We start from the raw sequence: 115,343 nt of genomic DNA on the forward strand, positions 1-115,343 counted from the left end.
TGATAATTTCAGCTTTGTCGAGTTTAACCGCAAGTTCTTTCAAAGATGATATTTCGGAAGCTAAATTTTCTTGCGCAATTTTTTCTTCCTCTTTATGCTGAGCCAAAATTTCAGTAGTTGCATGTTTTGCAAAACCTTTTTTAATCAGAAAATTTTGACCGTAACCGTCTTTTACCTCTTTTACTTCTCCCGCTTTACCGAGAGTTTTTACATCTTTAATTAATAATACTTTCATAAGTATGCTCCTTATCTTTCTATTTTGCCGCCGTAAGAGACGATACCGTGAGACAGATTGCCGATTTTTGAATATCCCATATCTGTTAAAATTCTAGCACAATGTGCGCTTCTGCTTCCTACATGACAATAGACGATAATATTTTCATCTTTATTTAATTTTGCATCATCAAGTGCAGCAAAAAAACTGCTTGTAGGAACAAGTTTGTCCGCACCTTTTATATGTCCCATCTGCCACTCCATGTGCTCACGAACATCAACTAGTTTAAACTCTACCATTCCAAGTTCTCTTGCTTCAAGAAGTGATGTTAACTCATCAGCATCAAGCTCTCTTTGACTTAACAATACATTTGCTTCATCTTTTGTTAAACCGCGAGAGTGTGTATGAACAACTTCTTCCATACCCATCTCTACTCTTTTGTTTGCAGCGTACTCAGGAGTACAGTAAATTCCGCAGTGACATACGCCGTCTTGCAGTAGTTCTTTTTCGATTGCAGGTTTGCATGGGCAGATTCTATCGTCAACGCTTTTTGCTTTTCCGTCAACACTCTCAACCATAAAACATGGACAAAAACGTTTACCGTACATAATCTTGTTTCTTGCAAGACCCATTTGTACACCTTCGTTTACCTCTTCTTGTGGATTATAAACCCAGTTAAACTGTTGCAGTACTTTATCGGTAAATTTAATCGTTTTTTCTAACTCATCTTGAAATTCGTCGGAATTTATATCTATCTTAATTATGCTCATTGTTTATCCTTAAGTGTCTATTTGTTTCTTTTTTTACCTGCGATAATTCTTCTAAGTGCATTAAGACGGATAAAGCCTTCTGCATCTTTTTGATTATAAACTTCATCTTCTTCAAATGTCGAGTGTGCTTCTGAATACAGTGACATGTCAGATTCTCTGCCGACCACTTCAACATTGCCCTTGTAAAGTTTCAGTTTAACTGTTCCTTGAACATACTTCTGTGTTGTATCGATAGCAGCTTGAAGCATTTCACGCTCCGGAGTAAACCAAAAACCGTTATATATAAGTTTTGCGTAACGAGGCATTAACTCATCTTTTAAATGAGCTTCTTCTCTATCAAGAGTGATAGACTCGATAGCACGATGAGCTTTTAGCATAATTGTTCCGCCGGGAGTCTCATAGCATCCGCGAGCTTTCATACCTACAAATCTATTCTCGACTATATCCGTTCTTCCTATACCATGCTTGTTTCCGTATTCATTAAGAGTTCTAAGAAGTGTAGCAGGTGACATCTCTTTGCCGTTGATTGAAATAGGGTCACCGTTTTTGTATCCGATGGTAATGTACTCTTTTTCATCAGGAGCATTTTCAGGTGATGTAGTCCACAGCCACATAGACTCTTCAGGCTCATTCATAGGGTTTTCTAAATGAAGCCCTTCATAAGATATATGAAGCAGGTTGGCATCCATAGAATAGGGACTTACGGTTGGATTACCGTTTTTGTCAACATGCTTTGCATCTATTTTTATTCCATGCTCTCTTGCATAAGAGAGTAATTTTTCTCTTGAGTTTAAATCCCACTCTCTCCATGGAGCAATTACTGTAACATCCGGTTTTAGACCTAGATAACCGAGTTCAAATCTTACTTGATCGTTTCCTTTGCCGGTCGCTCCGTGAGATACCGCATCAGCACCCATTTTATTTGCTATTTCTATCTGTTTTTTTGCTATAAGCGGTCTTGCTATTGAAGTTCCTAGCAGATATTCACCCTCATATATCGTATTTGCTCTAAACATAGGGAAAACATAATCTTTTACAAACTCTTCTTGTACGTCAAGAATAAAAATATTTTCCGGTTTGATTCCATTGTCAAGCGCTTTTTGACGTGCCGGCTCTACCTCTTCACCTTGACCTAAATCAGCAGTAAAAGTAATAACTTCTGCTTTATATTCTTCTTGTAGCCACTTTAAAATAACACTTGTATCAAGTCCGCCTGAGTATGCTAAAACTACTTTTTTAACCTCTTTTTTCATAATAAAAACCCTTGTGAGAAAAATAATTATCGCGAGTTTACTACAAAATATATTAAATAACGGTTAGTGTGATGATTTTAAATGAGTATAAAAAAGAGGGTAAAAAGGGTTTCGTTACAGTTCAAAAGGGTTTTTTATTACCCTTTTGAATCAAATAAGATACCTGTAACTTCTTGCATTTTAGGAAGAAAATCTGCAGCTTGTTCAGCCGGAAACCTTCTAATTATTTTGCTTGTCTCAGACTCTATAACAGATACAAAAAAGACATCTTGCTGATCAACTCCAAACTTTATGTTTGTGTTCATAGGAGCTAAAGCCTTATTTAGACTCTCTACCAAATCCTTTACTTGCTCTTTTGAGTTAATTTTTTCAGAACTATTAGAACTCTCTTTTTGTATCTCTTTAACAACGTCTATCTGCTTTGGTTGTTCGACTCTTGCATGAGACTCAACTCCTCTGCTTTCTTGTAAACTAACTTGAGATTGCTGCATTTTTGCAACATTTGCTATGCCATCCATGACCTACTCCTTCTTCCACAGAATATTACTAGACACCAAATCGACAATAAAAAAAATAACTTTAATTAAATAAGTAAAAATTGTTTTTTTTGATTTTTTTATTCTTAATTATGATAATCTTGCGTTTATGAATAAGTATATAGAGTTATTAAAGTCAGAACCGATACTAAAAAAGTTATCTACAATACAGTTAATATCATATTTCGGTGCATGGTTCAGCAATGTAGCCATATATACACTACTTTTGGATATGAAAGTTTCTGCCGAGGTCGTTGCGTTTACTGCTATGATACATTTTCTCTCAGGAATACTTCAAGCTCCTATTTCAGGCTCAATTATCGATAGCATGAAGCCAAAAATAGTTATGCTTGTTTTAATTTCAATCGAAATATTTGCAACACTTTTTTTGATTTTTATAAATGATATTTCAGATTTATGGATGTTATATAGTTTGATTTTTATAAAGATGGCAGCAGCTAGTTTTTACTTTACGACAGAGATGTCGCTTCTGCCTAAACTTCTTAAAGGAGAGAAACTTCAAAGAGCAAACGAACTTCACTCGATAATATGGTCATTTTCATATACATTAGGAATGGCATTAAGCGGATTTGTAGTTTTTTTATTAGGAATAAAGATTGCATTTATACTTGATGCATTAATGTTTGTTTTTGGTTTTTATCTGCTTTATAAGGTAGATATTGAGGTTGAGTTCATTAAAAGTAAAGAGAGTTTGATTCAAATGATGAGAGACACTTTTAGATACTTAAAAAAATCTCCGCATGCTCTTCATCTGATGTTTGTTCATGCATTTGTTGGGTTAACAGCATTTGATGCACTGGTCGCTCTAATGGTTGATAAATATTATGCTTCAATATTGGCGACATCTTTAGCTATCGGACTTTTACATGCATCAAGAGCAGTAGGACTTGTAATAGGACCGATAATTCTTGGCAAATGGATTAACAATAAAAGAGTTGTTTCTCTATTTATTTTTCAGGCATTGGCAATTTGGCTGTGGGCTTTTGTTATGAAAAATTTCTACATGTCTATTTTTGCCAGTATAGTAGTAGGTTTTTTTACGACAACACTATGGTCTTACAGTTATACTCTTTTGCAAAAAAATATAGAACAAAAATATTATGGCAGAATTGTTGCTTATAACGATATGCTCTTTTTAAGCTCTGCCGCATTTACCTCATTTATGATTGGTTTTTTTGCTGTTAGAGACTACTCTTTGGAGTTTATAACGGCTTTGATAGGGCTTGGTTTTCTTGTGGGTGCGCTCTATTTTAGATGGATAATAAAAACTCAAAATATAAAGACGTAACATGATATCATTTGCATTAATCGGCGGAATTCTTTTAAATATCGGTGCATATTTGACCTTTAGAGGCAAGATATACGAAGCTGTGATAGTCTATTTGTTTGCAGATTTATGCTGGATAATAATGGCATATCAAAGAGATGATTTTTGGGGAACTATCTCCATAATAATAGGCGTTGTTTTTGGATTTTTAGCATTTGTAAAGATGAGAAGAGGGGATATGAATAAGAGTTTAAATAAAAAGGATAACAACTAGATGGCATCGGGAATTTTTTTACTGCTTGATGATATTGCAATGCTTGCCGATGATGTTGCAGTTGCAAGTAAAATGGCTACTCAAAAAACTGCTGCTATACTTGGAGACGATTTGGCGGTAAATGCTCAGAAGGCAACGGGATTTGATCAATCAAGAGAGTTAGCTGTTATCTGGGCTATAACAAAAGGTTCGCTTAAAAACAAAGCAATAATTTTGCCTATAGCATTTATTTTAAGTGCAATTGCTCCGACTTTAATTACTTATATCTTGATATTTGGCGGATTGTTTCTTCTTTATGAGGGTAGTGAAAAGATAGAAGAGTATCTTTTTCATAAAGAGGTTCATGAGAAAAACGAGGAGCTTTTAAACTCCACAAAAGAGACTATTTTGGAGATAGAGAAGCAGAAGATAAAATCGGCAATCTTAACCGACTTTATACTCTCTATTGAGATAGTAGTAATTGCTCTTGCTGCCGTTGCTACTAAGCCGTTTGCGGTTCAAGTATCATCTACGGTTTTTGTTGCGGTAATAGCTACATTCGGTGTTTACGGCTTAGTTGCTTTGATAGTTAGAATGGATAATGTCGGGTTTTGGCTAATAGATAAAGAGCATATAAAAAGCGGCAATTTTCTTATAAGCGCTATGCCTAAGCTAATTAAAACATTGGCATTTGTCGGCACATTTGCGATGATACTAGTAGGCGGTGGAATTCTTGCTCACAATATAGAGTTTTTTCATCACTACTTTATAACGGGTATTCCTTCCATAATTAATGATTTGATAGTAGGCGTAGTTATAGGAATTGTTGTATTGTTAATAGTAAGGATATTTAAGAGACAAGTGTAAAATTTAACAAAAAATTAACATTTAACTTGTATAATAAGTTAATGTTATATGTTAAGGTTTGAAATTATGGATAAACTTGATAAGCCTTCTGTTTTGGTAATTGACGACACGCCGGATATTCTTAGTCTGATTATGGAGCTATTGAAGGGAAAATATGCTCTTAAGCTTGCGAATTCTCCAAAGAAAGCACTTGATTTACTTCAAAACAAACCTAAGATAGACCTGATACTTCTTGATATCATGATGCCTGAAATAGATGGGTATGAGATGTGTAAAATTATAAAAAACAACCCTCTTTATATCAATACGCCGATAATATTTTTAACCGCTCTTGAAAAAACATCAGATATCGTCAAAGGTTTTGAGTGCGGGGCGGTTGACTATATTACAAAACCTTTTATTCCTGAAGTTTTAAAAGCTAGAGTAAAGACACATGTAGAATTAAAACTGCTTCATGATAATATTATCAATGATTTGGAAGCAAAAGAGGAGATGCTTTTTAGACAAAGTAGAATGACCACACTCGGTGAGATGTTTGAAAATGTTACTCATCAGTGGAAACAGCCTCTCTCCGTAATTAATATGAGTTGCTCAATTCAAAAGATAAATTATGATCTCGGCGAGTTTAATATAGATGAAGTGATAGAGACTTTGGATACCGTTATTTCAGAGACAGAGTATCTTTCACAAACAATTGATGATTTTAGAGATTTTGCAAGAAACGATGCTGAAAAAGAGATATTTGATATACGAGATATCTTTACTCATGCAGTGGAAATTTTATCTTACAGATTTAATAAAATATCTATAGAGATTTATAATGAGATAGATAGTTTTAAGTATCGCTCATATAAAAACTATATAATCCAAATAGTTATAAATATTTTAAATAATGCTCTTGATGCTATGAAAAAAAATAGCGATAACATGTGGATAAGAGCAGAATCGATTATAAAAGAGAGTGAGATAATAATAAAAATTTGCGACAGCGGCGGCGGCATACATATAGATGACATAGACTCTGTTTTTGAAAAATATGTAACCACTAAAGAAAAAACAGAAGATTCCGGAATCGGTTTGTACATGTGCCGCCAAATTGCAGAGAAAAAACTTTGCGGGAAGATAAGTGCTTATAATAGTCCAGAAGGTGCTTGTTTTGAGCTTTTGCTCCCTATTTTTAAAGAGGATTAAATAAAATGTTAGAAAACATTAAAGAAAAAGAGTTGCAAAAGACTATCTTGGTCGTAGATGATACGGCTGACAATCTCTCTTTGATTTTAGATTTATTAAAAGATAAATATAGGGTAAGAGTAGCAAACAGCGGTAAAAAAGCTCTAAACTATCTTGAGATTTCAGAAGTGCCTGACCTTATTTTGCTAGATATCATGATGCCTGAGCTTAGCGGTTATGATGTTATTAAACTGTTAAAACAAAATAAGAAGACAAAAGATATTCCTGTTATATTTTTAACTGCTATGCGAGATATGCAAGATGAGCAAAAAGGTCTAGAACTTGGAGCGGCAGATTATATTACCAAACCTATTTCAGCTTCTATTATGCTCTCAAGAATTAAAACTCAAATAGAAAACAAGAGCGCAAAAGATTTTCTAAGAGATAAAAACTTATATCTGGAAGAAGAGGTTGAAAAAAGAACAAGAGAGATATCGATTGTTCAAGAGGTTACCGTTTTAACATTGGCTTCACTCGCAGAGACAAGAGATACGGATACGGGAAATCATATTAAACGAACACAGCACTACATAACGATTCTTGCAAAAGCGTTAAAAAATCATCCTAGATTTAGTGATTATTTGAGCGATGATATGATTGAGATGCTTTATCGCTGCGCTCCTCTTCATGATATTGGGAAGGTAGGTATTGCCGATAATATTCTGCTAAAACCCGGAAAGTTTAGCGAAGAAGAGTTTGAGATAATGAAAAAACATACAACTTTGGGTAAGGAAGCTATAGAGCATGCGGAGCATGAGGTTGGGGTAGAGGTTGAGTTTTTAAAAATTGCAAAAGAGATAGCACACAGTCATCATGAAAATTTTGATGGGAGTGGTTATCCGCTTGGTTTAAAAGCGGATGATATTCCTATTTCTGCGAGACTTATGGCACTTGCAGACGTATATGACGCTCTTATAAGCCGCAGGGTATATAAAGAGGCGATTCCACATGTAAAAGCTTTTGAAATAATACAGAGTGAAAAATCAGTAAAATTTGACCATGATATTGTAGATGCATTTGTAGCGCATCAATATGATTTTTTAGCAATTTCTAAAAAATATGAAGATGATGCAAATGCTATAAAAAATAAACAAAATAAGATAGATAGCATACTTTACAACTCTCAAAAGTAGGATTTATGAAATTAGGATTTTTTATAGTTTTTGCTTTTTTTATAACTTTTAATACTCTCTTTGCATCGGAATTTAGAGACTCTTTAACAAACGAGGAGAGAGAGTGGTTGCATAAGCATCCAATAGTAAAACATACCGGAAATCCTGATTATCTTCCTTATGAAGCGTTTGACAGCTATGGCAATCACTCAGGAATGGTAGCGGATTATTTGAATCTAATAGAGAAAAAACTCAATATTAAAATCCAAAGAGTACCATCTCTTTCTTGGTCTGATGCAATTAATAGGACAAAAAAAGAAGAAGTTGATATGTTGTCTGATTATACCAATGATGAGCAGTTTAAAAAGACGCATATAAGTACAAAAAGTTATATACAAAGCCCTGTGATCGTAGTAAAACAAAAAATGGATTTTCAGCCGTTTATCTCCAATCTATCGGAGTTAAATGAGGAAAAAATTGCTATAGGTAAAAAGTATGCCTTTTTAGAACCTATTTTTCAAAAGTATCCGAATTTAAACTATATAGAGGTAAATACGATAGAAGATGTTCTTAAAGGTGTCTCTTTGGGAGAGTATAGTGCCGCCTTGACGACTCTTAATATTACAACTTATGCAATATCAAAACATGGACTACGAAATTTACAAATTGTCGGAAAATCAGAATTTGATATGCATCTTGGATTTGTAGTAAAAAAAGAGTATGAATATTTTGCTACGATTTTAGATAAAACATTAGACTCTATTACTTATGAAGAGCATCAAAAAATATTAAACAGATGGACAAAAGTAGAGTTGAAAAACGCTATAGATTATAGATATATTATTTTATCTATATTGGTAATAGCTTTTTTACTTGTACTCTTTTTTTACAGAAACTATGAATTAAAAAGAGAGATTGCAAAAAATACATCTAGCCTCTCTAAACTTTTAAAAGCATTTGATGAAAACGTAATAGCATCAAAGAGTGATTTAGACGGTAATATAACTTATGCGAGTAAGGCATTTTATAAAATAAGCGGATATCAAGAAAAAGATATCTTAGGTCAAAATCGCCGAATAATAAAACATCCGGATAACGATAAGAACTTATATGAAAATTTGTGGCAAACTATAACGAGCGGCAAAATCTGGCACGGCACAATAAAAAATCGCAAAAAAAACGGCGGATATTACTGGGCAGATAGCGTTATAGAGCAGGATTATGATGAAGAGGGCAATATAGTCGGTTATGTATCTATAGCGCATAATATTACTGCAAATGTCGAACTTCAAGAATTTAGCGCAAATTTAGAAGAGATTGTAAAGAGAAGAACAGAGGAACTTTTTGCGTTAAACTCTCAGCAAAAAGCAATATTCGATTCTGCTACCATAGGTATTATTATGTTTCAAGATAGAGTTATGAAGCAGATAAATAACGAAGCATGTAAAATGTTTGGGTACTCTGAAGAGGAGCTTATTGATAACACTACAAGAGTTCTTTGTGAAAATGATATATCCTATGCAAAAATTGTCAAGCAGTATGAAATTGTTAAAACCGGAGAGATTGCTACATGGAAGCAGAAAATCGTCAGAAAAGACAAAACGGTTTTTATGGCAAAAATTCATTTAAAAGCAAAAGACCCTGATGACCTCTCAAAAGGCGTTGTAGCTACCATAGATGATATTACTTTAGAACAAAAAGCTTTGCAAGATATCAAAGATGCAAAAAAGATGGCAGAGGATACCACAAAAGCAAAAAGCGAGTTTTTGGCAAATATGAGTCATGAGATAAGAACCCCGATGAATGCTATAATCGGGATGTCATATCTGGCTCTTGGCACGGATTTAGACAAACAGCAAAGAGGATATATACAAAAGATTGAAAATGCATCAAAAAATCTTCTTCTAATTATTAATGATATTTTAGATTTTTCAAAAATTGAAGCTCACAGTATGACTTTAGAACATAAGGAGTTTTATCTTGAGAATTTTTTTGAAAATATAATGGATATTTTTGTATTTAAAATGCAGCAAAAAAAGCTTCAGCTTTTTTTTAATATCGATAAAAATACTCCTTCTGTTCTTGTGGGTGACTCTTTGAGGCTATCTCAAATTTTAATCAATCTTGTAGGCAATGCAATTAAGTTTACCGATAAGGGTGATATTATTATAAGCGTAAAAGTAGTGCAGATGGTAGAAGACAGCATACAGCTTAGATTTGAAGTAAAAGATAGCGGTATCGGGCTCTCAAGCGAACAGATTGAAAAACTCTTTATCCCTTTTCATCAAGCAGACGGCTCTACTACAAGAACATACGGCGGTACTGGACTAGGTCTTTCGATATGCAAAAGTTTGGTAGAGTTGATGGATGGAAGCATAGGCGTAGAGAGTGAGCTTGGCAAAGGGAGTGCTTTTTATTTTGATGTTAAATTAGGATTTGAAGAGAACAACAGACATGCTATGGATGAAAGTAGATCAAAAGAACTTCTTACTCCATCAAACATTAATATAGCAAAATCAATAGGCGGAGCGATTGTACTTGTGGTTGATGACAACCATCAAAATCAGGAGATTACAAAAGAGCTTCTTGAAAAAGTCGGTGTCAAGGCAGATATCGCTTCAAACGGAGCCGAGGCTTTGGAGAAAATCAAAGAGCGAGAGTATGACGCCGTGCTTATGGATTGTCAGATGCCTGTTATGGACGGTTACGAAGCGACTAAGATTTTAAGAGAAGATGAGAGGTTTAAAGAGATACCTATCCTTGCTATGACTGCAAACAGTATGCAAAGCGACAAAGAGCACTGTTTTTTTGTCGGTATGAATGATGTGATAACAAAACCAGTTGATATTAAAAACTTTTACGGAGTTTTATTGGAGTGGGTAAAACCTAAAAACCCTGCATCAAAGTTTGAGCAAAAGGTACAAAAATACTCACATGTAGAACTTGATAAATTAGAGATAGAGGGGATGGATATACAAAAGGCACTGCTTAGAGTTCAAGGAGACGATGAGATACTTTTTAACATGTTAAAGAGATTTTCAAACTCACAAAAAGATACGATACAAATAGCGGTTAAAGATTTAAAAACAGGCAATGTTGAGGATGCAACAAGAGAGATACATACTTTAAAAGGGCTATGCGGCAACTTAGAAGCCCAGTATCTATATACAAAACTCCAAACGCTTGAGCATGAGTTAAAGTCCTCAAATCAAAACATAGATTTAATTAACTTTATGATTTTAGATATTGATGAAAAGTTAAAAAAACTAATCACCGCTATAAATGAAAATCTTAAAATATTTGAGCATAGTTCAAAAATAGAGGATGAGAAGCATATAGAGAATAAATTTGATATAAAAGAGGTTGAGGTCGAACTTTTTGAGTTAGGCGAACTTTTTAAAAATCTTGATTCCGATGCGCTTGAATCAGCTCAAAAGTTGGTTAAGAAATTAACCAATCACGTCTCAAAAGATAAACTTGACTACATGTTAGAAGCGACGTTAAATTTTGATTTTGAAGAGGCGCAGAGATACTTACAAGAGATGTATAAAGAATTAAAAAATGAGGAGAGTTAAATAATATGCCAAAAGAAAAATTTTTAGCGCTTGAGAAAAAAGTTAAAAACTTAACTCTTTTATACGTAGAAGATAATAAAGGCTTGCAAGAACAAGCGGGAAAAGTATTTAAAAAGATTTTTAAAAATGTAATAAGTGCCGACAACGGGGAAGATGCTTTAGAGCTTTTTGAAGAGCATCAACCGGAAATTGTTATAACAGATATAAATATGGGTAAATTAAACGGTCTTGAACTCTCAAAAGAGATAAAAAAGATTGACCCGTTTGTAAAGATAATTATTACGTCTGCATTTGATGATAAAGATTATCTATTTGAAGCGATTGATGCAAATATTAGCAAGTATCTAAAAAAGCCAATAACCATAAGCGAACTTACAAATGCTATTACAAAAGTAGTTAACGAAATAGAGTTTGAGAGAAATAGAAATCTTTTTCAACACTACATAAAAGATGTATTTCAACACCAAGAAACTATGCTGATTTTATTAAAAGATGAGAACATACTGATAGTAAATAAAAAGTGTCTGGAGTTCTTTTCGCAAAAATCACTTGATAGTTTTAGGGATGTTTTTTTAAATTTTGATAAACTTATCTTAAAGCACAATAACTTTTTATATAACCATGATGATATCGACTGGCTGGAAAGTGCTAAGTGCAGCAACGGAAAACTCTTTAATGTCAAAATGGCCGATAAAGAGGGCAACAGCAGACATTTTATATTAAAAGCCTATAAAATTCCGGATAAAGAGGAGACATATATACTCTCTTTTGATGATATAACGGATTTGAATCTGCTCGTTATTTACGATAAAGAAGCGATGAAACAAGAGAAGCAGGAGAGTCAGAAAAAGATAATATACGGAGTTTTGGAGATTGTAAAAAGAAATAATTCTAATATAAAAATATATAATTCATATAAGGGATTGAACATTTCAAATATAGGAATTTTGGGAGAAATCACTGAAGATGATATTGTAATACAAGCGCCATACATGCAGTTAAGAGCAATCAAGATAAATAACTCGTTGGTTATAGAATCAGAACTTTTTCCAACAGCAGTACTGTGTGATGTAAAAAAGGTAGATTTCGAGAACTCACAGGTTATTATAAAAAACTATAAATTTATAGATTCTATGCCATCCGAACAGGAGTTTACTAGAGTAGAACCCGAAGAAAACCATAAAATTTCGCTCTTTTTTGAAGGTCATAAAATACATGCCGACGTTAAAATTTTAGATGTAAGCGTAGGCGGAGTAAAAATTACTATGTCTCTTCTTCCTGCAGGTTTTAAGGTAGAGGATGATTTAGTTGTAGATATGGTATTTACGATGGGTGCAAAACCTCTTATAATAAATACAAAAGCAAAAGTGAAAAAGCTGATTGAAGGAAAAAAAGAATTTGTGGTTATTTTGTTATTTGACAATGATACTAAAATAAAAAAGCTTTTAACGGAGTATGTTGCAAATAGACAGATGGCTCTTATTCGAGAGTTTAAAAAATTAGCACAAGAGCTTTAGGAAAGATATTTTGAAATTAAAAAATAGAGTTTTTGCACTTTTGTTTGTTATTTTGTCACTTTTGCTACTTTGTGTCCATGCTTTTTTTAATTATGAGTTTCATAACTCTCAAGAAGAGCATTTTAAAGAGCTATCAAAATCATTACATAAATTATTTGAGAGTAGGTTAGAAGAGAAGCAAAAAGTTTTAAATTTTGCATTAGAACAGATGTTAAATATTGAACATTTGCCCAAAGCAGTTTTTGAAAAAGATTATAAAAAAATCGACTCTATCGTAGAACCTTATTATAAAAGCTTAAAGACATTAAACTGCAATATATCTATTTTAACATTTAGAGATAAAGAAAATATAACACTCTATCGAGCCCATAAACCAGAGTTCTTTGGCGATGCGTTAAATGAAAAAAGAGAAATAATTTTAGATACAAACAATTTCAAGCAATCATTTAGCGGTTTTGAGGTAGGAAATCTGGAAATCACATACCGTATTACAAAACCAATATTTTACGAAAACGAGTACGCAGGAAGTGTTGAAATAGGGTTAGACCCAAAGAGTATTTTAAGCGCTTTAGATACTATTTTTAAAACTGATATCAAAGTAGCGGCAAAAAACTCGTATTTAAATGTTATGCTAAATAAATCGGCGGTTTATATAGGAGATAGACATTTCTTACATAATGGAAATGAAGCTTTGGAAGAGTATTTTTTAAATAAAGATAAAAATTTAGATAGTTATAAAGTTGACACGAGTTTAGTTTTAAAAAACCATCAGTTAGATAAGATAGGTTTTCTTGTAGTCGGCTTTGATTTTAAAGAGAACGCTAGGCAAAACAGAGAATTTATGAACAAACTTTTCATAGCCGTTACTCTATTTATAGCTATTTTTATAATAATTTTGTTTTTTGTTTATAAATATTTTAAAAAATATAGTTATAGCGGGTATTTGAAAGATTTGACAGATACGGATATTTTGAATTACAAATTGCTAAAAAAAGAGAATTTTGTTCCATATTTTCAGCCTATAGTCGATAGAAACGGTAGAATTGTAAAATATGAAGCATTGATGAGAATAGTTAATATACAAAATAATAAGGAGAAAATTTTATTACCGTATGAGTTTTTAGAAAAATCTATTAAAAATGATTTATACATAGATATTTTGAAAGATATGGTAAAAAAGAGTTTAAATTTTTTCTCAAGTAGAGAAGAAAAAATATCTATAAATTTTTTGCCTGATGATCTTTTTAACCTTATTATCATGGATGAGCTTACAGAGAGTCTAAAAAGATTCGACTCTCCTAACCGAGTTGTGGTAGAGATAAGTGAAAAACAGTGTATAGATAATTTTTCAAAGTTACTCAAAATCGTAAAAAATTTAAGAGAAATCGGGGTGTTAATATCAATTGATAATTTTGACGGCACTTATGCAGACAACGTACACATTTTAGTTATAAAGCCTGATTTTATAAAGATTGAAAGTACTCTTATAGAAAAAGTATCCGGTAGTGCAAGTTTAAAAAATACGCTACGTAATATCATAGGATTTGCCAAAGAGTCAGGTATTAAAACAGTAGCAGAGTCTGTAGAGGATGAAGAGACGTTCAAACTTCTAAAAGAGTATGGCGTTGATGAGTTTCAAGGGTATTATTTTGGATATCCTATAGATTTAATCAATAAAGTTTAGATTTTAGATTAAATCTGTCGTAGTATATATCAAGCATCTCTTTTAATATTTTATCCTCAAGCTCGCTCTTCTCTTTTATGCCGAATTTTTTTATATACTCAGATGGGAGTATCGATTTTTCGTAAGATGGATATTTGAGATACTCAAACATTGCATTTTTTATTCGCTCTTTCGTGCTGTATTTGAGTGTGTATTTTTTCATTATGATATTAAATCTAAAATCATCGCCATGACATGTAAGACAGTTTTTTTCAAATTCAGAGCTGCCCAAAAGAGTGCATAGTATTAAAAAAAGAGATACGCTTTTTACCATGTAAGAGTTACCTTTGTTCCTTTGTCTAGTTGTGACTCTATATCTATTTTAATGGCGTACTCATCTGCAATTGATTTTATAATACTGTAACCTATCCCAAACCCGCCTTGCGTTTTATCAAATCGACGATATCTTTCATATATGCTCTCTATCTCTTTTTTGCTCATCCCTTTGCCCTCATCCTCTATGCTAAGAAGTGAGTCATCTAAAATAATCGTGATAGTTGTTGATTTTTTTGTATATTTTATAGCGTTTGAGAGTATGTTGTCGATTAGTCGCTCCATCTTTTGTTTGTCTGCAAAAAAGTAAACACTCTCTTTTACATGTAGAATAAAGTTTAACTCTTTTTGATTTGCCATATTTGCAAAATAGTTTACTCTTTGCGTTAAAATCTCGCATAGGTTTAAATCTTCATTTTGAATTGACGTTTTATGATTTAAAAGCAGATAGACTAAATCTTCATAAATATTTGAGATGCTCATTGAAGCAATCTTTATACGCTGTAGTTTTCTTAAACTTTTTTCATCGCAGTTTGAAGAGTCTATAGTCTCTATGTTTGTAAGTATTGCGGTAATGGGAGTATTTAGCTCATGAGTCGTATCTTTTATGAAGTTATCCAAAAGTTTTATATTGTCTCTTAGTGGTTTTAAAACAAGGTTTACAAGAAAATATGAGGTAATTATAGTAATAATTATAACTATGATTGCCAGATAGATTAACCCACTTAAAATATCTACTTTTTTTGTCTCTTTTTCTATGACTATGTAAGCCGCTCCCAAATAATAAGGCGTTAGAGACGATATAAGATAGGATTTGGACTCTTTTTTAAAAAACTCTTTTTCAAAATTTTTTATTTTAATGTCCATTGTTGAGAAAATAAGGTTTTTATCAAGATCGTAAATCGCACTTTTAAAATTTTCAAATCTGGGATATTCAAATCTTTGTGCACTCTCTTCATGTAGTATAGATAGTCTCTCTTTTAGCTCAAGAGTGTATTTTTTTAAAATATTTTTTTCACTATCTGCAAGCTCTTCTTGTTTATAAAAGTAGTAACTTGTAAATAGGGTCGCAATTAGAAGCAGGGTAGAGCTTAAGTAGAGCACAAGAACATAAATAATCGTCTTTTTTTCACCGCTATACAAGTCTGTAACCTATCTTTTTTATGCTTATAATATGCTCTTTGCCTACATGCTTTCGCAGATTTTTTATGTATGTTCTAAGACTCATATAGCTGTGTGTTTCATTGAACTGCCAGACATTTTGATATATCTCTTCAAAGCTTACGCACTCATCTTTATGCTTTAAGAGCAGTTTTAAAAGCAGATGCTCTTTTTGGTTTAGGGCTATTTTTTGATTATCTTTAATTAACTCATTTGTATATATGTTAAAGTCAATATCTTTTGTAACTTTTATAATCTGATTTTGGGCTTTATACTCTCTTTTTAAAAGAGCATTTACTCTAAAGAGCAGCTCCTTTAGGGCAAAGGGTTTTTTGATGTAATCATCAGCGCCACTGTTGTAGCCTTGCGATAAATCATCCATGCCGTTTAGCGAGGTTATAAATATAGCGGGAGTTGTGATTTTTGCTTCTCTTAACTCTTGAAGAAGTCTAAAGCCGTTTAACTTCGGCACGTTTACATCAAGTAGCAACATATCAAAATTAGAGTCATAAATATACTCCAAAGCCTCATCGCCGCTATATGCACAAACCACATCAAAGCCTTCTTCTATAAGGTACTCTTCAACGGTTTGAGAGAGGTTTATATCATCTTCTAAGTAGAGTATTTTCATAAAAAATTATATCCAAATTTTAACATGTAGCTTAATTTATATAATTCTTTCATCAGAATCTTGAAAAACAATGGTTCTGTTTTCTATTTTCATTATTTTGTCGCAGTATGGAAGAATTCTATCATCATGCGTAACGGTAATAATGGCTACGTTTTGCTCTCTTGCGATTTTTTTGAGCATCTTTATAACACTTACAGATCTCTCGCCATCAAGTGCGGCTGTAGGTTCATCCGCTAAGATTATTTGCGGGTTGTTGGCTAATGCTCTTGCAATAGCAACCCTTTGGTTCTGTCCGCCTGAGAGCTGTGATGACATGTTATATGCTTTGTCGTCAATTTCAAGATATTTTAAAAGTTCCATAGCTTTTTCTTTTGAAATTTTCTCGCTTACTCCGTTTGCCTGAGGAAGAAGCGTTACATTTTCTATGATGTTTAAAAAAGGTATAAGATAGTGGGCTTGAAATATAAAGCCGATTTTTTCCCGTCTTATTTTTCGTGTATCTTTTGCAACCCATTTGTTGCCGTAAACTCTCTCTTCCCCTAGCCAAATCTCTCCGCTTGTAGGCTCTAGTACACATCCTATCATCATTAAAAGAGTGGTTTTTCCTGCGCCGCTTGGAGCAATCAGAGCAACAATTTCTCCTTTTTGTATCTCAAATGAGGCATTTTCTATAACACGCACAAGGCTATCGCCTTTGCCGAAATTTTTAACTAAATTTTGAACTTTAATAGCCGTATTACTCATTTATCCTCCAATCGCCGCTGCAGGGTCGGCACTTATAACTTTTTTAACACCCACAAAAGATGCCAATACCGATGCAACTACAATAACGCCAAAAAGTAATAATGCGTCATAAGCATAAAGTACCACCAGTTTAGGAAATTTATCGTAAGTCAAATGTGAAAATATATTTCCAAAGACAAAAGCAAAGATGCCTAAAATAAGAGTCTCTTTAACAATCATTGAAACTATTAAAGAGTTTGGAAGTCCCATAAGTTTCATTATGGATATCTCTTTCATCTTCTCTAACGTCATAGTGTATATAATCAAAGCAATAATTATCGTAGAGACTACAACTAGTATGATAGTAAAAAGACCTATCTGTTTAGAAGATCTCTCAACTAGATTTTTCGTAAGTATCTCTTTTTGCTCTTTTGCCGTATAAACGCTTTTGTGTTGCCATTTTTTTATCTCATTAGCAACTTCATTGATATTAAAACCCGGCTTTACTGTTGCTACAATGGCATTTACCAACACGGAGTCGCTATTTTTAACTCCTCTTGCCGTATTGTTTTGAATCTCTTTGTTAGAGTACAAAAATTGAAGTTCTTGAGCATCTTTTAGACTTATATAGACTAACGGGTCACCGTTGGAATAGACTGATTTATGTGTTACTCCGACAACCGTGTAAAAGTTTCTTCCTAGTTTTATCTTATCGTTTAGTTTAAAACCGCTCTTGTTTGTTACGACAATCTCATAATGGTCGTTTTTTAGCTCTCGTCCCTCTATCAGCCTATTTGGATTTATAGGACTTATTTTCCCGTAAATGTCATATCCTACTGCAACTGCACGTACAGGTTTGTCTTTATGGGGAAGCTGAATATTTTGAAATGTCATAGCTTCACTTTTATCTATGCCTCTCATCACATATATGATATCTTTAAAGTCTTCATATACTCTTGAAGATTCGGCAAACGGACCCATCGTGTTTTCTTGAACTATCCATAAATCTGCATTGATATCATCAAGTAAAACCTCGGCTTCAACTATTAGACCGCGATAAACGCCTATCATAATAAGCACTATACCAAGGAGCATTCCGACACCCATGGCAGTAACTACAAATTTGCCTAAAGTATGTTCGATATCCCTTCTTGCTAAATTTATCATCTAAATATTTTCATCCCATCACTTAGGGGTTTATTGTTTGGCTTGTATATAAGCAACTCCGTATTTTCGTCAATGCCTGATGAAACTGCAACTTCTTCATCATTTTGTGCCGAGATTGATATAGATTCAAAATATGCGTTTTCGCCTCTAGCTACCCACACACCCTTTTTACCGTTATTTGTTACAAGTAGATTAAGCGGAATTTTTAGAACGTTTTTATAGTCGGCTACTTCAATATTTACCTCAGCTTGTTCATTTATATAAAACGGTTTTGGTATTTCATCAAATTTTACCGCTATCTCTCTCTCAAGGGTAACAAGATTACTTGAAGCAACAATTCTATCAACACTGCCGAGTAACTTTTCGTTTGGTTTTGAGCGAAGAGTAATCGATGCTTTTTGATTAAGCTTTATCTGATTTGCCAATCTCTCATCAATATTTGTCTTAACCCAAAGAGTATTAGCATCAACTATTTTAAAAATTGCAGTTGATGGGAGTACATATTGTGATTGTTCTGCTTCTTTTGTTATTACATAACCGTCAACGGGAGAGTAGATTTTAAGTCTGTCTAGTTTTGCCTCAATGGCTTCTATGCTTTTTTGCACTCTTTTTTCTTCAGACGCGGCAGAGGCTATTTGCGCTTTTGAAGCTTCTATTTGTGCATTGATATTTTGCAGGTCGCTTTTTGCTTTGTCATACTCTGCCCCGGTAGCAAACTTTTGCTCTATTAGTTTCTCGTAGCGGTTGAAAGTGGCTTGTATGAGTGATTTTTGAGCCTGCAGACTCTCTAGGTTGTTTTTGGATGCTTTGGCTTCATTTTTTGCTTTGTTCAGTAGAAGTTTTGCCTCATCAAGAAGCATAGGAGCATCAACCGCATCTATTGTTAAAAGAGTATCTCCTTTTTTAACCCACTCTCCTTCGTCAACAAAGATACTTTCTATCTTTCCGCCGCTTTGTGCCGTAATTGTGTAGATATTTTTAGCATCCACATTCCCGATTCCGCGAACACCTACATGTAAATCTCCGATTGTCGGTTTTATTGTTTTAAATGTCGATTTTACTACATATATTTTATTATAAAAAATAGCGGCTATGATTGCAATAATAACTGCGGCTATTGCATATTTAATCCATCGTTTCATTAGAATTGTCCTTGTAAGTAGTCTAGTTTGTTTATAATTTTGTTGATAAAGAGCTTAGTTTCAATAAGCCCCAATTCTGCAAAAAGATGTGTGGAAGCGGCGTCAAGAACTTCAATGTATGTTGAAAGCCCCTCTTTGTATCTTGCCTCAATTATCTCTTTGGTTGCAAATGATGACTCTATGAGAGCCTCTTTCGCTTTAAGCGTGAGTTTGTATCTATCCAAATCTATCATCAAACCCTCAAACTCCTCTTGAATAAGAAGTTTTTTTGAGTTGTATGACTCTTTTGCTATCTCTTTTGCTATAGCGGCTTGTTGGCTTTGAGCGCTTATCCGTCCGCCGCTGTATATCGGGATATTTATAGTTACTCCAATCGTTGATAAATCATAACTGTTTATAGAACTTTGATGTATATATGATGCCATAGCGTCTATCGAGCCGTAATGTTGTGCTTTTGAGGCGTCATATATCAAACCCTCTTTTAGAATTTCCTCTTTAAAACCTTTTAACTCAAAGTTCTTTTCAAATATATCTTTTAGAGTCAAGTCTTTATTTTGAATATTTTTTTGTAATGAGTTTTCTACAAGAACGGTGTCAAAATCAATTCTTTCCCCCATGTAGATAGAGAGTGTGTTTAGAGCTTTGTGTAAATCGGCTTTTGCACCTGCAAGGTTGTCCTTTGCTATATACACGGCGCTAAGGATACTTGTGGCGTCTGCGGCAGTTTTCAAGCCCTCTTTTACAAGAGACTCGGCTTGTCTGTAAAGCTCCTCTTTTGTCTGCAAATCTTTTTGTCTTACTTCTATTGCTTTTGTATGGACAAGCGCCAAATCATATAGATTTTTTATGTTATAAACCAAAAGAGCTTTTTTATCGTCTAGCGACAAATCGGCTATGTTTTCATCTTTTTCATAAGCTTTTATCGTTGAGGATGTTTTGTCGTAGTCGTATATCTTTTGGTTCGCCGTTGCGCCTATTTGATAACTGTCGTCATTGATTGTTTTAAATTCTCCGTTTTGCGGTAGGGCAAAAGTGTTTATGGGGTTATACTGTGCATTAAAATTTATTTGCGGCATATAATCTGCCTTTGCAACGTCAACTAAAGACTTTCTCTGCATAACACTAAGTGAGAGTTTTTTAAGATCGGGATGATTTTTGAGCGTTTTGTCGATACACTCATCAAGCGTCAATACTTTGGCATTTACTATCAATATGAGTAGATACAGATATATAAATAAAAATTTTATCATACCCAAATCCTTTTTTTATTTTAAAATAGAATAATTATTGTACTTATTATTTGTGAACTTATTGTGAAATAATTAAGCAAAATGATAAACAAAGCCAATTATCAAGCATCATTGGCTACCATACGAAAAATAGTAATATATAAAAAGTTTAATTATGAAAAATATGATTTACAAATCAAAAATAGGCGATATAGATTTAACCAAAGTTACAAAACTCTATCCTGCGGCAGTCGTAAATGCACACGGCGAAGTTGCCGAAATGAGTTTGGAGTGGGCTGATTTAAACGGTAATAAAGTTGAGATAACTTCCTATGTTTTGGTATTTGATTTTACACTCCCAAAACAAGAAGAGCGTGATAAAAAAGAGCTTCATTTCAATACGAAAGATGAACTTATAGCGGCTATGCAAGAGGTGTCACAATTTTATCAAGACTAATCTCTCATGACACGCGTAGAGTATTTTCTATCGCTATTCCAGCCGCTCTAAAACATCTTGTCGATATACTTCAGATTCTTGTAGATATGCTGATGGTCGGTACGGTAAGTGTTTCGGCACTTGCGGCGGTGGGTATGAGTATGCAGTTTATGATGATAATAAACGTTCTTATGACTCTGTATGTCGTAGGCGGCAATGCTTTGATATCAAGATTTATAGGACAAAGAAGAAAAAGACGCGCATCGGCACTTCTTTACTCTCTTACAATTTTTGCGGCAGTACTTTCGGTTTTTGTAACAATTGGCGGTTACACAGGAAGTGAGTACATGTACTACATGATGGGAGCAGAGGCTGATGTAGTACGTGAAGGCTCACTCTATTTTAAAATAATCTCACTCGGAATCGTAGTGATATTTATAGATACGCTTCTTTACAATGCTCTCTCGGCGGCGGGAGATACAAAAAACTCACTCTACATTAAACTTATCTCAACTGCCATAAATGCATTTTTAAATTATGTTTTTATATTCGGGCATTACGGATTTGATGCGATGGGGATAGAAGGGGCGGCTTATGCAACGGTAATCTCTTACTGTTTTAACGTAGCGGCATATTATATGCTCATCAAAAGAGCTGATGCTAAATTAAATTTAATCCCTCTTATTAGAGTAAAAGATTTGATAAGAGTTTGGAATGTAGGCTGGAGTGCCGCGCTTGAGAGAGGTATTTCAAGTATGTCGTTTTTGATTTTTGTAGCAATTATTGCGGCTTATTCAACCGAAGTTTTAGCCGGCTATCAAGTAGGACTTCGCATAGAGGGAATCGCTTTTATGCCCGGATTTGGTTTTGCTATAGCCGCAACTGCGCTTGTAGGTCAAAATTTAGGCGCTAAGAACAAAGAGAGTGCCTATAAAATGGGAATTATAAGTGGAAGAATTGCCTACATGTTTATGGGAAGTGTCGGTCTTTTTCTTATACTTTTTCCTGAGTTTTTGGTAGGTTTTTTTACAAACGACAGAGCTACTATAGCAGTAGCATCATACTACTTGATACTTGTCGGTTTAGCTCAAATTCCTCTTGCAATTATGTTTGTCTATTCGGGGGCACTAAGAGGTGCCGGAGCGACAAAAACAACGTTAAAAGTAAATGTTTTATCTCTATGGTTTTTTAGAGTAATTCCATCATATATAGCTTATAAAATGGGATACGGAGTTGTGGCTATATTTGTAATTATGAATATTGAGACGCTTTTAAAGGGAATTATCTACATGTATATATATAAGAAAAGAGCATGGTTGGAAACTAATATCTAATATAAAGAATAGGTTAATATTTTATCTTAAGATGAAAATGATACAATTCATAGACATTTATAAATTACATGTGGAAATAGATGAATACACCTGCCAAAACAAAACGTAATACACTTATTTTAACTTCAGCTATTTTAGTGCTTTCGTGGGCTGTTATGTATCAGTTTTTGGAGTATAAACTAAAAGAGTCTATCAATGAGCAGTTCCAAAGAGTGGCTAAGAGCACTGAAGCGCTTTTTGAAATAAATATGAAAAACGATAAAATAGAGTTTGAATATAAACTAGATGATATAGTTGCGTCAGAGGGTTTGGCAAAAGCAATTGCAAATAGAGATTATGCACAAATAAATTCTATAGTTTCCCCACAGTACAAACGGCTTAAATTAGCTAAAAAAGCCGTAAATATTCTAACATTTCGCTCAGTTGATGGTGTTACGCTCTTTCGAGCACATAAACCTGAATATTTCGGTGACACTCTTAATGAAAAAAGAACATTAATCACAGATACGAATACTCTGCATCGCTCTTTTGGCGGTTTTGAAGTCGGTAAATTTGAGATGACTTACCGCATTACAAAACCTATATTTTACAATCAAGAGTATGTCGGAAATGTTGAACTCGGTATCTCTCCTACGGAGTTTTTAAAAGATTTAAATTCAATATTTAAAGCCGAGATGGGCATAATAATTGATAAATCATTGCTAGAGATAATGATGGATAAATCAACTACGGCTATTGATGAGAGGTATATTCTTATTAATAATGCCCAAAATATAAAAAAATATTTTTTACAAAATGACAAAAATAGTTCAAAATTGTATAGAGTAGATATGAATATCTCTCTTGAAAATCATTTATCGCAAAAATTAGGATATTTGGTAGTCGGTCTTGATATATCAGATATTGTAAAAAAAGATGAAGAGTTTATATATACTCTCTTTTTTATGGTTGTGATAATGATGTTTGCATCCGGTGCCGTACTGCATCAAGGTTTTAATAAAATGTTGAATTACTTTTCAAGACAGGTTTATACAGACCATTTAACGGGACTTTTAAATAGACATTCATTAAACGATGCACTTTACTCTAAAGATACTAAGTTGCTTATACTTAGCAATATTAAAGAGTTTAGTCTTATAAATGAGCTCTACGGTGTTGATGTCGGAAATGAGGTATTAATTCAGGTTGCAGATGCATTTCGGCATTTTGGAGATGAGCATGGGTTTGACACATATAGGGTTTCATCCGATGAGTATGTTTTGTTGAAAAAAGAGAGTAATTTTGACGAAAAAAAATATTTTAAACTTGTTGAAGAGTTGCAAAGTAAAATTAACTCGCTAAAAATATTAATTGTCGGTATGGATGATGTTTTGGGTATTGAGATATATTCAGGAATGGCACTTGACCATGAACACTCTTTAGAAGATGCTCAAATGGCGCTTAAAAAAGCAAAAAAACAGTTTGTAAACTACATGATTTATTCACAACATGTTGATACGAAAGAACATTCGCAAAAAGTCATAAGCGTAAAAAGAACAATCAGACATGCACTAGAGCATAAAAACGTGATTCCATTTTTTCAGCCAATAACGGATAGAGAGGGAAAAATTGTCAAATATGAAGCTTTGGTAAGAATAGTTGAGTTTGACGGCGGCGAGAAAAAGATTTTATATCCGAACGAGTTTTTAGAAATATCTATGAATAGCGGTTTGTATATAAAAATTGCAAAAGAGATGTTAGAGCTTAGTTTGGATTTTTTCGCTAAAAGAGAGGAAAAAGTCTCCGTAAATTTTTTGCCAAACGATTTTTTTAATGCTTCCATTATGGAAACATTAATAAACAAAATAGAAAAATTTGATTCGCCGCAAAGAATAGTTGTTGAAGTGACCGAACAAGAGGGCGTGGAAAATTTTGAAAGACTTATGAAAGTTGTTAAAAAGCTAAGAGCAATCGCTATTGATGACTTTGGCAGTGGATATGCAAACTATGTACAGGTTTTAGAAATTAAGCCTGATTATTTAAAAATAGACGGCTCTTTGATACAAAATATATTAACTGATGAAAATTCAAAAATATTGGTTAAGAGCATTGTTAGATTTGCACAGGAACTGAACATTATCACGGTTGCTGAGTATGTAGAAAATGAAGATATATTTAACCTCTTAAAAGAGTACGGCGTAGAAGAATTTCAAGGTTATTACTTCGGTCGCCCTATGGATTTGATAGGCACTCAAGCAGAGATTAAATAAGATTGTTGAAATATCGTACACCCCATCGTTAGCAGTTTATTTTGTTCTTGTTCTGTTTTAACACCTTTTGCTATGACTTCAAAACCAAATTCTTTTCCTATAAATAGTATAGTTTGAATCATAGTTTTGCTATTTATGTCTTCATGCATAGAGTAAATTAATGATTCGCTTATTTTTAATTCATCAATAGGTAGAGTTTTTAGATACGACAAAGACAAACAACTACTTTCAAAATTATCTATAGAAAAAGACAATCCAATTTTGTTTAAATCTTCTATTTTTTCAAGTATATTTTTTATATCTTTTGAAATAAATTTTTCCGACAATTGCAATCTTAATAGTTTAGGATTAATATCATATTCATTAAACATTTTTTTTATATCAGCAAAAAAGTTAGTTGTCGTAAGTTGTTTGATGCTTATCTCTATGGAGAGTCTCCAATCTTTTTTTATTTTATCTTTTTTCCACTCATTTAGCTGTTTAAATGCTTTTTTGAGTACCAATTTTTCAATCTCTATTATTAAACCGCTATCTTTTGCTACCGGAATAAAATAAGCCGGTAACACAATGCCTTTTTTAGGATTTTGCCACCGTATTAATGCTTCTACACCGATTATATTTTGGTCTTTATTTAGAGAAATTTGCGGTTGATAATATAAAACAAACTCTTCGTTTTTTAAAGCATTTTTTATCTCTTTAATAGTTTTAGTTTTATGTTCAATGTTTTTTTGCAGTACGGTATCAAAAAAATAAAAATTATTTTTACCGTTTTGTTTTGCCATGTACATTGCACTGTCTGCATATTTAATAAGCTCTATATCTGAATGTTTGCTTTCATTAAACATTACTATACCGATACTTGCGCTTATGAAAAAAGTATATTCATTTATAATATAAGGTCTATTTAGTTCTTTTAAAATCTTTTGAGCTATACTCCTTACTGCTTCTATCGCAACACTCTCATTTGAAGTGCTTGTATCTGCCAATATTATAAATTCATCTCCGCCTAGCCTGCCTATTCTATCATTTTCACGTAATATTTTTTTTATTCTGTCTATTGTTTCAATTAAGGCAAAATCGCCTATATCATGACCTTTTGTGTCGTTTATAATCTTAAAATTATCAAGGTCGATAAATAAAAGTGAAAAATAAGAGTTGTTTCTACTACTGATTTTAATAGCATTTTGTATAAATTTTTTTATTAAACTTCTGTTTGGTATATTTGTTAACGTATCAAAATTTGCCAGTTTCAGATTTTTTTCTTCAAGCTCTTTTTGAAGTGTTATATCTATCCCTATTTGAATTTTTACTTTTTTTTTCTCATTCCAGTGCATGATTTTAGTGTTAAACAGGTATGAGCGACCATTAATGGAGTTTTTATTTTCCCATTCAAATACAGCTCCGATGCTTTGTGATAAATGATTGTCTGTTTGTTGAACAGGACAAAATGCACATGGGCTATTTTGATTTTTTTGTAGAACTTTATAGCACACTTTGTTAATAATGTCTCCAAATTGTTCTTTACATTTATTGTTTGCATATATAATTTCATAAGTTTCCAAATCTATTACATAGATTAAAGCTCCGGTATTATTAATTATTGCTTCCATTGAGTTAAAATCACTGTTTATGTTCATAATATATCTTTTAATTAATTTAACCTATAGGCTATATACTCATAGATAATTGTCATAGTGATTATAACTCATTAGAATAGAAAAAATTATTAATTATTAATAAGATGATAATTTGAGGATAAGATTTGAGTATATTTGATGATTTGTGCGTAGCCGATGATGAAGAGGTTAAAGAGTTTATCAAACGTGTTTCGTCCAATATTAAGCGAATAAGGCAAGAAAAAGGCGTTACACAGCTAGAATTAGCTCTAATGATAGGGCAAAAATCTTCTGCCTTTTATGCAAACGCCGAAAATGCGGCTAAAAATAGAAGATTTAATTTAGAACATATTTATAAAATTGCAAAAGCTTTGGATGTTGACGTCATAGATTTTTTTAAATAAGTTCATTGATTTTAGCCTTTTATTCCATCCGCACGTGGGGCGAGTAAAAAACCAAAAAACACTTTTATATATATCATAAAAGGAATTGTCCAGATAATCGATGAGTAAAGATAAAGTACATGTGAATACTCCTCAAAAAACGGTATCAGACTTCTCATAAGCGTGGCAAGGATAATCAGTCCTACCATGCTGTGTGTATATATATTTGATGTTAAATGTCTCCCCGTATGAATCCATGAAATTATCATCATGATAACTATGTAAGAAAGCCCGATTCCGCCGCTTGTAATAAAGTGTCTAAAGTGGCTTAGAGTTCCAAGTTCATTGTTTAAAACACTCCATCCCATCATTGCATAACCTATACTAAAAAGAACATAGATAGTTCCAAGATATATGACGTAAGGTTGATTTAGTATAAATTTGTCTTTGAGTTTATACTCGGCAGTAATCCCAAGTATTGCCGCTGCAGAGGCAAGTCCTAACCATCCCAGAGCAGAGTTATTCGGGTATAAAAACTCAACTATCGTAAATATGGTAACTGCAAAAATTGCCAAATTTGTTTTTGGAGGACGTGATAAAAAAACATCGTCTATACTTTTATCCTCCATAAGCTCATTTATAGCTTCCATATTTACGCGTCTAAGAGCCAATAGTACCAAAACTACTATCGCTCCCGTTGCAATTTTTAAGATATCCAAAGCAGGAGTTGTTGCAAATCCTGCAACTGAAGCAAAAAACCACACCTCGATTATAAACAGTGCCAAAGCGGCATAACCTATGGAAGCGTGTCTTTGAAGCTTGTCTAAAACGGCAAATCTTGCAAACCAGATAATCCATCCAAGCATGGCAAGGTTTAAAAATGCAACTAGGTAAATGCCTAAATAGTCCATGAACCAGAAACTGATTCGCCCAAGCAGCCAAAGAATAACTACATGTTTTAATCTTTTGCCCACTAACGGTACAAGTCCGGGAAAAAGTTCAGGAAGTCCAGTAGCCAAAAAAGCTAACGTTCCTGCCGTGATAAGCCCAAAAAGCATCTCGTAAATATGCCATGTCAAAATATCCGAGATAAAGGGCAGAGCTATAATGCCGCTCCATACAAGTCCCCATAAAATCATGCTGATAATCACATAAGGGGCAAATACTAAAAAGATGGCGCGAAAACCGTACGCTAAGTAAGGCGGAACATCTTTTTCATCGGGATAGTAAAGGTAGTGATTTGTTGCATGAAGCTGTTGTGCCTGTTCTTTTTTATCACTCATTACTTTAGTTCCAGTTCAAATGTATTTATTATCTCGTTATCTTGTAAAATCTCTGCACTTTTGCCGTAAACGTACTTATCGTCTCTTTGATTTTGCAACACATCAAATCTAAATTTTTTGACGATATGACCGGGGTCTGCTTTTAAAAGAAGCATTTCGTCACTTAGGCGTATAGCTTCCATCAAATCATGCGTGATAAACAAAATACTTATCTCTTTTTTGCTTATCATGTCTATAAGAATTGATTGAAGCTCTTTTTTTAGCCCGATATCAAGTGCGGAAAAAGGCTCATCTAAAAAGAGCAGAGACGGTTTAACAACCAATGCCCTTGCAAAAGAGACTCTTTGCTTCATTCCGCCGCTTAAATCTTTTGGAAATTTTTCAAAATCCTCTTTATCAAGCCCGAATCTAAGAGCAATATCTTGTGATTTTTTTACGGCTTCGTTCTTTTTTTCGCCTTTTGCAAGCAAACCGATAGCTATGTTGTCAATCACGTTTTTCCACGGAAGAAGTCTCGGCTCTTGAAAAGCAAAAGCACTGCTTAAAAATGTATTGGTAACGCTTCCTTCCTCAACATCAAGCAGATTGGCGCAGAGATGTAGCAGTGTTGTTTTACCGCCTCCGCTAGGACCTACTATTGCTAGAACCTCGCCTTTGTCAAGCGTAAAATTTATATTTTGTAAAATTTTTGTAAACCCAAAACTGTGATTTAGATTTTTAACCTCTAGTCTCTCCATAATTCAACCTCTCGCTTAATCGGCTCTAGGATAATATACTCTATAAACATAAGCGAAGCTATCATGATAACCACTATGGATAGTGCAGTAGGAGTATCAAGCTGGCTTCTCGCAACTGCAAGTGAAGCACCGATACCGTCGCTTGTAGCAAGAAGTTCTGCCATTATGACTATCTTCCATGCCATACCAAGACCGCTTACCCAGGCAGGAAAAACATAAGAGAATATATGCGGAAAGTAAACGTCAAAAAACTTCATGTGCCACGGAAAGTTAAAACTTTGCGCCATCTCTTTTAAATTGCTCTCAAGCGTGCGTGTTCCTTGAAGCGCGCCTACAAATATGATAGGAAACGAGGCTACGATAACGGTAAATATTACAGTCTCATCACCCATACCAAACCATATCATGGCAAGAACTATCCATGCGATAGGCGGCATACCGACAAGTATGGTAACAATGGGACGGCTCATCATGGAAGCGGTAGCAAAAAAACCGGCTAGAAGTCCAAGGGCAGTGCCTATAATAAGAGATAAACCAAAGCCGATAGAAGCACGGTAGAGAGTAGTATTTATCTCGGCTATAACATTTTCATCGTGAAGCATTGTATTTAGAGTTTTGAAAGTCTCAAGAGGAGAAGGCAGAACTAAATTTCCGTAAATTTGTCCTCCTGCGTCCCAAAGTGCTATAAAAAGCAGTATTGAAGAGAGTGCACCCCAGCCACTCCAAAGATAGGCAGGAAAATCTTTAATGATTTTTAGTGTAAATTTCATCTCTTAAAGTCCAAAGTAGAAGCTGTCTTGCGGCAGTTTGTCGCCTATACTTTTAGGATCTTCATCTTTTAAAACATTAAAGAAAAATTCCAAATCTTTTTTTGCATTTGCCGCACTTACGCTTTGAAGTCTTACATGTGAAATAGAGTCGCTTACTCCGTCTTTGTTTAACATGTTAAGAGTTTTGACAACCAGTTCTCCTGCTTCTTTTGGATTTGCTTTGTACCATGCGAGAGATTTGTCGTACTCTTCTTGAAATCTTTTAATAACATTTTCATTTTTCATTCGACCCATTACGGCAATTCCGGCTTGCGGAATATTACCGTTGGTACCATATACTTTAGCCCACTCCTCTTGCAAATCAACGCTTCTGTATAAATCAGGTGCAACAATGCTAATAGGAAAAGATTTTGTTTTTCTCAGTGCCATGGAAATTGCCGGTTCAGCTAGAAGCGAATGGTCTATTCTCCTCATTATAAGCATTTGCATAGCGTCAATCGGGCTTGCCACATAAACAAGTTCAAAATCTTTTTTCGGATCTAAACCCTCTTTTTTTAGCAGCTGCTTAAATACGATATCAGGCATATCTGCGCGAAAAGGAACCGCAATCTTTTTGCCTTTAAAATCTTTAAGACTCTTGATTGAGTTATCACGGCTAATCATCCCTAAAATCCCCCAAACAGATACATTTAGAAGTTTTATATCCACGCCTTTATTGTTTAAAATTGCCGCCGTATTTGTAGGAACCGCTAAAAAATCCACATCACCTTTGATTGCCATAGCGCGAAGCTCGTCCGGATTTTTCCAGAGCTTAAACTCTACCTTGTTTGCAACGTCACGTAGAGCATTTGTCTCTATCATGTGTAAAATTGGATGCGAAACGGAAGCAAAAGGAGCGGCTACTACTATTTTGTCTAACTTTTCGTCTGCACTAAGAACATTTGAGAAAGAGAGTAGCAATGCAATTAAAACGTAAATAAAACTTTTCATAATTTTCCTTCTAAATAATTAATTTTTGTATAGTACTGATTTTGATATTAATTATCATTGATTTTAATCAAGATTAAGAAAGTATATACAATTCTAATAATATATAAGCTAAAATTTTACTATGAATTTAAATGAATATAAAAAAGCCGTAGAGCAGTTAAACCTCTACTCATATCACTACTATGTCCTTGATAATCCAATTACAACTGATGAGGTTTACGACAAGCTTTACCATGAGGTTTTGGAGTATGAAGAAGCTCATAAAGCAGATATCTTGAAAAACTCTCCGACTCAAAGGGTAGGAGACGTTGTATCTGAAGGATTTTCTAAAGCTTCACATCTAAGCAGAATGTGGAGTCTGGAAGATATTTTTGACACAGATGGTCTGCAGAAGTGGCTTACGAAAACTTATAAACTGGATGAAAACATCTCTTTTTACTGCGAGCCGAAGTATGACGGTGCATCGTTAAACCTTATCTACGAGAACGGCGAACTATTTCAGGCCATAACAAGAGGAGACGGCGAAATAGGCGAGCTTATCACTCAAAATGTAAAGACGATTCGCTCTGTTCCACTTACTATAGAACATAAAAATAAAATTGAGATTCGCGGCGAAGTGGTTATTTATAAAGATGAATTTGCAAAGATAAATCAAGCAAGAGTAAAAAACGCTGAAGCGGTATTTGCAAACCCTAGAAATGCGGCGGCGGGGAGTCTTCGTCAGCTTGACTCAAGCATTACAGCTTCAAGAAATCTCGTCTTTTTGCCTTACGGTGTAGGCGAGAATACGCTGGAGCATAAGCTGCTTAGCCAAAAGATGGAGTACATTTATTCATTGGGTTTTAAAAGACCGCCTATACGCTCTACATGTAAAGATTTTTACGAGATAGAAGCTGTGTATCAAGAGATGAACAAGAACCGCGACAATTACCCTATGATGCTTGACGGCATGGTAATAAAAGTGGATGAGATAGCCGCGCAGATAGATATGGGTCATACGGTCAAAAATCCTCGTTTTAGCGTCGCGTACAAGTTCCCCGCTGTTGAGAAGATAACAACCGTAAAAAAAATAATTCTTCAAGTAGGGCGTACGGGCGTTGTTACTCCCGTTGCCATTGTAAAGCCGACAAATATTGACGGTGTTATAGTTGAGAGAGCAACACTGCACAACTTTGACGAGATAGATAGAAAAGATATTCGCTTAAACGACAAGGTAATCATCCTTAGAAGCGGTGATGTTATACCAAAAATCATAAAAGTTTTAACTCATGAGAGAGACGGAAGTGAAGTAGAGTACAAACGACCGACAGAGTGTCCGGTTTGTAAAAGTGAACTTCTTGATGAGGGTGTACTTTTGAAGTGTCAAAACCTTACATGTGAAGCTAGGGTTATAAACTCCATCATCTATTTTGCCTCAAAACCGTGTCTGAATATTGACGGTTTGGGAGTCAAAATAGTAGAGGCGCTTTTTGAATCAGGTTTGGTAAAAAGCGTGGTGGATCTTTTTGATTTGACTCTTGATAAGCTTTTGATGCTTGAAGGATTTAAAGCCAAAAAAGCTCAAAACCTGCTTTACGCATTAGAGAAGGCAAAAAGGTGTGAATATTGGCGATTTGTTAACTCTTTGGGGATTGAGCATATCGGAGAGGTTGCCTCTAAAACTCTAAGTGCAAATTTCGGCAGCGGTTTTATGGATGCTACAAAAGAGCAGATAATATCATGCGATGGAGTGGGCGAGGAGATGGCTGAATCTGTTTTGGAGTTTGTAAGAGTAAACAGAGATACTATTTTAAGACTTCAAGATATTTTAAAACCGCTTGAACCGTTACAAAAAGAAGAAGCCAAGGATAATATCTTTAAAGGTAAAAGCGTTGTACTGACTGGAAGCATGAGTGAGTCCAGAGATAAGATAAAAGAGATGCTTGAGAGTTTAGGGGCAAAAGTGGTAAGTTCCGTATCAAAGAAAACCGATTTTGTAATTTACGGCGAAGATGCGGGAAGCAAATACGACAAAGCAATGGATTTGGGTGTAGAGTGCCTAAATGAAGAAGAGATGAGAGGCAAAATTGAGCAGACTTGATAACTATCTGGTAGAAAATGGCTTATGCGAGAGCAGAAACAAAGCGCAAAGTATCATAAAAGAGGGGCTTGTAAGCGTAAATGGCGAACAAATAATAAAGAGTTCGCATAAACTAAAAGAGGGCGATGAGGTAAAAGTAAAAGAGCATAAAGAGTATGTCTCTCGCGCCGCTTTTAAACTAAGTAGCTTTTTGGATGAGCTATCCCTTGATTTAAAAAACAAAACAGCGCTAGATATCGGCTCATCAACTGGCGGTTTTACGCAGGTTCTGCTAGAGAGCGGAGCTAAAGAAGTAACTGCCGTAGATGTCGGACGAGACCAGTTACATGTAAGCCTGAGAAATGATAAAAGAGTCCACTCATACGAGGGTTGCGATATAAGAGAGTTCAGAAGCGATAAAGTATTTGACATAGTTGTAAGTGATGTTGCTTTTATCTCCTTGCTTCATATATTAGACGATGTCGATAGACTCTCAAACGATAAAATTATTTTGCTTTTTAAACCACAGTTTGAAGTAGGGCGAGAGGCAAAGAGAGATAAAAACGGCGTCGTAACGGATGAAAAGGCGATACTTCATGCTATGATAAAATTTGAAGATACATGTAAACTAAAAGGGTGGAAATTGGTTCAAAAATCAGCTTCAAAACTTACGGGCAAAGAAGGAAATTTGGAGTATTGTTACCTTTTTGGGAAGTAAAATATGACAAATTGTAATATTTTGAAGTTAGCTTTTTTTGAAAAGTTATAATATTTGAAATAGTTGTTTAAGGAAAAACCGATGAAACCAAACGAATCAATCAAGCTCTTTGAAGAGAAAAAGCTTAGAACTCTTTGGGATGAAGAGCAAGAAAAGTGGTATGTGTCTATCGTAGATGCTATTAAAATTTTGACTGATAGTCAAGATTTTCAAAGAGCAAGAAAATATTGGAACAAATTAAAACAACGATTAAAAGATGAAGGAAACGAAACGGTGACAAATTGTCACCAGTTGAAAATGAAAGCAGAAGACGGGAAGATGAGGCTCACGGATGTAGCCGATACCCAGCAGCTTTTCAGACTTATCCAGTCCATCCCCTCGCCAAAAGCAGAGCCTTTTAAACTTTGGTTGGCAAGAGTGGCAAGTGAGCGACTTGATGAGATGAGCGACCCTGAACTTAGTATCGACAGAGCGTTAAAGCAGTACTTAGAGCTTGGGTACAGCCAAAACTGGATAAATCAAAGATTAAAAAGCATAGAAATACGAAAAGAGCTTACCGATGAATGGCAAAGAGTCGGAGTGCAAGAGGGAGCGGAGTTTGCGACATTAACCGACATCATCACAAAAACTTGGGCAGATAAAACCACAAAAGAGTACAAAATCTTAAAAGGTCTAAAAAAAGAAAACTTGCGGGACAACATGACAAACACGGAGCTTATCTTAAATATGTTGGCGGAAGCTTCAACAAAAGATATTTCAGAAGCGATAAATCCTAAGAGTTTTGAAGAGAGTAAAGATGTAGCAAAGCAAGGCGGCAATGTAGCAAAAGTCGCAAGAGCCGAGCTTGAAGCAAAAACAGGTAAAAAAGTAGTAACTAGTACAAATGCAAAAAATTTACTAGATGATAAAATAGAAGAAAAACGATAACAATAATAAATTTTATGGATTTAAATTAGATAATTTTAAAAACGACACGACCTGTCATGTAGAGGTATTAAACTTCTTGTAAATTAAATATACAAGGAGACGACATGATACCATTTATCATAGGCGGAGTGGCACTTGCGGCTACGGGTTACGGTGTAAAAAAATATTTAGAAGAAGAGGTCATTATAAAGTCAAAAATTCCAAGAGTAGATTTGTCGGAATTTTTGGTAAAAGAAGAGGGCAGTGTTTTAGAGGAGTACAAAAATATAAAACTCTCTTTAGAAAAAACAACCCTCAAAGAGATGCAAAACGCATTTAAAGAGATAAAAAATCTCAATCTTCCTGCATTTAAAACTTCAGAGTCATGCGAAAACGACAAAGATAAATATCTGTTTTTGAATAAATCAAATATATCATTGCTAGAGGAGTTCATAAACATACTCTCAAATGCAAGAACTATGCAAGATATACTGCTTGACGAATTAGACATAATTATAATGAAGTACAATGATTATAACAAATATAGCGAAGAGCAAAAGATGAAAGTGCGAGAAGCAGTGACACTTTATCAAGCCACTCAAGACGCTATAAACATTCCGCTGAGTTATGACGGTACCTCTATAAACAGGACTATAAGGAGAGCTTTTGCAAAGCTTAAAGAGTTGCTAGAAGCGGAAATCAGATAGTTAAAAACTCTTTTATATCCACTTCTAGGATTTGAGAGATTTTTAAAAGTTGTTCTAAGTTGAAATGTTTGCCGTTGTAGCAGATCTCTGCACCAGAAACTACGGAGACGGATTTGTACCCCATCTTTAGTGAGAGGTCAAGCTGAGATAAGCCTTTGGCTTTTCGGTACTTTGCTACATTTTTGCCGATGGCTTGATATAGCTCGTCAGATGAGAGTGTATTCATAAGCTTACAACCTGCTATGATAGATAATGTTGTTGTAAGTTTATCTTGTGTAATATTTTTGACAATCTACTATATAGCAGTGTATGATGGTAGATAAAAGGTAAGATGTGATTCTTATAGTACATACTGCGATAATATCGTTCATAATGTATATGATATACCTTGCAGGTAAAGAACAAAGGATGATAAGCAGAACTTTGAGCCTGACTATCATCGTCTTGATATTTGCCGCTATGCCTCCACATGTAAAAGGATTGATGGTTTTGGGAGTTGTTGTTTACGGCGTTATTAGCGTTGTTTTTAGTGAGGATGATTAAGATTTTGTTTGGTAGAATAGTATTAATTTAAAATAAGGAGCATTTGTGAATTTAAAAAGTTATAAAGAAGATATAGATATTCAAGAAATAAAATTAGATAAAGCAATACAAAATTTTTTAGAACGAAACAGTTATGAAAATTATGATGTTGTAAAAGTAGATATTGAAGAAAATATTGATATAGATTTTGTAAAAATAAATCATATTTCTTATGATAGAAATAAAGATGAAACAGATATAAATCTTGTGGATTTTGAGCAGATATTAAGTGCAATATCTTCAAAGGCACGAAAAATAATTTATATAGTTGAGGGTGATAGAGACGGTATAAGTTTATATCTTGGAACTCAAAAAAATTCAGTAGATTTTTTAAAAAATACTTTTGACGGTATATATTCCGGCTCAGAAATCGAAATCAGCAAACCAAAGTTTGATAATAGTAGTTATTCAAAAGCTATGTTAGGAATCCCGTCTTTAAAAAGAGATTCTGATAAAGCTTATAAACAATCTCTTGAAAAGATACTTTTTCCAATGCAAAGTAAGAGTTTTCGCATAGTAATAGTCGCTGAAAGTTATGACAATAGTACAATCAAAGAGATAATTTCAAACTATCAAAATCTTGGAAATGAACTTCATAGACTAGTTAAACAAAGTAAAAACGAACAGGAAAGTCATGCTGATTCTCAAGGTATTACTTTAACAAACGGTTCTAGCATCAGCAATACAGAAGGAAAGAGTGATAAATCTCTTGATAGTAAAATAGGTGCAACTCTATCCGTAGCAATTGGTGCTAGCATTGGTGCCTATTTTGGTCCAGCAGGAATTGCTGTTGGAGCAAGTATAGGAGGAACAATAGGAGGTAGTGTATTTGCTGAAACAGAAAGCACTTCCCGAACAAACTCTACAAATGAAAGTACAAGTAAAAATCAAAATACCACAAAAACTGATACCTTAGGTATAACTTTTGATGAAATCAATAAATCAGCTGAGTATTGTGAAAAACTCATTGATAAATATATTGAAAGATTCCAAAAAGGTTTAAATCATGGAATGTGGAATAGTTCTCTATATATCCAATCAGATGATGAAACAACACTTGCAGAGCTAGAGCATACTTTAAAAAGTGTTTATAGCGGAGATGAAACATACTTTGAAGCCATAAGATTTAGTGAAGATTTAAATGAAAATCAAAATATAAAAGTTGAAAACTTGCCAATATTGTATTTTGATAAATCAATACAACATCCCATACATAACTCTTTTTCAGGTTTTTCATCTGCGATAAATACAGAAGAGTTATCTATACTTTCAGCATTGCCAAATAGTGATATAGATGGAATTAGCGTCTCAAAGATTTCTAGTTTTGGACTTACACAAGCTAAAAATATAGATAAATATAACTCTATAGAACTTGGAAATGTTCTAAACAAGAAAAAGCCTACAAATCAAAGATTTAAACTCTCTTTAGATGGTTTAAATTCGCATCTCTTTGTTTCAGGTATCACAGGTGGCGGAAAATCAAACACTATTAAAGGTATTTTAGAAAAACTGCAAGATAAAAACCATTTAGAAAATAAAATACCGTTTTTAGTAATAGAGCCTGCAAAATCAGAGTATAAACATCTACTAAAAAAGATACCAAATCTACAAATATTTAGACCGGGGGCAAAAGGAGATATATTTAGATTTAACCCTTTTGTTTTTGAACATAGTAGAGAAAATCATAGTGTAACTCTTACCAAACATGTAGATATGCTAAAAACTACTTTTAATTCTGCCTTTCCTATGTATGGACCAATGCCGTATATACTAGAAGAAGCTATCCATAATATTTATAAACATAAAGGTTGGAGTTTTGAAACGGAAGACCATCCATTTTTTACAGATTCTAGTGAGGCAGATTATGATAGGAAAAGTTTACTTTTTCCAAATATGGAAGATTTAAAAGAGGAAGTTATAAGAGTTGTCGATAATGCAGGATATTATCAAGATTTGCAAAACAACATCAAAGCTGCCTTAAAAACAAGGATAAACAATCTTACATTAGGTGTCAAAGGTAAAATTTTCAACTCAAGACATACTTTTGATTCTAAGCTTTTGTTTGAAACGCCTACTATTATAGAGTTGTCAAATATTGTAGATGATGAAGAGAAAGCTTTTTTGATGGGGCTGATTCTTAACAAACTTTATGCTTATAAAGAAGAAAAAGGCAGCAGTAAAGAGTTAAATCACATTACTGTTATTGAAGAAGCTCATAGGTTATTGCCCAATATATCTTTAGATAAAAGTGGAGAAGAAGCTAGTTCAAGAGCTAAAGCTATTGAGACTTTTACAAATATATTAGCAGAGATTAGAGCCTATGGAGAGGGTATCATCATAGCTGACCAAATAGCTTCAAAACTTAATAGAGATGTTATAAAAAATACAAATATAAAAATAATCCATAGAACGATGGATTATGAAGATAGGGAAATAGTCGGCAAAGCCATCAATCTTACCGATGAGCAAATACTTGATATTGCAGAATTAAAAGCAGGTGAAGCAATTATTCATAATAGAGATATTCATCAAGCGTTTATGGTAAAAATAGATGAGTTTAAAGAAGAGAAGATATCTAATGATGAAATAACTAAATTTTATACTAGATTTATAGAAAAATATGACAATTATAAGTATGAACTACTTTTTGAAAAATGGTTTTGCATTGAAAACCATGAAAAACAAGAGATAAATAATCTTGATTTTGATATTTTAAAAATCAAGTTTATAGCATTTATAAACTCTATTTTCTTTAATTCAAAAAATATTTTAGAGAATTGGGAAAAGTTAAAAAATAGTATAGGAGACTTGACAAATGAACGGGCTTATATCTACGCAGTGACTAAACTATGGAATCAACTAAATTATTTGTCAAATATGCAATTTTATAAAAATATAGATTGCTATATGGATTCAAGTAGAAGTTTGATTACTTTATTGCTTACGATAATCGAGAATAAAAAGGACAAGCTAGATGAAAGAGTAGAAAATTTTAAAAATTGCTTTTTGCATAGTAATCTTCAACGAGTATATCCGTCAATGAAATATTATGAATATGAAGCTATAGACTTTACTTTACTTCTTTTGGAAAATATTACTTCAAATGAAGAAATTTATGAATATGTAAATGAAGTTATGAAAGAAGATATATCTCTAAATGAAAGGTTAGATAAGATTTTGCAAAAGGTATTTAAAACAGTATCTCCTGAGCTAAGATGTTCTCTAGGAGCAATAAGAGGCGGGAAAAAAGAGATAGATTTCTCAATTATTGCAAAGGAGGGTTTTTAATGTATGAGACTATTATAAAAGAGGTGGCAAAAAATGCTGAACATCTTAGACCATCATTTGATGAAATCAATAAAAAGATGTCACCAAGTGAATTATTAAAAAGTTCTGAGAATCTTGGTATTAGTGGGGATATAAATGAGATTACTAATATTGAACAAGAAGTTGAAGATGGGTCAAAAAAGATAAAAACAATAAATGAAGACTTAGAAGGAACGGAACACCCTGTAACAGGAGTTTCTTATGAAAAGGATATTTTACCAGATGGAAGAGAAGGGGTGTTTCCTGTTTTTCCATATGTTACAGAAGTTCAACTACCCGAAGAGTTATTGAAAGCAACAGATGCTAAACAGTTTAAATTTTGTAATCAAGAATTGAAAGAACAGATTAAAAATAATCCTGAATTAAGAGCGAAGTTTACTCCAGAGCAAATAGAACAAATTGAAAATGGAAGAACTCCTAGTGGATATACTTGGCATCATAATCAACAAGATGGTAAAATGCAATTAGTACCAACAGATATACATGATAAATCAGCACACACAGGTGGTAAAGCACTTTGGGGTGGCGGACAAGCTAATAGATAAAATAAGGAAAAAATATGAAATGGATTTTGAAAAAAACAAACATTGGTGAAAATGAGTTTGAAGAAATAGAAAATAAATTAGATGTGAATTTTCCATCTAGTTTCAAAAAAGTTGTTATAGAAAACAATGGTGCTTCTCCTGAAAAAATGTTATTTGATACAAAAAACACAAAAGAGAGAGTTGCTGAATATTTGTTGTCATTTAGCAAAAAAGATAAAGATAATATTCTTGATGTATATAGCTATATAAAGAATAGATTTAATAATAAGTTAATACCAATTATGAAAGACCCTTTTGGTAATTATATATGTTTTGATTTTTCAAAAAAAGATGAACAAGAGTTGTATTTTTGGAACCATGAAAATGATAGTATAGAGTATATTGCTAAAACATTTTCACAATTTTTAGATAGTTTATATGAATAAAATATATGGTGAAGTGATGCAAAACAATATAACAAAATCAGAATTAAGAAATAAAATCGAAAATTTAGAAAATTATTTTTCTAAATATAAAAATAATGCTTCTACAAAAAAACTTGAAGAAGTCAAAGAAAAACTAGATAACCAAGAGTATAAAATAGCAGTTGTTGCAAATATGAGTTCAGGAAAATCTACCTTTGTAAATGCGTTATTCGGTAAAGAAGTATTACCAGCATTTAATCATGCAACCACAGACAGTGCAACATATATTTATTCTAAGCCCAACATAGAAAAAAAGGCTGAAATATTTTTTTCTGATGGTAAAAAAAGTATTATAGTTATGCAAGATTTAGAAAAAGAGATTAAGCAGTATGCTCAAAAAGATGAAGACTGCGAAGATGATAAATATAAAAATGTTGAAAGAATTGAGTTATATTATCCTTTTGAAAATCTTCAAACCTCTTCAAGTGAAGATTTTAGTATCACTTTTATAGACACTCCTGGACCAAATAGTACAGGAGATTATGGGCAAAAGCATAAAGACCAAACAAGGAGCGTATTAAATAGTGTAAATATGGCACTGTTTGTATTTGATTTTGGGCAACTTGATGCAAACCTAAAAAGTGATGAGCAGGGTTTATGGAATACCATAAAAACGAGATATGAAAAAGACAAAGATTTTGAAATCTACTTTTTAATCAATAAAATTGATATGGCGATGGAAGACAACTTCAAAGATGTAAAAAATGTTGATGATGCTAAAAATAATTGGGGTATTCATGAGCAAAAAGCCATTGACAGGTTAAAAAAAGCTGCAAATGATTATGGGATTACTGAACCCAAAATATATACAGTTGCTTCTAAATTTGCACTTTTGGACAGAGATGATATTTTGTGGGATAGCCCATTAGAAAGTTTCCAAAAAAAATTTAAACAAATTTTTACTGATACAACTGATATATGGGAAAGCAAATATATAGAGTATCTTGGAATTTTTGAGCTTGAATCTGATATAAATAATTATATTAATACAACTCTAAAAGATAAGATTTTTAAAACTGCTCTGGATAATATAGAAGCTGTTAAAAATGATGAATTGATTAGTTTGATAGGCAGAAAGCAAACATTAAGCAAGCCAAAAGAAGAAGCAACTAGAAATGTAAATAAAGCTTTGGCATTTTTAGATGGTAAAGCTAAAAAACTTGAAGAAGATATGAATAATGAATTTAAAGAATTATGTACCAAAGCTACTGATGAGGTAAATAATCTTATAGATTCGGCAATCCAAAATGAACTTTATTTAAAAATTGATGAAATGGCAAAAATAGCTATTGCTTATGCTGAAGCTATTGCCGGAGGCGAAAATCCTAACAATGCAAAGAGATCGGCAAAACAATTCTATACAAAAATTATTTTAGAGCAAGAAGTGTCGTTAGAATTAGAAGATAGTATCGATATGAATCAAGTATTATCTGAAATGCAAAATTACACAAAAACACTTTTTGAAGATTATAAAAGAAACTATCTTGATGTAAAAAGTGATTTAAAAAATAGTTTTGCAGAATATGAACGAAACATTTCTAAAGTATTTAGAGAAGTAAAAGATAGCTTGAATTCACAATTAAAAGATGCTTTGGATATTGATATACAAACTATAGAGATACAAACAGTTGATATTGATTCAACTTTAGGTTTTGATGTAATTATTCCAGATAGTGTATTGGATTACAAATATCAAGAAGCAGAATATAGAACTGAAAGTGCTTCTACTTGGTATAAACCATGGACTTGGAGAGACACAAATAGAGTTAAAACACAAGATGAAAAATATACTTTAACTATAAATCCTCAAGAGTTAAAAAAATCTATAGAAGAAAATATTAGTGGCTCTATAAATCAATTTAGCGAGAAAGAGAAAGAAAATTATAAAAAAGCCATAAATGACTTAAGAGGAACGAACTCTAGTATTTTTCAAGATTTTAGAATAAATAAGCAAAAAGAGATAGATGAACTTCAAAATGCAATCAAAAGGAGTGAAAAAGAGTTAGTAGTTGTAGAAGAACAACTAGAATATTTTAATAGTTTAACAAAGGAGTAAAAAATGGAACCCGTAGCAGGAGCAGGAATATCCGTAGGAACAGTAGTTTTAATAGGCGTAGTTATAGCAGGAGTTGCTTATTTAATTTATAAAGGCAGTAAAGTAAGTAGTTCTACACAACCAATAAAAAAATTAATTGATGATGATGATAAATATAAAGGCTATAAAATTATGATTGAAAATGCAATAAAAGAGAAAGATTGGCAAACTTTAGAAGATTTTCTTGACTCACGAGCAAAAAAGTATCCAGATTTGATTAAGATAATAGAAAAAGCATTAAAAGAGAGAAAATGAAAAAAGCAAAACAACAGTATAAAATAGCTGTTGTTGCAAATATGAGTGCAGGAAAATCTACTTTTATAAATGCTCTATTTGGGAATAGTGTCTTACCTTCATATTCTCATGCTACGACAGATTGTCCTATTTACATTTACTCAGATGATAATCCTCATAATGACATGGCTATAGTGGAGTTTATGGATGCTAGAACGCCTATGCAACTTTCTAAAGCTCAAGTTAAAGATGAGTTAAAAGATTTTGCAAAAAAAGATACGGATGATTTAGATGAAAAATACAAATTGGTTTATAGGATTCATTTGTATTGGGATTTTCATGTTTTAAAAAATAGTGAGAAATATGATATAAATTTTGTAGTTATAGACACTCCAGGACCAAATAATACAGATGAACATGCTTTTAAACACAATGATATTACTAAAAATATTATTCTAAATGAAGCACATATGGTTTTGTATTTGTTTGATTATGGGCAAATTGATGCAAATTTAGAATCATCAAAGAATAATCTTTGGGGATTGATTAAGCAAAGAAAAGAAAAAGAACCAAATTTTGAAGTATTTTTTGTAATAAATAAAATTGATAAAGCTTTTGAAGATAATAAAAAAATAGAAGAAATTAAAAATTTATCTTCAAAAGAAGAGTATTTTAAAAATATAAAAAAATATTGGTTTTTTCATGAAAAAAAAGCAATAGAAAAAATAAAAAAAAGTGCAGTAAAATATGGTTTTAAAGTAGAAAAAGTTTTTACAGTTTCTTCTAAGTTTATAGAGTATTATAGAGATAAAGAGAATCTAAATTTTGAATATTTAGATGATTTAAACGGTTGTATAAACTTCTTTAAAAATACATTCGGGGAGTTGTTTTGGAATAGTGAATTTGAAGATTATATAGGGTATGAAGCTATTGAAAATGAGTTAATTAAACATATCAATGATAGGAGTAAATCATAATCCAACCAAGCTTATTTAAATATATATATGCCCAGAATATGGGCATAAGAAAAGATAGAGTTGCCAAACGACAAAGCTACTCTTTTAAATATAATTGTTTAGATTAGTATTAGGATTATACATGTATAAGTTATCAAACTTTTTTTCTTCACTTGTTGATAAGCTAGATATAATGCGTAAACGACGCCAAGCTTACATCATAGGTTCTAGGGCGGCTTTGGGCAAAAATATATATCTAACATTCGGTTCACAAAAGACAGTAACCAAAAATGCACAGGAGAGTTACATTAGATACTCTACGGCTTACGATCAAGAGTGTTGCGACAAAGAGTATTTTATAAAAGGCTATGATGAAATGAAAGTAAAAATACAATATTGACAGCTTTCAAACGCTATATGATATAATCTTCCATAAAAACAAACTTAAAAGAGGGATATATAAATGTCAAAGCAACTTGATAAAACAAATATCTTGAACTATTTAAAAGAGCATTATTTTGAGTTTAAGGATAAGTACGATATTGATTCACTATACCTCTTTGGTTCATTTGCGAGAAATGAACAGTCGGTAGATAGTGATGTTGATTTGCTTGTCGAGTTTAAAAAAACACCCGATTTACTGACATTTATAGAGTTAGAAGAGTATCTAAGCACTTTGCTTCAAAGTAGTGTCGATTTAGTACCCAAAAGAAAACTAAAAGCTGAAATTAGAGATCAGATTTTAAAAGAAGCAATAGCTATATGAAACGAAATTATTTACTTTTTTTAGAAGATATTTCTAAACGAATAGAAAAAATAAACTCTTTTATATACGGTATGAGTTATGAAGATTTTGTGCAAGATGATAAAACAGTAAGTGCATGTATAAGAGAGATAGAGGTCATAGGCGAAGCTACAAAGCAGATTCCAAAAGAGATTACAGATAAGTTTACTGATTTACCTTGGTCATTAATGGCAAAAATGAGAGACAAGCTTATTCATTGGTATTTTGAAATTGATGAAGAGATTGTTTGGAATGTTGCAAAAGATAAACTGCCTGATATCAAAATTCAAATTGATGGTATTATTAAAGATTTGAGATGAAAAAATCTTGTTATGCTTTGGTTTTTAAGTTAAAATCCAGATGATTTTCAAACGCTATATGATATAATTTTTTATAAAAACAAACTTAAAAAAAGGTTGTGTATATGTCAAAACAACTTGATAAAACAAATATCTTGAACTATTTAAAAGAGCATTATTGTGAGTTTAAAGATAAATATCATGTTGAAAAGATAGGACTTTTTGGCTCTTTTGCAAGAGACGAAGCAAATGAAGATAGCGATATAGATATCTTTGTAAAGATGCAACCGTCTCTATTTGATATGGTTGCTATAAAAGAACAGATAGAAAAGGATTTACATAAAAAAGTTGATATCATCAGAGAGCATAAAAATATCAAGCCATTTTTTTTAAAAATGATTCAAAAAGATTTGATCTATGTCTGATGAACGAAAACTTATGATACTCTCTACTCTTGAAGATATAAAACACTCTTTGGAACTCATTCAAAAAAGATCGAAGCATATCTCTTCAAGTGATGATTTTTTAAAAAATGATGACGGGCTTGAAAAGCTAGATAGTATCTCTATGAGATTGGTAGCCATTGGTGAGGGATTTAAAAATATAGATAAACTCTCAGACAATCGACTTTTATCAAACTATCCAAACATACCATGGAAAAAAGTAAAAGGAGTTAGGGATATACTTTCTCATCATTATTTCGATTTGGACGCTGAAGCGATTTTTAATATATGCGATAATGAAATTGACAAATTGCTTCAAACAACAATTGAGATAATAGACGATATTCAAAACTAAAAATATGAAAAAATCTCATGACACCTTAGCGTATAGACTATCCATCATCCTTACAAAATTCAATGGCGGTGAAAGTTTTACCGCTAAAGAGTTAGCAGAAGAGTTCAATGTCAGCGAGAGGACGATACAAAGAGATATAAACGACAGACTTTTCTTTATGCCCATAGAAAAGAATAGTGATCGTTACAGTATGCAAAGCTACGCTCTTGGAAAGTTAAGCTTTAAAGATATAAAAAGTTTTGCTACTCTAAGCGGAGTTTCTCATCTCTATCCTGAACTTACGAACGAGTTTATCACAGATATTTTAAACGTTAAACTCAATACTGCCTATCTGGTCAAAAATCAAAGTTTTGAGGATATCGGCGATAAAAAAGAGTGGTTTGAGATATTAAGTGCTGCAATAGTTAAAAACAGCCCCGTATGTTTTGTATATGCCGATAAACAAAGAGAAGTAAATCCGTACAAATTTGTAAGTAACAACGGTATCTGGTATCTGTTGGCGGAACAAGACGGCAAGCTTAAAAACTTCACTTTTTCAAAGATAAAAAAGTTTATATGGAGAGACAAAACAAAAACATTTACTCCCAAAAAAGAGTTTTTAGAGCAAATCGCCAAAAACGACACAAACTGGTTTTCTGATGAGCTTATCGAAGTTACTTTACAAATAGATGCCAAAGCCAAAGACTATTTTTTACGAAAAGAGATTTTGCCAAATAAAAAGATAGTCGAGCAAAACGACGAATATCTTGTCGTCTCCACAAAAGTATCTTATGACGATGAGGTGCTTAGACTCGTAAAATACTGGATACCGTATATCAGGATAATCTCGCCGATTTATCTGCAAGAGAGATTGGAAGAAGTGCTTAAGGAGTATATAAACAGATGATACCTTTTAACAACCTCGGATTTGTCTTTAAACACTTCGGCTCTATTATATACTCTAAACCTATCTTGGAAGATTTGTGTCTGTTTTTGCATGGCTTTACCGATAAAGAGAGCGTCTTGGACATAGGTGCTGGTACGGGAGTGATGAGCGAGTTCGCTTACAGATGCAACGATAAGCTAAAGTTCACGGCATTAGATCCGGCAGAGGGCATGCTCAAATATGCACCGGCGTATCTGGAAGTACATGTAGGAGTTGCGGAAGCACTTCCATTTGAAGAGAGCAGTTTTGATGCCGTTTTTATGGGAGAGTCTTTGCACCATTTCAACAATCCAAATATGGCATTTAAAGAAGTATCGCGAGTTTTAAAAAAAGGCGGAAAGCTTTTTATCTATGATTTTGATTCGGGTACGTTTTTAGGGAAAAGTATCTGTTTTATGGAAAAACTATTGGGTGAACCTGCAAATTTTTATAAGCCGAATATATTAAAAGAGCTGCTTGAAGAGTATGGTTTTGTGGTAAAAGTAAATCATTATAAATGGAGATATACCATTAGTGCATATCTACAAGAATAGAGTTTTAGCTTCTATTTGATATACTTCTTATTAGAATAATCTATATTATATATGGTTTTTAGCGAAGGAAGAGTTAGTTGAGAGATATAAAAAATAGCACATCAATCGCCATAGGCGGTTTTGACGGTATGCATATAGGGCATCAAAAGCTTTTTGAAGCACTTGACAAAGACGGAACTATAGTAGTAATAGAGACGGGTTATGCAAATCTTACTCCAAAAAAAGAGCGTGAGCATTTTTCGCACTATCCTATTTTATATCTTGAGTTGGATGATATACGTCATTTAGGCGGCGAAGAGTTTATAGCTTTTTTAAAAGAGAAGTTCCCAAAACTGCAAAAAATAGTTGTCGGGTATGATTTTCATTTTGGAAAAGATAGAAAATATTCGTTTAATGAGCTAAAAAATCTCTTTAATGGAGAAGTTGTTGTTATAGATGAAGTAACACTTCACGGCGATTCTGTTCACTCTCACAAGATAAGAGCAAAACTTCAAATAGGAGATATAAAAGGCGCAAATGCTTTTTTAGGACATAATTACACTATAAAAGGTACTTTGGTCTCTGGGCAAGGGATAGGAAAAAAAGAGCTGGTCGCTACTATAAATGTAGAAGCTAAAGAGTTTTTGATGCCAAAAGAGGGTGTTTATGTAACGCTCACACGTATTGATGATGAGGAACATTTTCATCCTTCAGTCTCATTTGTGGGGCATAGAGTGACGACTGACGGCAGTTTTGCGTTAGAGAGTCATATACTTGATGGCGAAGTTACATGTAAGACAAAAGCAAGTATTAGTTTTGTCTCTTTTATCAGAGACAATAAAAAGTTTGACTCTTTAGAAGAGTTAAAAAAAGCGATACTTCAAGATATCGCGACCGCTTCAAAGGAGCTAAAATTTCTACAATTATAAAAGAGTTAGATAGAGAATATCTACTAAGCACGCAGGATATAGATTTTAAATTTTACCAAAACGAAAAAGATTTCGTAGTTGACGAAATTCCCTTGGGAGAGTTTTTAGGTAAAGGAAACTATCTCATATTACATGTACAAAAAAAAGAGCTTACAACGTGGGATATGATAGCCGTATTTGCCGAATATTTGGCTATACCTGCTCAAAAGATAGGTTACGCAGGACTTAAAGATAAACATGCGACTACAACGCAGTATATTTCAGTTGAATCAAAGTATGAAAAACTCTTTAACAACTTTCAGCATAAACAGATAAAAATCTTAGGAAAAACAAGGCACTCTCACTCTATTAGAATGGGTGATTTGAAAGGAAACAGATTTAGCATAAATCTTTATGATGTTGATGCTATTGATGCAGGCAGAATTGAAAAAGTAGCAAGAAAAATAGCAAAAAGCGGGCTTCCAAATTATTTTGGCTATCAAAGATTCGGGCGAGAAGCGGGGAGCATCGAACAAGCAAGAGAGATGATAAAGGGAGAGCTTTTTATCGAAGATGCAAAACTTAAAAGTTTTTTGATTTCAGTTTATCAGAGTTACTATTTTAACGAGTGGCTTAGAGAGAGAGTGTTTTTGAGCAAAGAAAAAGAAAGCTCGGAATTTGTGCTTTTAAACGGCGATATTTACATGTCAAATGACGGCAAACTCTCTACACCAAAGCTGATACCGTCTAAAGAGTTTGCAACAAAAAAAGTTGTTCCTACAGGACTTCTTTGCGGTAGAGACGTTTTTCGTGCAAAAGATGATGCTGCAGAGATAGAGTCAAAGTATGATGATGAATTTTTGCAAGAGAAGGGACAGCGAAGAGAAGCCTTAGTTTATCCGAGTGATATTGATTGCAGATATGTTAAAAAAGAGACAATGCTAAATATCTCTTTTATGCTTCCAAAAGGCTCTTATGCAACTGTTTTTTTGGAGAGTATTGCAGGGAAAAATTACAGTGCAAAAGATGTTAAACTAAACAAAAATAGGAAAAAATAGATAAAAAACTTTTTGTATTATAAAAGTTTAATTAAATTTTTACTATAATCACACAATTTTTACGAAACAGGGAGTACACCTATGGGTGAATTGTTCACATTTTTCGGTCTAATTTCTCACGATAAGACTTTTATCTATATGACACATATGCTGCTATCAGCAGGTATCGCTTTGATGCTTGTAAAGATGGCAATGTCAAATCTAAAAATGGTTCCAAGCGGAACTCAAAATGTAATGGAAGCATATATTTCCGGTGTTCTTAAAATGGGAACGGACGTTATGGGTAAAGAGAATGCAATGCGTTTTCTTCCTCTTGTTGCTACAATCGGTATGTTTGTGGGTATTGCCAACTTAATTGGTGTTATTCCCGGTTTTGAAGCGCCTACGGCATTTTTAGAGATGCCTTTTACACTTGCATTAGCCGTATTTGTTTACTATAACTATGTCGGTATTAAAGAACAAGGTGTAATTAAGTACTTTAAACACTTTATGGGTCCTGTATGGTGGTTATACTGGTTGATGTTCCCTATTGAGATAGTTTCTCATTTTTCTCGCTTAGTATCACTTAGCTTCCGTCTTTTTGGTAACGTTAAGGGTGATGATATGTTCTTGATGGTAATCTTAATGTTAGCACCGTGGATACTTCCTATGATTCCGTTTGCACTTCTTACTTTTATGGCATTCTTACAAGCGTTTATTTTCATGATGCTTACTTATGTTTATCTTGGCGGTGCAATAGCTGTTGATGAGCATTAATAGTTAAGTAGCAATATGCAAAAAGATAGATTCGAGAGAATTATAAGCTTTTTGCTTGGAGCATCATTGGCGATTCTTATCTTTGGTGCTCTAATAATCTTTAAAATTTTTCTCTTCCTTGGATTTTCACTAGCACTTTTTATTACCGTAATTTTTATAGTTATTTCACTCTTTTTGATTTTAACATTAGATGCTTTTTCAATAAATAGGCAAAGACTTGATGAGGCAAAAAAGCAGACAAATATACTAGAAAATATAGAATCTAAATATACTAAAGAAGTTTAATTATAAGAGACAACCATATTCCTTCCTCCATTTTTTGCCATATATAATGCTTTATCTGCATTTTCTACTATTGATTTAGCATTGTCATTTTGCGTACATGTTGCAACGCCGAAACTTGCGGTTTTGTTGCCTACTTTAGTAAAATCAAACTCTTCTATTTTAACCTTTAAATGCTCTGCTAAAGCTAATGCTCCGTTTTGGTCAGTTTGAATACAAAGAATTATAAACTCCTCTCCGCCCCATCTTCCTAAAAAATCTACATCTCTAATATTGTTTTTAAGAACAGAGGCAAACTCTTTTAAAACTACGTCGCCTACTAGATGACCATATGTATCGTTTATTTGTTTAAAATAGTCGATGTCTATGAGAATAACAGAAAAAACAAAGTCATATCTTTTTTGTTTTTTTAGTTCCGCATCTATAATTTCATCAATTTTAATTCTGTTATATACATTTGTAAGCCTGTCTATAATATACAAACTGTCTAGCTTCTCTTTTGCCCTTGAGAGTTCTTTATGGCTTTTATGTAGTTTATTTATAAATATGTTTATAGACTTTATTATTTGTCCAAGCTCATCATATGAGACGATGCAGAGTCTTTTTTCAAAATCAACATCGCCTCTTGCTATATCTTTTGAGTCATTTACAATTCTTTTTATCTTATGTTCTATATCTTTATAAACTAATAATATTATTACGATAGATACTAAAAACCATATAAAAAATACTAAGTTTCCATTTAATAAAATAAACCTTGTGTTATCACTAAGGGAGTTAATATTATTTTCAATATCTTTTTTTGTTTTTGATTTTAAATTCTTAAGTAAAGTATCAACCTTATTATAGTTATTGACTAAAATTTTCGTATCACTGTCAATATTGTAATAGCGGTAATCATTTTCTATTATTTTTTTAGAAACATCACCTACTGTTTTATAGTATTCATTAAAAGCTTCTGTGGTCTCTTTAATGTCCTTATTATATTTTTTGCTTCTATTATTTTTTAAATTTTCTCTAATTTTATCTGCATTTTTATCAGAATAGTTTATCCATTCAGGCTCTTTTGCAGATACGGCACTGTTTATATCGTTAACTATCTTTTCTAGTAGTAGTACATTGTCACATGAAATTTCATATAAAGGGAGCAACTCACTATTAATATAATTCATATTTAATTTCATATTCGAAGTATTTAAAAAAATAAATACATAAAAAGGAAATACAAAAATAATACCAAACAGAGGTGCTAGTAAAAATTTTTTTAGTATTGAAAGAGAGTGATAAAAAAACAATAGTCTCTTTATACTATGTTTAATTATCTTCATAAATAATTTTCCACTCTTCTTTTATATCCTCTTTATTTATATAAGCAATCGTATTTAATTCGTTAAGTTTTTTTACAACATCATTAAAATCATATCTTTTTGCTATCGGTTTTCTTCCTGTAAAGACTAGTCTTATCCAGTAGCTATTGTATTGAGAAGGGCTTTTACACAATACTTTATCGCAAAATTCGTTATGTAGTTTTTCATCACTTGATAAAATAGGCACTACCTTAATATCATCAATATTGTTCGTTTTCGCAAGATAAATGTATTGAATTATATCTTTAGGAATCTCTTTGAAATGGGAATTTTTATTTGTAACAACTACTATTTGAGCGTTTAAAAAGTTTATAATAATAAGTAGTAATACAATTATTTTCATGTTACAAACTTTTCAAAATATAAAATCCATAGCAAATGAAAATACGTTTAGAGTTTGCGGATATTGTAAAGAACTTAGATAATAACTTCCAAATTCACCTATTGGCTTAATATTTTCATATTGAAATTTTAAATCAACATTCTCATTTACATAATATTTTATACCTATTAATTTTGATGTTTGGGCTAAATTCTGAGCATGTAAAAGAGCATTTAGCTCATTTGAAACCGTATTTGCTTCATAAGTAGCAGTATCCATTTTGCTTTTTGAATATGTTATAAAAGGTATTATTCTATTAAAGTTATAGCCAAACGTAATATAATAGCCATGTGTGTCTGCAAAAAAACTAGGTATTCGTCTTTGAGCGTATTCGCTTGAAAATATAAAATTTTTATAGTCTATAAAGAGTCCAAAACCTAAATACTCTGAGTTTGTATTTTTAAATTCGTATCTATTAGCTAAATCATTAAATCCAAAAGCTCTTAAACCTGTAAAAAGTTGATCTATTGATATGTTTGAAGCAGTTATATCTGCGTTTAGGTAAGTTGTTCTAAGCTGAAGAGCATCTGTTCCGAATGTTAAGTTTACGGCATATAGATTATTGACATCTACGTTTGCTTTTTGGTTTAGCGAATGTATCGGAACGCTCAACTCTTCGGCTCCATAACCAGCTTGAATTGTGTAAAAATATCTGCTAATTATATCAGAGTATATAAATTCGACTCCGTTGTATGATGAAAAAGGAACTTGTCCGTAAACTTCGACACTCTCTCTTATCATAAGATTTGAGTAACCGATATTTAGATTTTCTGAGTTTCTGTAGTATGGAGTTCTAATTTTACCTAGTTTGATAATTATATTTTCATTTGAATCATATTTTAAGTATCCCCAATCAATTTTGGCTTCTATTTTGTCGTCACAATTGTTATTTACGATACCTTGCAGAGCAAACGAGTAGTTTTCATTTATATTTACTATTGTTTGCAATCCGATAAGAGTATCTGTTTCAAAACTCAAATCATTAGATGAACCGTCTTTTTGAAAAATATCTTTTCTATATATGTAGTTGCCGTTGTTGTTATACACACCACTGATTGTTCCAAAAGCTTTTATATCTAAATCCGCCGAATATCCAGATATACTTAGTAGTGAAATAGTAATAAAATTTAATATTATATGTTTTCTTTTCATAGTTGAATATTATATAATAAAAATATAGTTTTGTCATATTTATAGCAGTGTTTATGAAACTTAAAAGCATAATTGGGTAAAATTTACTAAAATCTTACTCTTTTTAATCAAGGAATCTTATGTTTGAAGTAGTTATCGGTCTAGAAGTTCATGTTCAATTAAACACAAAAACTAAACTATTTTGCTCGTGTCCGACGAGTTTCAATCACAAACAAAATACAAATACATGTCCTACATGTTTAGCACTTCCGGGAGCACTTCCTGTTTTAAACAAAGAGGTGCTTCATAAATCCGTAATGCTTGGAAAAGCTATAGATGCAAAGATAAATCAAACGTCATATTTTGATAGAAAGAGCTACTTTTATCCTGATAGCCCGTCTGCATATCAGATTACTCAGCTATATACTCCGATAGTAGAACATGGAAAACTTCGTATTGATTTTGAAGATGCGACACATAAAACTATTCGTATAAATCGTGCTCATATTGAAGCAGATGCAGGTAAAAACATACATGACGGAGATATCTCAAAAGTCGATTTAAACCGTGCAGGAACACCGCTTTTGGAGATAGTAAGCGAACCTGATATGAGAAGTGCAGAAGAAGCAATTTTATATCTTAAAAAACTGCACTCAATTATTCGTTATATAGATATCGGTGATGCGAATATGCAAGAGGGTTCATTTAGAGTTGACGTAAATGTGTCCATTCGTCCTAAGGGTGATGAGAAACTATATACTCGCGTAGAGATAAAAAATATCAACAGTTTTAGATTTATCCAAAAAGCTATTGAGCTTGAAGTCGCACGTCAGAGGGAAGCATGGGAAGACGGTGTTTATGGCAAAGAGATAGTTCAAGAGACAAGACTTTTTGACCAGACTAAACAAGAGACCCGTTCTATGCGAGGAAAAGAAGAGGCAGCTGATTATCGCTATTTTCCTGAACCTGATTTATTAAAAGCTGTTGTAACGGATGAAATGATGAGAGAGTTTAGCGTCATTCCTGAGCTTCCTGATGAGAAAATGACACGTTTTGTAAAAGATTACGGCATGAGCGAATACAATGCAATAGTAGTAACATCATCAGTTGAAATGGCACACTTTTTTGAAGATATGATGAAAGAGGGCATAAGTGCTAAAAATGCTCTGACATGGCTTACTGTTGAGCTTCAAGGCAGACTTAAAGGAGATGTTAATATTACAAATTCTCCTGTTAATGCAAAAAAACTCGGGTTTTTAGTTAAAAGAATAGAAGACGGTACAATAAGTGGAAAAGCGGCTAAAGAGGTACTTGATTATCTTATGAATAATAGTGCAGATATTGATAGTGCGATAGAGACTCTTGGGCTTAAGCAGGTAAGTGATACAGGCGCACTTGAAGCAATTTGTGATGCTATAATTGCTGCTAACGGAGATAAAGTTACCGAGTATAAAAGCGGAAAAGATAAACTATTTGGCTTTTTTGTAGGTCAAGTTATGAAAGAGTCAAAAGGTAGTGCGAACCCGCAAACTGTAAATGACATATTAAAAACAAAATTAGGACAATAGGATAGTTTAAGATGCAAAAGCATTTGCTAGTAGATATAGCATATCAGATAAATACATCTAAGCGCTATGCAAATGTAAAGCATTTTTTCTACAATCTACTAGAAAACGATAACTATAAGTACAAAAAGTTTTTTGATATTTTTATGATTACCCTTATTTTTTCAAGCGTTATTATATTGGTAAGAGAAGTTAAATCACATGTAAATGATGAATTGCTTTTTTTTAACACATATATTGTTTCATTTATTTTTCTTATAGAGTATTTGTTAAGATTTTGGGTTAGTAGTAGTGTAACGAATATAATAATTGAGCAAAATGAACAAGATACTATTCTTGGAAATAAATTTCAACTTTTAAAGAGTTTAAAAATTATAGCGGTTTTAAAGTTGAAGTATGTTTTATCTTTAAAAGCTATTATTGATTTACTTGCAATTATGCCGTTTTTTCACGAGTTAAGGCTACTTAGAATATTCGTTCTATTTAGAGTATTTAAACTCTTTAGATATGCAAAAAGTATTCATACTTTTACTTCGGTTATAATTGCTAAGAAGTTCGAGTTTGTAACACTTCTTATATTTGCATCCATAGTTGTTTTTGTCTCTTCAGTTTTGATATATGTAATGGAAGCAAACAATCCTGCCTCACCCGTTAATACACTTTTTGAAGCTATTTACTGGTCTATTGTTACCATCTCAACGGTAGGATATGGCGATATCACTCCGGTAACCGAAGCAGGAAGAGTAGTTGCGATGTTTGTTATAGTAGCTGGAATTGCCGTTTTTTCGTTTACTACATCACTTATAGTAACTGCTTTTACGGAAAAACTTGATGAGATAAAAGATACGAAACAGATTGATGATATAGCTAAGATTAAAGAGTTCTATCTAATATGCGGTTATGAAAGTATTTCAAAAGAGGTTGCAAAAAAATTATCGATTAATAATAGAGTCATTATTCTTGAAGAGCATTCATTAAAAGTTAAAGAGGCTATAAAAGATGGTTTTACGGCACTTAACTATGACCCAGGAAGTATAGAGAGCTATAAAAAGCTTCGGATAAATCTTGAGGCTCAAGTAAAAGCTATTATCTGCTTAAGTCATAGCGATGTAGAAAACCTATATACTGCTTTAACTGTGCGTTCATTTAATAAAGATGTATATATATTGTCTATTTTAAAAAATAAGATTAATAGAAATAAGCTTATTTTTGCAGGGGTAAATGAACTTTTTTACGAAAAAGAGTTAGTAGGTATAATTGCTAAAGAGTTTATAGGACAGCCAGTGGCATTTGAAGCTATTCATGCTCTAAGAATGAACTACAAGGGTGTAGATATGCAAGAGATAGTTGTTAATGATAGAATACTAGAGAGTTTTGTAATGGTAGGAGAGCTTGAAAATAAAAAGTATCGAGTTGTGCTTTTGGGAATTTACAAAAAAAACAAAAAAAGATTCTTTTTCAATCCGCTTGATAGTACGATACTAGAAGTAGGGGATTATCTTTTAGTTATCGGAAATACGCAGTTTATTAAAAGTTTCAGCAAGTATCTGCATAAAAAAGGTTAAACATGCCACAAAATACCGCTTTAATATTCGGATATAATGATTATACTTTTGAGATAGAAAAAAATATAAAGTCACACTATGAATTTATTCATATTTTTCAATTAGATGCAGAAAAAGAGCCTAAAGACAGAGGTGAATATAAAATATATAGTTTTGATTTGAGTGAAAACTGGGATGACTTAAGTGCAAGTGTAAATATTGATACATGTGTTGCTTTTTGTCTGCTTGAAGATATGGCAGAAAATATATTTTTAACTATATCGCTTAGAGAAACTTTTAAAATGTTAACTATAGTTGCACTTTCAAAAGATAAGGAGAGTACGGATAAACTTATGTTAGCAGGAGCAACAAGAATTTTGCCGACTACTCAAACAACTGCAAATATAATAGTTGACATGTTGGAAAAACCTATTATAACAGAAGTTTTACACGGAATTTTATATGAAAAAAGTGATCTTAAGATAGTTCAAATAAAAATTGACAATGATGAATTTTTTAACGGAAAATATCCTGCTGATATAGACTGGAGCAGGGCACACGGTATAATTGTTCTTTCGGTATTTAACGATGATATGAGTAGTGAATTTATCTATTCATCAAAAGAGAAGCATCATATTATAAAAAGCGGCGACGTATTTGTCGTTGTAGGATATGATGAAGATATTAAAAATTTTAAAAAAATGATAGGAAGCAAAGTTGATTAAAGTAGGAGTTATCGGAGCCGGTAAATGGGGATCTGCTTTAGCATTTGCTTTGAGCGAAAAGTGTGAAGTTTATATTAACTCAAGAACACCAAGAGATATAAAAAACTTTATATCTTTAGAAGAGATTTTAAAGTTTGAGTATTTGGTTATTGCTATTCCTGCTCAACAAATTTCATCATGGCTTGAAGAGAATTTTATTTTCACAAATCAAAAAATACTTGTAGCATCAAAAGGTATAGAGGCAAAGAGCGGAAAATTTTTAAATGAGATATATGCCAAGTATATTCCCGATGAGAATATAGCTTTTCTTTCAGGTCCATCTTTTGCTTCTGAGGTTATAAAATCTCTGCCGACTGCTCTTGTGATAAACTCTATAAATGATGAGTTAAGTGCCAAGTTTGCCTCATTTTTCCCCTCATTTATTAAAACATATACGTCTTCGGATGTCGTAGGTGCAGAGGTTGCAGGGGCATATAAAAATGTTATAGCTATTGCTGCCGGAATATGTGAAGGTTTGGGTTTAGGAAAAAATGCCGCTGCTTCTTTGATATCAAGAGGTTTGGTCGAGATGCAGAGATTTGGCAAAGAGTATGGCGCAAAAGAGGAGAGCTTTGTAGGACTTAGCGGAGCAGGAGATCTTTTTTTAACTGCATCATCAAATATGAGTAGAAATTTTCGTGTAGGTTTAGGCATAGCCGATGGAAAATCAAAAGAGCAGATAGTAGAAGAGCTAGGAGAAGTCGCAGAAGGAATAGGTACCACTTACGCTCTTTACAAGATAGCCAAAGAGAAGGATTTATATCTTCCGATTGCAAGAGAAGTTTACAGTATGCTTGAGGGAACAGACCCACATGTAAGTTTAAGAAATTTTCTTGCAAATTAGCGGTACTTATTGTGAAAAACTCTTTAAATAAACTACGTCTTGCTACCATCTGGCTCGATGGCTGTTCGGGTTGTCACATGTCTATACTCGATATGGATGAGAAGCTTGTTGAAATCGCCGAGTATGTGGATGTTGTTTACAGTCCTTATGTTGATGTAAAAGAGTTTCCAAAAGATGTTGATTTGACTATAGTTGAGGGTGCAGTAAGTACCGACCATGACTTAGAGATGATAAAAAAGATAAGAGCAAACTCTAAGCTTATCTTAGCGCTCGGAGATTGTGCAATAACGGGAAATATATCCGCTATGAAAAATCTTTATGGAAGCAACGCGGTTTTGCAAAGAGGTTATTTTGATTTGGCTGATATTAACAAAGAGAAAAACTACCCCTCAAAGATAGTTCCAAAACTTCTAAGTAAAGTTTTGCCTCTGCATGAAGCAATAAAAGTTGACTACTTTTTACCAGGTTGTCCTACTCCATCAATCGCTATTTACGAGTTTTTAAAAGCACTAATTGAAGGCAGAGAGATACATGTACACTCCCTTACGAGATTTGGAAAATAGTTATGGAAAATAAAAAGATAATCATAGATCCCGTAACCCGTATAGAAGGACATGCAAAAATAACTATAGATTTAGATGATAGTGGCAAAGTCAAAGATGCAAAGATACATGTAACGCAGTACCGTGGTTTTGAGAAGTTTTGTGAGGGTAGAGTTTATACAGAGATGCCTGCTTTAACGGCTAGAACATGCGGTATATGTCCTGTTAGCCATGTTATAGCTTCATCAAAGGCAATTGATGAGATACTCTCAATAACTCCGCCGCAAGCTGGTATAAATATAAGAAAAATTATCAACCTAGCTCAACTTCTACAGTCTCATACGCTAAACTTTTTTCATCTCTCAAGCCCTGATTTTGTTTACGGTTTTGATGCTCCAAAAGAGGATAGGAATATTTTTAAGATGATGCAGACGCATCCGCAAAGGGCAAAAGACGGGATAAAGTTAAGAGCATTTGGGCAGAAAATAATTGAAGATTTAGCGGGTAAAAGAATTCATCCAACAGGTATAATCCCCGGCGGGGTAGAGCATAGAATTGAACTATCTCAAAAAGAGGCGATTTTAGAGCAAATTCCCGATATGTTAAAAATTGCCCAAGATGCTTTAGAGTTTTTCAAAACTAATCTGCATAAATTTAAAGACGAGATAGACTCTTTTGCAACCTTTCCCTCACTATTTATGGCACTAACAAACGATGAGGGCACTCTTGAACACTATGACGGTTTTTTACGCTTTATCGACAGTGAGGGAGAGATACTCCAAGATAGAGTTGAACCAAAAGATTATAAAGAGTTTATAGGTGAAGCGGTTGAAGAGGATAGTTATCTCAAATCTCCCTACTATAAACCGCTCGGTTATCCGAAGGGAATGTATAGAGTGGGAGCACTTGCAAGACTAAATATTGCCTCTACATGTGGAACTCCATTAGCAGATGAGGAGTTAAAAAACTTTAAAGCTATAAACGGCGGCAAACCTGTTTTAAACTCATTTTACTACCACTATGCAAGGCTTATTGAGATGATTTATGCCATAGAAAAAATTGAAGAGCTTTTAAAAAACGATGAAACTATGAGCGAACATGTAAAAACAAGCTCAAAGATAAGTAGAGAAAAAGGCATAGGATGCTCAGAAGCTCCAAGAGGGACTCTTTTTCATGAGTATCATGTAACAAAATACGGAATTATAACCGCCGTAAATCTGCTTATAGCCACCGGAAATAATAATTTAGCGATGAACGCAGGGGTAAAGCAAGTAGCCAAAAAGTTTGTAGATGCAAAGAATATCACTGAAGGCGCATTAAACAGAGTAGAAGCCGTTATAAGATGCTTTGACCCGTGTCTTAGCTGTTCTACTCATGCTTTAGGGATAGTGTCTTCAAGGATAGAAGTACGAGACCATAACAAAAATATACTTAAAGTGATTGAGCGAAATTGATGAGAGCAATCATAGGTTACGGAAATGAGTTAAGAGGAGAGGATAGTTTTGGAGCAGATGTTATAAAAGAGCTTCAAAAACTCTCTTTACATGACACAAAACTTATCTCTATGCACCAACTCACACCTGAGATAGTTTTAGAGTTGCTTGAGGTAGATGAAGTTATTTTTGTAGATACATGTTATGATGAAAAAAATCATTATGCTTTGGCATGTTTGCTTAAAGAGCAAAGCTCTCTAAATCTAAGTCACCATATCTCGCCAAAAACTATAATCTACATGTTAAACACTCTTTATGATAAAAAGCCGGAGTTCCTTATCTATTCGATGATGAGTGCTTGCTTTGAAAAAATTGCAGATATAAAAAAGTATAACAATTGTATAAAAATGGTTGCAAAGCAGTTAGTCTTTAGAGACACTGACCGCTAAGCTTTTTTTTATAGGAACTTTTTTCAATCATCCTAAGAACAATAGCCGAAATATATGGAATACTCTGCACAAAAAGAGTCACTGAGAAGAGATATAGTTCTACAATATACTGATAATTTGTCATTATAAGCGCCGTGAATGAGCCAAGTAAAAGTGATGCTAAAATAATCTCATTTTTTATAGGGCTATTTATCGCTTTTTTACTATTTCCGCCTTTTTCTGTTCGCTTAAACGGCAAGCGGTCCTTTACAAAACCGTCATAAACAGCTTTAAAAATTGTCAACTGCAAACTCATAGCGGCAGTAGCACCAAGTAGCGAGTGAAAGAAATTTGCTTTTACCCTTGTTCTATAAAGCACGAACGCATGAATTACATTTACTATAAACGCAGTTAAAATAGGTACGGTTAGTGCAATTGTTGGAATAGTTACACCGATAAAGATTATAACCGGCACCCAAATTATATTTAAGATGGCAGTTACGGTACCTAGTGCATCTGAGAGCCAAAAAAACCATCCGGTAATAAAGTGGTGTTTTTGAGCGCGAGTTAACGTTTTTGAAGATGGTTTAAAGTGCTGCCAATGTTTTTTGAGAATCTGTATAGCACCGTAAGCCCAGCGATGACGCTGATTTTTAAATGCTTCAATGGTATCCGGAAGCAGACCGTAGCCGTATCTGCGGTTGGTATAGTGTCCGCTATATCCCGCTTCAAAAAGTCTTAGTCCAAGCTCACTGTCTTCTACTATCGTATCCGTATTCCACTGTCCTACTTCATCAAATGCACTTTTACGAATCATAATCATCGTTCCGTGAGCGACTATTGCATTCTCTTCATTTCTCTCAACCATTCCGATATCAAAGAAACCTGCATACTCTGCATTCATAGCTGTTTTTAGAAGTGACTCTTTTCCGTCTCTGTGGTCCTGTGGAGCTTGAACTAATGCAACATTTGAATCATCAAAAATAGGCACCAAATCAACAAGCCAGTTTGGACTTATAACATAATCTGCATCGATAACCGCCAATATTTCCGTATCGGGGTTTGTATAATCAAGTGCTTTGTTTAATGCTCCTGCTTTAAAACCGCTGCACTCGATATCTAAATATACAAATTTTGACCCTAACTCTTCACATAAAGCTTTAATCGGATTTTTGTAGTAATCTTCAGGTGTATTGTTGATGATAACCAATACTTCATAATTTGTATAATTTAGTTTTGATAACGCTTCAAGAGTCTCTTTTAAAACATACGGCTGCTCTTTGTATGCAGGTACATGTATGCTTACAAACGGTACGCGATCAGATTTTAAATCCAGAGGTATTAATCTCTTAGGTCGCTGTCCGATTGTGCATTTAAACAGTTCATTCGCTTTGGCAAGTGTGATAACACTTAGCGGTATCATAAGAATAGTACCCATTACCCACATAACCCATGTACCGAAATTCATATAGTGGATAAAAGGATAAACTGCGGACATAACTATACCAAATGAGATTCCCTGCGCCGCAAATCCGTATGTTATAGCATGTAAAAAATTAATATGTTGATTTCTAAGTCCAAAGAAAGTTAAAATTGCACCGATTATTGCCGCGGCAACCATCTGCATAATCCAATAAGGCTCTACAAGAACATCTCCTTGTAACTCAAATTTTTGTTTGCGATGTGCATCAAATATACCCCAATATTGTCCTACACTTCCCTCATGGACACCTTTCCATGGTTGATCAAAAGCTTCTAAAAGGTTGTAGCTAAACCCTTCCTCTTTTGCCATACCTAAAAATCTTCTAACAACAGTCGCTTGATTTTGCGGGCTTGCTACGGAACCTTGATTATTATACCCTTGACTAGGCCATCCAAACTCGCCGATGATAATAGCTTTATCCGTATTGGCATCTTTTACTTTTTTATATATCTCTTTAAAAAACGGTTCAAAATTCTCTGCTTTTATCTTTTCCCAGTAAGGAAGAATATGAATATTTATAATATCAACTTCCTGCGCTAAATCTGGATACAGCAACCACATATTCCAAATTTCTGCAGTTGTTACGAGTATAGTATGCGGCTTCTCTTTAGCCGCTTTAGCTTTTGCCTCTTTTATTTTAGCGGCTCTCACTTTTCTACTTTTTTCTTTTGCTAGTTCTTCTTTAAATGCTTTTTCTTTAGCATCTCTGTCTGCTTTTAAGATGCCTTCTGTAAACTCTTTAAAATCTCTAACATGAGCAATCAGCTCATCAGGTGATAAATCATCACGAAGTAAAACCTCATTCCCGACAATAACGGATGTTAAGCTTTCATGATACTCGCTTATAATGCTCTTAGCTAATGCTATCTCTTTTTCATTATCCTGTGCTACACCAGAGAGCCAAAGACCCATATGCGCCTGCATACCAAGTTTTTTTACTGCAGGCATTACTTTTGCAGAATCTTCCGCGGAGTAGAGGCGGATCCTGTTTGTGAATGGCTTAAGAAGCTTTAAATCACGTATTATCTCCTCATCGCTAAGCATTATTTTTGTATTATCTTTTTTGTACGGTGCATAAGACATAGATTCTATAATGTTTTCGGCATTAGGTGGAGATATAAATTTGTTGCTGTTGTTCATCCATAAAAATATTTGAACCAAAGATGCGAGTAGTAACGAGCTAAGAATATATTTCAATGATTTCCCCAGTAAATAAAAACGTATTGTATATTAAAATTTCAAAAAATGTTGCTTAATAAAAGATATATATAGCAATTTTATAATTAAATCAAATTCCAAAAATCAATAGTAAAACCGGCAATAGTAAAAGATCTGCAACTATTGCCATAAACATAGTAATCATTGTCAATAATCCAAAATATATAGTCGGTAGAAAATTAGAGAGTATTAAGATACAAAACCCAACCATAATAATCGTAGATGTATAAAACATAGCCGTTCCAATGCTCGCATGAGCTTTGAACATAGATGCTTCTGCTTCATTTGACTCTCTATACAACAAAGAGTATCTGTAAATATAGTGTATAGTGTCATCAACTGCTATTCCTATGCTAATGGCTGCTATCGTTATCGTCATCATATCCAAAGGAATATTCATCCACCCCATAAATCCAAAAATCATACTAACCGGAACAATATTCGCAATCATCGCTATTACTGCTATTTTTAAGCTTCTAAAAAGAGCTAAAAACATAAAGAAAAGTATAAGAACAACTATACCTATAGTTTTAATTTGAGAGTTAAAAAGAGATTGAAGCATATTATTGTACATGACTAATAGATTTGCCATCTTATACTCTTCATAATCTTTATTTAGCATCTTGTTAATATCTGCATCTATCTTTTTAATTAATTCATCTCTTTTAAGATTAGGCATAGAGTCTATTATTCTCATGCTTATTCGGGCTTCATTATTTTTTACATCTACGTAGGGTGATATAATTATGTTTTTGTACTCCTGTGGAAGCTCTTTATACATAAGAGCCAAAGTTAAGCCATCAGCCTCTTTCCCACCGTTTAAAACTTTTAAAATTTCCCCGGTTGTAGCGAGTGAGAGAACTTTTCCTACAGAGTCAATTGAATCAAGGTAATCATGAACCTCTTTTATCTTTCTCATTTTATTTTGGGTAAACCAGTACTGTTCCCTATCGCCCTCTTTTTCCTCAAATTCTGTTTCAAAAGAGTCTAACTCTTTATCTTTTTGTGCTTGAACAATATTTGCTTCTTTAATCTCATCGCTGTTTTCTTTAAATTTTAAAATAATATCAAGAGGTGTCGTACCGCCTAGTTTTTGGTCTATTAAAGCCATTCCTTGATATATCTGCGTATCTTGTTTAAAATAATCTATAAAACTATTTTCAACTCTGAGTTTAGTTGCTCCGGATGCAGAAAATAGCAAAACCATAACAGTCGAAGCTATAATTGTTTTTTTATAATTGTGTGCTACATGTGCTACTTTGGAAGTAAAAGGCGTACATTTTTTTTCAACACTTTGACTCTCTTTTTTCTTGAAAAGGATTAAAATTATCGGAAATAGAATAAAAGTCATAAGAAGAGATATTATTATCCCAAGGCTCATCATCCACCCGAAGTTTATTACGGGTAAAATATTGCTAAAAACTAAAGAGCTAAATCCTGCTATAGTTGTAATAACCACAAAAAAAGAGGGTTTTGCCATGGACGTAACCGTATTTAGCGCTAAAGTGTTTTGTGATTCATTTGGATTTGCTTCATGAAGCTCTTTGTATCTGACAATCAAATGAACGACCAAAGACATGTTCATAATAAGTTGAAGAGAGATAAAATTTGAAGATACTACCGTAATTTCCCAGCCAAAAAGTCCCAAAAAACCACTTGTTATAATAAGAGATATAGTACATATAAAGAGTGCTATTACAACCCATTTAATCTCTTTTAATAGTATATACAAAATAGCTACTAGCAATCCTATGATTAGAAATCCAAAAGTTTCCAAATCATACTTGACAAACTCTACCATATCATCGGCAATCATCTCAACTCCGCCTAAATGAAGAGTCACTTTTTCGTGTTTTGATTTAAAAGTATCTAATATCTCTCTTATTTTAACTATCGTAAAGTGATTTTTTTTTCTTAAAATATCTCTATAAGTTTTTAATTCAAGTGAGATATTTTTATATTTAACTATTTCATCTTTATTTAATGCTCTTTGTTTTTTTAATTTTAAATAACTGTCTCTACTATTTATTAAACTAAAATATTTCTCATCTCTTTTAAGATTTACCATAAGCGCAGTTGTCTTAAAATCATCACTGACTAAATTTTGCTTATATATAGCGCTGTTTAAAAACTCATGCTTTACCAAATTTTTATCAATATTTGGCGATTCAAGCGTAGGTATATCTTTTAACAACTCTTTAACTGGTTTTGGCGGAGATTGTAAAAGCGGAACATTTACTATAGAGTTAATTGATTCAACTATCTCTAAATCTTTTATTTGTGAATTTAATGTTTTAATATTTTTAATATTCTCTTCACTTAAAAGGTCATCTTCTATGGTGTAAGTTACAACAAGAAAATTAGGTGCTTCAAAGCGTTTTAAAACATCTCTTGTATATTCTAAATCTTTATCATCTTCAAGAAGCAGTGTCTCCGCGCTTGCATCTATCTCAAGTTTTAACGAGAAGAGAGCCGTTATGACTATAAAAACAGCTATCGCAGATAAAATAATTTTTGGATATTTTAAAAAAAAGTTTTGATATATATTTTTTAGCATAAATTTTTACGACTGTTTTGCTAAAGCATCCATTAATTCAGATATGCTTTTTGTTTGTAAAAATTCTTTAAACTGAGCTTTGTCGGTTTTTAAAATACTAACTCCCAAAATTTCTACATCATAAATTAACCATTTATCTTTATTTCTTACTTTATCTTTTGGCATATAATATTTATACACTATTTCTAGTTTCTGCTCTTTGCTGACCAAATCCGTTATTAGTGCTATCCTATTTTCTTGAGGCTGTTCTATCTGTTTTACTTCAACTTTTTCATCTTTATAAGCATCAATTTTTGCCGAATACGACTGTTTCATTCGCTCTACGTAAAGCTCAACAAATTTTTCTCCTTGCTCGGGCGTAAGTTGTTTCCATATATTTCCTAAGCTAAGTTTTGCCATAAGTTCAAAATCAAACATAGGCGTTAGAGATTTGATAATATTGCTGTTTCTATCATTTTTAGATAATTTTTTATCTTCAACAATTAAAATAACTTCATTAATCTTATTTAAAAAATGCTCTTTTAATTCTATTTGTTCACTGGCAACTAGATTTTGTTCAAATAATAAAACAACAAATAGTGCTAATATTTTTCTATATATATTTTTCATCTCTACTCCCTGATTTTTTTATTTCTGTGTTGTTCATATATATTTCTCAAATATGGATACAAATCAACTGCATCCCTTTTTATTTTATCATACTTATCTATATCAAGAGAGATATAGTTTATATTTTCCAATAATCTTAAAGTTAAATACCACTCTAAATCTTCCGTTAAAGCCCAGTAATCTCTATCGCTATAACTTATAGGACTCAAGAATGAATCAGGATATAAACTAAGAGCATCTCTTAAATTTGATGGTCCAAAAATTGGTAAAACGATGTGCGGACCGCTTTTTACACCGTAAAATCCCAATGTTTGACCAAAGTCCTCTTCATGTGGAAGAATACCGAATTCAGTTCTTGCAGGATCAAACAATCCTAATATTCCTATTGTGCTGTTTATTATAAATCTCCCGCTCTCTAAAGATGCATAGTGAAATTTTCCCTGAAAAACGTTGTTAACAACGCGCATAGGGAAATAGAGGTTATGAAAAAAATTTCTTATACTCTCTCGTATCTCTTCATGTAATACGGACTTGTAGCCTTTTGAGATAGGTTTTAAAATGTACTCATAAAGATCATCATTAAAACTTGTCATAAATCTGTTATATCCGCTAAATGGGTCATAAACTTCTTCAGTTGCAAATTCATCCGCAAATTCATCAAGCTCACTCTTTGACGTATCATCTTTATTATCATCAAAAACTACAGCGATTTTAGTTTGAATACTATTTAGGCTACAACCGCTAAAAGCGAATATATTCAACAGAAGCAAAACCAAATAAACAAATCTCAAATTTATACCTTTACTCTATCTGTTAATGCTCTTGTTAAAGACAATAAATCTATATTTTCTAAACTTACACCGGTTGGAACACCTTGAGCTATTTTTGAGAAGTTTATATCAAAATTACTTAATTTATCTTCAATATATAACATTACAGCATCATTGGCGATAGAAGGCGTAAGAGCAAAAACTATCTCTTTTACACCGGAGCCTACTAGCTTTTGCAGATTGGAAAAATTAAACTCTTCTAAAGACTCTAATACAAAATATCTGCCATCAAAAAGAGCATTCTCCTCCAAAAGAAGTATATCTTTTGGATTTTCTACTATACAAAGAAGCGTTTTGTCTCTGCTCTCGTCGCAACAGATGAAACATAAATCATCTTCACTCATTCCGCCGCAAGAACTGCACTGTCTTAAAAATCCCAAAGCTTCTTCAATTGCATGAGAAATTTTCATACCTACAAAACTATTTTTAATTAACATGTAATAGGCTAATCTGGTAGCGGATTTTTTTCCTATTGTAGGAAGTTCTTGTAATGCATCTACCAATTTGTTAAATTTATCTAACGAACCTCTCACTTTATAGCCTTAGTAAAATAATTATCAAGATTTATCTTTTGGAAGCAGTATCCATAGTTTTAGAGGTGCTTTTAATTTTCCTGCCAGCTCTTTAGCTTCTTCCCCATAACCGCAAAACATATCTGCCCTTAAACACCCTTTTATGGCACCTCCTGTATCTTGAGCAATTGCTATATGATTTAGAGTGCTATCTTTTGTGTCAGCGCTTAGATAGAGCATACTTCCTAGTGGAATGTATCTTCTATCTACTGCAACCGAACGTATAGGAGTAAGAACTACTCCTAAAGATCCGCTTGCCGCTTTAGTTTTTTGTCTAAAAAAAACCATAGATTTATTAAAATTCAGTACTTCATCTACTCTAGACGGGTTTGCTTCCAGCCATGCCTTTATGCTCTGAAGAGATATATCCTCTAGCGCTATTTCATTTATATTAACCAAATATTTTCCGATTGAGTTATATTTATATCCGTTTTGATTGTCATAACCGATAAATATAGTCTCTCCATTTTCAAGTGTTACTCTGCCGGAACCTTGAACTTCCAAAAAGAAAAGGTCTATCTTTGAATCTGTATAACAGATTACGTCTGCATCAAGTGTTTTTGAATTTACATCTTCTCTGGCATAATAAGGAACTACTTTGTTTCCCTCTATTTTGCCTCTTAATCTGTAGTTTTTAAGTTCTGGATACTGCTCGCTTAAATCCACAATAAGCATATCTTTTGGAGTTTTATATATCGGGTATATGTAAGGCTCTTTTTTTTCTAAAGAACCTTTCAATTCAGGCTCATAATAACCGGTTAGCAATCCCTCTTGAACATCTTCAAAAGTTTTAATTCTGTACGGCGTAAATTTGCTTGTTAAAAACTCTCTCGGTTCTGCCGCATTAGCCGCTTGATTACATAAATCTTTATAGATATCTTTTGTTTTGCCTGTTTTGCAGCTATTAACAAAAGAGCCTAAAGCTTTAAAATAATCCTCATCTTCCCAATTAGGCAACTCTTCAAAACTGCTTTTAATAAGTTGGGTTTTAGGCATATCGGTAAAGGTTACAACGGGCTGTTTTGAACAACCGATAAAAAAGAGTATAGTAGTTAAAAATAGTATATTATGTTTCATAAACGGGATTATACATAGATTAAATTTAAAACGCTATAATTGCAAAAATTTTAAATGTATAGGATATTAAAATAATATGCAAGATTTAAGCTATTACGAAATATTAGAAGTCTCAAGGGATGCAGACCAAACTACAATTAAAAAAGCATACAGAAAAATGGCTAAGACTTATCACCCTGATAAAAATCCGAATGATAACGAAGCAGAACATAAATTTAAACTGTGTAATGAAGCTTATCAGTGTTTGAGTGACGATAAACAAAGAAGTATTTACGATAGATATGGCAAAGAAGGTCTTTCAGGAATGGGTGGACGCGGTCGTTCATCAGGTGGATTTGATGATTTGGGTTCAATGTTTGAAGAGATGTTTAGTGGCTTTGGAGGGGGTTCTCGTCGTCGTCAAAACCCGACTGACATGGAAAAATATCCTCTTGATATGAATGTTGATATGAACATCAGTTTCAACGAAGCTGTTTTTGGATGCGAAAAAGAGATAGAATTCAAGTTCAAAAACTCTTGTAAAAGTTGCAAAGGCACTGGTGCAAAAGATGGAAAACTATCTACATGTCATCAATGCAGGGGTCAAGGTCAGGTTTTTATGAAACAGGGATTTATGACTTTTTCTCAAACTTGTCCGGTTTGTGCAGGAACAGGTTCTGCACCCTCAGCTCATTGTGACAGCTGTGACGGCAGAGGTTATCATGAAGAAAAAGGAAGCGTAAGCATTAAAATTCCAAAAGGAATCGATCACGGTAATCGTCTTAGAGTTTCAGGAAAAGGAAACATCGGCAAACGCGGTACAAGAGGTGATTTGTATGTAACTTTTAGCGTAAAACCGGATAAGCACTTTCAAAGAGAAGGAAATGATGTCTATATCGCTATTCCTGTATTTTTCACTCAAGCTGTAGCAGGAGACACTCTTACAATACCTTCATTAACCGGTGAGCTAGAATTGAAACTTGATATAGGTACAAAAGATAAACAGCACTTTACATTCAGAGGTGAAGGAGTTGATGATGTTCACGGTCATGGTAAAGGAAATTTAATTGCACAGATAAATATTACATATCCTAAAAAACTAAATGACGAGCAGTATGAACTTATAGCTAAGCTTCAAGAATCTTTCGGTATAGAGTCAAAACCTCATGAAAGTGTTTTGGATTCTGCTATAGAGAAGATGAAAAATTGGTTTAAATAGAGGTCTAGTATAATGAACAAAGATAATCTTAAAAACAAACTCTCAGCGCTTGCGCTATCGATGTTTAGAAAAGATTTTTTTGGCATATATCACGGCTCAATATCGGCTAAAACAGAATCTAATAGATTTGTTATAAATACGAAAGAGGCAATCTTCGACTCAATTGATGAGAATAATCTTATAGAGCTATATTTTAAAAAAGATTACAGATGGACTCAAGCAAGTATAGATGCAAATATTCATCACAGTATATACTCTCAAATATCGGATGCTAAGTTTATCTGTTTTAGTATGCCGCCTTTTACGACGGCTTATTCACTTGATCACAATATTATTGCACCAAAAGACTATTTCGGCTATAAAGAGATAGGCTCCATCGAGATAGTGGACCCTAAACATTTTGACGACTGGTATGAGAGAGCAAGCAGTGAAATAGCCTACTACTTTCAAAGTAAAAGAACGGATATTATGGTTATAAAAGGTTATGGCGTATATACGTTTAACAGAGATTTACATGAGATGGCAAAGAAAATTGCTATTTTAGAAAAAAGCTGTAGATTGCTTCTTCTTGATAATACAAAAAATGATACTGCTTTTGACTAAGAGAGTCTCTTTATAGCCTCATAAGCAGTCTCTATCATCCTATCGCACTCATCTTTTGTAATAATATACGGCGGCATAAAATAGACTACATGTCCAAGCGGTCTAAGAAGCACTCCGTTATCTAGTCCATACTGATACACTTTTAATCCTATTCTTTCTTGCGGCGTGTAACCCTTTAACTCCACCGCGCAAATCATTCCGGTTTGTTTTATGGATGCAACATTTGTAAGCTCTTTAAACTTTAAAAGTCTCTCACCCATATATTTAGCCATAACTCTATTTTTCTCTATGACATTATCTCGCTCAAATAAATCAAGAGTAGCGTTTGCAGCTGCACAAGCAAGCGCATTTCCTGTATAGCTGTGAGAGTGCAGAAAAGCTTTATATTCACCGTAATCACAATAAAACTTAGCATAAATCTCATTAGTTGTTAGTACAACAGAAAGCGGGAGATAACCGCCTGTTAAACCTTTTGAGAGAACAAGAAAATCAGGTGTAACATCAGCACTCTGACATGCAAACATCTCGCCGCATCTTCCAAAACCTACCATAACTTCATCTGCAATCATGTGAATATCGTATTTATCACAAATTTGTCGGACTAAAACTAAAAACTCTTTGTGATACATGTGCATATATCCTGCACCTTGAACAAGCGGTTCCAAAATTATCGCACTTATCTCATCGGCTCTGTTTTTACATAACTCCTCAAATTTTATCGCCGCTTCTTGTGCCGATTCTAAGCTCATATCTTTTGGTACAGGAGTTTGAATACTATGAATTAAAAGTGGTTTATAAGTATCTTTATAAAGCTCTACATCTCCTACACTAAGTGCACCGATAGTCTCTCCATGATACGAATTTGTAAGCGACACAAAAAGATTTTTATTCTTGGCGTCATTTTTATGTGCATGAAAACTCATTTTTAACGCTACTTCAACGGCACTTGAACCGTTATCTGCATAAAAACATTTCTCGAGTCCAATAGGCGATATTTTTACCAATCTCTCAGATAATCGCACAACTTGTTCATGCGTAAAACCGGCCAATATTACATGTTCTAAAGTATCTAACTGCTCTTTAATTTTTTGATTTATATAAGCGTTTGTATGTCCAAAAATATTTACCCACCAGCTGCTTATAGCGTCTATGTAGGTATTGCCGTCAAAATCTTCTAAATATACTCCGTGCGCTTTTTTTATCGGTATAAGAGGAAGGTTCTCATGGTCTTTCATTTGAGTACATGGATGCCATAAAACATCCAAATCCCTGTTTTTTAGTTCAAAATTATTCATAAATTTTTATAGCTATTTTTTAGAATGAGAGAGAAAAGCTTTGTATGCATCGGTGTAATCAAGCGTAGTACATGTAATAAGTCCGTATAGCTCCATCTCTAATCCGCTTACGTTAAACAGCTCTTCTCCGTCTTTCCCAAGAAATATAAATTTTTCATATTTATGATTATCTTTATCTATATATTTTGAAAAAACTACGTAATATGCATCTTTTAATTCAGGAATTGTAAAACATGTATCAAGACATTTTTTACACTCTTTATCAATACTTTTTATCTCTAAAACATCAGATTGTATAGTATTTAACAATACCTCGGGCAGTTTCGGCAGCACATCTACAATATTTGAATATTTTATAATACCACTCATAAAAATCCTTTTTGGCTATTATTGTCCTGATTTTACTACCTTTTCATTTATATTTTTCTTAGCTATTTAAATTTATCTTCAAAAGCAAAGATAAAGCCTTTTTATCAAGGTTTAATACGAATTTACCTAAAATTACAGAAATATCATATACAAGGCTGTTTAACCAATGATTACATGGATGCAAAGACATAAAAAATACCTCATAATTACTATTTGGATTTCAACAATCGCTTTTGTTGGAGCCGGATTTGTCGGATGGGGTCAGTACAATTATGGCAACAAAGCAGGAGCAGTAGCCAGAGTCGGAAGCGTAGATATAACCATGGGTGAACTTCAAAAAAGCTACTCAAATCTATACAATCAATACTCTCAAATGTTTCAGGGAGAGTTTGATGAAGAGAAAGCAAAAAGCTTTGGTTTAAAAGCTCAAGCCCTTCAGCATCTTACTCAACAAGCTCTTGTACTAAATTTGGCTAAATCTTATGATTTACAAATTAGTGACGAAGAGTTATTAAATGATATTACAACACAAGAGTACTTTTTAAAAGACGGCATTTTTGATAAAGAGATATATAAGCAAGTTTTATCAAGAAATAATTTAACTATTAAAGAGTATGAAGCAGATGTAAAAAAAGAGTTACTGATTAAAAAAGCTCTTAAACTTCTCCCAATTCAAGCAAAAGAGAGTGAACTCAGCAGTTTAAATACGGCAATAAATATTGCTGATAAGATAGAGTATAAAATTTTAGACAACTCTCAAATAAAAGTTGATACGTCAGATGAGTTTTTAAAACCGTTTTGGGAAAAGATGAAGAATAATTTTATGACAGAAACTAGCTACGATGTTAAGTTTATAAAACAGCCTAAAATCTCAAAAGAGTATGATGATGCAGCACTTAACGAATATTACAATGAAAATAAAACACACTTTAAAGACAGTGAGCAAAAGATATTAGCTTTTGATGTTGCAAAAAGTAAAATCAAAGATGAACTAGATGCAAAAGAGACTAAAAAAGAGGCTCTAAAAACATATATAACATATAAAAAAGGCGAACTAAAAGGTGTAGAGATAAACAACGGTGTTATATCTGCTTCAAACAACACTTTTAATAAAGAAGTTATTGATGTGGTATCTAAATTAACTGCTCAATCTCCATTTTCAAAGCCTGTTATGGTCGGCGAAGATTATTTTACTTTTGAGTTAGTAAAAGCAAATAAACCTACCGCAAAAAGTTATGAGGATGCAAAAAATGAAGTTGTTTCAATTTATGTAGATGAGCAAAGAAGAGCTAAACTACAAGAGGTGGCAAAAAACTCTTTTGCTACATTTAGTGGAAAAACAACTGATTTTATTACAGGAAATGACTCCAATAAATTGTCAGATTTAAAAAGTGAAGATGCAAATGAATTTATAAGCGAACTTTTTATGACTCAAAATAAAAAGGGATTTGTTAGTTTAAAAGACGGAAATATTGTTATGTACAATATATTGGAACAGAAACTGCTTAACAATAGTCATACTAATCAAGACAATCCTATTGTCAGATTGAAAAGTGCTATGTTTAACGAAGGGTTGGTTAAAACCCTCCAGAACAAGTATAAAACTGAGATTTTCATCGAAGGACTCTAAGTTGAGCAGAACTGTTTTAGCCATTGATATTGGTTCAACAAAAATATGTGCAATTATCGCTGAAATAGCTGACGATAACTCCATAGCTATTACAGGAGCAGGAACTTGCAAAGCGCAAGGTCTAAAAAAAGGGAGTATTACAAATATAGAACTTGCTTCAAGGTCTATAAAAACTGCGTTAAATGATGCTAAAAGAGTATCAGGAAGCGAAGTTAAAACTGCTATAGTTTCTATCTCCGGAGCTTATACAAAAAGTTTAAATTCAAGCGGTATAGTTAATATTCAAAATAAAGAGGTTAGTTTTAAAGAGATAGAGCGAGTTATGCAGACATCTTTATATAATGCAAATATACCTAATGAGTATGAAATTTTACATGCTCTTCCTTACAATTTTAAAGCTGATGATCAAGACTACATAGAAGATCCTCTAGGGATGAATGCATCAAGGCTTGAAGTAGATACACATATTATTACTACTCAAAAATCAAATCTAAACAACCTTAGAAAAGCTGTTCGTGGTGCAGGTGTTGAGATAGAAAACATTGTACTAACTGGTTATGCTTCTTCAATTGCAACTCTAAATGATGATGAAAAAGAGTTGGGTGTTGCCGTTATTGATATGGGTGGAAATACAAGCAATATAATTATTCACTCTGGTAATTCTATAAGATATAATGATTTCTTGGGAGTAGGTTCAAACCATGTAACAAGTGATCTCTCTATGGCACTTCATACGCCTTTAAACATTGCAGATAGCGTAAAGTTTAATTACGGTTCACTATTAAGCCATAGTAATGATTTGATTGAGTTGCCTATCATAGGAGATGAAAATACGACTCATGAAGTCTCTTTAGAAGTGGTTCATAATGTTATTTATGCAAGAGTTGAAGAGACGTTAATGATTTTAGCGCAGTTTATAGAAAATAGCGGCCTAAAAGATAAAATAGGTGCCGGTGTTGTCTTGACAGGCGGTTTTTCTCAAATGGAAGGCATACGTGAATTGGCAGTTGCAACTTTTGGTTCTGTTCCGGTTCGCCTTGCAAAGCCAAAAGAGATGAATGGGCTGTTTGATAATCTTCGCTCACCTGAGTACTCTAGCGCTATTGGTTTAGTTATGTATGCTGCATCTCCATATACGCAGTATGAAATAGATGTAAACAAGAGAGTTAGACATTCAAACGAGGTGCTTAGCGAACACACAAGTATAAATCTTATTGATGAACCAGAAATGACTACACCTATTTTGAATAATATTGATAAGAAAGAGCGAATCATAGCTTTTCCGTTAAAAAAAGAAAAAAAAGAAGACGAAGCAGGGATGTTTAATAAATTTTGGAGCTGGGCAACCCAGCTATTTTAAGGAGTGATAATGGAACCATTTTTAATTGAAGAAGCAAGTAAAATAAGCGGAGCAAGAATTGTAGCAGTAGGCGTCGGCGGCGGCGGTGGGAATATGATTGGTCATATGATAAAAGAGGGTGTTGCGGGTATTGAGATGATTATAATCAATACTGACGCTCAAGCTCTTAAAGACAATAAAAATGCAACTACAATTCAAATCGGTGCAAAGCTAACTAAAGGTCTTGGTGCCGGTATGAAACCTGAAATCGGCAAAGAGTCGGCATTAGAGAATTATGATGAGATTAAAAAAGCTCTTGAAGGTGCCGACATAGTATTTATTTCTGCAGGTTTAGGCGGTGGAACAGGAACCGGTGCTGCTCCGGTTATTGCAAAAATTGCAAAAGAGGTTGATGCACTAACTGTTTCTATTGTTACAAAGCCTTTTGCATTTGAAGCACCAAAGAGACTTAAGCTTGCAAAAGCAGGTCTTGAAGAGTTAAAAAAAGAGAGTGACTCTATAGTAGTTATCCCTAATGATAAGCTATTATCCATAATTGATAGAAAACTTGGAATTAAAGATAGCTTTAAAATTGTTGATAGTGTTTTAGCTCAAGCGGTAAGCGGAACAGCAGGTGTTATTTTATCAAACGGTGACAATGATATTAACCTTGACTTTGCAGATTTAAAAACAGTAATGAGCCATAAAGGCATGGCGCTTATGGGTGTGGGTGAACATGAAGGCGAAAATGCAGCATATGAAGCAATTAAAGCTGCAATTGAATCTCCACTTCTTGATAATGTATCTATTAATGGAGCTATGGGTGTTCTTGTACATTTTCACATGCATCCTAACTTTCCGATGATAGAGACATCAGAAGCTATGGTAGTTGTTCAAGAGAGTGCTCATGAAGATGCAGATGTAATTTTCGGCACTTCAACAGATGATTCTCTTCCTGAAAATTATGTAAAAATAACTATTATTGCTACAGGTTTTGAGAAAGATTTAAATACAGGTTCTAATAACGAAAATTTTGTAAGTGATTCACCTTCTCCTATTGCAAAAATTCGTCCAAGATTAGTAGTCGGTGGAGATCTTGACGGAAGTCATTTAGATATTCCGTCTTATATGAGACAACAGTTAGATTAATTCCTTGCTCTTTTATTAAATAACCTCTCCCTCCTTTGGGGTTATTTTTATTATCTTTTATGTATAATCCTTATAAAAAGAGAGAGTAAAATAATGAAATTTATATTCATAATCATATCTTTTATGATTGCTGTATTTGCACAAGATATCCAGATGCAAAGCAGGGAACTATCCACTAAAGAGATGAAAAAACAAAATCAAGAGATTGTAAAATTAGCTGCAAACGAGATGTCAAAATCAGTTCCAAAAGAAATTGATAAATATACTAAACTTATAGCAATTGAAGCACAAGATACTACTTTAGTTTATATATATGAGATAAATACGGCTCCAAAGAGTGATGAAATTGTTAAAAAAGAGGACCGTTCTAGAATGCAAGAAGCTGTAATTTTCGGTACATGTAAAAACTCTCAACGATTTTTAGAAGCAGATATCTCTATTCGCTACATATATAAAAGTAGAAGTACTAAAGCAGAACTATTTCAATTTAATATAAACCAAGAGCACTGTTTAAAACTTTAACAAATGGAAAAACTACACTCTTGTAAAGATGCTATAGTACGTTTAAGTTTTTTCTCTTCTTTAAATGAAGAGCAGATAGAGCTTCTATCATCTATTTCAACTCTTTACAACTACTCTAAGGAGTATGTGGTTTTTTATGAAAAAGAGACAAATGATTCTATTTTGTTTCTCCTAAACGGACTTGTAAAAGTATATAAAATAGACAAACACAATAATGAGATATTTTTGCACTATATATATCCAAATTCTATGATTTCAGAAATATCAAATCTTAATAAAAGCTCATTAAGCTCATTTTCAAATGTCATGTTACTTGAGGATTCTCAAATTCTTAGCATTGATTATAAAAAATTTAAAGAATTTTTTATAGAAAAGGGTTATTTATGTTTTGAACTCACAAATGAAATTATTTTAAAATCTCAACAGTTGCAATCGCTTATAAATAGGGAATTTATTTTTAATTCTGTTGCTAAAGTTGCTACAATGCTCTATAATGATTTAAATATTTTTAATGATTTAAAAAGAGCTGAAATATCATTGATGTTGCATATTCAACCAGAAACATTATCACGAGTATTAAATAGGTTAAAAAGAGATAATATAATTGACTCAAAAGGTGGAAAAATAATAGTTTTAGATAAAGAAGCCCTAATGTCTGTTTATGAGGAGTAGAAGGTGAATAAAATAAAAATTATTAGTATTTTAATATTTTTGTTATCCGTTACGTTAGCTCTATTTTTTAACTATATATCAGAGAAAAATATTGCACATAATGAGTTTTTAAATACAATAAATGAACAAAAAGATTTTACGCAAGAGATATCTAAAAATATTTTTTATATTCACAAAGATAAGGAGTGTCCTACAAATTCACTGGATAGTTCTATAAAAAATTTTCTATATCAGATGAATGCAAAGGAGCAAAAATTACAACTAAGTAAAGAGATAATTACTCTATGGAATGAGTTTTATTTTCTTGTACAGGATTTTAGGAATCAGATAAAGGTTAAATCAATTTATTCAAACATAATCTTAGAGAAAGAAGTTAGAGATATTTATAATACAAATTTAAAATTGATTGTTGAATTCGATAAACTTATAAAAAAAGAACAAGAAAATTTTGATTCTAAGCAAAATATCTATATTTTGACTCAATATTTTCTATTTGCCGGATTAGTACTGTTGCTTATATATCTGTTTACGCAGCTAAAAAGTACAATAGCTTTTATACAAAAATTTCTTCTTGCATCAAAAACCGTACTTACAAACTCAAGCATTAAAGGTTTGGCACCCATAGACATTTTAGATAAAAACGAAGATGTCTCTCAAGCTAGTAAAAATTTTAACGCTTTGCTAAAAAAAGTAAATGATTCAATTTTGAACTCAAGCAACTCAATAGAACACTCTTATAAATCATTAGAGATTCTTGAACAAAATATTGAAGATATCATAGAGTTAATATATGAAATGAGTGAAAAAACAAGAGATAAAGAGCTAATAAAAAAAGAGGATGCTATCATACAGTCTCTTGAGGAGTTAAGTTCTTCAACAAAAAGTCTTAAAAATGTAAAATCTGATTTAGATGATTTGATTTCCCACTATATGTCATATAAAGCTTAAAATTTAAAATTAATTAAATATTTTGACCATAGTCAAATTTTTGCTCAAAAAAATAGACTACCATAACAAATCATATGAGTATTTTATTAAACTCAAATGAATTAAGGAGAAGAAAATGACTAAGCATTTTGGAAAAATTGCTTCACTTCTTGTAGGAACATCGCTAGTGGCAACTGCTGTTAGTGCCGATGCAGAACTACAAAAAGTTATGAAAGCAAGAGGACTAAGTGAAATAGATGTAGTTCGTGCTGCAAAAACATATAACCCTACCGGGGTAAAAGATGAGTTTGTTGTATTTAGTTCTGCAGGACAAGCTGGACAAGTAATTGTTTACGGTGTTCCTTCTATGAGAATCTTAAAATATATCGGTGTATTTACACCTGAACCTTGGCAAGGCTATGGCTTTGATGAAGAGTCGAAAAAAGTTTTAAGACAAGGTAATATTAGAGGAAGAGAGATCAACTGGGGAGATACTCACCATCCGGCTCTTTCTGAAAAAGACGGTAAGTATGACGGTAAATGGTTGGCAATCAACGATAAAGCAAATCCTCGTATTGCAATTATTGACTTAGCAGACTTTGAAACAAAACAGATTGTTGCAAATCCTGTATTTAAATCAGCTCATGGTGGTGCTTTCTTTACTCAAAACAGTGATTTTATTATAGAAGCATGCCAATATGCTGCTCCTTTTGATAATAACTATCACCCGATTGAGGACTATAAAGAATCTTACCGTGGTGGTGTTACAATGTGGAAATTTGACCACTCAAAAGGTAGAATCCAAGAAAAAGATTCTTTTACGATTGAGATGCCTCCATACATGCAAGATTTATCTGATTCAGGTAAAGGCGTGTCTGATGGATGGGGTTTTACAAACTCAGTTAACACGGAGATGTACACAGGTGGTATAGAAGTTGGTATGCCGCCGAATGAAGCGGGTATGAGTAGAAATGATACCGACTTCTTACATGTATATAACTGGAAGAAACTTGCAGAGCTTGCTAAAGACAAAAATAACGTAAAAATTATTAATGACCATAAAGTAATTCCTATGGATATCGCTGTTAAAAACAATGCGCTGTTCCTAATTCCTGAGCCAAAATCACCTCACGGTGTTGATATCTCTCCAGATGGTGAATATATTACTGTTTGTGGTAAGCTTGATACTCATGCTTCTGTTTTCAAATGGAGCAAAATTAAAAAGCTAATTGATTCTAAAGAGTTTGCAGGAAAAGACCCATACGGTGTTCCTATCTTAGATATGAAAAAATCACTTCATGGTCAAGCTGAATTAGGTCTGGGGCCGTTACATAATCAATACTCTCCAATTGACGGTGAGATATATACTTCATTGTATGTTGATTCTCAAATTGTAAAATGGAACTATAAAACTCTAAAAGTTATAGATAAAGAGAATGTTCATTATAACGTTGGTCACTTATGTGGTATGGAAGGTAAATCAGCAGATCCTCAAGGAAAATATATCATCTCTTTAAATAAATTAGCGATTGATAGATTTCAAAATGTTGGTCCATTACACCCACAAAATCACCAATTAATAGATATTAGCGGTAAAACTATGGATTTACTTGTTGACATGCCTCTTCCTCTAGGTGAACCGCACCAAGCTGTTGCTATTCGTGCAGAGAAGCTTCATGGACATGTAAGATATCCAATGGGTACAAACTCAAGAACGGATTCTATCCATGAAGGTAAAACTTTAGCAGGACAAGAGAGAATTGAGAGAAATGGAAATAAAGTTAAAGTATATGCTACTGTAGTTCGTTCACACATTAACCCTGAGAGAATCACGGTAAATAAAGGTGATGAAGTTACAATGTACTTAACAAACTTAGAGCGTGCACAAGATGAAGCTCACGGTTTTACGGTTGACCATTTTAATGTTCACGCTTCGCTTGAGCCTGGTAAAACTGCAAGTATTAAATTTACTGCTGACATTGAGGGAGTATTCCCTTACTACTGTACAGAGTTTTGTTCTGCGCTTCACTTAGAGATGATGGGTTACTTGATGGTTAAAGATCCAAACAAAAAGTACGAAAGCTCTCAAAAAATGAAAATGCAAACAATGACGCCTGCGCAGTTCAAAGCTGAGTATGACAAAACTGTTGCAACAAATACTGCAACGGATGCAGTTATTCAAAGTGTTGTTAAGTTCCTAAAAGATAACAAATTTGACAAACATAAAGTTGTAGCTGATTTGGTAACTGATGCATTTGACCAATATAATCAAATTCCTGCTCAGAAAAAACTTGCTGATGCCGCTGTAAAAGCAGGTGATATGGAAAAAGCTATTCTTCATGAAAATATGATTTGGCAGCTAATGGTTAAAACGGCAGACGTTGGAATTAGAGCAAAAGATGCATTAGTTAGACTTATTGCTACTAAACAATCTAGCGCTGCTGCAGCCGGAGAAGCGGCATTTGGAGAAGGCGGTTGTGGCGGATGTCACGTTATCGGTAAAGTTTCTTCAGGTCCAGACCTAACAGGTGTACTTTCAAGACATGAAAACGCTGAGAAATGGGTTAAAGATTTTATTATGAATCCTGAAAAAATGTATGGAGATCCTTATGTAAAAGGTATGATTGATTACTTTAATCTTAAAATGCCTAACCAACACATGAACGAAAAAGAGACTAAAAACATTATTGAATACCTAAAATGGGTAGATCAAAATGCTAACTTATTCTAATAGTTAAGCTCTTTTAACTATATGCAGAGAGCGATGCTCTCTGCTTTACAAACTCCTTATCAAAAATTACTCAATAAATCATTGATATAAATCAAGCTTATTTAAGAATTATAGTACTACAATTAAATAGAGCTAAAAAATAATATGTTTCTGACACCTTCATGACACGATTTGCTAGTATTTTGACATAATTCTGACATAATTTTAAATTATATTTAAAATAGGCAAAAGCTCAAGGTTTTTAAAAGAATTATAGTTATATAATAACTCTACATTATTTTTAAATTAAGGTATAACTATGCATCCAAGTTTAACAAAGGCTAAAATCTTTACAATATTGGCTCTAATAATATTGTCAGTTTCTTTTACTTTTCCCATGGTTGCTTTCCACTCAGCGTTAAATAAAATTCATGATGGTAGAGAAAGCGAAATTTCATCTTTTACTAAAACTGTATGGAATATTTACAACCAAGGTAGATACAAAAGCCAAACAACAGATAAATCAGCGCATAATGATTTAGATAAAATGATAGGGAGTGCATCTGAAATAGGTGTAGCTTCTATGCCTATCTGGGCAGTTTCGCTAGAAGCACCGAACTATCCTAAAGAGGCTTTTCCTGATGGTATTCCTGTTTTTTTCCACTTTGATGGATTTAGTGGAGAAGTTCATGAAATGAATACTATTAATCACTATGTAGGAATGGACCCAATGTGGATTGGTGGACAGATTGAGCGAGAAATAGGTATATATGCACTTCTGTTTCTCTCTTTGATAATGATTTATTTTATTGCCTATAATGCTAAATTTTTAACATATTTTATGTTGATTCCTTCGGCATTACCTCTGCTTTTTATTGCAGATTACTCTTACTGGTTATATTGGTTTGGACACAATCTTCATAACTGGGGAGCATTTACTATAAAACCTTTTATGCCTACGGTATTTGGAGACGGTAAAATTGCTCAATTTACGACTCACTCGTATCCTACTATAGGTTTTTATCTTCTTGTTGCAATAAGTTTATTAAGTTTACTTGCTTTTTTTGCAAAACAAAAAGCTCTTAAAGAGATGAAATAAGATCATGTTAAGACTCCTTTTTGCTTTATTTAGCGTATCTCTATCGCTGTTAAATGCAAATGTATTGCAAAAAGCAATAGACGATGCTCCTGTAGGTTCAATACTAAAATTAAACGCCGGCACATATGAAGGTAATATAGTTATAAATAAACCAATTACGATAATCGGCAAAGAAGATGGGGTAATAATTGACGGCGGCAATAAAGGAACAGTAATTGCCGTAAATAGTTCATATGTAACACTGAAAAATTTAAAGATAATAAATAGCGGAGACAGACATGAAACTATAGATGCCGCCATATCATTAAGTGACTCAAAACAGTGTGAAGTAAGCAACTGTATTATAGATAGTTGTCTTTTTGGTATAGATTTGAAAATGGTGCAAAATAGCATAATTTCAAATAATAAAATAACCTCAAAAGATTTTGATTTGGGTCTTAGAGGCGATGGGATTAGAGTCTGGTATTCAAATGATAATATTATTAAAGGAAACTCTCTAGTTAAATCACGAGATATGGTTATATGGTACTCTCACGGTAATGAAATTTCAGAAAACTCTGGGGAGTATTGCAGATACTCTTTGCACTTTATGTATGCAGGAAAAAATATAGTTAAAAATAATCACTATAAGTATAATAGTGTAGGTATATTTTTTATGTATTCCAAAGACACTATTGCAACAGGTAACGTTATAAAAAGCTCTTTAGGTGCTACAGGAATGGGAATAGGTCTAAAAGAGGTAACCAATTTTACAATCAAAGATAATACGATACTGTACTGTGCGCAAGGAATGTATATAGACAGATCGCCTTTTGAGCCGGATACCAATAACTGGATTGAAGAGAATAAAATACTGTACAACTCTGAGGCACTTCACTTTCATTCACTGAGTGAAAACAATATTATCAAAAATAATAAAATAATGGGAAATATTGAAGACGTTGTAAATGATGGCAGATCAAGTAAAACTTACAATAATGAGATAGAACAAAATTATTGGGATAATTATGAAGGATTTGACAAAGATGGAGACAATATAGGGGATACGCCTCATAAGGTTTATCAATACGCCGATCAGCTTTGGGTATATAATCCGGACGTAAAGTTTTTTTACGGTTCTCCGGTTATATCACTTTTAAATTTTTTAGCTAAGTTAGCGCCCTTTACCTCTCCTTTATTTTTAATGGAAGATAAAAAACCAAAAGTTATGATAAAAGGTTAACAATGGAAAAAGTACAAACAGATAGAAGAGAGTTTGTGAAATTCTCTACACTTGGTATTTTAGGATTGGCACTTGGGGGAGGAATGGTATTTTCCCCTTATTTAGTAGGTAAAGAGAATAGATTAAGACCGCCTGGAGCTGTTAGTGAAGACAAATTTTTGGCTTTATGTATTAAATGCGGTCAGTGTCTTCAAGTATGTCCTTACCACTCTATAAAGTTGGCAGATTTTGCGAAAGGAATTGGTGTCGGAACTCCGTATATAGACGCAAATGAGCGTGGTTGTTGGGCTTGTGATGCAGTTCCTTGTGTTTTGGCATGTCCTAGCGGGGCATTAGATCACCACTGTGAAAAACCGCAAGATATTAAAATGGGAATTGCAGTTTTAGAGTTTCCAAATACCTGTTTGGCTATAAGTAATACGCTTATCCCAAAAGGGTATAATGACAAAATGCACAACTTTGTCAACTCTGTTCGAAACAAAACAGAACAAGAAGATGTAATACTAAAAAAACTTGATGAATTTGAAGGCAAAGAGTGTACGCTTTGTGCAGATATGTGTCCTATTCCAAATCCGCTTAGTGCAATTGCAATGATAGCAGACAGCGGAGGCGGAAAGAGACCTGAAGTTTATGACGGATGTATCGGTTGTGGAGCTTGTCAAGAAGTTTGCCCTACAACACAACCGTCAATTGTTGTTAAACCACGCGTAATGTATAATGAATTTTATAATAAAGCTTAGGAGTTTTACATGAGAAAAAATATTTTTAAAATAAACATCACGACGGCCATTTTCGCATCTTTTGTTATTTTGTTGAGCGGTTGTAGCGGTGATGATGGTAAAAAAGAGGATTTATCACAAAACTCTAAGGTTGCAACATCTTCGGGTATTGAGGTTGTAAAAAATGAGAATGCAAAAGAGATTAAAATAGAAGAAAAAGAGAAAACAAACGATAAAAGTAGTTCATACTATTATGATTATGGCGTAAAGAGTAAGTATGCTCTAAATTCAACGCCTGCTAATGATGATGCTTCGGTTAGAGAGAGACCAAGAACGGCAGTAGATGCAAATTTACATGTAAGAAGCCCTTACGAAAATGTTCAAATATCTATGCTCGTAAAGAGTCTTAGTAAAAATTTTATCGTAAAATGCTCTGCATGTCATAATGATTATGCAAACGGAATAATAGGACCTTCTCTTCTTGGAAAAAGCTCTGATCTTATATATGAAAAAATTAAAAAGTTTAAAGATGATAAAAAAGCAAATGTTCTTATGAGTGATTTAGTTTCAAAAATGGACGATACGGAGATTAAACAACTTGCCGATGAGATATTTAGCTTTAATCAAGAAATTAAAAATGCAAGGAACAAATAATGCAAACTAAAAACTTAATAAACTTAAAAAATATTGTAGTAGCTGTTATAACAATAGTAGTGATATATCTTATGGTACTAACTGCCTCTAGAGGAGGCGCATATCATGGCGGAGAGCAGGGGAAAGTTATAGAAGATATAAGCAAGGTACAAATGCCGACACAGCAAGATACTCAACAGTATAGCCAACAGCAACAACAAACGCAACCAAAAGAAGAAGTGAGAGACGAGTTAAAAGAGCTTAAGGAAAAAGCAGGAAGTATCGGACAAATAAATGTTAGCTTAGCGTACAAAAGTAAGTGTTCGGCATGTCATGGAATCGACGGTTCGGGAATGCAAGACGGTAGAAAGCTTATTGGACCTAAGCTTTATGGGCAGGATGCCGAGAAAATTTACAAAGACTTAATCGACTTTAAAGCAGGAAAAAAAGAGAATGTTATTATGAGTGGCTTGTTAATCAATACAAGTGAAGAAGAGTTAAGAAAATTTGCAGATGAAATAGGCGCTTTTTCTTCTCAAGAAAAAAATCAAAAATAGTGATTTGACATGGATAAGTATAACAATAGAGAAACTATAAAAAACTCTACTTTTTGGTCAACTTTTTTTGATAAGACTAGTGATGGAAAGACGAAATTTAGCTATAGAATGAAGAGATGGATTTTAGTTATATCTATCCATCTTCTATTTTTTCTATCGTTTGCCATTGATATTCAAACACTTGAAGGAACGTTAAACGGTTCTAGATTTTTGGGATTTCATCTAATTGACGTATTTACTACAATGGAAGTTTTTTTATCCACTCATGAACTACATGTAAATATGATTATAGGAACTGTTACCATTATAGTTTTTTATATGCTAGTAGGCGGAAGAAGCTACTGCTCATGGGTTTGTCCTTACGGTTTATTAAGCGAAGTAGGTGAAAAAATACATAACACTCTTGTAAATAAAAAAATTATCAAAGAGAGAAAGTTTGACCATAGAGTAAGACACGTTTTCTGGGCTATGTTTTTAATTCTCTCTTTTACAAGCGGTTATATGGTTTTTGAAACTTTTAACGTTGTAGGAATTATGAGCAGGATTATAGCGTATGGCTGGAGTTTAGCCGTGGTATGGGTAATTATAGTATTTGCTTTTGAAGTATTTTACTCTCGTAGAGCTTGGTGTACATATATCTGTCCAATCGGAACTACATACGGATATATAGGAAAAGTATCTGCTCTTAGAGTTGAGTGGAATGATAATTGTGACCACTGTATGGTTTGTCATGATGTCTGTTTTGAAAATCAGGTTCTTGAAATAACAAAAGCAAAATATGATGATCAAAGAAAAGAAAAAAGTATAACAAGAGAGTATATTACAGGAGCTGATTGTACATTGTGCGGAAGATGTATTGATGTTTGTCATGCGGATGCATTAAACTTTGATTTTAGATTAAAAAGCTTGGTATAACTATGATAAAAATAAACAATTTAACCAAAAAGTTTGGCTCACATGTATCGCTTGATAATGTAACATGTGAGTTTAGTAAAAATGACAGTGTTGCTCTAATGGGTGCTAACGGTGCAGGTAAAACCACACTTATCCGCTCTATACTCGGGTATTATCATCCAGATAGCGGAAATGTTTTAGTAAACGGATTTTGTCCTATAAAAGAGAGAGTTAAAGTTTTACAAGATATTAGCTTTGTTCCTCAACTCCCACCTCCTATTAAACTAAGCATAGATGAACTTATGAGTTACGTGGTTGTTAGCTCTGACGTAGATAAAGAGTTGATTTTGCACTACGCAAACGAGATGAAACTAAATATCAAAGATAATATTAACAAATCATTTTTTAAACTAAGCGGCGGTATGAAGCAGAAGCTTCTGATAGCGATTAGTTTGGCAAAAAAAAGTGACATTATAATCTTTGATGAACCGACTGCAAATCTTGATCCAGATGCCAGAGATGACTTTTACAGACTTGTTAAATTAAACAGCAGTGAAAAAACAACACTTTTTGTAACCCATAGGCTAGAAGAGGTAAAAGAACTTGTTAATAGACAAATTTACATGGATTTAGGAAAAGTGGTATCCGATGAGAGAGTTTAAGCTTTTACTTCTATCTTTTTCTCTTTTGTTTTTTATTAACGGATGTAACTCTTATGAAAAAGCATCCGTTAAAAAATCAGATAGCTGCTCTACATGTAATATGAAAATCCTTGATTCAAAACTATTTACTTCAGAGTTGAGCATAGATAATGAAATTCACAATTTTGATGATATAGGGTGTATGGTTTTATTTGCTAAACAAAATGGACTTAATTTAAAAGAGCTGAAATCTAAAGTATTTACAACAGATACAAGAGCATATATAAATTCATACGATGCTCACTACAAAATAGATGAAGAGACACCTATGAGCTACGGTTTTAGTGCTTATCAAAATTCCAAAAGCGGTGCTATATCTTTTGATGAAGTTATAGTTAAAATGTTGAGGGGAGAGCATATGGCAAACCCAAAAATAAGAAAACAGATACTAGGAAGTGAAAATGCGCGCTAATAAAAGTGATTTTGGAATAAAAAATCTATATCTAATCGCCTATTTGGACTTAAAAGAGTCTATAAGAGCAAAATGGTTTTTAGTCTATTCTTTAGTTTTTGGTGGACTTATAGCTCTGTTTTTTATTGCAGGGGTTACAGAGTCACAAGTTATGGGCTTTAGCGGATTGAGCAGACTGTTGCTTATGTATATTCAAATTACAATTATAATACTCCCTATTTTTATACTAATAACAACTGTACGTTCAATATCCGGAGACAGAGACAATAATATACTTGAGTACATGTTGTCATTTCCGATATCTTTAAAGCAATATTATTGGGGTAAAATTATAGGAAGATTTATAACTGTTTATCTACCCGTTTTCTTTGCAATGATAATAGCAGTAATATTTGGCGCAATTAAAGGCGCTGATATTCCATGGAGTATATTTTTCTTATATACAGGTCTTTTGTTTGCACTCTCTTCTGCTTTTTTGGGAATAGCATTTTTTATCTCATCATTTGTAAAATCAAGCGAAGTAGCACTTGGAATAGCTTTTTTTATATGGATATTTCTACTCTCTTTTATAGATATTGCACTTATTTCACTTATGATGCAGGGAAGATTTCCAAGCAGTTTAATCATCTCTATTGCTATGATGAATCCAATGGAAGTATTTAGAGTAGCGGCAATATCTCTCTTTGATCCAGAATTAACAGTTATGGGACCGGTAGCATTTTATATACTAGATGCGATGAATAGAGCTTTGTTTATTATTTTTTCTATCGGCTATCCACTTGTATTAGGTTTGATTTTTGCAACTTTTGGATTTGTAATATTTAAGAAAAAAGATTTAGTTTAAAAAGGAGCTATTATGAAAAAGATTTTATTTGCAGCGGCGATAACTACTAGTATGCTGTTTTCATACACTATGGATTATGATAAGGATACGATAAGTATCGTAAGAAAGATGAAAGTTTATGAAAATCCAAAGTGGGTCTCTAAAATAGAACTTACAAATGGGAAAAAACTTTTCTTTGTCAGCCCTAAATCCATGATAGAGTTTTATCATCAACCCGGAAAATGGTTTGATATAGGTGTAAAAAGTGAAGCAGACTTTAAAGATATTCTAGTAACGGATTACAAAAGCTTAAAACCTATTGATGCAAAAGGTGCATTTTATGTTTACGGAAGTTCACATACTTCTCCCGCAGGTGATGATTTGGTTCCTTTTGCAAATTATGAGGAAGCTAAAAAGTTTGCAGCTTCATATAACGGTAAAAGAGTTCTATCTTTTAAAGAGATAAAAGAGGCTCTTATAAATCTTTTAAACGGAAGAATTTAGTTCAAGCTAAAAGTGCTTGAACTATAATAAAATCTAAACAAAATTTAACAATAGTTAAAACCAAAACCTTAAACCTAAAGTTAGGTAAACTTCATCTAATAATTCTATATTATTGGTATTTCCAAAGTTTTTATTCCACTCTACCCCTACATAAGGTGCGAATTCTCTTATAAATTCATACCTTATTCTTGCTCCTAAGGTAAGATTAGAAAATCCACTTCCTATATCCATTTGCTTGTCGTTCTTTGTATATGCCGCAAAAGCCATACTAGGTGTTAAGATAAGTTTCTGAGTTATAAGTGCCTCATACTCTGCTTCTGCTCTGAGTCCGACATTTCCGTCTTCTGCTACAAGAAGAGATGCACGTATTTCAAAAAAATATGGAGCCAGCCCCTGCAAACCTATTACTCCCCACTTTTTATGTGAATCTTGCGTTTTGTCATAACCCACACCCATTTGAATATCCCAATACGGAGATATAGCTCTGGAATAAACAAGCTGATTTTCACTCTTAGCAAAAGAGGCGCCTTTAGCTTTTTCACCTTCGGAGTAAATATATATCTTGTTTAAATCATAGCCTGCGTATGCATAAGTATCCCAAGTTAGTAGTTTTTCATCATTAAACTGATATTCCAGCTCATCTACTATCAACGTAGCTCTAAAAATATTGTCTGTTCCGCTTGCAAATAAATTTATACTACATGTTGATATAAACAGTGTCATTATTAGTAATTTTTTCATGATATGTCCTTTAGGTAACTATTACTTTTCTAAACATACCCGACATATGATAAAGCAGATGACAATGATATGCCCAAGAGCCTTTAGCATCGACGTTGACTCTAAAACTGATCTTAGAACCGGGTTGTGCTATAACGGTATGTTTTTTAGGAAGATAATCGTCATCTCCCGTCTCTAAATCACTCCACATTCCGTGAAGATGCATAGGATGATTCATCATAGTATCGTTTATATAAGTGATTCTAAGCCTCTCACCGTATTTGAACTCAAGCGGTTGAGCGTCTTTGTAGGCTATTCCGTTAATAGACCACATGTATCTCTCCATATTTCCGGTTAAACGCAGGATTATCTCTCTGTCTGGATACTTATCGTGAGCCGTGGAAGTCAGTGATTTTAAATCTGCATAAGTTAAAACTTTTCTGCCGTTATCTCTCAATCCTACTCCGGGATCATCAAGTCTGTATTGAGGGTTTACGGCTCTCATGGTAGTTTGTACGCCTCTGGCTTCTTCAAGTTTGCTAATGGGTATGAGTGTTGTTTCTTCATTTGTTTTCATAGGCATTTTCATACCTCCGCCACATTTCATAACACTCTCTTTTTTAAGAGGTTTGTCCATATTTGACATGTCATGAGTGTTATCGTTCATATTAGCTATACTCATGTTCATACCCATATCCGCATGTGTAAGGATAGGAAGAGCATCCATATTCGGAGTCGGTGCTACTATATTTTTATCATATGTTAAAGCTCCAAGAGCAAAACCGCTTCTGTCAAGGCTTTGAGCAAATATAGAATAAGCGGTATCTTTTTCAGGCTCTACTATAACATCGTAAGTCTCCGCAACGCCTATTCTAAACTCATCCACTTCTACGGGCTGAACATTATTCCCATCGGCTGCTACTACTCTCATTTTAAGCCCCGGTATCCTAACGTCAAAAAAAGTCATAGCGGCACTGTTTATAAAGCGGAGTCTGATTTTTTCACCATTTTTAAAAATAGCTTTATAGAGTGTTGCAGGATTTTGACCGTTCATAAGATAAGTATATGTATAACCTGTCACATCAGATAAATCCCTGTCGGTCATTGCCATTTCGTTCCACATCTTTCTATCATTAAATGCGGCAAAAAAACCTTTTTCTTTTACTTCATCAATAAAATCACCGACCGTTCTTTGCTTAAAATTGTAATAATCTGCAGATAATTTAAGTTTTCTATATACGCTTTTAGGCTTTTCATCCGACCAATCTGAGAGGGTAATGACATAATCTCTATCATACTCATAAGGGTCCTTTATCTTCGGTTCTATTACTATAGCTCCGTAAACGCCGGTCTGTTCTTGAAAATCTGAGTGAGAATGGTACCAAAAAGTTCCGCTTTGTACTACGGTAAATCTGTATGTGAAAGTCTCTTCGGGTTTTATACCTCTAAAGCTTATTTCGGGAACGCCGTCCATTTGAAAAGGCAATATAATCCCATGCCAGTGGATAGACGAGTCCTCATCAAGATTATTTGTCACATTGATAGTAATCTCATCCCCTTCTCTCCACCTTAACGTAGGACCGCTTAACATACCGTTTACGACAGTTGCAACTGAGGGTTTGCCTGTTATGTTTACAAATACTTTATCGATTGTAAGATCAAATCTTGTTCCGCTTAATTCTTGCGTTTCTATGCGATTTGAAATCTTTGTACTTGCACTTATATTTATTGGTGAAGATGCGATTATACCGCTTGTGAAAACACCTTTTACAAAGATTCTTCTTGACATATTTAAGGCTTTTTGAGTCATCTTTTTCTCCTCTTGTGCCGTTTTATAAGAGAACATTATAACAAAATCCGACAATATGAATATACAAATAGTGCAAAGAATGTTGGAAAAAGATAAGAAACAAGAGGATAGATTTACTAAATAACTTTCCTCGGATGAAAATCCAAGAAAAGTCAAAAAATAAAAGTGTGTCGAAGGTGTTGTATATTAAAAACTAAATTGCTCACTCTTTAAAACTCTAAACTTACTTAGCTCTTTATTGTCTTCAAGTTTAAGTTTTTTTATGCCTTCATCTGAAATTCTTTGAACTCCAAGTGTAAGCGTTAGTCTATCGCCTTTTTTAAGCGTGTATGCAAAAATAATCTCTCTTTTGGCATATATTAAGCTGTCTTTTAGTGTCTCTTTAGCATCCCACGGCATAACCTCTTTGCCGTCTTTTGCTAAAATTCTCTCAAATATAAACGGCTTTAACTCTATTGTCTTTGCATCTCTTTTAATTTCTGCTTTTAAAATCCCTTGTCTAAATGCCTGACCAAAAAGTGCATGATTTGATTTGTTAATAACGCTTACACTAAATTCACTACTGGATTTTGAAACTTTAAAATCTATATATTCTCCCATATTTTTGCTTTTATGGTATATTCCTGCAATTCCATGATAAGCATGAGTCTTGCTCTCGTTAATAGTAACTTTTGTTCCTAAAACCTGCGGCATATGACATGTCACACAGCTGTTTTCATCTTTCTCGTCTATTACCGCATCTAACATACTGATATCAAAACTGTGTTCATTGTTTGTGTGCGAGTGACAACCCATACATACGTTTCCGCTATAGTAGTTTTTATTGTCATAATCAATTTTATGATAAGGAGAGCTTTTTGACTCTTTTACAAGTCCAAACCAAGATGTTTGTGTTTTATACTCTGCTTTTCCTTTTTTTCCCTCTTCTGCCGTATAAAATTCTTTTTGTTTTCCTGTGGAAATATTTGTATTTGAACTATCGCCATCTTCTATATCTTTTATAGTATGACAATATACACATGATATAGGCTCTTCTAGTTGAGTTTCATTTTTAGATAGTTTTCCATTTTTAAGTGCTTCTGCATCGCTAGGAGAGTGACATTTTGCACATGTATAACCTTTTTCATCTTTTGGATGAGCATCCCACATAGCTTGATGAATAGGATTATTATAGGCTGAAGCGTTGCGGTGGGAAGATTCATAATATTCTGAAAAAATAATCGGATGGCATTTCTGACAAACCTTGCTCTCGTTTGCAGTTAAAAAACCGGCAAACATAATTGTAAAAATCGATAAAAGTATGTAACGCATATCGTAATCTCCATAATTAAAATTTATGTATTCTAACTAAGAGCGAATGTAATTGTATTGATATAAATCAGTTATACATTTTTTATTAAAAAAATTCTACTAATGCATCTCTGTCTATATATTTGCTTTTAACATTTATGATATCATGATCTTTGAAAAATTTTAAAATTCTTGACAACGTTTCCGGAGATACGCCTAGTACTTCGGCTATCTCTATATTTTTTGTCTCAAAAAAATCATCGGCATGATTATATATATATTTTGCAACTCTCTCTTTGGAGTCAAGAACCAAATTGGTTGAAATTATATTTTCAAGATTTTTAATCTTTTTAATTAAAGATGTTTGAATATTGAATGCCATATTCGGGTTGGAGAAGATGATGTCTTTTAGTTTATCAAAATCTATTTTTAAAACTTCGACATCGCTATATGCCTTTGCCGTTGCAGGGTAGGGTATCCCTTCAAAGTTTGCAACTTCGCCTATTAACTCATTATCATGAAAATATTTCAAAACAACCTCTTTATGGTTTGAAGAGGTCTTATATAGCTTAATCACGCCCTTAACAAGAAGGTATAAAAATCTTGGTTCATCGCCCTCATAAAAAACAATATTATCTTTTGAGACTCTCTGCTCTGTAGTAAAGGTCTCTATCTTTCTTATCGTCTCTTCGTCTATATTTTGAAAAAGAACCGTATTTTTTAGATGTATTCTCATTTTATTCTTTTCAATACTTCATCATAGGATAAAATTTCACTATTGTTTTTGATAGAGTTTTTTGTTTTATGCGCACTAAATCCAAATCCCATAGGGGTTATATTTTGGGATGTATAAAATGCAGCTCTTGCATCTATCCACTCTCCTGATTCAACATCAGTAATCCAAATTTTTGCTTTATCTTTAAATTCTATATTTTCCTCATTAAACCAGATTGCCATACAGCCGATATCATCAAATTTATAGAGCTTATTTGTAGATAGGTCTCTTAGTTGAACCGTGTTTTTTCTATCACTAATGACCATTACACATCTATCACACATATCCCTATCCCAATTTATTTTGCCAACCTCATTAGCACTCTGCTCTTGACAACCAAAAAAACTAAAAACCACAAATAAAAAAACTAATAAAAATCTAACTCTTACCATATATTAACTCCAATATTTAAAGCCACACACCATTTTTTATATAGTATGCTAGGACGAATGATGTTAATAATATAACATAAAGAGAATTAAATAGAAGTGATAAAGTATAGTTTTTCTTTGTCTCTTTTACTAAACCTACTACCAGTCCGTAAAATGTCCCTGCAAAAAGCAACAAATATATAATGTAACCTACATAATAGTAGTCATATTGCAAAAAGCAAAACGGGCAGTGGTGTGAGGGAAGCTCGTATATATAGGTACCAAAAAATGTTATCAGAGAAATCAGTGCTATGATAATAAAAAGTATATTTAAAACTGCAAAAACATATCTCTTTTTTAAAAAGTAAAATATAGCTATAAGCAGATAATTTGTATAAAAAAGAGTTAAAATAGTAGTCGTATCTAAAGAAAAAAGTCCTGAAATAGTAGAGTTTGCAGAGCTTGAGTATATACTTCCGCAACAACTAACCATCTTATCTATCTCTATAGAATTAAACATAACAGTTTCTAAAACAACCTCAGATATAAAAAGAAAAAACAAAACTATAAAGAATCCGAATTTCAGTTTAGTGTAGGGCTGGTTTTTATCTTTAATATCCTCTGCATGAAGCTTTAGCCAGTAAGCAAACAGATAAATATTTACTATTTTTAAGATTATGAGATATGTACCGTATTTTGTAGCATCAACTACTCCTGCTGCGCACATAGCACCGGTTAAGACGTTTGATATCTTATCGAGAGCAAAAATAAAAAATAGAAACAGAGGAACTTTTATGGCAAATATATACTTTATAATGGTAGATGCTAAAAAACTCTGTTTCTCCAAAGAGTATTGAATTTGGCTTGTCGAATTAATATTCCAATTAATATATATTTTAATTGCAAGTACAAATGCAATTAGTGCAAAAAGTGTAAATATAAGATTTAAAATCAGTATGGTAAGTACTTCGGGAGTAAGCAGCATTTAAGAGAGAACTCCCTGATGTATCTCTATCTCTTTATCTACAATATCAAGACCGAAAAAAAGAGGGTCGTGAGTAGCTACAACTATTGTTTTTCCCTCAGCTTTTAGCTCTTTTAACATGTCGATAAAATGAAGTGAAAGTTTCTCATCCAAATTTGCCGTAGGCTCATCCGCTAAAATAATTTTTGGAGTATTAATATTTGCCCTTGCAATGGCAACCCTTTGCTGTTCGCCTCCTGAGAGGTTTTTTACAAGCTGATTTGCTTTATGCTCTATATGAAACATCTTCAAAACTCTCTCTAGTTTAGTTTCTATCTCTTTTACATGTAGATTCATTGGAAGAAGAGGCAGGATGATATTCTCTTTTACGCTAAGCGTAGGTATAAGATTGTACTTTTGAAAAACAAAACCTATATTATCTCGTCTAAAATCGGATGCAAAGTTATCGGGAAATTTTGATACTCTGTTATCGCCCACAATTACCTCTCCGCTTGTCGGTTTGCTAAGAGCGGCGATAAGAGATAGTATTGTGCTTTTTCCGCTTCCGCTTGCCCCTTTTAAAACTACAAGCTCTCCCTCTTTTATCTCTATGTTTATATCTTTTAATGCCGTTACTATGTTGTTTTTATTTACTTCATACTTTTTTACTATATCAATTAGCTTAATCATTATCTTATAACCTCGTCTGCTTCTAAAGTAGCACTTCTCCAAGACGGTATTATCGTCGCTGCAATATAGATGGGTACGCTTAGAAAAAATATAAGCGCCAATGTCTGTATATCAAAAACAAAAGGGAGTTCGAATGAGGTTTTTAGCTGTGAATAGCCTGTAAATATATTTTGCAATAACGGTGCATTAAAGATATATACAAATGCAAGTGCCAAAACTATACCCGACATGTAGGAAAAAAATGAGATAATAAAACCTTCGTAAAACTTCTCTTTTAAAACATCATCGACTCTCCAGCCTATGGCTTTTAGTATCCCTATCTCCTTTTTCTCTTCACTGCTAAGTCCGCTTGCTTTGTCATAAATTATTATAAAAAAAGTAAAAAGCGAAACGACGAACAGTGCTAAAAAAATCCCGCTTTTATAGTCAAAAATATTCTGATAACTGATTTTTAAATCATCTTTTGTTATTACTCTGGTATCCGGATACATAAGTTTTATTTTTGAAGCGATAGTAGCAATCTCGTTTTCGTTTGCAACTTTTACTACTATGTCCGTAGCTTTCTCTTCTTCTATATCAAAAATCTCTCTTACGTTTTCTTTGCTCATAACTATCACATCGTTTGATTCTAACTCAGTATCGCCGTTGAAAACCCCGCTTATATCCACTTTTTTAAGTGTTCCGTCGGGTTTTATAAAATTAAAATACTCTTGATAATAGTTTTTATTCATTACCTTTTTAACACCTGTTCCTATAAACATCGATGAGCCGCTGTTAAAATCTAACTTCTTTGCTACATGTATAAGAGAGTTTTTATACTGCTGTTCATACTCGTCAATTCCTACAATACTAAAGTTTACGCCTGCATTTTCAAAATAGTAGTATCCCCAGACTCTAGCAACTGCGCTACTTACTCCGGTAATTGTCAAGATATCGTCTATTGCATTTACGTCTATATCGTAATGACGCCCCGCTTTAACCTTTTGAACTACAATTTCAGGAAGAGAATTAACGGTACTTTGAAGCTCATATTTTATTGAGTTTGTTATGAAAAACAGTGAACTTAGCAAAAAGATAAGAGCGGTTAAGACTACAGTAATAAAAAAACTTTTATATTTCTGCCTTAGCAGAGAATTTATCGCATACTCTATAAGATAGATATTTATTTTACTGCGCATTTAGACTCTTTTGATTTATAATGTGTGAGTGTGTATATGTATATGTGGATGGAAAATACTCTCTTAAGCTAGGGTCGTCTTTATATATGCTAAAAAGGTTGCTCATAGTTCTGTGGCGAATAAAAGAGGCTTCGGTGGATATTGCCAAATCAGGAAGTCCTACAACTTTTGTAAAATCGTTTTTTAAATTTAACATGTTATTATCCATACTCTTTGAGTTGAGATAAATGCTCTCGAGGATAAAAACTCCAAAAATAGTTAAAAAAGCGTAAAAAAGGGACTTACTTTTTTTATTCATCTAGTTTATGCACTTCTTTGGCTTTTATATCTTTAAACCTTAATACCTTCAAACCTTTATGATCCATACTAAAAGTTTTTGCCTCATTTTCACTTTTAAAAGGTATCAACTCATCTCCCATCGGACCGTAAACATCACTGCCTATTACATAGTATGCCTCTTTCGCATCAATTGCTTTTTGAGAGTAATAGTCGCTTACTAACATTTTAGAGATATTCTCTTTATGCTCAAAGTAGTATTTCATCATATCTTTTACGCCGTCAAATGAAAGATGAGACTCTTTATAAAATATTTGTGCCGCCCATTTAGGATATTTATATACAAACATTCCGCATACAGGGCACTTTTCATCTCTACTTACGTTTATTGTGTCACTTGAATTTTTTAAATCGCCGTACTTTTTAACTTCCCAAAGATATAAACTAAGAGCTTGAAGTTCACTCTCTTTTAGTTCCGAGCAAAGATTTTTATCTTTTATATCAGCTTTTAGCTCATTAATTTGATTATATGCATTGATATCTATCTCTTTAGTACATTTTTTTTCAAATATCTTTTTTCCCATAGGATAGACTTGCTTGCTTTTTTTGTTATCGACCATGGCAACATCCGAGCTAAGAGACTCTTTTGCAATTTTAAGTGCGGTTTTAAAGTCAACAACCTCTCCGCCGTGTTCTATATTAAAATCATCAGCAGCCTCTTTTTGCGCAAAAGCCAGTTTGCTAACTTTTGACATAGTTCCTTTTACGTCAGAACCTACTACATAAAATGCACTTGAAGCTTTTATAAACTTTTGGGTTAAAGCATCTACGACTTCTATCTCGTCAATATTAATATCATGCTCTTGCATATCGACTATCAAACATCTCATAGAGCAGTATTGTCTTAATTTATGATTGTGAATTTTTGAAAGATGGGAAGTTTTATAAAATGCTTCAAGATTCATTCCGCATACGGGACACCACTCTTTTTGAGCACCCTCTTGAAATAATTCAGGCTTAATTGTTGCGGATTTTGTAAAACCTATTGCTTGTAAATTTGTTATAGCAAAAACTAAACTAATGGCAAATATCGTAATTGATTTTTTTAACATAAAGAGTTCTTTATAGTAAATTTTTTTAAGATTTTACCATAAAGTGTTTATATGAAGAGTTAATCTAAGAAACTCTAAGAAGCATTAACCTTCTAATAAACAAAACCAGAAGCGCTAATGCCATTATTTTAAAATCAAGCTCGCTAGCTACATGTATATTTTTAAAAGTATCGCTTAAAACTGCTTCAGAGCCGAGTATATGCATAGATATTATTTTTGGCACATAAACTGCACTAAACATAAAAGCAGAAAAAATAAAAGTTACCGAACTACCAAATAATATTGCATCTCTTTGCCCTTTTTTATACATCATTAGCTCATAAAAAAGTACAAAAAAAGCACTAAAATAGACCCAATAGCTAAAACGACGAAAAATCTCCGCCATTATTACGCCTGCATTATAGTTATCAAGTATAGCACTATGGAGAATTTTATCGGTGTGAAAAATCAAAGGAGCAACAAATGCACCTAAAACAATGGTCGCCCCAAATGTTGCTGCCAACATAAGCAGGTAACTAAAATCAACATATATATTTTTTTTCACAAATTACAGCCTTAGTGTGAAGCCCCTGTCAAAATCACTAAAATCTTTATAAAATTCCAATTTCTCAAACGACTTCTTGTTTAAATAGTTTTGTATTTTATCTTTTTGGTCATAACCTATCTCACAACTAAAAAAGTTAATATTTCTACTTAAGACTTCATCAAGAAGCTCTTTGATTATCTCATCTCCGATATCTCCACCAAAAAGTGCATTTTGAGGTTCGTAAGATAGATTTGATTCCAGTGCCGCATTATTTGCTATGTAAGGCGGGTTTGAAACTAGATAGTCTATATGTTCGTTTATAGGCTCTAAAAGCGAACCTAATCTTAGCTCAATTCTATCGCCAAGATTAAATTTTTCTATATTTATTTTTGCGATATCAATTGCGGCTTGTGAGATATCTACTGCAATTATTTTTGCATTTACAAATGTTTTTGCAAGCATTATAGAGATGATTCCGCTTCCTACACCTACTTCTACAAACGTCATGCGGGCATTTTTATCTGTTACGTTTTTTATGACTTCATCGATTAAAAGCTCCGTTTCAGGGCGAGGAATTAACGCACCTTGAGCTATGTAAAACTCCTCGCTGTAAAAACTTACCTTTTGCGTTATATATTCAAGAGGCTCATTTTTGGCTCTGCGCTCTACCCACTCAAAAAGTTTATGAGCATCTTTTACATGTGAGTTTTGATTCATCAAAAGCCAAAGCTCATCCACGTTTAAATGGTGCATAAGAAGCAGTTGAGCCTCTCTTGAAGCTCTCTCTATTATAGGACTTAGAGTTTGCGATATATCTTTTAAAACATCTTTTACTAGATATCCGCTTGACATGATGCTCCCAAAGCACTTTTACTTGAATCGTCGATATCTATTCCAAGCTCTTTAAGCCTCTCTAAAACAGGCGGATGAGTATAGTGAAAAAAGATATACAAAGGATGAGAAAGAGGAAAGCTCTTATTCTCGTTTACAAGTTTTTTCAAAGCATTTGCAAGTTCTACAGCACCGCCGCTTCCGCCTAATTCGCTTCCCGTTTTATCCGCCTCATACTCGTTATGACGACTCACAGCTCCCATAATAGGCATCATTAAAAAACCTAAAACAGGCATAAGAAGAAGCAGTAAAATCATTACGGCATAAGGAGATTTATCGACTCCAAGCTCCATGTAAAGTGAATCTGGAAGATTTCCGAAAATTCCAAACATTGCAAAAAGCATACCGCCCATCAATGCAATATTTTTATATATATCTCCATGCGCAAAGTGACCAAGCTCATGACCTAGAACCGCAAGAAGCTCTTTGGTAGTGAGTTTTTCTATAAGAGTGTCAAAAAGTACTACTCTTTTAGTTTTTCCAAACCCGCCAAAGTAAGCATTAAGTCTGGCATCTCTTTTACTTGCATCGCTTACAAATACGCCTGAGCTTACAAAACCTGTTTTATCCATAAGATTTTTTATCTCGTTATCTAGCTCTTCGTTTTGAAGCGGAGTAAGCTTGTCAAAAAACATAGCCCTAAAAGTCGGATATAACATGTTAATCAAAACAATGACACAAAAAATAAATATAAAGCTCCATAACCACCAAAGAGTCAGACTAGAAATTATCATGTAAATTCCCCAAACTACCAAGGAACCAAAAATAAGCGTCATTGCAAATGAGATAAAAGTATCTTTTATCCACTGAGCTTTTGTAGATTTGTTAAAGCCGAACTTCTCGTCCAAAACAAATTTTTCATAATATGAAAAAGGCAATGAAACAACGGAATTTATAATTAAAAATCCCATAACTACCGCTATATTTAAAAAGGCTTCATTCTCAAAAAATATATTATCTTGTAAAAATTTAACACCCGTTCCTATCCAAAAAATAAACATTACATAATCGATAAAAGTCGTTGCGATACTCATCTTCTCTTTTGCTACGCTGTAATTTCCAGCCTTTATAAAATCATTATCGGACAACAAAACTGCTTTGCCACGCTTTGCCTGATTTACATATCCTATTTGCATTACACTCGTATAAATAGTGATTAAAACAAAAATAGTATAAATAGCTATAATAGTCGTTAACATTTAACTGCCTTAATTTTTTTGAAATTTTAGCATTATTTTTAGATACAATTTTTAATCAAAGGGAGAAGATGAATAAGTTAAAAAATAAAAAAGTTGCTCTGGCACTAGGCGGCGGTGCGGTTTTAGGTGCAGCGCACATAGGCGTAATAAAAGCATTGGAAGAGTTTGGGGTTGAAATAAAAGCAATAAGCGGAACAAGTGCAGGTGCAATTGTTGCATCATTGTATGCTTTTGGAAAAAGTGTAAAAGAGATAGAAAAAATTGTACTGGAATTTGAATGGAAAAATTTATCATCTTTAACTCTTTCAAAATACGGTGTTTTATCAAATGAAAAAATAGGCGAGATGATAAAGCTAAATATAGGTGATAAAACATTTAAAGAAGCAAAAATACCGCTTGCAATGATAGCTACCGACATCACAAACGGAGATAAAGTCGTTTTAGACAAAGGGAGTGTTGCAGATGCTGTAATGGCTAGTACATGTATACCGGGAATTTTTGTACCGATTGAGCTTGATGGCAGGTTTTTGGTAGATGGCGGAGTTGTAGAAAACATTCCGCTTAGCTGTTTAAAAAAAGAGGATGTTGATATTTTAATGGGAGTTGATTTAGTTCCTGAAAAATTTTACAAAAAACCGGAAAATGTAATTGATGTTTTGTACAACAGTTTTACATTTTTAGTAAAAATAAATAAAAAATTTCAGATTAAAGATGCAGATATAATTATAAAACCCGACCTTTGCAAATTTAATCCCGTTGAGATGTCTCAAATAAAAGATTTAATAGAAGCCGGTTACAATGAGACAAAAAAAATCATAACTACTCTTTGATATAATCAACCACTTTTGATTCTATAGTTACGGATTTTATAAACTCAACAACTTTTAAATGCTCAGGATGAATTGCATAAGCTTCCAAATCTTCTTTTGAATCAAACGTAGAGTATAGCGACAAATCAAATGCTCTGGGTGCAACCGTAAAGTTAACTCCGACTTCCATTAATTTTAGAGCAGGTATCAAATCAACCAAAGTATCAAGCATCTGCTTTGTATGCGCTATATTTGTACTTTTGTTTTCATCTTTAAACTTAAACATTACTATATGAACTATCATTTTGTACCTTATATTTTTTATGAAATTCTAACTAAAAAAGATAAAAGAGTTTTAAAAAAATCCTCTCCAAAAAAATTCCGCAATGAAGACTATTAAAAAAACTCCCGCCAAGTTTAAAACAAAGCCGTATTTTGCCATATCTTTTATACTTATGGCGCCACTGCTCATGGCTATTGCATTTGGAGGAGTGGCGATTGGGAGCATAAAAGCATAACTTGCACACACCGTTGCAACCATCATAATCAAAGTCGCATTGATACCGCTTTGCTGTGATACTGCGTAGATAACAGGTAGCATAATTGAAACTAAGGCAGTATTTGATGTTATCTCGGTTGTAAATGTTACAAGCATTGCAACGGCAAATATTATCAAAATGGGAGAGAGATGTGTTATGGATATCAGATAAGAAGCAAGTTCATCTGCTAAAAGAGTCTCGCTAAAAGCTTTTGCAATAGAAAATCCTGCTCCAAATAAAAACATAATTCTAAAAGGAATTTTTGATTTATCGCTACTCCAATCCAGTATGCCAAAAGGCGGAGCAAAAAGCAAAAGACCTATTCCAAGCAAAATACCTGTTTCGCTAAGTCCAAGCCCACTCCAATAAGGTTTAAGAGGAGCATTTAACAACAGAAGTACAACTACGGCTCCAATCAAAAAAAGTACTTTTTTTTGCTCTATACTTAAAGGTTTTTTTTCACTATTTATTGAAATTTGGATATCTTTTACGCCAATACTAAGTAGCGAAGCAACTATAAAAAGCATGATAAAGACTAAAGGTGCAACCATAAATACCCACTGTAAAAAAGGTATAGGTTCTATACCCTTACTTTGCATAATACCAAGCAAAATTAAGTTTGGCGGTGTCCCTATAGGTGTTAAAATCCCACCCACACTCGCACCGTAAGCAATAGAGAGTGCAAATCTCATCTTTAGTCTTACATCATCGCTGATAAAAAGAGCAATCGAAATCAGTAAAAGCGTTGTAGTAGTATTTGAAAGTACGGAACTGAGTATGCCAGACGTTATGGCAAGTGAAAATATTATCCCTTTTGGAGTTGATGGAAAAATTAGAAACATTTTATTGGCTATATATTTATGAAGATTTGTTTTTTCAACCGCAATAGCAATCAAAAATCCGCCTAAAAATAAAAATATAATAGGATGAGAGTAGTTTGCGCTCGTCTGTTCTGTAGTTAAAATGGAAAATGATGGAAATAAAATAATTGGAAGTAAAGAGACAACGCCTAATGGTAAACCCTCATTTGTCCATAGAGTTACTAAAAAAGCTATTGATGCCAAAAGCGAAGATTGTAGTTTATTAAAAAAGAATAGCGATATCATAAAAACCAAAATGCCTATTAAAAGAGCTATAACTATTTTTTTAAAATCTTCTTTGTATATATACATGTAACATCCAAATTTTATTTTTATATTTTATCAAGTTGCTCTTAAATTACGATATCTAAAATCATACTTTTGCGATAAAGTTATGTTATAATTTTGATTATCTCATTTTATACAAGGTGTTATTATGAAAAAATTATTAAGTTTATCCCTAATTTTGGCTACATCAGGTTTATTGTTTGCATCTGATGGTGCGGAAGAACTTGCAAATCAAAAGTGCGGAAGTTGCCATCTAATGGGAGCTATTACAAAAGAGAAACTTGATAGAATGGTAGCACCGCCATATTGGGCAATTGCAAAAAAAGTCAAACAATCATCAGATGATAAAGAAGCAGCAGTTAAATTTATCGTAGATTATACGCTAAATCCTACTCAAGAAAAAACACTGTTTCCAAAAGAGACTATTGAAAAATTCGGTATTATGCCATCACAAAAAGGTCTTGTAACTGAAGATGAAATCAAACTAATAGCTGAATATATTTTAGAGAAAAAAGCTTTTTAAAACCGTAAATCTTATTTGTATTAAAAGTACAAATAAGGTTTTGTGTTATCTATTTTTTATAAGCTCGGTTATAATACCTCTTTTTTTGATAACTTCTTCTCCTCTGACAACTTAACATGAACGGTTAGTTGTCAAACAAACTCCCGCTAAAAGTACTCTCGTTTATCTTTGCACTTTTAGCCAAATCTTCCATATCTGCACCGCTTTTTTTCAAACTGTAAAACTGTGTCTCCCCTAAAAGCAAGTAACTCCAAGTTTTATTATCTCGCAAATCTCCATCAAGCGAATTGATTCTTTTTATAAAGTCAAGTGTTGCTCTTTGTTTTTGCTTGACATTTACATCTTTTAAGTCTTTGTCTGATTTTGTCTCAACCAGATATACATGTAAATCAGTTTCAACCATAAAATCAGGATAATAACTAGCCATCAAACCATCATCTCTAAAATAGCTAATAGTTGCAAAATCATGTTTGAATTCTAAAATTTTTATAAACTTTAATACTTTGGCATCAGCATCCAAAAACTCTAAAAATGCTTTTTCAAATCCGCCCTTATTTGACGGATAAGAGGTTTTTTCATAGATGGTTTTTTGCAAATTAAGAGAGAAATTTTTTCTCATATTTAAACCGCCGACTTTTGAAAAATAGATTTTATCTACAATAGGTTTTATGTAAGTGGTTGAGTTTTGCATATTGTAAATCATTCTATTTATTTCATTTGTTATATGTGATGTTATATTTGCATTTTTGAGCATTAAAACTCGCCAATTTTCATTTTCAAAAGGATTGAAGTTTTGTGAGAAAAGCCTTGTTCTGATGTAGTTATCAAGAAGCCCCAAAAGCTGAGGCTGATAAATTTGCATTGACGGTAAAGCCCGATTATGCCCACGCACTTTCAACTGCCCCATTTTATGTGTCAATATCTCTAAAAGTTTTTGAAGATACTCGTTATAAGAGTTTGCATTAAACAAATCCGCACTAATTGTATAGTCTCCAAAAGTTGTTTTTACTGTTAGCTCTTCAGAGTGAAAAACTTCCCCTTTTGTAGTCCATGATTTCAAACTCTCCAAGCTGTGGTAAGTATAAGGCGGTAAATCATCTACATGTAAAATCGGCTCATTTAGCGCCTCTTCCTCATCTTTGATTATCTCCAAAAATGCCATGTCGTACTCTTGATAATTTTCTTTGAGTCCGACTTTTATCATGTCGCCCGTTGAAGTTCCCTCTGTTGGTTCATTTTCATCAAAACCAAACTCATCACTTGCAAGTAAATCACCGTAAAACTCACTAAAGGCAGGATGTTCGATAATGCTTAAAACATCATAGTAAGATTTTGGGCTAAGTCTATCGTTTAAAACTCTTTGTCTATTTTCTCTTTTTTCATCTTCAAAGTCGCGACCTCGAAACATCAGTCGAAGCCCACGCCCGATGGTTTGTTCTAGCAAAATGGAAGATTGATTTGAGCGAAGCGGCACAATCACACAGACATTGCTTACATCAAAACCCTCTTTTAACATCAAAACGGAAATGACGACTTTTGGATTTTCATACTCATCAAGATTAAAGAGTTTTTGTTTGAGTTTTGCAAACTCCTCTTTTGGAATCTCTCCGTTTTTCTTAGAGTGAATCCCCATAAACTCATCATCTTTAAGACCAAGTTCGAGTAAAAACTCCTCAACATAGTTTACAACTTCCGTCTCTTCACACATGATAAGCATTTTTGGATGTTTTGGATTTTCAAGTTTTGAAAAACCTTCATCTAAAATAGAGAGCTTTGTAAGCCCAGCCTGAATCATAACTTTTTGCCCGTCACTAAGCCCGATTACCTTGTTTGTTCCCTCATCACGGAGTGCTTTAAAATCAAGCTCCAAAGTGGAAAGCTCTTTTCGTTTATCGATGGTTATCATCTTTACAAGTCCATCTTTAATGGCTGCATTTAGGTCAAAGTCCACCACTACATGTGGAAAATAATGTTTTGTTCTTTTTTGTCCGCTTCCTGTCGTGTCATAGGGAGTGGCTGAGAAATCTATCTGTATAAATTTTTCGGCTTTATTTTTAGCGATGAAATTGAGCGATTTTTGCCACTCAACTTCTTGAATCTCTCCAGCGGTTTTGTTCTCATGGATATGATGTGCTTCATCATTCATAACTATCAAATCATCAAGTTCAGCAAGATACTCAATCTCTCCACCGCTAAAATAAGCACTATCAAGCTGTTCTAAGCTATTTCCTGCACTTACTCCAGGACGAGCAGGAAAGATGTCGGCTATCACGCCGCTAGGGTCTTCAAGTGGACTTATCTCTTCGCTTGTCTCATCTTTGCCCATAAACAGATGCCAGTTTGAAATGGCGATAAATCCGTCACTTGTAATTTTTTTGCCTATCTCATCTTTTTTGACAACGCTACTTTGTAAAAAAGCTTTTATTGTTACTTCATATTTATCTGGCAAAAAGAGTTTTCTATTTTTAAAAATATCGCTTGTGTTTACATCACGGCTTCCATCTTCTCTCTCTTTTCCCATGTAACTATCAAGTAGTCTCTCATAAACTATAAGACCAGGGGCGATAAGCAAAAAGTTTTTAGAGTAGCGTCCGCTTCTCTCTTTTTCAGCTCTTGCATTGAGATATTGCCAGATGAAAAGTGCATTCATGACCCAAGTTTTACCCGTTCCCGTTGCCATTTTCATGGCATATTTTGGAATGTTGTATTTTTCTTTTGCAAGCATTACTAAATCAAGCCGTGCTAAAAGTTCTTTATCTATCTGGTTGTAAATATCTAAAACGCTCTTGATTTTTACAATCTCATGCAGATAAACAGTATTTAAAATCGCTTGTTTTTGTCCTCTGTGAAAGTTGATTTCTCTATCGGTATGAGGTTGACAAAACCAAAATTTTAGAAGTGTTGCCGTTGTAGGAGTTACAAGATTTAAAAACTCTCCGCTATTCCATAAGTCAAGAACTTTGTTTGAGATAGCAGATGCAAGCTGTAAAGGTATGTCGCCCGTAAGTGTGTTAATAGGTGTTGCCATCTCACACCTCCACTTTTACAACAGACTCAAATCCAAACACATCTACCGCCTTGACACACACCACTCTTTTTTCTTTTCTTGAGACCATGATTTTTGCTTGAAAGATTACATGTAAAGGGTCGTTATCGTTTGCCGTGTTTTCTCTATAATCTTGCCACTTGCTTCTAAATGTTACACCGTCATAGTCAGGGTCGATACTCCAATACTCAATGAGAGCAAGAGGGTCACTAGCCAAAAGCTCTTGAAGCGATTTTTTGTCCGCATCATCAAGCGGTATGTTGTCGGGGCTTAGCAAAATGTAGTTATCTAGTTTTATGCTTAGCTCTTCAAGTTCACTATCGTAAATCTTTTTCTCAATCGGTTTTATAGTCAGATATTGAAGTGAAGAAAATCGTATCTTTCCACTCTCGACAAGCTTTTTGTAAGTTACTTTAGTTTTGAGTTTGTCGAGCAAATCTGGAGGAATGACCAGCACTTCAAGTTTGTTATCACCAAGTTCATTGATGGCAGAGCTGATGTCATAAGCAAAGTTCCAGCCAAGCACAACCACTCTATCCCAACCGCCGAGAAAATTATCACGAAGTTCTATCGCTTTTTTAAGAGTGGCACGACCTGTCATTTTACTAGGGCTGTCTATGAATACCAAAGTTTTTTTATCTTTGATGTAGCCAAGATTTCGTGGATGCTCATCTCCAAAACTCAAAGCTCCGCTTCCGCTATCATCTACAAAAAGAGAGATAATAACCTGCGACAAGTCGCCAATGCGTCTAAACATTCCGCTACTCTCAAAAGCCTCTTTTTGATAATCGCCGATGCTTTGATACAAAAAGGGTTTGACTTCATTGTCGATGAGTCTTTTTCTCTGCACCATAATGGATGGTTTGCCGATATCGGAGCTAATCCAACGACGACCCAGTTTTTCTGCAACTGTTGCAGTTGTTCCGCTTCCGCCGAAGAAGTCGGCTACTATGGAGTTTTCGTTTGATGAGGCTTTTATAATGCGCTCAAGAAGCGTAAATGGTTTTTGGGTCGCATAACCTACTAATTCTTTTGAAACATTTCTAACAGGAAATATATCAATCCATACATCTGGCATAGCGACACCATTATCTAAATAATATTTATTCCCTGCTTTTATGTAATATTTTCTATTATCTTCATCGGTTAAATTAAACCTATTTTCATCTTTTGAAGGCATTCTGGGCTGATTAAATATATAGTTTGTATTTTTTGAATATAAAAATAAATTGTCATGCTTTTTTGCATAAGTAGTACTACCTAATCCGCCAGTTGAATAATGCCAAACAATTTCATTCCTAAATTTATCCTTACCAAAAATATCATCCAACAAAATCTTCACATAATGCCCCACATGCCAATCAATATGGACATAAATAGAGCCTTTTTCACTCAAAAGTTCCCGCATCAAAACAAGCCGTGGATATATCATTTTCAAGTAACTTACCGTGCCGTCTTTCCATGTGTCAGCATAAGCAAACTGCTCTATTACGGTCGGTTTTTGGTTGATGTTTGCATTTGGTAGAGTGATTTTGGTGCGATAATCTGCCTTACTATCAAAAGGTGGGTCGATGTAAATAAGGTCGATTTTTCCTCTCATAGATTCCAAACCACTTGAACTATCTCCTGCAAGTAAACCCTGCATCACTAAAAGATTGTCCCCGTAAATGAGCCTATTTTTCCACTCGCTCTCATCAGCACTCGGCACTTCACCACGAAAAAGCCCACTCACATCTTTACTAGGTAAAACAAGTTCATTTGTCTGAAGCACAAGAGCATTACCGCTATTTATCCGCTCCAAAATCCTTTGAGCTTCCGCTTTTCCCTCTTTTACAATTTTTGGTAACTCTTCTATAAGTGATAAAGACATAATTTCCCTCTTTTTACTTTTAAAAAAGTAAATGATACCTATATAAAATTAAAAGAGGGGGATATTTTCTCTTGTTTTAAAAAAAAAGAGGGTTATTTGGGCTTGTTGTAACATCAAGGGAAGTTTTGTAATTTTTGCTTAAAAAAGGTAAAAATAATGACTCAGCGAGATATGGCAGGATTTTTGGATATTGATGTTAAAACAATACGAAACTGGCGAAAAAACAAACCTCATTTATACGAAATAATCATGAAAGGCTTTGCATTTGAAGAAGCGGTAAAAAAAGCTCAACAAAACGCCGATGAGTTAAAAGCTTTGGAAGAGCAGTTTAAGGCTAAGAAGTAAATATTTATCTAAAATATTGCAATTTGTCATATTATTTTAGTTTTTCAAGTTTTATTGGTATAATTTATGAAAAATTATAAGGATATATGTTATGGAAAATAAAACAAATTCTGCAATTAGATTAAATAAAATAGTTCATAGTGCATATAATAATGATAGTAAAATAATTGTTGATGTATGGAAAAGTATTTTTAATATTGATGAGCCAAATAAACACTCTACAGAAGTAGCTGTAATGGAGTGCCTTAATAATTTAAATGATGAATTTGAATTATTTAAGCAAAAAATGGATAAAACTGGTTTTTCAAAAAAATTATATGAAAGTGAAATCAAACAATTACAAAACCACTTAATCGTACTTACTGGTATAAATGGTGATTGGCAATCAAGAAAACAGAAAATTACGGATGTTCAGTTTAAAATACTAGATTTTTGTTCTGAAATATTACCTAATGATGAAATACCAATCAATGATGAAGAAATTGAAGAGTTAAAAAAATTATTGGATGAGTTGGAAGATTTTATTGAAAATAATTCATTACCTACTGATTTAAATAGTATCATAAAAAAACATATATTAAAAATAAAAACTGCTTTATATTCATACAATATTAAAGGTGCAAATGTTTTTGATGAAGTTTTACAATCTGCCTATGGAGAAGTAATAAAAAATCATGATTTATTTGCAAATAAATTAAATACTGAAATAAAAAATAAATTATCTAAAGTATGGATTAGAGTTCAAACAGTATATAAAACAGCCAAAAATGCAGAACAAGTTTATATTGATTTTACCAATATAACAGATAGCATACAAAATTTACTTCCATCAGGTAGTTAGTAATGAAAAAATGTTCTCATCAAAATTGTAACTTAGAAGTTTATGAAAATAATGAATGCGTATTGCATTGTACAAAAGATGATTGGTCAAATCAAGTAAGAGCAACATTTACAGATGCTAAACACATATACTTTTGGCAAGAAATAAAGAATCTTGTAGAAGAACAAATAAGTAGATATGACAATATGCTTATGTTTAACGATATCATATTTCCAGAGTTTACAAGATCGATGATTGCACCTCTTAAGGATGAATTTTTCTATTGGTATAAACATGTAAATAAAAACAATCCCTATAAATTAACAAATGTTAATGATAAAATAGTGCATAAACAATATCCATATCGATTAATACAGTTTACAAATTGTACTTTTTATAATTTTGATTTTTACTTATTAGATTGTCAAACATTAAATTTAACAAATATAACTGTAAGAAATAAACTTAAAATATCAGGTATGAATATAGATAGACTATTACTATATAAATTAAATAACATCAATACTTTAGAAATTGATTCTAATTTATTAGACAGAGTAACAAAAGAGCCAAAGCAATTAGAAATATATATAGATAAAGTAAAGATAGATAAATTTATTCTACAAAATAATAATCTCAAACCAATAAATATTACAGATTCAACTTTTAATTTTATTGAGTTGAGAAAATTATCTATAGAAGAAGGGTTATTTCAAAATTTAAACTTTAAAAATATTAATGAATATAAAAATATTAAAATAAATAGTTATAAATTTCAATATAACTCTGTAAATACTGAACAAGCAATATCAAGAGAATATTTTCGATTTTTTAAACATTATTTCTTTGAAAAAAAAGATTATATTGAAGCAAACAAAATGTATCAAAAAGAGATGGATACCTATATACGTGAATTGTGGCGAAATATAAAAAGGGGTAAATTTATTTTACAAAACTTACAAAATATTATTATCGCAGGATTTGGAAAAATATCATCCAACTTTGGTCAAAGTTGGTTAAGACCTTTATTATGGATAATTATATTTTTATTTCTTAAAATTTATTTTTTAAATGATTATTATACACTATCGTATTTGTTTTCTGGAACCGCCAATCTATGGGATAAAATCTCAGAACAATTTTATATACTTATAGACTTGAAAGCCTTTGGATTATCGGACTTATTATCTAAAACTCTCTTAGGATTACTTATATATCAATTGACTATAGCAATTAAGCGAAAAATAAAATATTAAGCTCTGTACCATTACACCCCTGAGAATGAATCTCCACTTTTTAGAATATTTGTAGTTTGTTTCACAACTTTTATAAATCCAAACTAAACAAAAAAGCCACATAAAAAAGCAAGGCTTTAAAATTGTCCCCAAGGTACGAGCAAAGAGATAAAATCACACAAACCCCATCTTTTTCGTTCCTTTTCTAGCTTCATCATGGATACTCTGCATACTTGAAACCACTTGCACCACTTTTTGAAGTAATTTTGTTGTCTCTTTGTCATTTGTTTCTAGTTTTTCAAGCCTTTTAATAATGTCAAAGTATGGTATGGATTGATTTTTTAGCTTTGTAAATGTTCGCATGATTTGTTTTGTGACTTCTACGGCAATACCGCTTTTTAAAACTGTAGCCAACATGTAAACACCTTGTTCAGTAATATAGATAAGGCAATTTTCTAATACCTCCCAAACTTGATGTCGCATTTTGCGATATCAAGTTATCAAACTCCTCTTTTGTCAGTTGAAACATAAAATCACCATCAAATCGTTCTATGTTTCTTTTAACATGTTCATTCAGTCTGCTAGTTTGAACTTGATAAAGTTCGGCTAAATCCTTATCAATCATTACTTGAACGCCTCTTATGATAAAAATTTTATCATCGACAACAATATTGTTAAAAATGGTTTTCTTACATGTAAGTTTATTTACCCCTATTTTTCACAAGCTCCGTAATTATCCCTCTTTTTTTCACAACCTCTTCTTCGCTTATATCTTTCTCATAAAGTGCGCCCGTAGGGCAGACATAGACGCATTTTCCACAACTAGTACAACTTACCGACTCCGCCCACGGCTCATCCATATCATGAATTATTCTCGAGTTTATACCTCTGCCGAAGATATCGAGTGCATGAGCGCCCTCTATCTCGTCGCAGACCCTTATACATTTAGTACATAGTATGCATCTGTTTGGGTCATTGACAAAGTTCTTATGAGAAGCGTCTATCTCAAACCTTTGGTTTAGGTACGATACTTTGCTGTGTTCAAGTTCAAGTTCGACCGACTTGTTCTGCAGTTCGCAGTCACCGTTAGCTATACATGTAGAACATACATGAGAGCGTTCGCTAAACATCATGGAGAGTATCATCTCTCTGGCTTTTTTTATTTTGGGTGAATTAGTAGTTACTTCCATTCCCTCTTTTATTTTTGCACTGCATGCGGGAGTAGGTTCATGAGAGCCTTTTATCTCCACTATGCACATTCTGCACGAGCCGACACAGCTTAACCCATCAAGATAACAAAGGGTTGGAATCTCGATGCCGTTGTCTTTTGCAACTTCCAAGATAGTTTGGTTTGACTGACCCGTAACGCAAATACCGTTTATAGTAAAGCTTTTGACTCTTACTTTTTCTCTATTCATCTTTTATTCCTGCTAAGTATTCATCTTCAAAATATTTTATAGTGCTAAGAACCGGATTCGGAGCAGTTTGTCCTAGTCCGCACAGACTCGTACTTTTTACAACTTCGCACATCTCTTTAAGGAGTTCAAAATCTTTTTTTGTAGCATTTTTGGCTATAAACTTATCAAGCAACCGTGTAAGCTCTGTTGTTCCCACGCGGCAAGGTGTACACTTTCCGCATGACTCGCTTGCGCAAAAGTCCATAAAAAAGCGTGCTATCTCTACCATATTGGAGCTGTTGTCTATAACTATCAATCCGCCGCTTCCCATTATTGAACCTGCACTCTTTAGTGACTCATAATCAACTTGCAAATCCAAAAGATGCTCTGGTATGCATCCTCCGCTAGGACCTCCCGACTGAATGGCTTTGAACTTTTTATCGTTTTCTACTCCGCCGCCGATATCAAAGATAATTTCTCTTAGTGTCGTTCCCATCGGCACTTCGATTAGCCCCGTATTTTTTATATGTCCCGTAAGCGCAAAAACTTTTGTACCGCTTGATGTCTCTGTTCCGATATTTTTAAACCATGCACCGCCATTTTTTATGATTGCAGCTATATTTGCAAAGGTTTCGACATTGTTTAAAACGGTAGGCTCTCCCCACAGACCGTGATCGCTCAGATGAGGCGGTTTTTGTCTGGGATGTCCTCTTCCTCCCTCTATCGAAGCAACAAGCGCGGTAGCTTCGCCGCAGACGAATGCCCCTGCACCCAGCCTTATCTCTACGCTAAAGCTAAATCCGCTGTGAGCGATATTTTCTCCTAAAATCCCAAGTTTGCTTGCTTGTTTTATGGCTCTGGTTAGTTTTTCTACCGCCATAGGATACTCCGACCTTACATAGATATACCCTTTGTTCGCATCGCATGCATAACCTGCTATCGTCATTCCCTCTAAAACTCTGTGAGGATCACCCTCCATTACGGCTCTGTCCATAAAAGCACCGGGATCGCCCTCATCTCCGTTGCAAATAATGTATTTTTGCTCACTTTGAACTTTTGAAACACTCTCCCATTTTAAACCGGTGGGATAACCGCCTCCGCCTCTGCCTCTAAGTCCGCTTATTTTTACCTCTTCGATAACCTCTGATGGGGTCATCTCATCAAGTACTTTAAAAAGTGACATGTAACCGCCACGAGCTATATACTCCTCTATGCTGTCGGGATTTATTACTCCTATATTTTCAAGAACAACTCTTTTTTCTTTTGGATGGATGCCTTTTGGTACGCTAAAATCTCGTTCGTTTTTTTGCGCGAAATCTCTAAGTTCTTGAATAGAAGTTATCATTTTATCTTCTCCTCTATCTCACAAAGTGGATTTTCAAGCGATACATTGCCTTTTATCTGCTCGTCACATACAATAACGGGAGCAAGAGAACATGAGCCGAAGCATCTTGCTGTTAAAATAGACAAGGCTCCATCAGAAGTTGTTTCGTCTGCTTTTATGCCGTATCTGCGTTCTATCGTTTCAAGTATTTTGTTTGAGCCTTTTATGTAACATGCCGTTCCCAGACAGACGACTATATTGTGTCTGCCTTTTGGTTTTAGTCTAAAGTAGTTGTAAAACGTAGCGACCCCGTAAACTTTGGAGTAGGGGAGTTTTAGTCTCTTTGCTATGAATTTTAGAGTGTCAATTCCCAGATAACCAAATGTCTCTTGAGCGTTATGAAGCACTTCTATGAGCGTATTTTTTTCATATCCTAGTTTTTTGATGCTTTTTTCCAGAGTTTTGTATCTGTCGTCTATAGTATCAAGCATATTTATGCCTTCTAAAAGAGATTTTCTCTATTATAAGAAACAATTGATTAAAAATTAGTATAATCTTTGAAACACACATAGGTAGTTTGTTATGCAACATTTAATAGCGGATAATTGGCATAGTTTAGAAACTGATAAAATAGTAGAGATATTTGAGAGTAACAAACTTGACGGTCTTGGCTCACTTAGTATCAAGCATCGTGAAGAGTTCTTCGGCAAGAATGAGCTTGAAGCCAAAAAGAGCGACTCAAAACTTAAAAAATTTCTTATGCAGTTTCATAATGCGTTGATTTATATACTTTTAGGTGCATCGATTGTTACCGCATTTTTGCAAGAGTGGGTTGATAGCGGAGTTATATTTGCAGTTGTTATTATAAATGTAATAGTCGGCTATATACAAGAGGTTAAAGCCGAAGAGGCTATTGAGTCGCTAAAGCAGATGATGCATACCGATGCCGTTGTAATAAGAGACGGCAAAAAGATTACTATCTCTTCTGCCGACTTGGTTCCGGGGGATATAATTTTACTTGAATCAGGCTCAAAAGTACCTGCCGATATAAGACTATTTGAGAGTAGAGATTTAAAAGTTGATGAGTCTATGCTTACCGGCGAGTCACAACCCGTGCTTAAAAATATCTCATCACATCAGCAAGATATCACTATCAATGACAGAAAAAACATGGCATATTCGGGAACTTATGTAACATACGGCAGAGCAAAGGGCATTGTCGTAGCGATTGCACAATATACGGAACTTGGAAAAATCGCCCATCTTATAGAAGAGACAACCTCAATGGAGACGCCTCTTACAAAAAAAATATCATCATTTTCAAAACTGCTTTTATATGTGATTTTAGCTCTTGCTGTGCTTACTTTTTTCATAGGGCTTTTAAGAGATTATAGTGCTGTTGAAACATTTATGGCTTCAGTTGCTCTTGCCGTGGGTGCTATTCCTGAAGGGCTTCCTGCGGCTGTAACTATAACTCTAGCAATCGGAGTTAGTCGTATGGCAAAGAAAAATGCCATAATCAGAAAACTTCCCGCAGTTGAGACTCTTGGAAGTGTTACGACGATATGTTCCGATAAAACCGGAACACTTACGCAAAATAAGATGTTTGTAACAGATATATATTGTGCAGGCAAATCTTATGAAGTAAGCGGTAACGGGTATGAACCAAAAGGCGATTTTTTGCAAAACGGACAAAAGATAGACTCTATTGATGATGATTTAGCCGAGGTGCTTAGAGCAGGATACCTCTGTAACGAATCATATCTTGTAAAAAAAGATGGATTATATAGCATAAGCGGTGATCCTACAGAGGGCGCACTGATTGTTAGTGCCTTAAAGGCAGGTTTTGATGAACATGAGTTGCATACTACATTTGAAAGAGTGGATATTTTACCCTTTGAATCAGATAGACAATATATGGCGACTCTAAACATAGATACAAAAAATGCTAAAAATATCATATATCTAAAAGGTTCTATAGAAAAAAGTCTTGATATATGTGATTATGAAGCTATTGACTCTGAGAAGGTGGCTATAAACAAAGAGAGAATTTTGCTACAAGCAGAGGATTATGCCACTAAGGGTCTTAGAGTTTTGGCTATTGCTAAAAAAGCCTCTCACGGAGATAAAATCAACGATAGAGAGCTAGATAACGGATTTATATTTTTAGGTTTGCAAGCGATGATGGATCCACCGCGTTCTGAGGCGATAGAGGCTGTTAAAGAGTGCAAGAGTGCAGGTATAAATATCATAATGATAACGGGAGACCACGCTCTTACCGCATTTTCGATAGCAAAGATGATGTCTATAGTAGATGATGGCAGAGAGTATAAAGATGCTGTTTTAAAAGGAAAAGAGCTTCTTTTGTTAAGTGATTCTCAGCTGATTGAGAGAGTAGGCAGCGTTAAAGTATTTGCAAGAGTAGAACCTGAACAGAAGTTGCGAATAGTTGATGCTCTTCAAGCAAGAGGAGAAATAGTCGCAATGACCGGAGACGGTGTAAACGATGCTCCGGCACTCAAACAAGCAGACATAGGTATTGCTATGGGTATGGGCGGTACGGAAGTGGCAAAAGAGGCGGCTGATATGATACTAAGCGATGATAATTTTAGCTCAATCGCACATGCCGTTAAAGAGGGAAGAAATGTCTTTGATAATCTTGTTAAGTTTATAACATGGACACTGCCGACAAATCTGGGAGAAGGGTTTGTAATATTAGTCGCTATTATGCTTGGGCTGACTCTTCCTATACTTCCCGTACAGATATTGTGGATTAACATGTCA

116 protein-coding genes (2 of these 116 running past the window's edge) are annotated in these 115,343 nt (G+C 33.4%); 66 read left to right on the top strand and 50 right to left on the bottom strand.

Translation table 11 applies throughout. The features are described from left to right. From rplI to A2530_RS02140, 4 genes are all read right to left on the bottom strand, one after another. On the bottom strand, positions 1 to 235 hold the 5' portion of the coding sequence (rplI, locus tag A2530_RS02125) for a 50S ribosomal protein L9 (RefSeq protein WP_294884365.1). It extends 212 nt beyond the left edge of the window; 235 of the gene's 447 nt are visible here — the first part of the coding sequence; the start codon lies at positions 233 to 235; its stop codon lies off the left edge, out of view. Positions 236 to 246: 11 nt separating this feature from the next. Next, on the bottom strand, positions 247 to 984 hold the full coding sequence (locus A2530_RS02130; protein WP_294884363.1) for a ferredoxin-thioredoxin reductase catalytic domain-containing protein: 738 nt from the start codon (positions 982 to 984) through the stop codon (positions 247 to 249). Positions 985 to 1,001: 17 nt separating this feature from the next. After that, the gene (locus tag A2530_RS02135; RefSeq protein ID WP_294884622.1) at positions 1,002 to 2,240 is read right to left on the bottom strand and encodes an argininosuccinate synthase; all 1,239 of its coding nucleotides are present in this window, start codon (positions 2,238 to 2,240) and stop codon (positions 1,002 to 1,004) included. Between the two features lie 134 nt (positions 2,241 to 2,374). Beyond that, a complete protein-coding gene (locus A2530_RS02140; RefSeq protein WP_294884361.1) occupies positions 2,375 to 2,755 on the bottom strand; it encodes a flagellar protein FlaG in 381 nt (126 codons plus the stop codon). Positions 2,756 to 2,882: 127 nt separating this feature from the next. Here A2530_RS02140 and A2530_RS02145 point away from each other — a divergent pair, with 127 nt between their 5' ends. The 8 genes from A2530_RS02145 (at position 2,883) to A2530_RS02180 (ending at position 14,299) form a co-directional block, all read left to right on the top strand. Continuing rightward, positions 2,883 to 4,082: an MFS transporter gene (locus A2530_RS02145; RefSeq protein ID WP_294884359.1), complete on the top strand. Its 1,200-nt coding sequence runs from the start codon at positions 2,883 to 2,885 to the stop codon at positions 4,080 to 4,082. Between the two features lies 1 nt (position 4,083). Further along, positions 4,084 to 4,335 (top strand): hypothetical protein, encoded by a 252-nt coding sequence (locus A2530_RS02150; RefSeq protein WP_294884357.1) that lies wholly within the window; start codon positions 4,084 to 4,086, stop codon positions 4,333 to 4,335. Further along, positions 4,336 to 5,181 carry a DUF808 domain-containing protein gene (locus A2530_RS02155; protein ID WP_294884355.1) on the top strand — a complete coding sequence of 282 codons (846 nt, stop codon included), beginning with the start codon at positions 4,336 to 4,338 and terminating at the stop codon, positions 5,179 to 5,181. A 66-nt stretch (positions 5,182 to 5,247) separates the two neighbouring features. Then, on the top strand, positions 5,248 to 6,372 hold the full coding sequence (locus A2530_RS02160; protein WP_294884353.1) for a hybrid sensor histidine kinase/response regulator: 1,125 nt from the start codon (positions 5,248 to 5,250) through the stop codon (positions 6,370 to 6,372). Between the two features lie 5 nt (positions 6,373 to 6,377). Beyond that, complete coding sequence (locus A2530_RS02165) at positions 6,378 to 7,544, top strand: HD domain-containing phosphohydrolase (protein ID WP_294884351.1); 1,167 nt, start codon at positions 6,378 to 6,380, stop codon at positions 7,542 to 7,544. A 5-nt stretch (positions 7,545 to 7,549) separates the two neighbouring features. Beyond that, positions 7,550 to 11,098 carry a transporter substrate-binding domain-containing protein gene (locus tag A2530_RS02170; RefSeq protein WP_294884349.1) on the top strand — a complete coding sequence of 1,183 codons (3,549 nt, stop codon included), beginning with the start codon at positions 7,550 to 7,552 and terminating at the stop codon, positions 11,096 to 11,098. A 5-nt stretch (positions 11,099 to 11,103) separates the two neighbouring features. Further along, positions 11,104 to 12,615, top strand: coding sequence for a response regulator (locus A2530_RS02175; protein ID WP_294884347.1), 1,512 nt, complete (start codon positions 11,104 to 11,106; stop codon positions 12,613 to 12,615). A gap of 10 nt (positions 12,616 to 12,625) precedes the next feature. Beyond that, positions 12,626 to 14,299 carry an EAL domain-containing protein gene (locus tag A2530_RS02180; protein ID WP_294884345.1) on the top strand — a complete coding sequence of 558 codons (1,674 nt, stop codon included), beginning with the start codon at positions 12,626 to 12,628 and terminating at the stop codon, positions 14,297 to 14,299. On the opposite strand, the gene A2530_RS02185 is transcribed toward A2530_RS02180, so the two are convergent. The 7 genes from A2530_RS02185 to A2530_RS02215 are packed head-to-tail and all read right to left on the bottom strand — an operon-like array spanning position 14,286 to position 20,685. Next, positions 14,286 to 14,612: a hypothetical protein gene (locus A2530_RS02185; protein ID WP_294884343.1), complete on the bottom strand. Its 327-nt coding sequence runs from the start codon at positions 14,610 to 14,612 to the stop codon at positions 14,286 to 14,288. The two genes, A2530_RS02180 and A2530_RS02185, sit on opposite strands and share 14 nt — an antisense overlap. Then, positions 14,606 to 15,754 carry a HAMP domain-containing sensor histidine kinase gene (locus A2530_RS02190; RefSeq protein WP_294884341.1) on the bottom strand — a complete coding sequence of 383 codons (1,149 nt, stop codon included), beginning with the start codon at positions 15,752 to 15,754 and terminating at the stop codon, positions 14,606 to 14,608. Before A2530_RS02190 ends, A2530_RS02185 begins: the two co-directional genes overlap by 7 nt. Then, on the bottom strand, positions 15,747 to 16,403 hold the full coding sequence (locus tag A2530_RS02195) for a response regulator transcription factor (protein ID WP_294884338.1): 657 nt from the start codon (positions 16,401 to 16,403) through the stop codon (positions 15,747 to 15,749). Before A2530_RS02195 ends, A2530_RS02190 begins: the two co-directional genes overlap by 8 nt. Before the next feature lie 36 nt (positions 16,404 to 16,439). Next, complete coding sequence (locus A2530_RS02200) at positions 16,440 to 17,147, bottom strand: ABC transporter ATP-binding protein (RefSeq protein ID WP_294884336.1); 708 nt, start codon at positions 17,145 to 17,147, stop codon at positions 16,440 to 16,442. Beyond that, entirely contained in the window at positions 17,148 to 18,293 is a 1,146-nt protein-coding gene (locus tag A2530_RS02205) for an ABC transporter permease (protein WP_294884335.1), read from the bottom strand. Next, on the bottom strand, positions 18,290 to 19,435 hold the full coding sequence (locus A2530_RS02210; protein WP_294884333.1) for an efflux RND transporter periplasmic adaptor subunit: 1,146 nt from the start codon (positions 19,433 to 19,435) through the stop codon (positions 18,290 to 18,292). Before A2530_RS02210 ends, A2530_RS02205 begins: the two co-directional genes overlap by 4 nt. Continuing rightward, positions 19,435 to 20,685, bottom strand: a complete 1,251-nt coding sequence (locus A2530_RS02215; RefSeq protein ID WP_294884331.1) for a TolC family protein — start codon at positions 20,683 to 20,685, stop codon at positions 19,435 to 19,437. Before A2530_RS02215 ends, A2530_RS02210 begins: the two co-directional genes overlap by 1 nt. Before the next feature lie 154 nt (positions 20,686 to 20,839). On the opposite strand from A2530_RS02215, the gene A2530_RS02220 reads away from it, so the two are divergent. The 3 genes from A2530_RS02220 (at position 20,840) to A2530_RS02230 (ending at position 24,683) form a co-directional block, all read left to right on the top strand. After that, positions 20,840 to 21,121, top strand: coding sequence for a hypothetical protein (locus A2530_RS02220; RefSeq protein ID WP_294884330.1), 282 nt, complete (start codon positions 20,840 to 20,842; stop codon positions 21,119 to 21,121). A gap of 35 nt (positions 21,122 to 21,156) precedes the next feature. Next, a complete protein-coding gene (locus A2530_RS02225) occupies positions 21,157 to 22,434 on the top strand; it encodes an MATE family efflux transporter (RefSeq protein ID WP_294891415.1) in 1,278 nt (425 codons plus the stop codon). 80 nt (positions 22,435 to 22,514) lie between these two features. Beyond that, positions 22,515 to 24,683, top strand: a complete 2,169-nt coding sequence (locus A2530_RS02230) for an EAL domain-containing protein (protein ID WP_294884328.1) — start codon at positions 22,515 to 22,517, stop codon at positions 24,681 to 24,683. Here A2530_RS02230 and A2530_RS02235 read toward each other — a convergent pair. Beyond that, entirely contained in the window at positions 24,665 to 26,320 is a 1,656-nt protein-coding gene (locus A2530_RS02235; RefSeq protein ID WP_294884326.1) for an EAL domain-containing protein, read from the bottom strand. The two genes, A2530_RS02230 and A2530_RS02235, sit on opposite strands and share 19 nt — an antisense overlap. Before the next feature lie 125 nt (positions 26,321 to 26,445). Here A2530_RS02235 and A2530_RS02240 point away from each other — a divergent pair, with 125 nt between their 5' ends. Continuing rightward, on the top strand, positions 26,446 to 26,703 hold the full coding sequence (locus A2530_RS02240; RefSeq protein WP_294884324.1) for a helix-turn-helix domain-containing protein: 258 nt from the start codon (positions 26,446 to 26,448) through the stop codon (positions 26,701 to 26,703). An 11-nt stretch (positions 26,704 to 26,714) separates the two neighbouring features. Here the strand turns inward: A2530_RS02240 and A2530_RS02245 are convergent, their stop codons facing one another. The 4 genes from A2530_RS02245 to A2530_RS02260 are packed head-to-tail and all read right to left on the bottom strand — an operon-like array spanning position 26,715 to position 30,462. Next, a complete protein-coding gene (locus tag A2530_RS02245) occupies positions 26,715 to 27,965 on the bottom strand; it encodes an NnrS family protein (protein WP_294884322.1) in 1,251 nt (416 codons plus the stop codon). Then, positions 27,965 to 28,702, bottom strand: coding sequence for an ABC transporter ATP-binding protein (locus A2530_RS02250; protein ID WP_294884321.1), 738 nt, complete (start codon positions 28,700 to 28,702; stop codon positions 27,965 to 27,967). The genes A2530_RS02245 and A2530_RS02250 overlap by 1 nt, the downstream gene beginning before the upstream one ends. After that, positions 28,690 to 29,472 carry an ABC transporter permease gene (locus tag A2530_RS02255; protein ID WP_294884319.1) on the bottom strand — a complete coding sequence of 261 codons (783 nt, stop codon included), beginning with the start codon at positions 29,470 to 29,472 and terminating at the stop codon, positions 28,690 to 28,692. Before A2530_RS02255 ends, A2530_RS02250 begins: the two co-directional genes overlap by 13 nt. A 3-nt stretch (positions 29,473 to 29,475) precedes the next feature. Beyond that, complete coding sequence (locus tag A2530_RS02260) at positions 29,476 to 30,462, bottom strand: ABC transporter substrate-binding protein (protein ID WP_294884318.1); 987 nt, start codon at positions 30,460 to 30,462, stop codon at positions 29,476 to 29,478. Between the two features lie 121 nt (positions 30,463 to 30,583). On the opposite strand from A2530_RS02260, the gene ligA reads away from it, so the two are divergent. From ligA to A2530_RS02280, 4 genes are all read left to right on the top strand, one after another. Continuing rightward, positions 30,584 to 32,542 carry an NAD-dependent DNA ligase LigA gene (ligA, locus tag A2530_RS02265; protein ID WP_294884316.1) on the top strand — a complete coding sequence of 653 codons (1,959 nt, stop codon included), beginning with the start codon at positions 30,584 to 30,586 and terminating at the stop codon, positions 32,540 to 32,542. Then, on the top strand, positions 32,529 to 33,239 hold the full coding sequence (locus A2530_RS02270) for a TlyA family RNA methyltransferase (protein WP_294884314.1): 711 nt from the start codon (positions 32,529 to 32,531) through the stop codon (positions 33,237 to 33,239). Before ligA ends, A2530_RS02270 begins: the two co-directional genes overlap by 14 nt. 81 nt (positions 33,240 to 33,320) lie before the next feature. Then, positions 33,321 to 34,166 (top strand): Bro-N domain-containing protein, encoded by an 846-nt coding sequence (locus A2530_RS02275; RefSeq protein WP_294884312.1) that lies wholly within the window; start codon positions 33,321 to 33,323, stop codon positions 34,164 to 34,166. 104 nt (positions 34,167 to 34,270) lie between these two features. Next, a complete protein-coding gene (locus tag A2530_RS02280) occupies positions 34,271 to 34,852 on the top strand; it encodes a hypothetical protein (protein ID WP_294884310.1) in 582 nt (193 codons plus the stop codon). On the opposite strand, the gene A2530_RS02285 is transcribed toward A2530_RS02280, so the two are convergent. Then, complete coding sequence (locus A2530_RS02285) at positions 34,845 to 35,078, bottom strand: helix-turn-helix transcriptional regulator (protein ID WP_294884308.1); 234 nt, start codon at positions 35,076 to 35,078, stop codon at positions 34,845 to 34,847. The genes A2530_RS02280 and A2530_RS02285 overlap by 8 nt on opposite strands. Positions 35,079 to 35,185: 107 nt before the next feature. Here A2530_RS02285 and A2530_RS02290 point away from each other — a divergent pair, with 107 nt between their 5' ends. The 18 genes from A2530_RS02290 to A2530_RS02375 all read left to right on the top strand — a co-directional run bounded on the left by A2530_RS02290 (position 35,186) and on the right by A2530_RS02375 (position 49,380). Then, positions 35,186 to 35,395: a hypothetical protein gene (locus A2530_RS02290; RefSeq protein ID WP_294884307.1), complete on the top strand. Its 210-nt coding sequence runs from the start codon at positions 35,186 to 35,188 to the stop codon at positions 35,393 to 35,395. A gap of 45 nt (positions 35,396 to 35,440) precedes the next feature. Next, positions 35,441 to 38,722 (top strand): DUF87 domain-containing protein, encoded by a 3,282-nt coding sequence (locus A2530_RS02295; protein WP_294884306.1) that lies wholly within the window; start codon positions 35,441 to 35,443, stop codon positions 38,720 to 38,722. Next, complete coding sequence (locus tag A2530_RS02300) at positions 38,722 to 39,306, top strand: HNH endonuclease (RefSeq protein WP_294884304.1); 585 nt, start codon at positions 38,722 to 38,724, stop codon at positions 39,304 to 39,306. Before A2530_RS02295 ends, A2530_RS02300 begins: the two co-directional genes overlap by 1 nt. Before the next feature lie 14 nt (positions 39,307 to 39,320). After that, positions 39,321 to 39,731, top strand: coding sequence for an SMI1/KNR4 family protein (locus A2530_RS02305; RefSeq protein ID WP_294884302.1), 411 nt, complete (start codon positions 39,321 to 39,323; stop codon positions 39,729 to 39,731). After that, entirely contained in the window at positions 39,724 to 41,826 is a 2,103-nt protein-coding gene (locus A2530_RS02310; protein WP_294884300.1) for a dynamin family protein, read from the top strand. The genes A2530_RS02305 and A2530_RS02310 overlap by 8 nt, the downstream gene beginning before the upstream one ends. A gap of 3 nt (positions 41,827 to 41,829) precedes the next feature. Continuing rightward, a complete protein-coding gene (locus tag A2530_RS02315) occupies positions 41,830 to 42,120 on the top strand; it encodes a hypothetical protein (protein WP_294884298.1) in 291 nt (96 codons plus the stop codon). Beyond that, complete coding sequence (locus A2530_RS02320) at positions 42,117 to 43,076, top strand: dynamin family protein (RefSeq protein WP_294884296.1); 960 nt, start codon at positions 42,117 to 42,119, stop codon at positions 43,074 to 43,076. Before A2530_RS02315 ends, A2530_RS02320 begins: the two co-directional genes overlap by 4 nt. A gap of 121 nt (positions 43,077 to 43,197) precedes the next feature. Next, positions 43,198 to 43,455 (top strand): hypothetical protein, encoded by a 258-nt coding sequence (locus A2530_RS02325; RefSeq protein WP_294884294.1) that lies wholly within the window; start codon positions 43,198 to 43,200, stop codon positions 43,453 to 43,455. A gap of 63 nt (positions 43,456 to 43,518) precedes the next feature. Next, a complete protein-coding gene (locus A2530_RS02330; RefSeq protein WP_294884292.1) occupies positions 43,519 to 43,821 on the top strand; it encodes a nucleotidyltransferase family protein in 303 nt (100 codons plus the stop codon). After that, positions 43,818 to 44,159 (top strand): DUF86 domain-containing protein, encoded by a 342-nt coding sequence (locus A2530_RS02335; protein ID WP_294884290.1) that lies wholly within the window; start codon positions 43,818 to 43,820, stop codon positions 44,157 to 44,159. Before A2530_RS02330 ends, A2530_RS02335 begins: the two co-directional genes overlap by 4 nt. A gap of 104 nt (positions 44,160 to 44,263) precedes the next feature. Then, a complete protein-coding gene (locus A2530_RS02340; RefSeq protein ID WP_294884288.1) occupies positions 44,264 to 44,563 on the top strand; it encodes a nucleotidyltransferase domain-containing protein in 300 nt (99 codons plus the stop codon). Next, positions 44,556 to 44,936: a HepT-like ribonuclease domain-containing protein gene (locus tag A2530_RS02345; RefSeq protein ID WP_294884286.1), complete on the top strand. Its 381-nt coding sequence runs from the start codon at positions 44,556 to 44,558 to the stop codon at positions 44,934 to 44,936. Before A2530_RS02340 ends, A2530_RS02345 begins: the two co-directional genes overlap by 8 nt. A gap of 4 nt (positions 44,937 to 44,940) precedes the next feature. Further along, positions 44,941 to 45,822: a YafY family protein gene (locus A2530_RS02350; RefSeq protein ID WP_294884285.1), complete on the top strand. Its 882-nt coding sequence runs from the start codon at positions 44,941 to 44,943 to the stop codon at positions 45,820 to 45,822. Then, on the top strand, positions 45,819 to 46,394 hold the full coding sequence (locus A2530_RS02355; RefSeq protein ID WP_294884284.1) for a class I SAM-dependent methyltransferase: 576 nt from the start codon (positions 45,819 to 45,821) through the stop codon (positions 46,392 to 46,394). The genes A2530_RS02350 and A2530_RS02355 overlap by 4 nt, the downstream gene beginning before the upstream one ends. 86 nt (positions 46,395 to 46,480) lie before the next feature. Next, positions 46,481 to 47,302, top strand: coding sequence for a bifunctional riboflavin kinase/FAD synthetase (locus A2530_RS02360; protein WP_294884619.1), 822 nt, complete (start codon positions 46,481 to 46,483; stop codon positions 47,300 to 47,302). Then, the gene (locus tag A2530_RS02365) at positions 47,299 to 48,339 is read left to right on the top strand and encodes a tRNA pseudouridine(13) synthase TruD (protein WP_294884618.1); all 1,041 of its coding nucleotides are present in this window, start codon (positions 47,299 to 47,301) and stop codon (positions 48,337 to 48,339) included. Before A2530_RS02360 ends, A2530_RS02365 begins: the two co-directional genes overlap by 4 nt. 81 nt (positions 48,340 to 48,420) lie before the next feature. Beyond that, positions 48,421 to 49,095 (top strand): F0F1 ATP synthase subunit A, encoded by a 675-nt coding sequence (locus A2530_RS02370; protein WP_294884282.1) that lies wholly within the window; start codon positions 48,421 to 48,423, stop codon positions 49,093 to 49,095. 15 nt (positions 49,096 to 49,110) lie between these two features. Beyond that, positions 49,111 to 49,380: a hypothetical protein gene (locus A2530_RS02375; protein WP_294884280.1), complete on the top strand. Its 270-nt coding sequence runs from the start codon at positions 49,111 to 49,113 to the stop codon at positions 49,378 to 49,380. On the opposite strand, the gene A2530_RS02380 is transcribed toward A2530_RS02375, so the two are convergent. The 3 genes from A2530_RS02380 to A2530_RS02390 all read right to left on the bottom strand — a co-directional run bounded on the left by A2530_RS02380 (position 49,377) and on the right by A2530_RS02390 (position 52,278). Then, a complete protein-coding gene (locus tag A2530_RS02380) occupies positions 49,377 to 50,549 on the bottom strand; it encodes a diguanylate cyclase (RefSeq protein ID WP_294884279.1) in 1,173 nt (390 codons plus the stop codon). The genes A2530_RS02375 and A2530_RS02380 overlap by 4 nt on opposite strands. Positions 50,550 to 50,691: 142 nt before the next feature. Beyond that, positions 50,692 to 51,087, bottom strand: coding sequence for a hypothetical protein (locus A2530_RS02385; protein ID WP_294884278.1), 396 nt, complete (start codon positions 51,085 to 51,087; stop codon positions 50,692 to 50,694). A 12-nt stretch (positions 51,088 to 51,099) separates the two neighbouring features. Further along, the gene (locus A2530_RS02390) at positions 51,100 to 52,278 is read right to left on the bottom strand and encodes a hypothetical protein (protein ID WP_294884277.1); all 1,179 of its coding nucleotides are present in this window, start codon (positions 52,276 to 52,278) and stop codon (positions 51,100 to 51,102) included. A 119-nt stretch (positions 52,279 to 52,397) separates the two neighbouring features. Between A2530_RS02390 and gatB the strand changes: the two genes are divergently transcribed. The 7 genes from gatB to A2530_RS02425 are packed head-to-tail and all read left to right on the top strand — an operon-like array spanning position 52,398 to position 59,398. Then, positions 52,398 to 53,825, top strand: coding sequence for an Asp-tRNA(Asn)/Glu-tRNA(Gln) amidotransferase subunit GatB (gene gatB / locus A2530_RS02395; protein WP_294884275.1), 1,428 nt, complete (start codon positions 52,398 to 52,400; stop codon positions 53,823 to 53,825). Between the two features lie 11 nt (positions 53,826 to 53,836). Further along, positions 53,837 to 55,387, top strand: coding sequence for an ion transporter (locus A2530_RS02400; RefSeq protein ID WP_294884273.1), 1,551 nt, complete (start codon positions 53,837 to 53,839; stop codon positions 55,385 to 55,387). A 2-nt stretch (positions 55,388 to 55,389) separates the two neighbouring features. Then, positions 55,390 to 56,091, top strand: a complete 702-nt coding sequence (locus A2530_RS02405; RefSeq protein WP_294884272.1) for an NAD-binding protein — start codon at positions 55,390 to 55,392, stop codon at positions 56,089 to 56,091. Then, positions 56,084 to 56,974 (top strand): NAD(P)H-dependent glycerol-3-phosphate dehydrogenase, encoded by an 891-nt coding sequence (locus A2530_RS02410; RefSeq protein ID WP_294884270.1) that lies wholly within the window; start codon positions 56,084 to 56,086, stop codon positions 56,972 to 56,974. The genes A2530_RS02405 and A2530_RS02410 overlap by 8 nt, the downstream gene beginning before the upstream one ends. 11 nt (positions 56,975 to 56,985) lie before the next feature. Further along, a complete protein-coding gene (locus A2530_RS02415) occupies positions 56,986 to 57,537 on the top strand; it encodes a hypothetical protein (RefSeq protein WP_294884268.1) in 552 nt (183 codons plus the stop codon). Between the two features lie 2 nt (positions 57,538 to 57,539). After that, positions 57,540 to 58,970, top strand: a complete 1,431-nt coding sequence (locus tag A2530_RS02420; protein ID WP_294884266.1) for a Ni/Fe hydrogenase subunit alpha — start codon at positions 57,540 to 57,542, stop codon at positions 58,968 to 58,970. Beyond that, the gene (locus tag A2530_RS02425) at positions 58,970 to 59,398 is read left to right on the top strand and encodes a hypothetical protein (RefSeq protein WP_294884265.1); all 429 of its coding nucleotides are present in this window, start codon (positions 58,970 to 58,972) and stop codon (positions 59,396 to 59,398) included. Before A2530_RS02420 ends, A2530_RS02425 begins: the two co-directional genes overlap by 1 nt. Here the strand turns inward: A2530_RS02425 and A2530_RS02430 are convergent. The 6 genes from A2530_RS02430 to A2530_RS02455 all read right to left on the bottom strand — a co-directional run bounded on the left by A2530_RS02430 (position 59,379) and on the right by A2530_RS02455 (position 67,723). Then, positions 59,379 to 62,057, bottom strand: a complete 2,679-nt coding sequence (locus A2530_RS02430) for a glycosyltransferase family 2 protein (protein WP_294884263.1) — start codon at positions 62,055 to 62,057, stop codon at positions 59,379 to 59,381. The genes A2530_RS02425 and A2530_RS02430 overlap by 20 nt on opposite strands. Positions 62,058 to 62,148: 91 nt before the next feature. Then, positions 62,149 to 64,635, bottom strand: coding sequence for an MMPL family transporter (locus tag A2530_RS02435; protein WP_294884261.1), 2,487 nt, complete (start codon positions 64,633 to 64,635; stop codon positions 62,149 to 62,151). 6 nt (positions 64,636 to 64,641) lie between these two features. After that, positions 64,642 to 65,244: an ABC transporter substrate-binding protein gene (locus A2530_RS02440; protein ID WP_294884260.1), complete on the bottom strand. Its 603-nt coding sequence runs from the start codon at positions 65,242 to 65,244 to the stop codon at positions 64,642 to 64,644. A gap of 2 nt (positions 65,245 to 65,246) precedes the next feature. Further along, positions 65,247 to 66,035: a VacJ family lipoprotein gene (locus A2530_RS02445; protein ID WP_294884258.1), complete on the bottom strand. Its 789-nt coding sequence runs from the start codon at positions 66,033 to 66,035 to the stop codon at positions 65,247 to 65,249. A gap of 2 nt (positions 66,036 to 66,037) precedes the next feature. After that, positions 66,038 to 66,607, bottom strand: coding sequence for a recombination mediator RecR (gene recR / locus A2530_RS02450; RefSeq protein ID WP_294884257.1), 570 nt, complete (start codon positions 66,605 to 66,607; stop codon positions 66,038 to 66,040). Positions 66,608 to 66,631: 24 nt separating this feature from the next. Next, positions 66,632 to 67,723, bottom strand: coding sequence for a murein transglycosylase A (locus A2530_RS02455; protein ID WP_294884256.1), 1,092 nt, complete (start codon positions 67,721 to 67,723; stop codon positions 66,632 to 66,634). 76 nt (positions 67,724 to 67,799) lie between these two features. On the opposite strand from A2530_RS02455, the gene dnaJ reads away from it, so the two are divergent. Next, positions 67,800 to 68,921 carry a molecular chaperone DnaJ gene (gene dnaJ, locus A2530_RS02460; protein WP_294884255.1) on the top strand — a complete coding sequence of 374 codons (1,122 nt, stop codon included), beginning with the start codon at positions 67,800 to 67,802 and terminating at the stop codon, positions 68,919 to 68,921. 12 nt (positions 68,922 to 68,933) lie between these two features. Further along, positions 68,934 to 69,524 (top strand): class II aldolase and adducin N-terminal domain-containing protein, encoded by a 591-nt coding sequence (locus A2530_RS02465; protein WP_294884254.1) that lies wholly within the window; start codon positions 68,934 to 68,936, stop codon positions 69,522 to 69,524. On the opposite strand, the gene A2530_RS02470 is transcribed toward A2530_RS02465, so the two are convergent. Both A2530_RS02470 and A2530_RS02475 read right to left on the bottom strand, forming a co-directional pair. Further along, positions 69,521 to 70,819, bottom strand: coding sequence for an adenosylmethionine--8-amino-7-oxononanoate transaminase (locus tag A2530_RS02470; protein ID WP_294884252.1), 1,299 nt, complete (start codon positions 70,817 to 70,819; stop codon positions 69,521 to 69,523). The genes A2530_RS02465 and A2530_RS02470 overlap by 4 nt on opposite strands. A 12-nt stretch (positions 70,820 to 70,831) precedes the next feature. Continuing rightward, a complete protein-coding gene (locus A2530_RS02475) occupies positions 70,832 to 71,188 on the bottom strand; it encodes a hypothetical protein (RefSeq protein WP_294884251.1) in 357 nt (118 codons plus the stop codon). Between the two features lie 166 nt (positions 71,189 to 71,354). On the opposite strand from A2530_RS02475, the gene A2530_RS02480 reads away from it, so the two are divergent. The 17 genes from A2530_RS02480 (at position 71,355) to A2530_RS02560 (ending at position 87,701) form a co-directional block, all read left to right on the top strand. Next, positions 71,355 to 72,818 carry a peptidylprolyl isomerase gene (locus A2530_RS02480; RefSeq protein ID WP_294884249.1) on the top strand — a complete coding sequence of 488 codons (1,464 nt, stop codon included), beginning with the start codon at positions 71,355 to 71,357 and terminating at the stop codon, positions 72,816 to 72,818. Between the two features lies 1 nt (position 72,819). After that, positions 72,820 to 74,178 (top strand): cell division protein FtsA, encoded by a 1,359-nt coding sequence (gene ftsA, locus A2530_RS02485; protein ID WP_294884247.1) that lies wholly within the window; start codon positions 72,820 to 72,822, stop codon positions 74,176 to 74,178. Between the two features lie 9 nt (positions 74,179 to 74,187). Next, on the top strand, positions 74,188 to 75,306 hold the full coding sequence (gene ftsZ, locus A2530_RS02490; RefSeq protein ID WP_294884245.1) for a cell division protein FtsZ: 1,119 nt from the start codon (positions 74,188 to 74,190) through the stop codon (positions 75,304 to 75,306). Positions 75,307 to 75,399: 93 nt separating this feature from the next. Continuing rightward, positions 75,400 to 75,828, top strand: a complete 429-nt coding sequence (locus A2530_RS02495; RefSeq protein WP_294884244.1) for a hypothetical protein — start codon at positions 75,400 to 75,402, stop codon at positions 75,826 to 75,828. A 3-nt stretch (positions 75,829 to 75,831) separates the two neighbouring features. Further along, the gene (locus tag A2530_RS02500; RefSeq protein ID WP_294884243.1) at positions 75,832 to 76,500 is read left to right on the top strand and encodes a Crp/Fnr family transcriptional regulator; all 669 of its coding nucleotides are present in this window, start codon (positions 75,832 to 75,834) and stop codon (positions 76,498 to 76,500) included. A gap of 3 nt (positions 76,501 to 76,503) precedes the next feature. After that, entirely contained in the window at positions 76,504 to 77,448 is a 945-nt protein-coding gene (locus A2530_RS02505) for a hypothetical protein (protein ID WP_294884242.1), read from the top strand. A gap of 115 nt (positions 77,449 to 77,563) precedes the next feature. Beyond that, positions 77,564 to 80,158 (top strand): Sec-dependent nitrous-oxide reductase, encoded by a 2,595-nt coding sequence (nosZ, locus tag A2530_RS02510; protein WP_294884241.1) that lies wholly within the window; start codon positions 77,564 to 77,566, stop codon positions 80,156 to 80,158. A 298-nt stretch (positions 80,159 to 80,456) separates the two neighbouring features. After that, on the top strand, positions 80,457 to 81,236 hold the full coding sequence (locus A2530_RS02515) for a cytochrome C (protein WP_294884239.1): 780 nt from the start codon (positions 80,457 to 80,459) through the stop codon (positions 81,234 to 81,236). 4 nt (positions 81,237 to 81,240) lie between these two features. Then, entirely contained in the window at positions 81,241 to 82,458 is a 1,218-nt protein-coding gene (locus A2530_RS02520) for a nitrous oxide reductase family maturation protein NosD (RefSeq protein ID WP_294884238.1), read from the top strand. Between the two features lie 2 nt (positions 82,459 to 82,460). Continuing rightward, positions 82,461 to 83,198 (top strand): 4Fe-4S dicluster domain-containing protein, encoded by a 738-nt coding sequence (locus tag A2530_RS02525; RefSeq protein ID WP_294884236.1) that lies wholly within the window; start codon positions 82,461 to 82,463, stop codon positions 83,196 to 83,198. Positions 83,199 to 83,207: 9 nt separating this feature from the next. Then, complete coding sequence (locus A2530_RS02530) at positions 83,208 to 83,831, top strand: hypothetical protein (protein ID WP_294884234.1); 624 nt, start codon at positions 83,208 to 83,210, stop codon at positions 83,829 to 83,831. Further along, positions 83,831 to 84,367, top strand: a complete 537-nt coding sequence (locus A2530_RS02535) for a c-type cytochrome (protein ID WP_294884233.1) — start codon at positions 83,831 to 83,833, stop codon at positions 84,365 to 84,367. Before A2530_RS02530 ends, A2530_RS02535 begins: the two co-directional genes overlap by 1 nt. 9 nt (positions 84,368 to 84,376) lie before the next feature. Beyond that, complete coding sequence (locus tag A2530_RS02540; protein ID WP_294884232.1) at positions 84,377 to 85,282, top strand: NapH/MauN family ferredoxin-type protein; 906 nt, start codon at positions 84,377 to 84,379, stop codon at positions 85,280 to 85,282. Between the two features lie 2 nt (positions 85,283 to 85,284). After that, a complete protein-coding gene (locus A2530_RS02545; RefSeq protein ID WP_294884231.1) occupies positions 85,285 to 85,923 on the top strand; it encodes an ABC transporter ATP-binding protein in 639 nt (212 codons plus the stop codon). Further along, a complete protein-coding gene (locus A2530_RS02550; RefSeq protein WP_294884229.1) occupies positions 85,910 to 86,374 on the top strand; it encodes a hypothetical protein in 465 nt (154 codons plus the stop codon). Before A2530_RS02545 ends, A2530_RS02550 begins: the two co-directional genes overlap by 14 nt. A gap of 16 nt (positions 86,375 to 86,390) precedes the next feature. Next, a complete protein-coding gene (locus A2530_RS02555) occupies positions 86,391 to 87,218 on the top strand; it encodes an ABC transporter permease subunit (protein ID WP_294884616.1) in 828 nt (275 codons plus the stop codon). Positions 87,219 to 87,230: 12 nt separating this feature from the next. Beyond that, positions 87,231 to 87,701: a nitrous oxide reductase accessory protein NosL gene (locus A2530_RS02560; protein ID WP_294884227.1), complete on the top strand. Its 471-nt coding sequence runs from the start codon at positions 87,231 to 87,233 to the stop codon at positions 87,699 to 87,701. Positions 87,702 to 87,755: 54 nt separating this feature from the next. Here A2530_RS02560 and A2530_RS02565 read toward each other — a convergent pair whose 3' ends face one another. From A2530_RS02565 to A2530_RS02625, 13 genes are all read right to left on the bottom strand, one after another. Continuing rightward, the gene (locus A2530_RS02565; protein ID WP_294884226.1) at positions 87,756 to 88,442 is read right to left on the bottom strand and encodes a copper resistance protein B; all 687 of its coding nucleotides are present in this window, start codon (positions 88,440 to 88,442) and stop codon (positions 87,756 to 87,758) included. A 10-nt stretch (positions 88,443 to 88,452) separates the two neighbouring features. Next, the gene (locus A2530_RS02570) at positions 88,453 to 90,231 is read right to left on the bottom strand and encodes a copper resistance system multicopper oxidase (protein WP_294884224.1); all 1,779 of its coding nucleotides are present in this window, start codon (positions 90,229 to 90,231) and stop codon (positions 88,453 to 88,455) included. A 186-nt stretch (positions 90,232 to 90,417) separates the two neighbouring features. After that, entirely contained in the window at positions 90,418 to 91,542 is a 1,125-nt protein-coding gene (locus A2530_RS02575) for a multiheme c-type cytochrome (RefSeq protein WP_294884223.1), read from the bottom strand. 85 nt (positions 91,543 to 91,627) lie between these two features. Next, complete coding sequence (locus A2530_RS02580) at positions 91,628 to 92,257, bottom strand: Crp/Fnr family transcriptional regulator (RefSeq protein ID WP_294884222.1); 630 nt, start codon at positions 92,255 to 92,257, stop codon at positions 91,628 to 91,630. Further along, entirely contained in the window at positions 92,254 to 92,688 is a 435-nt protein-coding gene (locus tag A2530_RS02585) for a hypothetical protein (protein ID WP_294884221.1), read from the bottom strand. Before A2530_RS02585 ends, A2530_RS02580 begins: the two co-directional genes overlap by 4 nt. Before the next feature lie 16 nt (positions 92,689 to 92,704). Further along, on the bottom strand, positions 92,705 to 93,652 hold the full coding sequence (locus tag A2530_RS02590) for a hypothetical protein (protein WP_294884219.1): 948 nt from the start codon (positions 93,650 to 93,652) through the stop codon (positions 92,705 to 92,707). Then, positions 93,653 to 94,321 carry an ABC transporter ATP-binding protein gene (locus A2530_RS02595; protein ID WP_294884218.1) on the bottom strand — a complete coding sequence of 223 codons (669 nt, stop codon included), beginning with the start codon at positions 94,319 to 94,321 and terminating at the stop codon, positions 93,653 to 93,655. Further along, on the bottom strand, positions 94,321 to 95,499 hold the full coding sequence (locus tag A2530_RS02600; RefSeq protein WP_294884217.1) for an FtsX-like permease family protein: 1,179 nt from the start codon (positions 95,497 to 95,499) through the stop codon (positions 94,321 to 94,323). Before A2530_RS02600 ends, A2530_RS02595 begins: the two co-directional genes overlap by 1 nt. After that, positions 95,489 to 95,695, bottom strand: a complete 207-nt coding sequence (locus A2530_RS02605; protein ID WP_294884216.1) for a hypothetical protein — start codon at positions 95,693 to 95,695, stop codon at positions 95,489 to 95,491. The genes A2530_RS02600 and A2530_RS02605 overlap by 11 nt, the downstream gene beginning before the upstream one ends. 94 nt (positions 95,696 to 95,789) lie before the next feature. Next, positions 95,790 to 96,887 (bottom strand): nitrous oxide reductase accessory protein NosL, encoded by a 1,098-nt coding sequence (locus tag A2530_RS02610; protein WP_294884215.1) that lies wholly within the window; start codon positions 96,885 to 96,887, stop codon positions 95,790 to 95,792. 64 nt (positions 96,888 to 96,951) lie between these two features. Further along, on the bottom strand, positions 96,952 to 97,431 hold the full coding sequence (locus A2530_RS02615) for a DUF4149 domain-containing protein (RefSeq protein WP_294884214.1): 480 nt from the start codon (positions 97,429 to 97,431) through the stop codon (positions 96,952 to 96,954). 3 nt (positions 97,432 to 97,434) lie between these two features. Then, positions 97,435 to 98,265, bottom strand: coding sequence for a peptide chain release factor N(5)-glutamine methyltransferase (gene prmC, locus A2530_RS02620; RefSeq protein WP_294884213.1), 831 nt, complete (start codon positions 98,263 to 98,265; stop codon positions 97,435 to 97,437). After that, on the bottom strand, positions 98,247 to 99,503 hold the full coding sequence (locus A2530_RS02625; protein ID WP_294884211.1) for a M48 family metallopeptidase: 1,257 nt from the start codon (positions 99,501 to 99,503) through the stop codon (positions 98,247 to 98,249). The genes prmC and A2530_RS02625 overlap by 19 nt, the downstream gene beginning before the upstream one ends. A 68-nt stretch (positions 99,504 to 99,571) precedes the next feature. Here A2530_RS02625 and A2530_RS02630 point away from each other — a divergent pair, with 68 nt between their 5' ends. Beyond that, the gene (locus A2530_RS02630; protein ID WP_294884209.1) at positions 99,572 to 100,333 is read left to right on the top strand and encodes a patatin-like phospholipase family protein; all 762 of its coding nucleotides are present in this window, start codon (positions 99,572 to 99,574) and stop codon (positions 100,331 to 100,333) included. On the opposite strand, the gene A2530_RS02635 is transcribed toward A2530_RS02630, so the two are convergent. After that, the gene (locus A2530_RS02635; RefSeq protein ID WP_294884207.1) at positions 100,323 to 100,616 is read right to left on the bottom strand and encodes a Dabb family protein; all 294 of its coding nucleotides are present in this window, start codon (positions 100,614 to 100,616) and stop codon (positions 100,323 to 100,325) included. The two genes, A2530_RS02630 and A2530_RS02635, sit on opposite strands and share 11 nt — an antisense overlap. Before the next feature lie 51 nt (positions 100,617 to 100,667). After that, positions 100,668 to 102,023, bottom strand: a complete 1,356-nt coding sequence (locus tag A2530_RS02640; protein WP_294884205.1) for an SLC13 family permease — start codon at positions 102,021 to 102,023, stop codon at positions 100,668 to 100,670. A 124-nt stretch (positions 102,024 to 102,147) separates the two neighbouring features. Between A2530_RS02640 and A2530_RS02645 the strand changes: the two genes are divergently transcribed. Further along, the gene (locus A2530_RS02645) at positions 102,148 to 102,522 is read left to right on the top strand and encodes a c-type cytochrome (RefSeq protein WP_294884204.1); all 375 of its coding nucleotides are present in this window, start codon (positions 102,148 to 102,150) and stop codon (positions 102,520 to 102,522) included. A gap of 124 nt (positions 102,523 to 102,646) precedes the next feature. On the opposite strand, the gene A2530_RS02650 is transcribed toward A2530_RS02645, so the two are convergent. Further along, on the bottom strand, positions 102,647 to 105,550 hold the full coding sequence (locus A2530_RS02650; protein WP_294884203.1) for a DEAD/DEAH box helicase family protein: 2,904 nt from the start codon (positions 105,548 to 105,550) through the stop codon (positions 102,647 to 102,649). A 1-nt stretch (position 105,551) separates the two neighbouring features. Then, positions 105,552 to 107,438, bottom strand: coding sequence for a DNA methyltransferase (locus A2530_RS02655; protein ID WP_294884201.1), 1,887 nt, complete (start codon positions 107,436 to 107,438; stop codon positions 105,552 to 105,554). A gap of 156 nt (positions 107,439 to 107,594) precedes the next feature. Between A2530_RS02655 and A2530_RS02660 the strand changes: the two genes are divergently transcribed. From A2530_RS02660 to A2530_RS02670, 3 genes are all read left to right on the top strand, one after another. Then, positions 107,595 to 107,783, top strand: coding sequence for a hypothetical protein (locus A2530_RS02660; RefSeq protein ID WP_294884200.1), 189 nt, complete (start codon positions 107,595 to 107,597; stop codon positions 107,781 to 107,783). 91 nt (positions 107,784 to 107,874) lie between these two features. Beyond that, on the top strand, positions 107,875 to 108,624 hold the full coding sequence (locus A2530_RS02665; RefSeq protein ID WP_294884197.1) for a hypothetical protein: 750 nt from the start codon (positions 107,875 to 107,877) through the stop codon (positions 108,622 to 108,624). Positions 108,625 to 108,626: 2 nt separating this feature from the next. Further along, positions 108,627 to 109,859, top strand: a complete 1,233-nt coding sequence (locus tag A2530_RS02670) for a hypothetical protein (protein WP_294884195.1) — start codon at positions 108,627 to 108,629, stop codon at positions 109,857 to 109,859. Positions 109,860 to 110,012: 153 nt separating this feature from the next. On the opposite strand, the gene A2530_RS02675 is transcribed toward A2530_RS02670, so the two are convergent. The 5 genes from A2530_RS02675 to A2530_RS02695 form a co-directional block, all read right to left on the bottom strand. Next, positions 110,013 to 110,255 carry a hypothetical protein gene (locus A2530_RS02675; RefSeq protein ID WP_294884193.1) on the bottom strand — a complete coding sequence of 81 codons (243 nt, stop codon included), beginning with the start codon at positions 110,253 to 110,255 and terminating at the stop codon, positions 110,013 to 110,015. 13 nt (positions 110,256 to 110,268) lie between these two features. After that, positions 110,269 to 110,463 carry an ORF6N domain-containing protein gene (locus A2530_RS02680; protein WP_294884191.1) on the bottom strand — a complete coding sequence of 65 codons (195 nt, stop codon included), beginning with the start codon at positions 110,461 to 110,463 and terminating at the stop codon, positions 110,269 to 110,271. 76 nt (positions 110,464 to 110,539) lie between these two features. Continuing rightward, positions 110,540 to 111,256, bottom strand: a complete 717-nt coding sequence (locus tag A2530_RS02685) for a 2Fe-2S iron-sulfur cluster-binding protein (protein ID WP_294884189.1) — start codon at positions 111,254 to 111,256, stop codon at positions 110,540 to 110,542. After that, positions 111,249 to 112,580: an NADH-quinone oxidoreductase subunit F gene (locus tag A2530_RS02690; protein ID WP_294884187.1), complete on the bottom strand. Its 1,332-nt coding sequence runs from the start codon at positions 112,578 to 112,580 to the stop codon at positions 111,249 to 111,251. Before A2530_RS02690 ends, A2530_RS02685 begins: the two co-directional genes overlap by 8 nt. Further along, positions 112,577 to 113,050 (bottom strand): NAD(P)H-dependent oxidoreductase subunit E, encoded by a 474-nt coding sequence (locus A2530_RS02695; protein WP_294884186.1) that lies wholly within the window; start codon positions 113,048 to 113,050, stop codon positions 112,577 to 112,579. The genes A2530_RS02690 and A2530_RS02695 overlap by 4 nt, the downstream gene beginning before the upstream one ends. 91 nt (positions 113,051 to 113,141) lie before the next feature. On the opposite strand from A2530_RS02695, the gene A2530_RS02700 reads away from it, so the two are divergent. Next, positions 113,142 to 115,343, top strand: partial view of a cation-transporting P-type ATPase gene (locus A2530_RS02700; RefSeq protein WP_294884184.1) — the 5' portion only. Its footprint extends 507 nt past the window's final position; the window shows 2,202 of its 2,709 coding nt (coding positions 1-2,202); its start codon is at positions 113,142 to 113,144; its stop codon lies beyond the right edge, outside the window.

It is taken from the genome of Sulfurimonas sp. RIFOXYD2_FULL_34_21 (assembly GCF_001830805.1).
GTDB lineage: Bacteria > Campylobacterota > Campylobacteria > Campylobacterales > Sulfurimonadaceae > Sulfurimonas.

Bases quoted from the DNA above. Each gene is read 5' to 3' on its own strand.
- A2530_RS02530 (WP_294884234.1), top strand. From the start codon at position 83,208: ATGAGAAAAAATATTTTTAAAATAAACATCACGACGGCCATTTTCGCA.
- A2530_RS02400 (WP_294884273.1), top strand. From the start codon at position 53,837: ATGCAAAAGCATTTGCTAGTAGATATAGCATATCAGATAAATACATCT.
- A2530_RS02610 (WP_294884215.1), bottom strand. From the start codon at position 96,887: ATGTTAAAAAAATCAATTACGATATTTGCCATTAGTTTAGTTTTTGCT.
- A2530_RS02405 (WP_294884272.1), top strand. From the start codon at position 55,390: ATGCCACAAAATACCGCTTTAATATTCGGATATAATGATTATACTTTT.
- A2530_RS02655 (WP_294884201.1), bottom strand. From the start codon at position 107,438: ATGTCTTTATCACTTATAGAAGAGTTACCAAAAATTGTAAAAGAGGGA.
- A2530_RS02605 (WP_294884216.1), bottom strand. From the start codon at position 95,695: ATGTTAAATTTAAAAAACGATTTTACAAAAGTTGTAGGACTTCCTGAT.
- A2530_RS02650 (WP_294884203.1), bottom strand. From the start codon at position 105,550: ATGGCAACACCTATTAACACACTTACGGGCGACATACCTTTACAGCTT.
- A2530_RS02205 (WP_294884335.1), bottom strand. From the start codon at position 18,293: ATGATAAATTTAGCAAGAAGGGATATCGAACATACTTTAGGCAAATTT.
- A2530_RS02440 (WP_294884260.1), bottom strand. From the start codon at position 65,244: ATGAAAAATATATATAGAAAAATATTAGCACTATTTGTTGTTTTATTA.
- A2530_RS02455 (WP_294884256.1), bottom strand. From the start codon at position 67,723: ATGAAACATAATATACTATTTTTAACTACTATACTCTTTTTTATCGGT.
- A2530_RS02630 (WP_294884209.1), top strand. From the start codon at position 99,572: ATGAATAAGTTAAAAAATAAAAAAGTTGCTCTGGCACTAGGCGGCGGT.
- A2530_RS02470 (WP_294884252.1), bottom strand. From the start codon at position 70,819: ATGAATAATTTTGAACTAAAAAACAGGGATTTGGATGTTTTATGGCAT.
- A2530_RS02345 (WP_294884286.1), top strand. From the start codon at position 44,556: ATGTCTGATGAACGAAAACTTATGATACTCTCTACTCTTGAAGATATA.
- A2530_RS02285 (WP_294884308.1), bottom strand. From the start codon at position 35,078: ATGAATACACTCTCATCTGACGAGCTATATCAAGCCATCGGCAAAAAT.
- A2530_RS02355 (WP_294884284.1), top strand. From the start codon at position 45,819: ATGATACCTTTTAACAACCTCGGATTTGTCTTTAAACACTTCGGCTCT.
- A2530_RS02150 (WP_294884357.1), top strand. From the start codon at position 4,084: ATGATATCATTTGCATTAATCGGCGGAATTCTTTTAAATATCGGTGCA.
- A2530_RS02300 (WP_294884304.1), top strand. From the start codon at position 38,722: ATGTATGAGACTATTATAAAAGAGGTGGCAAAAAATGCTGAACATCTT.
- A2530_RS02565 (WP_294884226.1), bottom strand. From the start codon at position 88,442: ATGAAAAAATTACTAATAATGACACTGTTTATATCAACATGTAGTATA.
- A2530_RS02645 (WP_294884204.1), top strand. From the start codon at position 102,148: ATGAAAAAATTATTAAGTTTATCCCTAATTTTGGCTACATCAGGTTTA.
- A2530_RS02495 (WP_294884244.1), top strand. From the start codon at position 75,400: ATGAAATTTATATTCATAATCATATCTTTTATGATTGCTGTATTTGCA.
- A2530_RS02590 (WP_294884219.1), bottom strand. From the start codon at position 93,652: ATGCTGCTTACTCCCGAAGTACTTACCATACTGATTTTAAATCTTATA.
- A2530_RS02145 (WP_294884359.1), top strand. From the start codon at position 2,883: ATGAATAAGTATATAGAGTTATTAAAGTCAGAACCGATACTAAAAAAG.
- A2530_RS02175 (WP_294884347.1), top strand. From the start codon at position 11,104: ATGCCAAAAGAAAAATTTTTAGCGCTTGAGAAAAAAGTTAAAAACTTA.
- A2530_RS02320 (WP_294884296.1), top strand. From the start codon at position 42,117: ATGAAAAAAGCAAAACAACAGTATAAAATAGCTGTTGTTGCAAATATG.
- A2530_RS02215 (WP_294884331.1), bottom strand. From the start codon at position 20,685: ATGATAAAATTTTTATTTATATATCTGTATCTACTCATATTGATAGTA.
- A2530_RS02520 (WP_294884238.1), top strand. From the start codon at position 81,241: ATGTTAAGACTCCTTTTTGCTTTATTTAGCGTATCTCTATCGCTGTTA.
- A2530_RS02500 (WP_294884243.1), top strand. From the start codon at position 75,832: ATGGAAAAACTACACTCTTGTAAAGATGCTATAGTACGTTTAAGTTTT.
- A2530_RS02255 (WP_294884319.1), bottom strand. From the start codon at position 29,472: ATGAAATTTACACTAAAAATCATTAAAGATTTTCCTGCCTATCTTTGG.
- A2530_RS02230 (WP_294884328.1), top strand. From the start codon at position 22,515: ATGAATACACCTGCCAAAACAAAACGTAATACACTTATTTTAACTTCA.
- A2530_RS02535 (WP_294884233.1), top strand. From the start codon at position 83,831: ATGCAAACTAAAAACTTAATAAACTTAAAAAATATTGTAGTAGCTGTT.
- A2530_RS02260 (WP_294884318.1), bottom strand. From the start codon at position 30,462: ATGAAAAGTTTTATTTACGTTTTAATTGCATTGCTACTCTCTTTCTCA.
- A2530_RS02425 (WP_294884265.1), top strand. From the start codon at position 58,970: ATGAGAGCAATCATAGGTTACGGAAATGAGTTAAGAGGAGAGGATAGT.
- A2530_RS02545 (WP_294884231.1), top strand. From the start codon at position 85,285: ATGATAAAAATAAACAATTTAACCAAAAAGTTTGGCTCACATGTATCG.
- A2530_RS02435 (WP_294884261.1), bottom strand. From the start codon at position 64,635: ATGCTAAAAAATATATATCAAAACTTTTTTTTAAAATATCCAAAAATT.
- A2530_RS02340 (WP_294884288.1), top strand. From the start codon at position 44,264: ATGTCAAAACAACTTGATAAAACAAATATCTTGAACTATTTAAAAGAG.
- A2530_RS02310 (WP_294884300.1), top strand. From the start codon at position 39,724: ATGAATAAAATATATGGTGAAGTGATGCAAAACAATATAACAAAATCA.
- A2530_RS02640 (WP_294884205.1), bottom strand. From the start codon at position 102,023: ATGTATATATACAAAGAAGATTTTAAAAAAATAGTTATAGCTCTTTTA.
- A2530_RS02210 (WP_294884333.1), bottom strand. From the start codon at position 19,435: ATGAAACGATGGATTAAATATGCAATAGCCGCAGTTATTATTGCAATC.
- A2530_RS02665 (WP_294884197.1), top strand. From the start codon at position 107,875: ATGGAAAATAAAACAAATTCTGCAATTAGATTAAATAAAATAGTTCAT.
- A2530_RS02130 (WP_294884363.1), bottom strand. From the start codon at position 984: ATGAGCATAATTAAGATAGATATAAATTCCGACGAATTTCAAGATGAG.
- A2530_RS02245 (WP_294884322.1), bottom strand. From the start codon at position 27,965: ATGAGTGATAAAAAAGAACAGGCACAACAGCTTCATGCAACAAATCAC.
- A2530_RS02335 (WP_294884290.1), top strand. From the start codon at position 43,818: ATGAAACGAAATTATTTACTTTTTTTAGAAGATATTTCTAAACGAATA.
- A2530_RS02680 (WP_294884191.1), bottom strand. From the start codon at position 110,463: ATGATTGATAAGGATTTAGCCGAACTTTATCAAGTTCAAACTAGCAGA.
- A2530_RS02480 (WP_294884249.1), top strand. From the start codon at position 71,355: ATGATTACATGGATGCAAAGACATAAAAAATACCTCATAATTACTATT.
- A2530_RS02385 (WP_294884278.1), bottom strand. From the start codon at position 51,087: ATGAAAATAATTGTATTACTACTTATTATTATAAACTTTTTAAACGCT.
- A2530_RS02325 (WP_294884294.1), top strand. From the start codon at position 43,198: ATGTATAAGTTATCAAACTTTTTTTCTTCACTTGTTGATAAGCTAGAT.
- A2530_RS02280 (WP_294884310.1), top strand. From the start codon at position 34,271: ATGATACCATTTATCATAGGCGGAGTGGCACTTGCGGCTACGGGTTAC.
- A2530_RS02155 (WP_294884355.1), top strand. From the start codon at position 4,336: ATGGCATCGGGAATTTTTTTACTGCTTGATGATATTGCAATGCTTGCC.
- A2530_RS02315 (WP_294884298.1), top strand. From the start codon at position 41,830: ATGGAACCCGTAGCAGGAGCAGGAATATCCGTAGGAACAGTAGTTTTA.
- A2530_RS02675 (WP_294884193.1), bottom strand. From the start codon at position 110,255: ATGTTGGCTACAGTTTTAAAAAGCGGTATTGCCGTAGAAGTCACAAAA.
- A2530_RS02465 (WP_294884254.1), top strand. From the start codon at position 68,934: ATGAACAAAGATAATCTTAAAAACAAACTCTCAGCGCTTGCGCTATCG.
- A2530_RS02540 (WP_294884232.1), top strand. From the start codon at position 84,377: ATGGATAAGTATAACAATAGAGAAACTATAAAAAACTCTACTTTTTGG.
- A2530_RS02595 (WP_294884218.1), bottom strand. From the start codon at position 94,321: ATGATTAAGCTAATTGATATAGTAAAAAAGTATGAAGTAAATAAAAAC.
- prmC (WP_294884213.1), bottom strand. From the start codon at position 98,265: ATGTCAAGCGGATATCTAGTAAAAGATGTTTTAAAAGATATATCGCAA.
- A2530_RS02370 (WP_294884282.1), top strand. From the start codon at position 48,421: ATGGGTGAATTGTTCACATTTTTCGGTCTAATTTCTCACGATAAGACT.
- A2530_RS02330 (WP_294884292.1), top strand. From the start codon at position 43,519: ATGTCAAAGCAACTTGATAAAACAAATATCTTGAACTATTTAAAAGAG.
- A2530_RS02475 (WP_294884251.1), bottom strand. From the start codon at position 71,188: ATGAGTGGTATTATAAAATATTCAAATATTGTAGATGTGCTGCCGAAA.
- A2530_RS02350 (WP_294884285.1), top strand. From the start codon at position 44,941: ATGAAAAAATCTCATGACACCTTAGCGTATAGACTATCCATCATCCTT.
- nosZ (WP_294884241.1), top strand. From the start codon at position 77,564: ATGACTAAGCATTTTGGAAAAATTGCTTCACTTCTTGTAGGAACATCG.
- A2530_RS02580 (WP_294884222.1), bottom strand. From the start codon at position 92,257: ATGAGAATACATCTAAAAAATACGGTTCTTTTTCAAAATATAGACGAA.
- A2530_RS02305 (WP_294884302.1), top strand. From the start codon at position 39,321: ATGAAATGGATTTTGAAAAAAACAAACATTGGTGAAAATGAGTTTGAA.
- A2530_RS02635 (WP_294884207.1), bottom strand. From the start codon at position 100,616: ATGATAGTTCATATAGTAATGTTTAAGTTTAAAGATGAAAACAAAAGT.
- ftsZ (WP_294884245.1), top strand. From the start codon at position 74,188: ATGGAACCATTTTTAATTGAAGAAGCAAGTAAAATAAGCGGAGCAAGA.
- A2530_RS02625 (WP_294884211.1), bottom strand. From the start codon at position 99,503: ATGTTAACGACTATTATAGCTATTTATACTATTTTTGTTTTAATCACT.
- A2530_RS02560 (WP_294884227.1), top strand. From the start codon at position 87,231: ATGAAAAAGATTTTATTTGCAGCGGCGATAACTACTAGTATGCTGTTT.
- A2530_RS02275 (WP_294884312.1), top strand. From the start codon at position 33,321: ATGAAACCAAACGAATCAATCAAGCTCTTTGAAGAGAAAAAGCTTAGA.
- A2530_RS02185 (WP_294884343.1), bottom strand. From the start codon at position 14,612: ATGGTAAAAAGCGTATCTCTTTTTTTAATACTATGCACTCTTTTGGGC.
- A2530_RS02670 (WP_294884195.1), top strand. From the start codon at position 108,627: ATGAAAAAATGTTCTCATCAAAATTGTAACTTAGAAGTTTATGAAAAT.
- A2530_RS02140 (WP_294884361.1), bottom strand. From the start codon at position 2,755: ATGGATGGCATAGCAAATGTTGCAAAAATGCAGCAATCTCAAGTTAGT.
- A2530_RS02685 (WP_294884189.1), bottom strand. From the start codon at position 111,256: ATGAATAGAGAAAAAGTAAGAGTCAAAAGCTTTACTATAAACGGTATT.
- A2530_RS02420 (WP_294884266.1), top strand. From the start codon at position 57,540: ATGGAAAATAAAAAGATAATCATAGATCCCGTAACCCGTATAGAAGGA.
- A2530_RS02250 (WP_294884321.1), bottom strand. From the start codon at position 28,702: ATGGAGAGACTAGAGGTTAAAAATCTAAATCACAGTTTTGGGTTTACA.
- A2530_RS02690 (WP_294884187.1), bottom strand. From the start codon at position 112,580: ATGATAACTTCTATTCAAGAACTTAGAGATTTCGCGCAAAAAAACGAA.
- A2530_RS02570 (WP_294884224.1), bottom strand. From the start codon at position 90,231: ATGACTCAAAAAGCCTTAAATATGTCAAGAAGAATCTTTGTAAAAGGT.
- A2530_RS02390 (WP_294884277.1), bottom strand. From the start codon at position 52,278: ATGAAAAGAAAACATATAATATTAAATTTTATTACTATTTCACTACTA.
- gatB (WP_294884275.1), top strand. From the start codon at position 52,398: ATGTTTGAAGTAGTTATCGGTCTAGAAGTTCATGTTCAATTAAACACA.
- A2530_RS02695 (WP_294884186.1), bottom strand. From the start codon at position 113,050: ATGCTTGATACTATAGACGACAGATACAAAACTCTGGAAAAAAGCATC.
- A2530_RS02235 (WP_294884326.1), bottom strand. From the start codon at position 26,320: ATGAACATAAACAGTGATTTTAACTCAATGGAAGCAATAATTAATAAT.
- A2530_RS02380 (WP_294884279.1), bottom strand. From the start codon at position 50,549: ATGAATTATATTAATAGTGAGTTGCTCCCTTTATATGAAATTTCATGT.
- A2530_RS02220 (WP_294884330.1), top strand. From the start codon at position 20,840: ATGAAAAATATGATTTACAAATCAAAAATAGGCGATATAGATTTAACC.
- A2530_RS02200 (WP_294884336.1), bottom strand. From the start codon at position 17,147: ATGAGTAATACGGCTATTAAAGTTCAAAATTTAGTTAAAAATTTCGGC.
- A2530_RS02550 (WP_294884229.1), top strand. From the start codon at position 85,910: ATGAGAGAGTTTAAGCTTTTACTTCTATCTTTTTCTCTTTTGTTTTTT.
- A2530_RS02600 (WP_294884217.1), bottom strand. From the start codon at position 95,499: ATGCGCAGTAAAATAAATATCTATCTTATAGAGTATGCGATAAATTCT.
- A2530_RS02525 (WP_294884236.1), top strand. From the start codon at position 82,461: ATGGAAAAAGTACAAACAGATAGAAGAGAGTTTGTGAAATTCTCTACA.
- ligA (WP_294884316.1), top strand. From the start codon at position 30,584: ATGAATTTAAATGAATATAAAAAAGCCGTAGAGCAGTTAAACCTCTAC.
- A2530_RS02195 (WP_294884338.1), bottom strand. From the start codon at position 16,403: ATGAAAATACTCTACTTAGAAGATGATATAAACCTCTCTCAAACCGTT.
- A2530_RS02585 (WP_294884221.1), bottom strand. From the start codon at position 92,688: ATGGTAAGAGTTAGATTTTTATTAGTTTTTTTATTTGTGGTTTTTAGT.
- A2530_RS02515 (WP_294884239.1), top strand. From the start codon at position 80,457: ATGCATCCAAGTTTAACAAAGGCTAAAATCTTTACAATATTGGCTCTA.
- A2530_RS02160 (WP_294884353.1), top strand. From the start codon at position 5,248: ATGGATAAACTTGATAAGCCTTCTGTTTTGGTAATTGACGACACGCCG.
- A2530_RS02165 (WP_294884351.1), top strand. From the start codon at position 6,378: ATGTTAGAAAACATTAAAGAAAAAGAGTTGCAAAAGACTATCTTGGTC.
- A2530_RS02375 (WP_294884280.1), top strand. From the start codon at position 49,111: ATGCAAAAAGATAGATTCGAGAGAATTATAAGCTTTTTGCTTGGAGCA.
- dnaJ (WP_294884255.1), top strand. From the start codon at position 67,800: ATGCAAGATTTAAGCTATTACGAAATATTAGAAGTCTCAAGGGATGCA.
- A2530_RS02575 (WP_294884223.1), bottom strand. From the start codon at position 91,542: ATGCGTTACATACTTTTATCGATTTTTACAATTATGTTTGCCGGTTTT.
- A2530_RS02660 (WP_294884200.1), top strand. From the start codon at position 107,595: ATGACTCAGCGAGATATGGCAGGATTTTTGGATATTGATGTTAAAACA.
- A2530_RS02170 (WP_294884349.1), top strand. From the start codon at position 7,550: ATGAAATTAGGATTTTTTATAGTTTTTGCTTTTTTTATAACTTTTAAT.